Origin of the sequence: Variovorax sp. LjRoot130, from assembly GCF_964253755.1 — a bacterium.
Lineage (GTDB): Bacteria > Pseudomonadota > Gammaproteobacteria > Burkholderiales > Burkholderiaceae_C > Variovorax.
Window position 1 is genome coordinate 3,903,988 of sequence record NZ_CAXURM020000001.1, and the last position, 108,936, is coordinate 4,012,923.

113 protein-coding genes and 1 other RNA gene (2 of these 114 cut by a window edge) are annotated in these 108,936 nt (G+C 66.8%); 73 read left to right on the top strand and 41 right to left on the bottom strand.

Translation table 11 applies throughout. The annotated features are described in order from the left end of the window. Nucleotides 1-780 carry the 5' portion of an aromatic ring-hydroxylating dioxygenase subunit alpha gene (locus tag ACSQ86_RS19465; protein ID WP_436309461.1) on the bottom strand. It extends 336 nt beyond the left edge of the window, so only the first 780 of its 1,116 coding nucleotides appear in the window; its start codon is at nucleotides 778-780; its stop codon lies off the left edge, out of view. 147 nt (nucleotides 781-927) lie between these two features. Between ACSQ86_RS19465 and ACSQ86_RS19470 the strand changes: the two genes are divergently transcribed. The 3 genes from ACSQ86_RS19470 to ACSQ86_RS19480 are packed head-to-tail and all read left to right on the top strand — an operon-like array spanning nucleotide 928 to nucleotide 4,129. Continuing rightward, the gene (locus ACSQ86_RS19470) at nucleotides 928-2,049 is read left to right on the top strand and encodes a 5-methyltetrahydropteroyltriglutamate--homocysteine S-methyltransferase (RefSeq protein ID WP_436304714.1); all 1,122 of its coding nucleotides are present in this window, start codon (nucleotides 928-930) and stop codon (nucleotides 2,047-2,049) included. 38 nt (nucleotides 2,050-2,087) lie between these two features. Further along, the gene (locus ACSQ86_RS19475) at nucleotides 2,088-2,753 is read left to right on the top strand and encodes a glutathione S-transferase family protein (protein ID WP_093103229.1); all 666 of its coding nucleotides are present in this window, start codon (nucleotides 2,088-2,090) and stop codon (nucleotides 2,751-2,753) included. After that, nucleotides 2,750-4,129, top strand: a complete 1,380-nt coding sequence (locus ACSQ86_RS19480; RefSeq protein ID WP_436304715.1) for a phospholipase D-like domain-containing protein — start codon at nucleotides 2,750-2,752, stop codon at nucleotides 4,127-4,129. Before ACSQ86_RS19475 ends, ACSQ86_RS19480 begins: the two co-directional genes overlap by 4 nt. On the opposite strand, the gene ACSQ86_RS19485 is transcribed toward ACSQ86_RS19480, so the two are convergent. Further along, the gene (locus ACSQ86_RS19485) at nucleotides 4,126-5,196 is read right to left on the bottom strand and encodes an ROK family protein (protein ID WP_436304716.1); all 1,071 of its coding nucleotides are present in this window, start codon (nucleotides 5,194-5,196) and stop codon (nucleotides 4,126-4,128) included. The two genes, ACSQ86_RS19480 and ACSQ86_RS19485, sit on opposite strands and share 4 nt — an antisense overlap. An 18-nt stretch (nucleotides 5,197-5,214) precedes the next feature. After that, entirely contained in the window at nucleotides 5,215-6,003 is a 789-nt protein-coding gene (locus ACSQ86_RS19490) for an alpha/beta fold hydrolase (protein ID WP_436304717.1), read from the bottom strand. Between the two features lie 95 nt (nucleotides 6,004-6,098). Here ACSQ86_RS19490 and ACSQ86_RS19495 point away from each other — a divergent pair, with 95 nt between their 5' ends. Further along, nucleotides 6,099-7,637, top strand: a complete 1,539-nt coding sequence (locus ACSQ86_RS19495; RefSeq protein ID WP_093103224.1) for an ABC transporter permease/substrate-binding protein — start codon at nucleotides 6,099-6,101, stop codon at nucleotides 7,635-7,637. 83 nt (nucleotides 7,638-7,720) lie between these two features. Here ACSQ86_RS19495 and ACSQ86_RS19500 read toward each other — a convergent pair whose 3' ends face one another. The 4 genes from ACSQ86_RS19500 to ACSQ86_RS19515 form a co-directional block, all read right to left on the bottom strand. Then, nucleotides 7,721-9,157, bottom strand: coding sequence for an aldehyde dehydrogenase family protein (locus tag ACSQ86_RS19500; RefSeq protein ID WP_436304718.1), 1,437 nt, complete (start codon nucleotides 9,155-9,157; stop codon nucleotides 7,721-7,723). Nucleotides 9,158-9,263: 106 nt separating this feature from the next. Beyond that, complete coding sequence (kdgD, locus tag ACSQ86_RS19505; RefSeq protein WP_093103221.1) at nucleotides 9,264-10,175, bottom strand: 5-dehydro-4-deoxyglucarate dehydratase; 912 nt, start codon at nucleotides 10,173-10,175, stop codon at nucleotides 9,264-9,266. Nucleotides 10,176-10,302: 127 nt separating this feature from the next. After that, a complete protein-coding gene (locus tag ACSQ86_RS19510) occupies nucleotides 10,303-11,277 on the bottom strand; it encodes a Bug family tripartite tricarboxylate transporter substrate binding protein (RefSeq protein WP_093103220.1) in 975 nt (324 codons plus the stop codon). 129 nt (nucleotides 11,278-11,406) lie between these two features. After that, on the bottom strand, nucleotides 11,407-12,231 hold the full coding sequence (locus ACSQ86_RS19515) for a FadR/GntR family transcriptional regulator (RefSeq protein WP_436304719.1): 825 nt from the start codon (nucleotides 12,229-12,231) through the stop codon (nucleotides 11,407-11,409). Nucleotides 12,232-12,297: 66 nt separating this feature from the next. On the opposite strand from ACSQ86_RS19515, the gene ACSQ86_RS19520 reads away from it, so the two are divergent. The 15 genes from ACSQ86_RS19520 to dnaJ all read left to right on the top strand — a co-directional run bounded on the left by ACSQ86_RS19520 (nucleotide 12,298) and on the right by dnaJ (nucleotide 27,165). Continuing rightward, complete coding sequence (locus ACSQ86_RS19520) at nucleotides 12,298-13,125, top strand: NAD-dependent epimerase/dehydratase family protein (RefSeq protein WP_093103217.1); 828 nt, start codon at nucleotides 12,298-12,300, stop codon at nucleotides 13,123-13,125. Between the two features lie 5 nt (nucleotides 13,126-13,130). After that, a complete protein-coding gene (locus tag ACSQ86_RS19525; RefSeq protein WP_436304720.1) occupies nucleotides 13,131-14,021 on the top strand; it encodes an SMP-30/gluconolactonase/LRE family protein in 891 nt (296 codons plus the stop codon). Nucleotides 14,022-14,063: 42 nt separating this feature from the next. Next, nucleotides 14,064-15,032: a TRAP transporter substrate-binding protein gene (locus ACSQ86_RS19530; RefSeq protein ID WP_093103214.1), complete on the top strand. Its 969-nt coding sequence runs from the start codon at nucleotides 14,064-14,066 to the stop codon at nucleotides 15,030-15,032. Then, nucleotides 15,029-15,568: a TRAP transporter small permease gene (locus ACSQ86_RS19535; RefSeq protein ID WP_436304721.1), complete on the top strand. Its 540-nt coding sequence runs from the start codon at nucleotides 15,029-15,031 to the stop codon at nucleotides 15,566-15,568. The genes ACSQ86_RS19530 and ACSQ86_RS19535 overlap by 4 nt, the downstream gene beginning before the upstream one ends. Then, nucleotides 15,559-16,857: a TRAP transporter large permease gene (locus ACSQ86_RS19540; RefSeq protein WP_436291048.1), complete on the top strand. Its 1,299-nt coding sequence runs from the start codon at nucleotides 15,559-15,561 to the stop codon at nucleotides 16,855-16,857. Before ACSQ86_RS19535 ends, ACSQ86_RS19540 begins: the two co-directional genes overlap by 10 nt. Next, entirely contained in the window at nucleotides 16,854-18,428 is a 1,575-nt protein-coding gene (gene garD / locus ACSQ86_RS19545; RefSeq protein ID WP_093103211.1) for a galactarate dehydratase, read from the top strand. Before ACSQ86_RS19540 ends, garD begins: the two co-directional genes overlap by 4 nt. A 13-nt stretch (nucleotides 18,429-18,441) precedes the next feature. Next, complete coding sequence (locus ACSQ86_RS19550; protein ID WP_093103209.1) at nucleotides 18,442-19,206, top strand: SDR family NAD(P)-dependent oxidoreductase; 765 nt, start codon at nucleotides 18,442-18,444, stop codon at nucleotides 19,204-19,206. 28 nt (nucleotides 19,207-19,234) lie between these two features. After that, on the top strand, nucleotides 19,235-20,332 hold the full coding sequence (locus ACSQ86_RS19555; RefSeq protein ID WP_436304722.1) for a lactonase family protein: 1,098 nt from the start codon (nucleotides 19,235-19,237) through the stop codon (nucleotides 20,330-20,332). Nucleotides 20,333-20,377: 45 nt separating this feature from the next. Beyond that, complete coding sequence (locus tag ACSQ86_RS19560) at nucleotides 20,378-21,370, top strand: Bug family tripartite tricarboxylate transporter substrate binding protein (protein ID WP_436309462.1); 993 nt, start codon at nucleotides 20,378-20,380, stop codon at nucleotides 21,368-21,370. A 67-nt stretch (nucleotides 21,371-21,437) separates the two neighbouring features. After that, nucleotides 21,438-22,289, top strand: coding sequence for an archaetidylserine decarboxylase (asd, locus tag ACSQ86_RS19565; protein WP_436304724.1), 852 nt, complete (start codon nucleotides 21,438-21,440; stop codon nucleotides 22,287-22,289). Nucleotides 22,290-22,463: 174 nt separating this feature from the next. Continuing rightward, the gene (locus tag ACSQ86_RS19570; RefSeq protein ID WP_436304725.1) at nucleotides 22,464-22,820 is read left to right on the top strand and encodes a winged helix-turn-helix transcriptional regulator; all 357 of its coding nucleotides are present in this window, start codon (nucleotides 22,464-22,466) and stop codon (nucleotides 22,818-22,820) included. A 40-nt stretch (nucleotides 22,821-22,860) separates the two neighbouring features. After that, complete coding sequence (locus ACSQ86_RS19575) at nucleotides 22,861-23,211, top strand: FKBP-type peptidyl-prolyl cis-trans isomerase (protein ID WP_093103202.1); 351 nt, start codon at nucleotides 22,861-22,863, stop codon at nucleotides 23,209-23,211. A 130-nt stretch (nucleotides 23,212-23,341) separates the two neighbouring features. Next, the gene (grpE, locus tag ACSQ86_RS19580) at nucleotides 23,342-23,911 is read left to right on the top strand and encodes a nucleotide exchange factor GrpE (RefSeq protein ID WP_093103200.1); all 570 of its coding nucleotides are present in this window, start codon (nucleotides 23,342-23,344) and stop codon (nucleotides 23,909-23,911) included. Between the two features lie 104 nt (nucleotides 23,912-24,015). Beyond that, nucleotides 24,016-25,950 carry a molecular chaperone DnaK gene (dnaK, locus tag ACSQ86_RS19585; protein ID WP_093103199.1) on the top strand — a complete coding sequence of 645 codons (1,935 nt, stop codon included), beginning with the start codon at nucleotides 24,016-24,018 and terminating at the stop codon, nucleotides 25,948-25,950. Between the two features lie 81 nt (nucleotides 25,951-26,031). Next, nucleotides 26,032-27,165, top strand: coding sequence for a molecular chaperone DnaJ (gene dnaJ, locus ACSQ86_RS19590; RefSeq protein ID WP_093103197.1), 1,134 nt, complete (start codon nucleotides 26,032-26,034; stop codon nucleotides 27,163-27,165). Between the two features lie 10 nt (nucleotides 27,166-27,175). On the opposite strand, the gene ACSQ86_RS19595 is transcribed toward dnaJ, so the two are convergent. The 3 genes from ACSQ86_RS19595 to ACSQ86_RS19605 form a co-directional block, all read right to left on the bottom strand. After that, nucleotides 27,176-27,865 (bottom strand): molybdate ABC transporter substrate-binding protein, encoded by a 690-nt coding sequence (locus tag ACSQ86_RS19595; RefSeq protein WP_436309463.1) that lies wholly within the window; start codon nucleotides 27,863-27,865, stop codon nucleotides 27,176-27,178. Next, nucleotides 27,862-28,860 (bottom strand): tripartite tricarboxylate transporter substrate binding protein, encoded by a 999-nt coding sequence (locus ACSQ86_RS19600; RefSeq protein WP_436304727.1) that lies wholly within the window; start codon nucleotides 28,858-28,860, stop codon nucleotides 27,862-27,864. The genes ACSQ86_RS19595 and ACSQ86_RS19600 overlap by 4 nt, the downstream gene beginning before the upstream one ends. Before the next feature lie 108 nt (nucleotides 28,861-28,968). Next, complete coding sequence (locus tag ACSQ86_RS19605) at nucleotides 28,969-29,640, bottom strand: FadR/GntR family transcriptional regulator (RefSeq protein WP_436291042.1); 672 nt, start codon at nucleotides 29,638-29,640, stop codon at nucleotides 28,969-28,971. A gap of 121 nt (nucleotides 29,641-29,761) precedes the next feature. Between ACSQ86_RS19605 and ACSQ86_RS19610 the strand changes: the two genes are divergently transcribed. From ACSQ86_RS19610 to ACSQ86_RS19630, 5 genes are all read left to right on the top strand, one after another. Next, on the top strand, nucleotides 29,762-30,631 hold the full coding sequence (locus ACSQ86_RS19610) for a fumarylacetoacetate hydrolase family protein (RefSeq protein WP_093103192.1): 870 nt from the start codon (nucleotides 29,762-29,764) through the stop codon (nucleotides 30,629-30,631). 38 nt (nucleotides 30,632-30,669) lie between these two features. Then, a complete protein-coding gene (locus tag ACSQ86_RS19615; RefSeq protein ID WP_436296347.1) occupies nucleotides 30,670-31,656 on the top strand; it encodes a tripartite tricarboxylate transporter substrate binding protein in 987 nt (328 codons plus the stop codon). Between the two features lie 422 nt (nucleotides 31,657-32,078). Further along, on the top strand, nucleotides 32,079-34,001 hold the full coding sequence (locus ACSQ86_RS19620) for a PrkA family serine protein kinase (protein ID WP_093103189.1): 1,923 nt from the start codon (nucleotides 32,079-32,081) through the stop codon (nucleotides 33,999-34,001). Nucleotides 34,002-34,023: 22 nt separating this feature from the next. Then, nucleotides 34,024-35,316, top strand: coding sequence for a YeaH/YhbH family protein (locus ACSQ86_RS19625; RefSeq protein WP_093103188.1), 1,293 nt, complete (start codon nucleotides 34,024-34,026; stop codon nucleotides 35,314-35,316). Then, entirely contained in the window at nucleotides 35,313-36,830 is a 1,518-nt protein-coding gene (locus tag ACSQ86_RS19630) for a SpoVR family protein (protein ID WP_436291040.1), read from the top strand. The genes ACSQ86_RS19625 and ACSQ86_RS19630 overlap by 4 nt, the downstream gene beginning before the upstream one ends. Here ACSQ86_RS19630 and ACSQ86_RS19635 read toward each other — a convergent pair. Further along, entirely contained in the window at nucleotides 36,823-37,464 is a 642-nt protein-coding gene (locus ACSQ86_RS19635) for a DNA-3-methyladenine glycosylase I (RefSeq protein WP_436304728.1), read from the bottom strand. The two genes, ACSQ86_RS19630 and ACSQ86_RS19635, sit on opposite strands and share 8 nt — an antisense overlap. Before the next feature lie 6 nt (nucleotides 37,465-37,470). Continuing rightward, entirely contained in the window at nucleotides 37,471-37,926 is a 456-nt protein-coding gene (gene aroQ / locus ACSQ86_RS19640) for a type II 3-dehydroquinate dehydratase (protein ID WP_436291038.1), read from the bottom strand. Nucleotides 37,927-37,978: 52 nt separating this feature from the next. On the opposite strand from aroQ, the gene ACSQ86_RS19645 reads away from it, so the two are divergent. The 7 genes from ACSQ86_RS19645 to ACSQ86_RS19675 are packed head-to-tail and all read left to right on the top strand — an operon-like array spanning nucleotide 37,979 to nucleotide 43,685. Continuing rightward, nucleotides 37,979-38,953: an aldo/keto reductase gene (locus tag ACSQ86_RS19645; RefSeq protein ID WP_436309464.1), complete on the top strand. Its 975-nt coding sequence runs from the start codon at nucleotides 37,979-37,981 to the stop codon at nucleotides 38,951-38,953. 12 nt (nucleotides 38,954-38,965) lie between these two features. After that, a complete protein-coding gene (locus tag ACSQ86_RS19650) occupies nucleotides 38,966-39,802 on the top strand; it encodes an amidohydrolase family protein (protein WP_436310290.1) in 837 nt (278 codons plus the stop codon). Nucleotides 39,803-39,847: 45 nt separating this feature from the next. After that, on the top strand, nucleotides 39,848-40,957 hold the full coding sequence (locus ACSQ86_RS19655; protein WP_093103180.1) for an S-(hydroxymethyl)glutathione dehydrogenase/class III alcohol dehydrogenase: 1,110 nt from the start codon (nucleotides 39,848-39,850) through the stop codon (nucleotides 40,955-40,957). Further along, on the top strand, nucleotides 40,950-41,870 hold the full coding sequence (locus ACSQ86_RS19660; protein WP_436309465.1) for an alpha/beta fold hydrolase: 921 nt from the start codon (nucleotides 40,950-40,952) through the stop codon (nucleotides 41,868-41,870). The genes ACSQ86_RS19655 and ACSQ86_RS19660 overlap by 8 nt, the downstream gene beginning before the upstream one ends. Beyond that, nucleotides 41,867-42,730 carry an S-formylglutathione hydrolase gene (gene fghA / locus ACSQ86_RS19665; protein ID WP_436304730.1) on the top strand — a complete coding sequence of 288 codons (864 nt, stop codon included), beginning with the start codon at nucleotides 41,867-41,869 and terminating at the stop codon, nucleotides 42,728-42,730. Before ACSQ86_RS19660 ends, fghA begins: the two co-directional genes overlap by 4 nt. Further along, nucleotides 42,727-43,077 (top strand): TfoX/Sxy family protein, encoded by a 351-nt coding sequence (locus ACSQ86_RS19670; RefSeq protein WP_093103176.1) that lies wholly within the window; start codon nucleotides 42,727-42,729, stop codon nucleotides 43,075-43,077. Before fghA ends, ACSQ86_RS19670 begins: the two co-directional genes overlap by 4 nt. Further along, nucleotides 43,074-43,685, top strand: a complete 612-nt coding sequence (locus ACSQ86_RS19675) for a 3'-5' exonuclease (protein WP_436291032.1) — start codon at nucleotides 43,074-43,076, stop codon at nucleotides 43,683-43,685. The genes ACSQ86_RS19670 and ACSQ86_RS19675 overlap by 4 nt, the downstream gene beginning before the upstream one ends. Here ACSQ86_RS19675 and ACSQ86_RS19680 read toward each other — a convergent pair. From ACSQ86_RS19680 to ACSQ86_RS19690, 3 genes are all read right to left on the bottom strand, one after another. After that, entirely contained in the window at nucleotides 43,649-44,182 is a 534-nt protein-coding gene (locus ACSQ86_RS19680; protein WP_436304731.1) for a gluconokinase, read from the bottom strand. The genes ACSQ86_RS19675 and ACSQ86_RS19680 overlap by 37 nt on opposite strands. A 9-nt stretch (nucleotides 44,183-44,191) precedes the next feature. Further along, nucleotides 44,192-45,280, bottom strand: a complete 1,089-nt coding sequence (locus ACSQ86_RS19685; RefSeq protein WP_093103171.1) for a PA0069 family radical SAM protein — start codon at nucleotides 45,278-45,280, stop codon at nucleotides 44,192-44,194. Nucleotides 45,281-45,368: 88 nt separating this feature from the next. Further along, complete coding sequence (locus ACSQ86_RS19690; protein ID WP_436309466.1) at nucleotides 45,369-46,367, bottom strand: IS1595 family transposase; 999 nt, start codon at nucleotides 46,365-46,367, stop codon at nucleotides 45,369-45,371. Between the two features lie 144 nt (nucleotides 46,368-46,511). Here ACSQ86_RS19690 and ACSQ86_RS19695 point away from each other — a divergent pair, with 144 nt between their 5' ends. The 4 genes from ACSQ86_RS19695 to ACSQ86_RS19710 all read left to right on the top strand — a co-directional run bounded on the left by ACSQ86_RS19695 (nucleotide 46,512) and on the right by ACSQ86_RS19710 (nucleotide 50,047). After that, entirely contained in the window at nucleotides 46,512-47,090 is a 579-nt protein-coding gene (locus ACSQ86_RS19695; protein WP_436291030.1) for a GbsR/MarR family transcriptional regulator, read from the top strand. Between the two features lie 68 nt (nucleotides 47,091-47,158). Further along, nucleotides 47,159-48,070, top strand: a complete 912-nt coding sequence (locus tag ACSQ86_RS19700) for an NAD-dependent epimerase/dehydratase family protein (protein ID WP_436304733.1) — start codon at nucleotides 47,159-47,161, stop codon at nucleotides 48,068-48,070. A 22-nt stretch (nucleotides 48,071-48,092) separates the two neighbouring features. After that, nucleotides 48,093-49,031 (top strand): SAM-dependent methyltransferase, encoded by a 939-nt coding sequence (locus ACSQ86_RS19705; protein WP_436309467.1) that lies wholly within the window; start codon nucleotides 48,093-48,095, stop codon nucleotides 49,029-49,031. Further along, nucleotides 49,028-50,047, top strand: coding sequence for an SRPBCC domain-containing protein (locus tag ACSQ86_RS19710; protein ID WP_436309468.1), 1,020 nt, complete (start codon nucleotides 49,028-49,030; stop codon nucleotides 50,045-50,047). Before ACSQ86_RS19705 ends, ACSQ86_RS19710 begins: the two co-directional genes overlap by 4 nt. Before the next feature lie 6 nt (nucleotides 50,048-50,053). Here ACSQ86_RS19710 and ACSQ86_RS19715 read toward each other — a convergent pair whose 3' ends face one another. Further along, nucleotides 50,054-50,716 carry a glutathione S-transferase gene (locus ACSQ86_RS19715; protein WP_093103165.1) on the bottom strand — a complete coding sequence of 221 codons (663 nt, stop codon included), beginning with the start codon at nucleotides 50,714-50,716 and terminating at the stop codon, nucleotides 50,054-50,056. A gap of 122 nt (nucleotides 50,717-50,838) precedes the next feature. Between ACSQ86_RS19715 and ACSQ86_RS19720 the strand changes: the two genes are divergently transcribed. From ACSQ86_RS19720 to ACSQ86_RS19730, 3 genes are read left to right on the top strand one after another with little or no spacing between them, the layout of a single operon-like run. Next, nucleotides 50,839-52,056 (top strand): polyhydroxyalkanoate depolymerase, encoded by a 1,218-nt coding sequence (locus tag ACSQ86_RS19720; RefSeq protein WP_436309469.1) that lies wholly within the window; start codon nucleotides 50,839-50,841, stop codon nucleotides 52,054-52,056. 34 nt (nucleotides 52,057-52,090) lie between these two features. Further along, a complete protein-coding gene (locus ACSQ86_RS19725; RefSeq protein ID WP_436309470.1) occupies nucleotides 52,091-53,173 on the top strand; it encodes an adenosine deaminase family protein in 1,083 nt (360 codons plus the stop codon). A gap of 2 nt (nucleotides 53,174-53,175) precedes the next feature. Continuing rightward, the gene (locus ACSQ86_RS19730; RefSeq protein ID WP_436304738.1) at nucleotides 53,176-54,159 is read left to right on the top strand and encodes a Bug family tripartite tricarboxylate transporter substrate binding protein; all 984 of its coding nucleotides are present in this window, start codon (nucleotides 53,176-53,178) and stop codon (nucleotides 54,157-54,159) included. Nucleotides 54,160-54,163: 4 nt separating this feature from the next. Here the strand turns inward: ACSQ86_RS19730 and ACSQ86_RS19735 are convergent, their stop codons facing one another. Beyond that, nucleotides 54,164-54,613, bottom strand: a complete 450-nt coding sequence (locus tag ACSQ86_RS19735; protein ID WP_093103159.1) for a CBS domain-containing protein — start codon at nucleotides 54,611-54,613, stop codon at nucleotides 54,164-54,166. Nucleotides 54,614-54,751: 138 nt separating this feature from the next. On the opposite strand from ACSQ86_RS19735, the gene ACSQ86_RS19740 reads away from it, so the two are divergent. Then, nucleotides 54,752-56,062: an O-acetylhomoserine aminocarboxypropyltransferase gene (locus ACSQ86_RS19740; protein ID WP_093103158.1), complete on the top strand. Its 1,311-nt coding sequence runs from the start codon at nucleotides 54,752-54,754 to the stop codon at nucleotides 56,060-56,062. Continuing rightward, nucleotides 56,062-56,874, top strand: a complete 813-nt coding sequence (locus ACSQ86_RS19745) for an alpha/beta fold hydrolase (protein WP_436309471.1) — start codon at nucleotides 56,062-56,064, stop codon at nucleotides 56,872-56,874. The genes ACSQ86_RS19740 and ACSQ86_RS19745 overlap by 1 nt, the downstream gene beginning before the upstream one ends. Here the strand turns inward: ACSQ86_RS19745 and ACSQ86_RS19750 are convergent. Genes ACSQ86_RS19750 through ACSQ86_RS19760 form a run of 3 tightly spaced genes read right to left on the bottom strand, consistent with a single transcriptional unit; the run spans nucleotide 56,858 to nucleotide 59,163 of the window. Then, complete coding sequence (locus ACSQ86_RS19750) at nucleotides 56,858-57,520, bottom strand: NAD-dependent epimerase/dehydratase family protein (protein ID WP_436304740.1); 663 nt, start codon at nucleotides 57,518-57,520, stop codon at nucleotides 56,858-56,860. The genes ACSQ86_RS19745 and ACSQ86_RS19750 overlap by 17 nt on opposite strands. Before the next feature lie 4 nt (nucleotides 57,521-57,524). Beyond that, nucleotides 57,525-57,908 carry a thioredoxin family protein gene (locus tag ACSQ86_RS19755; RefSeq protein ID WP_436304741.1) on the bottom strand — a complete coding sequence of 128 codons (384 nt, stop codon included), beginning with the start codon at nucleotides 57,906-57,908 and terminating at the stop codon, nucleotides 57,525-57,527. 37 nt (nucleotides 57,909-57,945) lie between these two features. Continuing rightward, nucleotides 57,946-59,163 carry a YihY family inner membrane protein gene (locus tag ACSQ86_RS19760; protein ID WP_093103151.1) on the bottom strand — a complete coding sequence of 406 codons (1,218 nt, stop codon included), beginning with the start codon at nucleotides 59,161-59,163 and terminating at the stop codon, nucleotides 57,946-57,948. Between the two features lie 51 nt (nucleotides 59,164-59,214). Between ACSQ86_RS19760 and ACSQ86_RS19765 the strand changes: the two genes are divergently transcribed. From ACSQ86_RS19765 to ACSQ86_RS19790, 6 genes are read left to right on the top strand one after another with little or no spacing between them, the layout of a single operon-like run. After that, on the top strand, nucleotides 59,215-59,619 hold the full coding sequence (locus tag ACSQ86_RS19765) for a DUF2069 domain-containing protein (protein WP_436304742.1): 405 nt from the start codon (nucleotides 59,215-59,217) through the stop codon (nucleotides 59,617-59,619). Then, on the top strand, nucleotides 59,616-61,040 hold the full coding sequence (locus ACSQ86_RS19770; RefSeq protein WP_436309472.1) for an FAD-binding oxidoreductase: 1,425 nt from the start codon (nucleotides 59,616-59,618) through the stop codon (nucleotides 61,038-61,040). The genes ACSQ86_RS19765 and ACSQ86_RS19770 overlap by 4 nt, the downstream gene beginning before the upstream one ends. Nucleotides 61,041-61,068: 28 nt before the next feature. Then, a complete protein-coding gene (locus tag ACSQ86_RS19775; RefSeq protein ID WP_436304744.1) occupies nucleotides 61,069-61,356 on the top strand; it encodes a type II toxin-antitoxin system CcdA family antitoxin in 288 nt (95 codons plus the stop codon). A 1-nt stretch (nucleotide 61,357) separates the two neighbouring features. Next, the gene (locus ACSQ86_RS19780; protein ID WP_436304745.1) at nucleotides 61,358-61,672 is read left to right on the top strand and encodes a CcdB family protein; all 315 of its coding nucleotides are present in this window, start codon (nucleotides 61,358-61,360) and stop codon (nucleotides 61,670-61,672) included. Between the two features lies 1 nt (nucleotide 61,673). After that, on the top strand, nucleotides 61,674-62,504 hold the full coding sequence (locus ACSQ86_RS19785; protein ID WP_093103143.1) for a thymidylate synthase: 831 nt from the start codon (nucleotides 61,674-61,676) through the stop codon (nucleotides 62,502-62,504). Between the two features lie 3 nt (nucleotides 62,505-62,507). Next, nucleotides 62,508-63,002: a dihydrofolate reductase gene (locus tag ACSQ86_RS19790; RefSeq protein WP_093103141.1), complete on the top strand. Its 495-nt coding sequence runs from the start codon at nucleotides 62,508-62,510 to the stop codon at nucleotides 63,000-63,002. Between the two features lie 24 nt (nucleotides 63,003-63,026). Here the strand turns inward: ACSQ86_RS19790 and ACSQ86_RS19795 are convergent, their stop codons facing one another. The 4 genes from ACSQ86_RS19795 to ACSQ86_RS19810 are packed head-to-tail and all read right to left on the bottom strand — an operon-like array spanning nucleotide 63,027 to nucleotide 66,148. Further along, nucleotides 63,027-63,362 (bottom strand): non-heme iron oxygenase ferredoxin subunit, encoded by a 336-nt coding sequence (locus ACSQ86_RS19795; protein ID WP_436304746.1) that lies wholly within the window; start codon nucleotides 63,360-63,362, stop codon nucleotides 63,027-63,029. A 22-nt stretch (nucleotides 63,363-63,384) separates the two neighbouring features. Beyond that, on the bottom strand, nucleotides 63,385-63,858 hold the full coding sequence (locus ACSQ86_RS19800) for an aromatic-ring-hydroxylating dioxygenase subunit beta (protein ID WP_093103138.1): 474 nt from the start codon (nucleotides 63,856-63,858) through the stop codon (nucleotides 63,385-63,387). A gap of 2 nt (nucleotides 63,859-63,860) precedes the next feature. Beyond that, nucleotides 63,861-65,123 (bottom strand): aromatic ring-hydroxylating dioxygenase subunit alpha, encoded by a 1,263-nt coding sequence (locus ACSQ86_RS19805; protein ID WP_093103137.1) that lies wholly within the window; start codon nucleotides 65,121-65,123, stop codon nucleotides 63,861-63,863. A gap of 29 nt (nucleotides 65,124-65,152) precedes the next feature. Next, nucleotides 65,153-66,148 (bottom strand): 2Fe-2S iron-sulfur cluster-binding protein, encoded by a 996-nt coding sequence (locus ACSQ86_RS19810; RefSeq protein ID WP_093103280.1) that lies wholly within the window; start codon nucleotides 66,146-66,148, stop codon nucleotides 65,153-65,155. An 84-nt stretch (nucleotides 66,149-66,232) separates the two neighbouring features. On the opposite strand from ACSQ86_RS19810, the gene ACSQ86_RS19815 reads away from it, so the two are divergent. The 5 genes from ACSQ86_RS19815 (at nucleotide 66,233) to ACSQ86_RS19835 (ending at nucleotide 69,532) form a co-directional block, all read left to right on the top strand. Then, entirely contained in the window at nucleotides 66,233-67,141 is a 909-nt protein-coding gene (locus ACSQ86_RS19815; protein ID WP_436291019.1) for a LysR family transcriptional regulator, read from the top strand. Between the two features lie 136 nt (nucleotides 67,142-67,277). Further along, complete coding sequence (locus ACSQ86_RS19820; protein WP_436309473.1) at nucleotides 67,278-67,484, top strand: hypothetical protein; 207 nt, start codon at nucleotides 67,278-67,280, stop codon at nucleotides 67,482-67,484. Between the two features lie 194 nt (nucleotides 67,485-67,678). Further along, complete coding sequence (locus tag ACSQ86_RS19825; RefSeq protein WP_436291017.1) at nucleotides 67,679-68,113, top strand: hypothetical protein; 435 nt, start codon at nucleotides 67,679-67,681, stop codon at nucleotides 68,111-68,113. A gap of 130 nt (nucleotides 68,114-68,243) precedes the next feature. Then, on the top strand, nucleotides 68,244-69,023 hold the full coding sequence (gene xth, locus ACSQ86_RS19830) for an exodeoxyribonuclease III (RefSeq protein ID WP_436304750.1): 780 nt from the start codon (nucleotides 68,244-68,246) through the stop codon (nucleotides 69,021-69,023). After that, nucleotides 69,020-69,532, top strand: coding sequence for a hypothetical protein (locus ACSQ86_RS19835; protein ID WP_093103131.1), 513 nt, complete (start codon nucleotides 69,020-69,022; stop codon nucleotides 69,530-69,532). The genes xth and ACSQ86_RS19835 overlap by 4 nt, the downstream gene beginning before the upstream one ends. Before the next feature lie 16 nt (nucleotides 69,533-69,548). Here ACSQ86_RS19835 and ntrC read toward each other — a convergent pair whose 3' ends face one another. From ntrC to ompA, 16 genes are all read right to left on the bottom strand, one after another. Further along, nucleotides 69,549-71,093: a nitrogen regulation protein NR(I) gene (gene ntrC, locus ACSQ86_RS19840; protein WP_436304751.1), complete on the bottom strand. Its 1,545-nt coding sequence runs from the start codon at nucleotides 71,091-71,093 to the stop codon at nucleotides 69,549-69,551. Nucleotides 71,094-71,115: 22 nt separating this feature from the next. Beyond that, nucleotides 71,116-72,192 carry a nitrogen regulation protein NR(II) gene (glnL, locus tag ACSQ86_RS19845; protein ID WP_093103127.1) on the bottom strand — a complete coding sequence of 359 codons (1,077 nt, stop codon included), beginning with the start codon at nucleotides 72,190-72,192 and terminating at the stop codon, nucleotides 71,116-71,118. After that, on the bottom strand, nucleotides 72,192-72,695 hold the full coding sequence (locus tag ACSQ86_RS19850) for a hypothetical protein (RefSeq protein ID WP_093103126.1): 504 nt from the start codon (nucleotides 72,693-72,695) through the stop codon (nucleotides 72,192-72,194). Before ACSQ86_RS19850 ends, glnL begins: the two co-directional genes overlap by 1 nt. Before the next feature lie 131 nt (nucleotides 72,696-72,826). Next, complete coding sequence (glnA, locus tag ACSQ86_RS19855) at nucleotides 72,827-74,242, bottom strand: type I glutamate--ammonia ligase (RefSeq protein WP_093103124.1); 1,416 nt, start codon at nucleotides 74,240-74,242, stop codon at nucleotides 72,827-72,829. A 147-nt stretch (nucleotides 74,243-74,389) separates the two neighbouring features. Further along, nucleotides 74,390-75,205 carry a competence/damage-inducible protein A gene (locus ACSQ86_RS19860; RefSeq protein ID WP_436309474.1) on the bottom strand — a complete coding sequence of 272 codons (816 nt, stop codon included), beginning with the start codon at nucleotides 75,203-75,205 and terminating at the stop codon, nucleotides 74,390-74,392. Then, nucleotides 75,190-76,062 (bottom strand): EI24 domain-containing protein, encoded by an 873-nt coding sequence (locus ACSQ86_RS19865; protein WP_093103121.1) that lies wholly within the window; start codon nucleotides 76,060-76,062, stop codon nucleotides 75,190-75,192. Before ACSQ86_RS19865 ends, ACSQ86_RS19860 begins: the two co-directional genes overlap by 16 nt. 36 nt (nucleotides 76,063-76,098) lie before the next feature. Next, complete coding sequence (locus ACSQ86_RS19870; RefSeq protein ID WP_436304754.1) at nucleotides 76,099-77,070, bottom strand: sterol desaturase family protein; 972 nt, start codon at nucleotides 77,068-77,070, stop codon at nucleotides 76,099-76,101. Nucleotides 77,071-77,086: 16 nt separating this feature from the next. Continuing rightward, nucleotides 77,087-77,884 (bottom strand): polysaccharide deacetylase family protein, encoded by a 798-nt coding sequence (locus tag ACSQ86_RS19875; RefSeq protein WP_436304755.1) that lies wholly within the window; start codon nucleotides 77,882-77,884, stop codon nucleotides 77,087-77,089. Continuing rightward, nucleotides 77,871-78,857, bottom strand: coding sequence for a YncE family protein (locus ACSQ86_RS19880; RefSeq protein ID WP_436304756.1), 987 nt, complete (start codon nucleotides 78,855-78,857; stop codon nucleotides 77,871-77,873). The genes ACSQ86_RS19875 and ACSQ86_RS19880 overlap by 14 nt, the downstream gene beginning before the upstream one ends. Before the next feature lie 30 nt (nucleotides 78,858-78,887). Then, entirely contained in the window at nucleotides 78,888-79,646 is a 759-nt protein-coding gene (locus ACSQ86_RS19885; protein WP_093103277.1) for a pseudouridine synthase, read from the bottom strand. Then, nucleotides 79,646-81,382 (bottom strand): gamma-glutamyltransferase, encoded by a 1,737-nt coding sequence (ggt, locus tag ACSQ86_RS19890; protein ID WP_436309475.1) that lies wholly within the window; start codon nucleotides 81,380-81,382, stop codon nucleotides 79,646-79,648. The genes ACSQ86_RS19885 and ggt overlap by 1 nt, the downstream gene beginning before the upstream one ends. Nucleotides 81,383-81,407: 25 nt before the next feature. After that, on the bottom strand, nucleotides 81,408-83,000 hold the full coding sequence (locus ACSQ86_RS19895) for a class I SAM-dependent methyltransferase (protein WP_093103115.1): 1,593 nt from the start codon (nucleotides 82,998-83,000) through the stop codon (nucleotides 81,408-81,410). A 174-nt stretch (nucleotides 83,001-83,174) separates the two neighbouring features. Continuing rightward, nucleotides 83,175-83,562: a transfer-messenger RNA gene (gene ssrA / locus ACSQ86_RS19900) on the bottom strand. Between the two features lie 12 nt (nucleotides 83,563-83,574). Beyond that, nucleotides 83,575-84,243 carry an HAD family hydrolase gene (locus ACSQ86_RS19905; RefSeq protein WP_093103275.1) on the bottom strand — a complete coding sequence of 223 codons (669 nt, stop codon included), beginning with the start codon at nucleotides 84,241-84,243 and terminating at the stop codon, nucleotides 83,575-83,577. Next, the gene (gene ubiG / locus ACSQ86_RS19910) at nucleotides 84,243-84,965 is read right to left on the bottom strand and encodes a bifunctional 2-polyprenyl-6-hydroxyphenol methylase/3-demethylubiquinol 3-O-methyltransferase UbiG (RefSeq protein WP_436291013.1); all 723 of its coding nucleotides are present in this window, start codon (nucleotides 84,963-84,965) and stop codon (nucleotides 84,243-84,245) included. The genes ACSQ86_RS19905 and ubiG overlap by 1 nt, the downstream gene beginning before the upstream one ends. A gap of 114 nt (nucleotides 84,966-85,079) precedes the next feature. After that, a complete protein-coding gene (gene ompA, locus ACSQ86_RS19915; RefSeq protein WP_093103112.1) occupies nucleotides 85,080-85,736 on the bottom strand; it encodes an outer membrane protein OmpA in 657 nt (218 codons plus the stop codon). Nucleotides 85,737-85,959: 223 nt separating this feature from the next. On the opposite strand from ompA, the gene gyrA reads away from it, so the two are divergent. The 22 genes from gyrA (at nucleotide 85,960) to ACSQ86_RS20025 (ending at nucleotide 108,661) form a co-directional block, all read left to right on the top strand. Continuing rightward, entirely contained in the window at nucleotides 85,960-88,608 is a 2,649-nt protein-coding gene (gene gyrA, locus ACSQ86_RS19920) for a DNA gyrase subunit A (protein ID WP_436304759.1), read from the top strand. Next, nucleotides 88,605-89,186, top strand: a complete 582-nt coding sequence (locus tag ACSQ86_RS19925; RefSeq protein WP_436304760.1) for a DUF2059 domain-containing protein — start codon at nucleotides 88,605-88,607, stop codon at nucleotides 89,184-89,186. The genes gyrA and ACSQ86_RS19925 overlap by 4 nt, the downstream gene beginning before the upstream one ends. Beyond that, nucleotides 89,183-90,298: a 3-phosphoserine/phosphohydroxythreonine transaminase gene (gene serC, locus ACSQ86_RS19930; protein WP_436291011.1), complete on the top strand. Its 1,116-nt coding sequence runs from the start codon at nucleotides 89,183-89,185 to the stop codon at nucleotides 90,296-90,298. Before ACSQ86_RS19925 ends, serC begins: the two co-directional genes overlap by 4 nt. 19 nt (nucleotides 90,299-90,317) lie before the next feature. Continuing rightward, on the top strand, nucleotides 90,318-91,436 hold the full coding sequence (gene pheA, locus ACSQ86_RS19935; RefSeq protein ID WP_436304761.1) for a prephenate dehydratase: 1,119 nt from the start codon (nucleotides 90,318-90,320) through the stop codon (nucleotides 91,434-91,436). Nucleotides 91,437-91,444: 8 nt separating this feature from the next. Beyond that, on the top strand, nucleotides 91,445-92,323 hold the full coding sequence (locus ACSQ86_RS19940) for a prephenate dehydrogenase (protein WP_436304762.1): 879 nt from the start codon (nucleotides 91,445-91,447) through the stop codon (nucleotides 92,321-92,323). Nucleotides 92,324-92,325: 2 nt separating this feature from the next. After that, the gene (locus tag ACSQ86_RS19945; RefSeq protein ID WP_436309476.1) at nucleotides 92,326-94,323 is read left to right on the top strand and encodes a bifunctional 3-phosphoshikimate 1-carboxyvinyltransferase/cytidylate kinase; all 1,998 of its coding nucleotides are present in this window, start codon (nucleotides 92,326-92,328) and stop codon (nucleotides 94,321-94,323) included. A gap of 169 nt (nucleotides 94,324-94,492) precedes the next feature. Continuing rightward, nucleotides 94,493-96,178: a 30S ribosomal protein S1 gene (rpsA, locus tag ACSQ86_RS19950; RefSeq protein ID WP_436304764.1), complete on the top strand. Its 1,686-nt coding sequence runs from the start codon at nucleotides 94,493-94,495 to the stop codon at nucleotides 96,176-96,178. A gap of 48 nt (nucleotides 96,179-96,226) precedes the next feature. Further along, nucleotides 96,227-96,541 carry an integration host factor subunit beta gene (locus ACSQ86_RS19955; RefSeq protein ID WP_093103101.1) on the top strand — a complete coding sequence of 105 codons (315 nt, stop codon included), beginning with the start codon at nucleotides 96,227-96,229 and terminating at the stop codon, nucleotides 96,539-96,541. A 32-nt stretch (nucleotides 96,542-96,573) separates the two neighbouring features. Beyond that, nucleotides 96,574-96,885, top strand: a complete 312-nt coding sequence (locus ACSQ86_RS19960) for a LapA family protein (RefSeq protein WP_093103099.1) — start codon at nucleotides 96,574-96,576, stop codon at nucleotides 96,883-96,885. Next, a complete protein-coding gene (gene lapB / locus ACSQ86_RS19965; RefSeq protein WP_436304765.1) occupies nucleotides 96,875-98,059 on the top strand; it encodes a lipopolysaccharide assembly protein LapB in 1,185 nt (394 codons plus the stop codon). Before ACSQ86_RS19960 ends, lapB begins: the two co-directional genes overlap by 11 nt. A gap of 141 nt (nucleotides 98,060-98,200) precedes the next feature. Then, nucleotides 98,201-98,539, top strand: coding sequence for a ComEA family DNA-binding protein (locus ACSQ86_RS19970; RefSeq protein WP_436309477.1), 339 nt, complete (start codon nucleotides 98,201-98,203; stop codon nucleotides 98,537-98,539). A gap of 173 nt (nucleotides 98,540-98,712) precedes the next feature. Continuing rightward, complete coding sequence (locus ACSQ86_RS19975) at nucleotides 98,713-99,681, top strand: TRAP transporter substrate-binding protein (protein WP_093103096.1); 969 nt, start codon at nucleotides 98,713-98,715, stop codon at nucleotides 99,679-99,681. A gap of 3 nt (nucleotides 99,682-99,684) precedes the next feature. Further along, complete coding sequence (locus ACSQ86_RS19980) at nucleotides 99,685-100,218, top strand: TRAP transporter small permease (protein ID WP_093103095.1); 534 nt, start codon at nucleotides 99,685-99,687, stop codon at nucleotides 100,216-100,218. Then, nucleotides 100,219-101,532, top strand: a complete 1,314-nt coding sequence (locus ACSQ86_RS19985) for a TRAP transporter large permease (protein ID WP_093103093.1) — start codon at nucleotides 100,219-100,221, stop codon at nucleotides 101,530-101,532. A gap of 5 nt (nucleotides 101,533-101,537) precedes the next feature. After that, nucleotides 101,538-101,915 carry a fluoride efflux transporter CrcB gene (gene crcB / locus ACSQ86_RS19990; RefSeq protein WP_436291006.1) on the top strand — a complete coding sequence of 126 codons (378 nt, stop codon included), beginning with the start codon at nucleotides 101,538-101,540 and terminating at the stop codon, nucleotides 101,913-101,915. A 43-nt stretch (nucleotides 101,916-101,958) separates the two neighbouring features. Further along, nucleotides 101,959-104,898 (top strand): monovalent cation/H+ antiporter subunit A, encoded by a 2,940-nt coding sequence (locus ACSQ86_RS19995; protein WP_436309478.1) that lies wholly within the window; start codon nucleotides 101,959-101,961, stop codon nucleotides 104,896-104,898. Beyond that, nucleotides 104,898-105,251 (top strand): Na+/H+ antiporter subunit C, encoded by a 354-nt coding sequence (locus ACSQ86_RS20000; RefSeq protein ID WP_436304768.1) that lies wholly within the window; start codon nucleotides 104,898-104,900, stop codon nucleotides 105,249-105,251. Before ACSQ86_RS19995 ends, ACSQ86_RS20000 begins: the two co-directional genes overlap by 1 nt. Further along, nucleotides 105,248-106,954, top strand: a complete 1,707-nt coding sequence (locus tag ACSQ86_RS20005) for a monovalent cation/H+ antiporter subunit D (RefSeq protein WP_436304769.1) — start codon at nucleotides 105,248-105,250, stop codon at nucleotides 106,952-106,954. Before ACSQ86_RS20000 ends, ACSQ86_RS20005 begins: the two co-directional genes overlap by 4 nt. Further along, nucleotides 106,954-107,445 (top strand): Na+/H+ antiporter subunit E, encoded by a 492-nt coding sequence (locus ACSQ86_RS20010; RefSeq protein ID WP_436306326.1) that lies wholly within the window; start codon nucleotides 106,954-106,956, stop codon nucleotides 107,443-107,445. The genes ACSQ86_RS20005 and ACSQ86_RS20010 overlap by 1 nt, the downstream gene beginning before the upstream one ends. Beyond that, nucleotides 107,442-107,720, top strand: a complete 279-nt coding sequence (locus tag ACSQ86_RS20015; RefSeq protein ID WP_093103086.1) for a K+/H+ antiporter subunit F — start codon at nucleotides 107,442-107,444, stop codon at nucleotides 107,718-107,720. The genes ACSQ86_RS20010 and ACSQ86_RS20015 overlap by 4 nt, the downstream gene beginning before the upstream one ends. Next, on the top strand, nucleotides 107,717-108,064 hold the full coding sequence (gene mnhG / locus ACSQ86_RS20020; protein ID WP_436304770.1) for a monovalent cation/H(+) antiporter subunit G: 348 nt from the start codon (nucleotides 107,717-107,719) through the stop codon (nucleotides 108,062-108,064). The genes ACSQ86_RS20015 and mnhG overlap by 4 nt, the downstream gene beginning before the upstream one ends. 75 nt (nucleotides 108,065-108,139) lie before the next feature. Beyond that, nucleotides 108,140-108,661 carry a hypothetical protein gene (locus ACSQ86_RS20025; protein WP_093103083.1) on the top strand — a complete coding sequence of 174 codons (522 nt, stop codon included), beginning with the start codon at nucleotides 108,140-108,142 and terminating at the stop codon, nucleotides 108,659-108,661. On the opposite strand, the gene ACSQ86_RS20030 is transcribed toward ACSQ86_RS20025, so the two are convergent. After that, a protein-coding gene (locus tag ACSQ86_RS20030; RefSeq protein ID WP_436309479.1) for an alpha/beta fold hydrolase crosses the window boundary here: on the bottom strand, nucleotides 108,651-108,936 show its 3' end. It continues 539 nt past the right edge of the window; the window shows 286 of its 825 coding nt (coding positions 540-825); its start codon lies off the right edge, out of view — the gene reads right to left on this strand; it ends in the stop codon at nucleotides 108,651-108,653. The genes ACSQ86_RS20025 and ACSQ86_RS20030 overlap by 11 nt on opposite strands.

Below are 108,936 nucleotides of genomic sequence, written 5' to 3' on the forward strand. Positions count from 1 at the left end.
GCCCTGGCTGCGGTCGCCCGCCGCGCCGTCGCGCGGCACCGCGCCGCTGCCCGCCTCGGCCACGCCGACATCGATGTTGACGGTGCAGGGTCCCTCGAAGCGGATGATCTGCCAGCGGTCGACCTTGCCCTGGTAGCCGTGGGCATGCCGGATCTGCGCGGCCCAGAAGGGCGGCGCATCGATGTTCTCCATCCAGCGCGTGACGGTGGCCGAGCGGTCGCCGTGGGTCGCGACGAAGGGCGCCTCCGCCACCGCGCGGTTGCCGATCGAGGAGCCGTGCACGAAGGTCTCGTGCGTGAGGTCCATCAGGTTGTCGACCACCAGCCGGTAGTCGCAGGCCACGCGGATCATCTTGCCGTCGCCGGCCCAGGCCGGGTCGTCGTTCCAGTGCATGTCGGGCACCAGCGCCGGGTCGGCCTTGGCCGGATCGCCGGGCCAGACCCAGACGAAGCGGTGCTTCTCGACCGCCGGGTAGGCGCGCACGCAGGCCGACGGGTTCAGCGTCTCCTGGCTCGGCATGTGGGTGCAGCGACCCTGGCTGTTGTAGACCAGGCCGTGGTAGCCGCAGACCAGCTCGTCGCCATCGAGGCGGCCCATCGACAGCGGCATCAGCCGGTGCCAGCAGGCGTCTTCCAGCGCGGCGACCTGGCCGTCGGTGCGCCGATACAGCACCAGTTTCTGGTTGCAGACGGTGCGTGCCAGCAGCGCGTGCTTGAGCTCGACGTCGTAGGCGGCCGCGTACCAGGCGTTGAGTGGAAAAGGGCTTGAAGAGGTGCTCATGGGATACTCAATGTATACATTTGAACCGGTATTTCCAACACTTTTCGGCTAAAACGAGGGTAAATACCGACTCCACTGTATCCAACGCGGTCCATCGGCATGAGATTACGATCGACCGTACTTTTTCTGATTTCGACGGAGCACTCCATGTCCCAGCACGCCCGCCTGCCTGCCCGCTACGACCACGTCGGCAGCTTCCTGCGCCCCAAATACCTGCTCGAAGCCCGCGAGCAAAAAGCCAGGGGCGAGATCACGCCCGAACAGCTTCGCAGGGTCGAAGACAAGGCCATCACCGAGATCGTGAAGTTCCAGGAGGACATCGGCCTCAAGAGCATCACCGACGGCGAGTTCCGCCGCACCTACTTCCACATCGACTTCCTCGAGCAGCTCGGCGGCGTGAAGACCGACATCCCGGTCACCATCAAGAAGCCCGACGGCACCGAGGAGCTGGCACCGCCGGTGATGCGCGTCATCGACAAAGTGACGCATGCGAAGTGCATCCAGCTCGCGGACTTCGAGTACCTCAAGAGCCAGGTGTCGGCCGGCAACACGCCCAAGGTCACGATCCCCTCGCCCACCATGCTGCACTTCCGCGGCGGCCGCGCCGGCATCAGCAAGGTGGCCTACCCCGAACTCGACCCGGAGTTCTACGACGACGTGGCCAGGGCCTACGGCGACGAACTGCGCTCGCTGGCCGCGGCCGGGTGCACCTACGTGCAGATGGACGACACCAACCTCGCCTACCTGTGCGACGAGAAGATGCGCGAAGCCGCCCGCCAGCGCGGCGACGACCCCAACGAGCTGCCGCACCGCTACGCCGCCTTCATCAACAAGGTGGTGGCGCAGAAGCCCGAGGGCATGATCCTCGCGATGCACCTGTGCCGCGGCAACTTCAAGAGCACGCATGCGGCGGCCGGCAACTACGAGCCGGTGGCCGAGGCGCTGCTCAAGGAGATGGACCTCGACGCCTACTTCCTCGAGTACGACGACGCCCGCTCGGGCGACTTCCGGCCGCTGCGCTTCCTGCCCAAGGGCAAGACCGTGGTGCTGGGCCTGGTGACCACCAAGTTCGGCGAGATGGAAGACAAGGACGAGCTCAAGGCGCGCATCGAGGCAGCCGCCAAATACGTGCCGCTGGAGCAGCTCGCGCTCTCGCCGCAATGCGGATTCTCGAGCACGGTGCACGGCAACAACATCGCCGTCGAGGCGCAGCGCGCGAAGCTGCGGCTGGTCGTGGAAACCGCACAGGAGGTGTGGGGCTCCCTCTGAGGTGCACGCGAGGTGAAGTCGGGGCATGATCGCGCTCCATGAAGCTCTTCACCGGCCCCCTCAGCATGTTCGGCGCCAAGGCGCAGATCGCGGCGCTCGAAAAAGGCATCGCGATCGAAGCCGTGATGGTGCCCTTCGACCGCGACGACAACTACGAGCCCAGGCACCCCGAGGTGCTGCGCATCAACCCCAAGCGGCAGGTGCCGGTATTGATCGACGGCGAGGTCGAGATCTTCGACTCGACGCAGATCTTCGAGTACCTCGAAGACCGGGTGCCCGATCCGCCGCTGTGGCCGCGCGGCGTGGTCGAGCGGGCACGGGCGCGCCAGCTCGAGCACATGTCAGACGAGGTGTTCTTCCCGCACGTGATCAAGCTCATGGGCCTGCAGCACGACATGCAAAGCGAGGCCGCGGTGGCAGCCTGCGCCGCCTGCGCCCGTTTCTATGTGCAGATGGAACATCGGCTGGCGCACGGCGACCACCTCGCCGGCTCCTATTCGTTTGCCGACATCGCCTTCTACATGGCGCAGGTGTTCGCTGACCGCAAGGGCGCAGGCATGACCGGCGACACGCCACGCCTTCTGGTCTGGCGCGAACGCGTGGGTGCGCGGCCCGCGGTGCGCGAAGTGGTCGGCCCGATGATGAGGTTCCTGGCCTCGCAAGGACGCCCGGTGCCCCTGGCCCTCCAGTCGCACCTCGCGTGAACCGCATCGACGACCTGCTCGACTGGCTGCCCTCGCCGTCGCAGCATTTGCTGGTCGTCACCTTCGCGCTGCTCGTCTACGTGCTGACGACGCGCGCAAGGCGCGAGCAGCGCGCGCCCAGCACCGCCATTTCATGGGTGATGGGTCTCGTGCTGCTGCCCTACTTCATCCTGCCGATCTACCTGCTGTTCGGCCAGCGCAAGCTGCGGCCCGCGGGCTCGCCGCGGCCGCGGCGCTCGGTACCTGCCGGGCACTGGGCTGCCGACCTGGTCGAAAGCTTCGGCCTCGCGGCGCCCGGACCTTGCGCGGTGCGCTTCCATGCCGACGGCGGCGCCGCGCGCGATGCGCTGTGGGAAGTGATCGAGGGCGCGCGCACGCGCATCGACGTCTGCACCTTCATCATCGGCGACGACGCGCTCGGGCACGAGGCGATCAACCGGCTCTCGCGGCGCGCGCGCGAAGGCATCAAGGTGCGGGTGCTGCTCGACGGCTTCGGCGCCTTGTCGCTGCCGCGAAGCCACTTCGACACGCTGCGCGATGCCGGCGCCGAGGTGGCCGTGTTCCGCCCGATCTTCAGCCTGCGCCGCGCGGGTCCGCGCAACCTGCGCAACCACCGCAAGCTCACGATCGCCGACGACGGCTGGCTCTGGTCGGGCGGCCGCAACATGGCGGGCGAATACTTCCTCGGCAACCACGACTACCCGGTGGGCTGGCGCGACCTGTCCTTCGATTTGAAGGGCAGCGTGGCCACCGCGGCGGCGCGCCAGTTCGACCATGACTGGGCCTCGGTGCGCGGGCGCAAGCCGCGCGCCATCGCGGCCGCGGTGGCGCCGCCGGCTGGCGGCCTGGCGCAATTCCTGCCGAGCGGCCCCGACCAGACCGAAGACACGGCGCACGCGCTCCTGATCGACGCCTGCTTCCGCGCCGAGCACCGCGTGCTCGCGATCACGCCCTACTTCGTGCCCGGCGACGGCCTGCGCGATGCGCTGCGCCTGGCCGCGCGGCGCGGCGTGCAGGTCACGATCGCGATTCCCGCGCAGTCCAACCACCGGCTCGCCGATTTCGTGCGTGCCCGCGCCATGCGCGACCTGGCGCGCGCCGGCGTGATCTTCCGCATGCTGCCCTTCATGGCGCATGCCAAGGCGGTGGTGGTCGACGAAGAGCTCGCGCTGTGCGGCTCGATCAACCTCGACATGCGCAGCCTGCTCCTGAACCACGAGGCGGCGGTTGTGTTCTACGACCGCAACGAAATCGACTGGCTCGCGCAATGGATCGAGGCCATCGCCTCGGCCGGCGAGACCTACCGCGCGCGCCGTCCGGGCATCGTGCGCGACGTGGCCGAAGGACTGCTGCTGACCATCGCGTTCCAGCTCTAGGTCTTGTTGGTGTAGCTGGCGTTGCCAAGTCCGGTGCCGATGGTCAGCATCGCCCAGCGCTTCACGTCGCGCATGAAAGGCAATTCGCTCAGGCCCTGCACCACGGCATCGTTGTGCATCAGAACCAGGGCGGGCTCGCCGCCGATCGTCGGAATTTTTTTGCCCAGCTCGGTCGGCAGATGGAAGTGTTCGCTCTCCCAGTCGCCCGGCAGGTTCTGCGCGCCGCGCGCGATCGAGCCATCCTTGCGGATCAGGCCCGGGCAGCCGATGCCGATGAAGGGCGCCAGGCGGATGCCCTTCTTCGTGGCGTAGCGGATCTGATCGTGGAGCATGTCCACCAGGCGCTCGACCAGCACCTTGCGCGCCGGGGCGTCGTCCGCATGGCGCCACTTTTCGCGCCGCAGCACCTTCGCCTTCGACAGGTCCTTGGCGCGCTTGCGGCGCATCTTGACGATGCCGCAGCGCACGTTGGTGCCGCCGATGTCGATCGCGAGGATCGCGTCACGGCCTTTCAGCAGCGGCGGCGGTGCCAGGTGCAACCAGCCGAGCAATCCGCCGTCGTCGGTTTCGTGGCCGATGCGGCCCAATTGCACGTCGATGCCCATGCCCTGGAGGATGGCCGCCGCCTGCAGCACCGCGCGCTCGCCGACGTCGCTCTCCGGGAAGCCGCCGCCGATCACGATGCGCTCCACGCCCTGCCATGACGGCTGGCGCAGGAAGCGTTCGATGACCCAGGCCAGCTCCTCGGCGAATTCCTCGATGGCGCCATGAACCATGTCGGCGGCCTCGGAGGTCTGGCCGGCTTTGAGCGTGGCGTCCAGCGTGCTCTTGGGCAGGTCCTTCGAATGCTTGGCGCCCAACGGGTCCCTGCCCCTCTTCCGGCGGCGCCGTCGCCAGCGCTCCAGCAGTTCCCTGAACGCCGTCTGGCTGGCCTGGTCGCCGATGAAGCCGTCCTTGTCGCGCAACTGGAGGCTGTAGCCCTCGACCAGCACCGTAGGCAGTTCTCGCGCGCCATGGATCTCGGGTGGGGGAAGCGAAGCTTTTTTCTTTCTCTTGTGGGATGCCATTGCGTCTTTCACAAAAATTCAGTCGGCCGTGGTCTCGAGGATCAGGCGCGCGGTTTCCTCCGGCGCGTCCCAATGCGGAAAGTGGCCGCAGCGCTCGAACCAGTGCAGGCGCGCGTCGGGAAAAAGCCGCTGCGCCCGCGCGGCTTGCTGCGGAAAACAGACGCGGTCCATGCGGCCCCAGCCGATCACAAGCGGCTTGCGCATGCTGCCGATGGTCGCGCCTTGCGGCGGCGCACCGCGCACGAGATCGCGCAACACCAGGTTGAAGGACCGCGCAGCAGCACAGCTGCGCATTTCCTCGAGCACAAGCGACGGCGCCAGCATGGCCGACTGCGCCGAAAACTGCGTGAGAAGAAGCCTGCGCGACCATTCGTGCGCGGTGATCGTGGGCATCGCGAACTGCAGCGCACGCACCAGCCGCACCGAGAGCCAGATCGAAGCGTGGAAGACCTGGCGCTCCCAGCCCGCCCAGAATCCGCCGGGGTTGAGCGAGATGACGCAACCCAGCACACCGCCGCGGCGCGCCAGTTCGAGCACCAGGCGCGCGCCCATCGAACTGCCGACGGCGTCGGTGCCGATCAGGTCGTGCTCGCGCAGAAACTCCGTGATGGCATTGGCCAGGGTCTGCAAGGAGACTTCTCCTGCCAGCGGCGGGCTCTTGCCGAAACCGGGCAGGTCGATCGCGACCACCGCGCGCTTGGCAGCCAGCGGCTCCATGATGGTTTGCCACGAGCGCCAGCTGCTGCCAAGCCCATGAACGAGCAGCAGGGGCTTTCCTTGACCGCGTCGGACGTAATTGATCAGCACCGATTCAGCTTGCGTTCATCTGGTGCGGCGCAGCATCAGCCCCGCACACCAGCTGCTGTAGGAAACCGGCCTGTCACGCCGATACACTGCGCTCGATGCATCCCTCGCGCCGTGCGTGGCTGACCGCCTTGTCCTGCCTGGGCCTGCTGCTCTGCGCGGCCTCGTCCTCGCACGCGCAGGAGGGAAGCCTGCGCGTCGGCTCCAAGCGCTTCACCGAGTCGTACATCCTGGCGGAAGTGCTGGCGCAGACCGCATCGCCTCATACGGCGAGCCCGCCCGTGGTGCGGCAGGGCCTGGGCAACACGGCCATCGTCTACGAAGCCCTGCGCTCGGGCGGCATCGATCTCTACACCGAATACACCGGCACCATCGGTCTGGAGATCCTCAAGAACCCGCAGCCGATGACGCGCGAGGCCATGAACGCCGCGCTCGCGCCGCTCGGGCTCGGCGCCGCCATCCCGCTGGGCTTCAACGACGGCTATGCGCTCGCGATGCGCGCGGCCGATGCGGACCGGCTCGGCGTGCGCAGCCTGAGCGACCTGGCACGCCACCCTGAACTGCGGCTCGGGCTCTCGAACGAATTCATCGGCCGTGCCGATGGCTGGCAGGGCCTGGCCGCGCGCTACGGCTTCGGCCAGAAGCCGACCGGCCTGGACCACGGCCTGGCCTACGACGCGATCGCAGCCAAACAGATCGACGTGATCGACATCTACACCACCGACGCCAAGATCGACCACCTCGGCCTGCGCGTGCTGGAAGACGACCGCCGCTATTTCCCGCGCTACGACGCGGTGCTGCTGTATCGCCTGGACGTGCCCACGCGCTTTCCGCAGGCCTGGGCCGCGCTGCAGAAGCTCGAAGGCCGCATCGACGAGCGCGCGATGATCGCGATGAACGCGCGCGCCGAACTGCAGGGCGTGGCTTTCGACGTGATCGCGCGCGACTTCCTGGCGCAGGGCAAGCACAGCGGGCCGGCGGGCGCCGAGAGCGCCGCGCGGGGCTTTGCCGCCAAGCTCTTCGGCCCCGACCTCGGCCGGCTGGCACGGCAGCATCTGCTGCTGGTGGCGGTCTCGGTCGGGCTCGCGATCCTGATCGCGGTGCCCTTGGGCATCCTCGTGTTTCCGCACCTGCGCTTGCGCGCCGTGGTGCTCGGCCTCACGGGCTTGCTGCAGACCGTGCCATCGCTCGCGATGCTGGCGGTGCTGATCTCGCTGATCGGCGCGATCGGCACCCTGCCGGCGCTGATCGCGCTCACGCTTTATTCGCTGCTGCCGATCATGCGCAACACGGTGACCGGGCTGGCCGAGGTGCCTGTGGGCCTGCGACAGGCTGGCACGGCGCTCGGGATGACCGGCAGGCAGAGCCTGCGGCTGGTGCTGTTGCCACTGTCGCTGCCGACGCTCTTGGCCGGTGTACGGACGGCAACGACGATCGCGATCGGGACGGCGACCATCGCGGCCTTCATCGGAGCCGGAGGCTTTGGAGAACGCATCGTGACCGGCCTTGCGCTCAACGACCGCGAGTTGCTGGTTGCGGGCGCGGTGCCGGCGGCGGTGCTGGCGCTGTTGAGCGAGGGGGTGTTCGAGCTGATCGAATACTGGCTGCGAAGGGGGCAACGACGCGCTTCATCTTGAGGCCTGGAGCCGGGGCGAACTCCCGGCTCCGGCGCCTCTAACCCCAACCCTCTCCCGGAGGGAGAGGGAGCAAGACAAGACGCTCAAGCCAGCGTGTAGGCCGTCTTCACCACGGTAAAGAACTCCTGCGCATAGCGCCCCTGCTCCCGCGGCCCATAGCTCGACCCCTTGCGCCCGCCGAAGGGCACGTGATAGTCCACCCCCGCGGTCGGCAGGTTCACCATTACCATGCCCGCCTGGCTGTGGCGCTTGAAGTGCGTCGCGTACTTCAGGCTCGTGGTCGCGATGCCCGCCGACAGGCCGAACTCGGTGTCGTTGGCGGTGGCCAGCGCCTCCTCGTAGTTCTTCACCCGGATCACGCTCGCCACCGGCCCGAAGATCTCTTCCTTGTTGATGCGCATCGACGCCACCGATTCGCTGAAGAGCGCCGGCGACATGTAGTAGCCCTCGGTGTCCAGCTTCAGCCGCTCGCCGCCCGCGGCCAGCGTGGCGCCCTCGCCCTGGCCGATCTCGATGTAGTTCAGGTCCTGCTGCAGCTGGCTCTCGCTGGAGACCGGGCCGATATCGGTGCCCTGCGCCAGCGCGTCGCCGACCTTGATCTTCGCCATTCGCGCCTTCATCGCCTCGATGAACTTCGGATAGATGCCCTCGGTCACGATCAGCCGGCTGGACGCGGTGCAGCGCTGGCCGGTCGAATAGAAGGCACTCTGCACGCTGAGCTCGACGGCCTGATTGAGGTCGGCATCATCCAGCACCACCTGCGGGTTCTTGCCACCCATCTCGAGCTGCACCTTCTTGTGCTTCGTCGCGCACTGCACCGCGATGTTGCGGCCGACGCCCACCGAGCCGGTGAAGCTGATGGCATGGATGCCGGGATGGTCGACCAGGGCGTTGCCGATCACGCTGCCGCGGCCCATCACGAGGTTGAACACGCCGGGCGGAATGCCCGAGCGGCTGATGATCTCGGCCAGCGCCCAGGCGCAGCCCGGCACCAGGTCGGCGGGCTTGAGCACCACGCAATTGCCGAAAGCCAGCGCCGGCGCGATCTTCCAGGCAGGGATCGCAATCGGGAAGTTCCACGGCGTGATGAGGCCGACCACGCCCACGGGCTCGCGCGTGATCTCGACGCCGATGCCGGGGCGCACCGACGGAATGACTTCGCCCGAGAGGCGCAGGCATTCGCCGGCGAAGAACTTGAAGATGTGGCCGGCGCGCGTGGCTTCGCCGATGCCTTCGGGCTTGGTCTTGCCCTCCTCGCGCGCGAGCAGGGTGCCGAGTTCTTCCTTGCGCGCCAGGATCTCGTTGCCGATCTTGTCGAGCGCATCGCTGCGCGCCTGGATGCTGCCGGTGGACCAGGCCGGGAAGGCCGCGGTGGCTGCCGCGACGGCCGCATCCACCTGGGCGGCATCGCCCTGGGCATATTGCCCGAGCACGTCGCCCAGGTTGCTCGGATTGGTATTCGGGCTGTAGCTGGCGCCGGCGCGCCATTCGCCGTTGATCAGGTTGTCGAAGTTCTGCATGGCAGTTCCTTGGAGGTCGGTCGGGAAAAAAAATGAAGGGCCGCAAGAGCGGCCCCGCGCAGTGGGGAACTCTACGCTCCCTGCAACGAGCGCACTCGGAAACGGCCTATTGCGGGCCGAGCTTGTCGATCAGCGCCGCCAGCGCGTCGTACTCCTCGAGCTTGAGCTCGGTGAGCGGCGTGCGCACCGGGCCGGCGTCGTGTCCCACGATCCTGGCGCCGGCCTTCACGATGCTCACCGCGTAGCCGTGGCCCTTGTTGCGGATCTCCAGGTAGGGCATGAAGAACTCCTTGAGCAGGCGGTGCTGCGTGGCCATGTCGTCGTCGGCCACCGCCTTGTAGAAGTCCATCGCGGTCTTCGGGATGAAATTGAACACCGCCGAGGAATACACCGGTGTGCCCAGCGCCTTGTAGGCCGCCGCATAGACCTCGGCCGTCGGCAGGCCACCGAGGTAGGCGAAGCGGTCGCCCATGCGCAGGTGGATCGAGCTCATGAGCTCGATGTCGCCGATGCCGTCCTTGAAGCCCACGAGATTGGGGCAGCGCGCGGCCAGCTTCTCGAGCGTGGCCGGGTAGAGCTTGCTCTGGCCGCGGTTGTAGACGATGACGCCGAACTTCACGCTCTTGCACACGGCTTCCACGTGCGCGGCCAGCCCTTCCTGGCCGGCTTCGGTCAGGTAGTGCGGCAAGAGCAGGATGCCGTGGGCGCCGGCCTTCTCGGCCGCCTGCGCGCACTGGATCGCGAAGCGCGTGGGGCCGCCGGCGCCCGCGATGATCGGCACCTTGCCGCGGCAGGTGTCGACCGCGGTGCGGATGATCTGGGGATATTCGTCGGCGGTCAGCGAGAAGAACTCGCCGGTGCCGCCGGCCGCGAACAGCGCGCTCGCGCCGTAGGGCGCCAGCCATTCGAGGCGCTCGATGTAGCCCTTCTTGTGGAAGTTGCCTTCGGCGTCGAAGTCGGTCAACGGGAAGGACAGCAGGCCGGAGCCCATGATGGATTTGAGTTCTTGCGGATTCATGCGATTGAAGTGAAGAAAGAAAAAGATGAGTCCTCAGCTCCGTTCGCCCTGAGCTTGTCGAAGGGCCCCTCGTCCTTGCTCAGGACAGGCTTCGACAAGCTCAGCCCGAACGGCCGGGATAGTTGCTCTAGTCCAGCTTGATCTGGGCCGCATCGACGACCTTGGCCCAGCGCGCGCGTTCCTTGTTGAAGAACTGCTCCTGCTCGGTCGGCGCCATGGTCACAACCTCGGCACCCTGCCCGGCCAGGCGCGAGCGGATGTCGGGCGAACGGATGATCGACACCAGTTCCTTGTTGAGGCGCTGGATCACCGCCTCGGGCGTGCCGCGCGGCGCCAGCATGCCTTGCCAGGTACCGGAGTCGAAGCCGGGCACGCCCTGCTCGGCAATGGTCGGCACATCGCCGATCAGCGGCATGCGCGTGGACTTGGAGACGCCGAGGATCTTGAGCTTGCCGCTCTGCACATGCGGCAGCGTCGCGAGCATGCCGTTCATCAGCACCTGGGTCTGGCCGCCCACCGTGTCCTGGATGGCCTGCACGCCGCCCTTGTAGGGCACATACTGCCAGCGCGCGCCGCTGGCGCGTTCGAGCGCCACGCCGGCGAGGTGCGGCGCGCTGCCGGTGGCGGTGACGGCGAAGTTCAGGTCGGACTTCTTCGACAGCGCGACCAGTTCCTTGAGGTTGCTCACCGGCACCGACGGATGCACAACCAGCAGGTGCGGCGAATAGGCCAGCATGGTCACGCCGCGCAGGTCCTTCGACGGGTCGAACGGCAGCTTGGTGTAGACCGACGGGCTGATCGCGAGCGCGCCGACGTCGCACAAGAGCAGCGTGTAGCCGTCGGGCGACGCCTTGGACACCAGGTCGGCGCCGAGGTTGCCGTTGGCACCGGCGCGGTTCTCCACGATGACCGATTGCTTGAGCGCTTCCGACAGCGGCTGGCTGATCGAGCGCGCGATGATGTCGGACGACCCGCCGGGCGGATACGGCACCACGATGCGGATGGGTTTGGCGGGCCAGGCGTCGGCAGCCTGTGCGCCGCTTGCGGCCAGCAGCCCGGTGCCGAGTGCGCCGAGCACGAGATCGCGTCGATTCATGGTCATGTCTTGTGTCTCCTGAGGATGGGAATGGGCGACTGCCGCGCAGGCACGCACATGCATGCGGCTTCGGGCTTGGTCATCAGTCATCGTACAACTAGTTGGGCGCCCTGTCCAGTCCTGCGCGCCGGCCGCTCAGGCCGGCGGCGTGCTATCGGCCGGATTGCCAGGCGGCGCGGCTTCGGCAGCGGCGCTCTTGGCCGCTTCCTGCGCGATCCGCAGCCGCTCGCGGCTGTTGGTCAGGTGGATGCGCATGGCCGCGCGCGCCGACTCCGGGTCGCGCCGCGCGATGGCGGCGTAGATCTCTTCATGCTCGCGGTTCACGCGGCTCAGGTATTCGCCGCGCCGGTCGTGGTTGCGGATGGCGGTGATGCGCGTGCGTGGAATGATCGTGGTGCCCAGGTGGCTCATGATGTCCGCGAAGTACGGGTTGCCGGTGGCCTGCGCGATCTGCAGATGGAAACGGAAGTCGGGCGCCACCGTGTCCCCCGCCACCGCCACGTTGCGCTCGAAATCGTCGAGCGCCTCGCGCATCGCGGCCAGCTGCTCGTCGGTGCGGCGCGTCGCGGCCAGGCCGGCGGATTCGGTCTCCAGGCTGATGCGCAGCTCGAGCACCGCGAGCACGTCGACCGAGGTCGCGATGTCCGAGGCATCGAGCCGGAACATGCCCGCGGCCTTGGGCTGCAGCACGAAGGTGCCGATGCCGTGGTGCGTCTCCACCAGCCCGCCCGCCTGCAGCTTCGAGAGCGCCTCGCGCACCACCGTGCGGCTCACGCCGTAGGCCTGCATGATGGCCGACTCGGTCGGCAGTTTGTCGCCCGGCTTGAGCTGCTGGCTGCGGATCTTCTCACCCAGATCGTCGACCAGGCCATGGGCCAAACCGCGCCCGCGGCGGCGCGGGCTGCCGGTGAAGGTGGCGGCTTCGGCGCTAGCGATTGACCCCGTTGACAGGTTCGTCATGCGGTGATGATAATCGTCATCTCGTTGTACGACAACCGATAACTTACCAGCAGAGACAAACAAGAGATGAGCGAGATTTCCAAAGCCAATCCGCCCCGCGTGGCCCGGCTGCTTCTGACGGGCGCCGCCGGCGGCCTGGGCAAGGTGCTGCGCGAACGGCTGCGTCCTTATGCGGATGTGCTGCGCGTCTCCGACATCGCGGCGCTCGCGCCGGCCGAGGGCAAGCACGAGGAAGTCGTGCCCTGCGATCTGGCCGACAAGGCCGCGGTCGATGCGCTGATCGCCGGCTGCGACGCGATCGTGCACCTGGGCGGCGTCTCGGTCGAACGCCCTTTCGAGGAAATCCTCGAAGCCAACATCAAGGGCATCTTCCATCTCTATGAAGGCGCGCGCCGGCATGGCGTGAAGCGCGTGGTGTTCGCGAGTTCGAACCATGTGATCGGCTTCTACAAGCAGAGCGAAACGATCGACGCCCACGCCGCGCGCCGGCCCGACGGCTACTACGGCCTGTCCAAATCCTTCGGCGAAGACGTGGCGCAGTTCTACTTCGACCGTTGGGGCATCGAGACCGTGAGCATCCGCATCGGCTCCTCCTTCCCCGAGCCGGCCAACCGCCGCATGATGAGCACCTGGCTCAGCTACCGCGACCTGACGACGCTGGTCGAGAGGTCACTCTTCACGCCCTCCGTGGGCCATACCTTGGTCTACGGCGTGTCGGCCAACCGCGATGTCTGGTGGGACAACAGCGCGGCCGCGCACCTGGGCTTCCAGCCGCAGGACAGCTCGGAAGTCTTCCGCGCCAAGATCGAGGCGCAGCCGCCCGTGGCACCGACCGACCCGAACGCCATCTACCAGGGCGGCGCCTTTACCGCCCAGGGCCCCTTCGGCGATTGAAGGCCATGTCCAGCAAAGCCGAGCTCGTGGTCGATGCTCGCTGCGGCACGGGCGAGAGCCCTGTGTGGTCGGCGGCTGACGAAGCGCTCTATTGGGTCGACATCCCGGGTCGGGCGCTGCACCGCTGGTCGGCGGCCGGCCATGTGAAGTGGATCGGTGAGGAGATGCTGGCCTGCGTCGCGCCGCGCGCCGATGTGCCGGGCGCCTGGATCGCGGGCATGGAAAGCGGCCTGTTCTCGATTGCAGCGCAGGACGACGGCACGCTCGCCGCGACGCGGCTCGCCCAGGTGGAGCACGCCCTGCCCGGCATGCGCTTCAACGACGGCCGCTGCGACCGCCAGGGCCGCTTCTGGGCCGGCACCATGCTGATGGACATGGCAGCCGGCTCGCGCGTCGGGCACCTCTATCGCTATGACAAAGGCGCCGAAGCACCCACCGTGCAACTCGACGACCTGATCGTGCCCAACGGCCTGGCCTTCAGCCCCGACGGCCGCACGATGTACCTCTCCGATTCGCACCCGAGCGTGCAGACCATCTGGGCCTTCGACTACGACACGGCCAGCGGCACGCCCACGAACCGCCGCGTCTTCATCGATATGAAGCCGCTGCCCGGCCGGCCCGACGGCGCCGCGGTCGACGCCGACGGCTGCTACTGGATCTGCGGCAACGACGCCGGCCTGGTGCACCGCTTCACGCCCGCAGGCAGGCTCGACCGCTCGCTCGAAGTGCCGGTGAAGAAGCCCGCGATGTGCGCCTTCGGCGGCCCGAAGCTCGACACGCTGTTCGTGACCTCGATCCGCCCGGGCGGCGATCTCTCCGAGCAGCCGCTCGCCGGCGGCCTGTTCGCGCTGCGCCCCGGCACCCAAGGCATCGCGGAGCCCGCGTTCGGCACCTGACAACGTTCAATTTCCATAAACCACCACCAAAGAGGAAGACAAATGACATACACCCGCACCCTGATCGCCCTGGCGGCCGCCGCCTTGGGCGTGGCCGCGCACGCCGTCGAATTCCGTTCGGCCGATGTGCACAACAGCGACGACTACCCGACCGTGGCCGCGGTCAAGTACATGAGCGAGCTGCTCGACAAGCGCAGCAACGGCAAATACAAGATCAAGGTCTTCAACAAGGGCGCGCTGGGGACCGAAAAGGAAACCATCGACCAGGTGAAGATCGGCGCGCTGGAGATGACCCGCGTCAACATCAGCCCGCTGAACTCGCTGTGCGCCAAGACGCTGGTGCCGACAATGCCCTTCCTGTTCGACTCGATCGCCCACATGCGCAAGTCGCTCGACGGCCCGGCCGGCGAGGAGATCCTGAAGAGCTGCGAGCCCGAGGGCCTGGTCGGCCTGGCCTTCTACGACAGCGGCGCGCGCTCGATCTACGCCAAGAAGCCGGTGAAGTCGCTGGCCGACACCAAGGGCATGAAGATCCGCGTGCAGCAATCCGACCTGTGGGTGTCGCTGATCAACGCCATGGGCGCCAATGCCACGCCGGTGCCGATCGGCGAGGTCTACACCGGCCTCAAGACCGGGCTGATCGACGCCGCGGAGAACAACATCCCGTCCTATGACGGCTTCAAGCACTACGAGGCCGTCAAGTTCTATTCGCGCACCGAGCATTCGATGGCGCCCGAGATGCTGGTGATGTCCAAAGCCGTCTATGACAAGCTGCCCAAGGCCGAGCAGGACATGTTCCGCGCCGCGGCCAAGGAATCGGTCGCGTTCCAGCGCAAGAAGTGGGACGAGCAGGAGGCCAAGTCGCTCGAGGTGGTCACCAAGGGCGGCGCCACCATCGTGTCCGACGTCGACAAGGCCTCGTTCCGCGCCGCCATGGCACCGGTGTACGCCAAGTTCATCTCCACGCCGGACCTGCAGCGCCTGGTCAAGGCGATCCAGGACAACAAGTGATCGACGGGCCGGCCGAATCCGAAACCTCGCGCCCGCCCTCGCGCCATGCGTACTCGCGCGTGTGCGCGCTGCTGTCCAAGGCCAGCCTGATGCTGGCGGTGGTGCTGCTGATCGCCATCATCGTGTGCGTGCAGTACCAGGTGGTCGGGCGCTACCTCTTCAACGACACGCCGGTCTGGGCCGAGGGCCTCGCGCTGCAGCTGGTGCTGTACGTCACCGCGCTGGGCGTGGCGGTCGGCGTGCGCGATGCCGGCCACATCGGCCTGGATTCGCTGGTCGCCCTGTTGCCGGAGTCGCTGCGCCTCAAGATCGAGATCCTGATCCACGCGCTGGTGGCGCTGTTCGGCGCCATCATGGTTTCCAGCGGCTGGCTCTGGACCCGGCTCAAGTGGAGCGACATCAAGCCCATGCTGGGCATTCCGGTGGGCATGGACTACCTGGCGCTCGTGATCGCGGGCATGTTGATCGTTCTGTTTTCGGTTGAACACATCGTGGCACTGCTGCGTGACGAGGAAGTGGTGCCGGCGTGGAATTGATTGTTCTCTCTCTTAGTTTTCTCGCGCTGCTGGTCCTCGGCGTGCCGGTCGCGTTCTCGATCGGCCTCGCCTCGGTCGCCACCGTGCTCTACGCCGGTCTGCCGGTGGCGGTGGTGTTCCAGAAGATGGTCGGCGGGATGCAGATCTTCTCGTTCCTGGCCATCCCCTTCTTCGTGTTCGCCGGCGAGCTGATGCTCTACGGCGGCATCGCGCAACGCATCGTGCGCTTTGCCAACAGCCTGATCGGCCATGTGCGCGGCGGGCTCGGCATGAGCAACGTGATCGGCTGCACGCTGTTCGGCGGCGTGGCGGGCTCGCCGGTGGCCGACGTGTCGGCCATGGGCTCGGTGATGATCCCGCTGATGAAGCGCGAGGGCTACGACGCGGACTATGCGGTCAACGTCACCACGCACGCGGCGCTGGTCGGCGCGCTGATGCCGACCTCGCACAACCTCATCATCTTCACACTGGCCACCACCGGCATCGCCTCGGTCAGCGTGCTGAGCCTGATCCTGGCGGGGATGATTCCGGCGCTGATCCTGACGCTGTGCAATCTGGGGGCGGCGTATTACGTGGCGATCAAGCGCGGCTACCCGATCCGCGGCGCTTTCCCCGGCTGGGGCGAGGTGCTGGCGGCCTTCATCGGCGCGCTGCCCGGGCTGCTGATCGTCGCGATCATCCTCGTCGGCATCCTGTCGGGGGTGTTCACCGCCACCGAGTCGGCAGCCACCGCCGTGCTGTGGGCGCTGGGCGTCACGGTGCTGGTGTACCGGTCGCTCAGCTGGCAGGATTTTCTGAAGGCCTGCGCCAAGGCCTGCAAGACCACCGGCGTGGTGCTGCTGCTGATCGGCATCTCCTCGGCCTTCGGCTACTTCATGGCGCTGTACGAGGTGCCGCAGAAAACCGGCGAACTGATGACCTCGGTCTCGAGCAGCCCGTGGGTCATCTTCCTGATGATCAACGTGCTGCTGTTCGTGCTGGGCACCTTCCTCGACATGGCCGCCACGATCCTGATCTGCACGCCGATCTTCCTGCCGATCGCGATGCAGTTCGGCATGAGCCCGGTACAGTTCGGCATCGTCATGCTGATCAACTGCGCGCTCGGCCTGAACACGCCGCCGGTCGGCACCACGCAGTTCATCGGCTGCGCCATCGGGGGGGTGTCGGTCGGGCAGGTGATGCGATCGATCTGGCCCTTCTACGGGGCGCTGCTGGTGTGCCTGATGCTCGTGACCTACGTGCCGGCCTTCTCCCTGTGGCTGCCCGAGCTCTTCTCCGCACCCAAATGAGCGAACCCCTCTACATCACCATGCACGAGCGCGACAACGTCGCGATCGTGGCCAACGACGGCGGGCTGCCTGCCGGCACCGTGTTCCCCTCGGGCCTGGCGCTGGTCGAGAAGGTGCCGCAGGCGCACAAGGTGGCGCTGGTCGACATTCCCGAAGGCGGCGAGGTGCGGCGCTACGACGTCGTGATCGGCTATGCGCTGAAGCCCATCGCCGCCGGCAGCTGGGTGCACGAGCGGCTCTTGAAGATGCCCGCCGCACGGGAGCTCGAAGGCCTGCCGATCGCCACCGTCAAGCCGCCGCCGCAGGCGCCGCTCGAGGGCTACACCTTCGAGGGCTACCGCAATCCCGACGGCTCGGTCGGATCCCGAAACATCCTGGCCATCACCCAGACCGTGCAGTGCGTGGCCGGCGTGACCGAGTTCGCCGTGCAGCGCATCAAGGCCGAGCTGCTGCCGAAGTTTCCGAACGTCGACGACGTGGTGGCGCTGGAGCACGGCTATGGCTGCGGCGTTGCGATCGATGCGCCCGACGCGATCATTCCGATCCGCACGCTGCGCAACATCAGCCTCAACCCCAACTTCGGCGGCGAGGTGATGGTGGTGAGCCTGGGCTGCGAGAAGCTGCAGCCCGAGCGCCTGATGCCGCCCGGCACGATTCCCTTGATCGACGAACGCAACGTGGCCGACGTCGGCGCCAGCGCGGAGACCGGGCTGGACGTGGTGTGCCTGCAGGACGAGGCGCACATCGGCTTCATGTCGATGGTCGATTCGATCCTGCGCCAGGCCGAGGAGCATCTCGAGCGCCTCAACGCCCGCCGGCGCGAAACCGTGCCCGCCAGCGAGCTGGTGGTCGGCGTGCAGTGCGGCGGCAGCGATGCCTTCTCGGGCGTCACGGCCAACCCGGCGGTCGGCTTCTGCACCGACCTGCTGGTGCGCGCCGGCGCGACCGTGATGTTCTCGGAGGTGACCGAGGTGCGCGACGGCATCGACCAGCTCACCTCGCGCGCGACCACGCCCGAGGTGGCCGAGGCGATGATCCGCGAGATGGCCTGGTACGACGCCTACCTCGACAAGGGCCGCGTCGACCGCAGCGCCAACACCACGCCCGGCAACAAGAAGGGCGGGCTCTCCAACATCGTCGAGAAGGCGATGGGCTCGATCGTGAAGTCGGGCAGCTCGCCGATCTCGGGCGTCGTCGCGCCGGGCGAGAAGGCGCGGCAGAAGGGCCTGCTCTATGCCGCCACGCCGGCCAGCGACTTCATTTGCGGCACGCTGCAGCTCGCGGCCGGCATCAACCTGCACGTGTTCACCACCGGCCGCGGCACGCCCTACGGGCTGGCCGAGGTGCCGGTGATCAAGGTCGCCACGCGCAGCGATCTCGCGCGCCGCTGGCACGACCTGATGGACGTCAACGCCGGCCGCATCGCCGACGGCGAAGCCACGATCGAAGACGTGGGCTGGGAGCTGTTCCGGCTGATGCTCGACGTGGCAAGTGGCCGCAAGAAGACCTGGGCCGAGCACTGGAAGCTGCACAACGCGCTGGTGCTGTTCAACCCGGCGCCCGTCACCTGAAAAGGAGAATCGCATGGAAGATCTGAAAGGCAAGACCGCCCTCGTCACGGGCGCCAGCACCGGCATCGGTGCCGCCGTCGCACGGGCCTACGCGGCGCGCGGCATGCGCGTGGCCGTCCACTACAACCGCTCGGCCGGCCCCGCGAAGGAGGTGGTGGACGCGATCACCGCCGCCGGCGGCGAAGCCTTCGCGTTGCAGGGCGACGTGCGCGACACCGAAGCGATCCGGCGCGTGGTGCGCGAAACCGTCGCACGACTTGGCGGCATCGACGTCCTTGTCAACAACGCCGGCAGCCTGGTCAAGCGCGTGCCGATCGCCGACTTCGACGACGCGCTCTTCGACGAGGTGCTGCACATCAACGCGCGCTCGGTGCTCGCCTTCTGCCGCGAAGTGGTGCCGCTGATGCGCGCACAGGGCCGCGGCGGCAGCATCATCAATGTCTCGTCGGTCGCGGCGCGCCACGGCGGCGGGCCCGGCGCCTACCTGTATGCCGGCGCCAAGGGCTTCGTCAGCACGGCGACCCGCGGCCTGGCCAAGGAGCTTGCACTCGACCGCATCCGCGTCAACGCGGTGGCGCCGGGCGTGATCCAGACGCCCTTCCACGACCAGTTCTCGACGCCCCAGATGCTCGAGTCCTTCAAGGCCACGATCCCGATGGCCCGCATCGGCGAGCCCGACGACTGCGTGGGCGCCTTTCTCTACCTCGCCTCGGAGCAGCTTTCGAGCTACGTGACGGGCCAGATTCTCGAAGTCAACGGCGGCCAGTACATGCCTTGAACCGGCTGAACCCCTAAGGAAGAAAAACATGCATCCAGCCATCACTTCTCGCGCGCTGCGCCGCCTCGCGCTGCTGCTCGTGCCCGGACTCGCCGCGATCGGCGGCAACGTTTCGGCCGCCACCTGGGTCTACGTGTCCAATGCGGACAGCCAGGAGATCTCCGTGCTCGAGCTCGACCGCGGCCAGGGCACGCTGAAGCCTGTGGAGTCGGTGAACGTCGGCGGCATGGTGATGCCAATGGCCGTGAGCCCCGACAAGCGCTTCCTGTACGCCGCACTTCGCTCGCAGCCCTTTCGCGTCGCGAGTTTCGCGATCGATGGCACCAGCGGCAAGCTGAAGAAGCTGGGCGAGGCGCCGCTGGCCGACAGCATGGCCAACATCGACACCGACGCCACGGGGCGCTGGCTGTTCGCGGCTTCCTACCCAGGGCACAAGATCACGGTCAACAGCATCGACAAGGCGGGCAACGTCGGCCCGATCCAGCAGTTGCTTCCCACGACACCCAACGCACACGCGATTCACGCCGATGCCGGCAATCGCTTCGTGCTGGCGACCAGCCTGGGCGGCGACAACGTCTCGAGCTGGCGCTTCGACGCCCAGACCGGCGTCTTGTCGCCCAACGACCCGCCGCTGACGACCGGCGCGGCGAAGTCGGGACCGCGCCACTTCGTCTGGGACAAGGCGCAGCGCAACGTGTACCTGCTGAACGAGCTCGACGCCGGCCTGCATGTGTATGCCTGGGACGCCGCCCGCGGCACGCTGCAACTCCAGCAGAGCGCCACCGTGCTGCCCGCGGGCTTCACCGGCAAGCCCTGGGCCGCCGATCTTCATCTCACGCCCGACGGCCGCTATCTCTACGCATCGGAGCGCACGTCCAGCACGCTGTCGGGCTTCAAGGTCGACGCCTCGACCGGCCGGCTGCAAGCGCTGGGCCAGACACCGACCGAGAAGACGCCGCGCGGCTTCGCCATCGATCCGAGCAGCCGTTTCCTGATCGCCGTCGGCCAGGAGTCCCACAGCGCCTCGGTGCACCCGATCGACGCTGCGAGCGGTGCCCTCGGCACGCCCCAGCGACTGCCGCTGGGCAAGAACCCGAACTGGGTCGAGATCGTCGAGCTGCCGTGAGCTCGCGCTGAGTTTTTTGCACCTGAACGCCAAGGAGACACTGTCATGCAACGCCGCACCCTCATCCAGACCGCCATCGCCTCGCTCGCCGCGGGCCTGCCCGCCCTGCCCGCTTTCGCTCAAGGCCAATGGCCGAGCGGCAAGGCCATCACCTACCTCGTGCCCTTCCCGGCCGGCGGCACCACCGACGTGCTCGGCCGCCTGATCGGCCAGAAGCTCGGGCCCGTGCTGGGCACCAGCATCGTGATCGACAACAAGGGCGGTGCCGGCGGCAGCGTCGGTTCGGAGATCGCGTCGCGCGCCGCGCCCGACGGCTACACGATGCTGGGCGGCACCATCAGCTCGCACGCGATCAACGTGAGCCTCTACCCCAAGATCGGCTACGACCCGCAGAAGTCCTTTGCGCCGGTCACGCTGATCGGCACCAACCCGGTGGTGCTGGTGGTCAACCAGGCGAGCCCCTACAAGACGCTGAAGGATGTGCTGGAGGCCAGCAAGACCAAGTCGGGCGGGCTCTCGTCCGCTTCGGCCGGCACCGGCACCTCGCAGCATCTGACGCTGGAGCTGCTGTCGTACAAGTCGGGCGTCAAGTTCACGCACGTGCCCTACAAGGGCAGCGGCCCTGCGATCCAGGACGTGATCGGCGGCCAGGTCGACATGATGTTCGACACCACCGTGGTGGCCGGCCCGCACATCCAGAGCGGCAAGCTGCGCGCGATCGCGGTCAGCTCGGCCAAGCGGCTGGCCTCGATGCCGGACGTGCCGACGGTGGCGGAGTCGGGCCTGCCGGGCCTGAAGGACTTCGAGGTGCTGTCCTGGCAGGCCATCTTCGTGCCGGCCGGGACTCCGGCGCCGGTGGTCGATCGCCTGCACACCGAGATCCGCAAGATCCTCGCCCAGCCCGAGATGCAGGACAAGCTCAAGGGCTTCGGCATGGAACCGGCCGACATGACGACCGCGCAGATCGCCGCCTTCCAGAAGGCCGAGGTCGAAAAATGGGCGCAAGTGATCAAGGCGGCGGCGATCAAGGCGGAGTAGCCGCCGTCCCACTGGCGACAGGCGGGGCGCTCGATAGAATCGCCTTCCCCTTTTTGGAAGCGCCTTCTTGTCCGACCGCCTCTTCGCCCTGCCGCAGTACCTCTTTCCCAAACAGGCGCTGACTTCGTTTGCCGGCTGGGTCGCGGGCAAGGAGCGCGGTGCGGTCACGACCTGGATCATCCGCCGCTTCGTCGCCAAGTACGGCGTCGACATGGGCGAGGCGCTGGACAGCGACATCGCGAGCTACCCGAGCTTCAACGAGTTCTTCACCCGGGCCCTGAAGCCCGGCGCGCGCCCGATCGCGCAAGCCGACCTGGTGTCGCCGGTCGACGGCGCGATCAGCCAGTTCGGCCCCATCGAGGGCGACCAGATCTTCCAGGCCAAGGGCCACAGCTACACCATCACCGCGCTGGTCGGCGGCGATGCGGTGCTGGCGGCGCAGTTCGAGCACGGCAGTTTCGCCACGCTCTATCTGAGCCCGAAGGACTATCACCGCATCCACATGCCCTGCGACGGGCGCCTGCTGCGCATGGTCTATGTGCCGGGCGAGCTGTTCTCGGTCAACCCGGCCACGGCGCGCGGCGTGCCCGGCCTCTTCGCGCGCAACGAGCGCGTGGTGTGCGTCTTCGAGTCGGCGCGCGGCCCCTTCGTGCTGGTGCTGGTCGGCGCCACCATCGTCGGCAGCATGGCGACCGTGTGGCATGGCGTGGTCAACCCGCCGCGCGGCGGCGAGGTGCGCGAATGGGACTACGCCGACCGCCAGATCGTGCTCAAGAAGGGCGAAGAGATGGGCCGCTTCCTGCTCGGATCCACGGTCGTGATGCTGTTCCCGCCGCCGCCGCTCGTCTTCAACCCGGCATGGGCGCCGGCAGGCGCGATCCGGCTCGGCGAATTCATGGCCAACCATTCGACCTCCTGAAGGCGCTGCCGCTGCGACCCGCAGCCGGCTTCATTGCATAGCTATAAAACTTGTAGCAAGCTGCCTTCTGGGATATAGTCGCCGGCCCGATCCGAGTGGTCCAGCACCCAACATAAAAAACGCGCGGCGCCACAGCGCCGTGCAGCAGCCGCCGCCCCGAGGAGATGTTGTTCGATGAGTAGCAAGGAAAACGCGGCCGTCAACCAATTGCTTGCGCTGCTGGAAGCCCGCTATGCACTGCGCGTGCTCTGGGCACTGCGTGACGGCCATGCCCAGACCTTCCGCCTGCTGCAGGACAGCGTCGGCAACATCACGCCCAACACCCTCAACACCCGCATCAAGGAGCTGCGCGAAGCCGGCATCGTGAACCACGGCAGCGAGGGCTACAGCCTCACGTTGAGCGGGCAGGACTTGCTCAAGCGCCTGTCCGACCTCCAGGCCTTTGCCGTGAAGTGGCAGGTGAACCAGGTCAAGAAGGCGGCGCCTGCCGTGCCTGCACCCGCACTCGGGCCGAATCCGGCGCCTCGTTAAACTGCGGGCCTTTTTCCTTCATCCCCCAAAGGAGCATCTCATGCCCATCACTCCCTCCGGCCTGCAGTACGAAGACACCACCGTCGGCGACGGCGCCGAAGCCAAGGCCGGCCAGCACGTGCATGTGCACTACACCGGCTGGCTCTACAACGACGGCGTGCAGGGCGCCAAGTTCGATTCCAGCCGCGACCGCAACGACCCCTTCGCCTTCTCGCTGGGCGCCGGCCAGGTCATCAAGGGCTGGGACGAAGGCGTCGCCGGCATGAAGATCGGCGGCCAGCGCACCCTGATCATCCCGCCCGCCCTCGGCTACGGCGCACGCGGCGCCGGCGGCGTGATTCCCCCGAATGCAACCTTGAAGTTCGACGTCGAGCTGCTCGACGCCCACTGAACGGGCGGCACCGCCGCCCCGAGCGAAATGCGCCTGGATGGGCGCATTTTTTTGCCTTGAAAACCCCGCACCCAGCCCCATCTGGCCCGCTATTGTTTTGTTTTCCGGCGTGGACGCCGGCTTTTTGAGCATGTCAGACCCGCAAAACCCCCAATCGAATCCAGAGAACTTCCTGCAGGGCGAGCCCAGCCCCGAAGAGCTGGAAGCCGCGCAAGCCGCCAACGAGGCCGACGCGCTGGCAGCCGCCACGGCCGAGATCGCCGAGCTTCGGGCCAAGAACGCCGAACTGGCCGACCAGTACCTGCGCGCGCAGGCCGACGTGCAGAACGCGCGCCGCCGCGCCGACGAGGAGGTGAGCAAGGGCCGCAAGTTCGCCATCGAGTCCTTCGCCGAAAGCCTGCTGCCGGTGCTGGACAGCCTCGAAGCCGGCCTGAACCACAAGGACGCCACGCCCGAGCAGGTCCGCGAAGGCGCCGAAGCCACGCTGCGCCAGCTCAAGAGCGCGCTGGAACGCAACAAGGTGATCGAGATCGCGCCGGCCCAGGCCAGCAAGTTCGATCCGCACCAGCATCAGGCGATCTCGGTCGTGCCGGTCGAGGGGCAGGAGCCCAACACCATCGTGGGCGTTCTGCAGAAGGGCTACACCATCGCCGACCGCGTGCTGCGACCTGCGCTGGTGACCGTCAGCGCCCCTAACTGAATCACACGAAACCCACAGGAAATCCCCGCTCCGTCCCTTGAATCGAGCCGGGTTATCCACAAGTTCACAACAACATATTTTTCGCATTCAGGAGTAACAACATCATGGCCAAAATCATCGGCATCGACCTCGGCACCACCAACTCGTGCGTGTCGATCATGGAAGGCAACACGACCCGCGTGATCGAGAACTCGGAAGGCGCGCGCACCACGCCGTCGATCGTTGCGTACCAGGAAGACGGCGAAGTGCTGGTCGGCGCCTCGGCCAAGCGCCAGGCCGTCACCAACCCCAAGAACACGATCTACGCCGTCAAGCGCCTGATCGGCCGCAAGTTCGAGGAAAAGGAAGTGCAGAAGGACATCGACCTGATGCCCTACACGATCACCAAGGCCGACAACGGCGATGCCTGGGTCGAAGTGCGCGGCAAGAAGCTCGCTCCCCAGCAGATCAGCGCGGAAATCCTGCGCAAGATGAAGAAGACCGCCGAAGACTACCTCGGCGAGCCCGTCACCGAGGCCGTGATCACCGTCCCCGCCTACTTCAACGACAGCCAGCGCCAGGCCACCAAGGATGCCGGCCGCATCGCCGGGCTGGACGTGAAGCGCATCATCAACGAGCCGACCGCGGCGGCCCTCGCCTTCGGCCTCGACAAGCAGGACAAGGCCGACCGCAAGATCGCCGTGTACGACCTGGGCGGCGGCACCTTCGACATCTCGATCATCGAGATCGCCGATGTCGACGGCGAGAAGCAGTTCGAAGTGCTGTCGACCAACGGCGACACCTTCCTCGGCGGCGAGGACTTCGACCAGCGCGTGATCGACTACATCATCGGCGAGTTCAAGAAGGACCAGGGCGTCGACCTCAGCAAGGACGTGCTCGCGCTGCAGCGCCTGAAGGAAGCGGCCGAGAAGGCCAAGATCGAACTCTCGAACAGCGCGCAGACTGACATCAACCTGCCCTACATCACGGCCGATGCCTCGGGCCCGAAGCATCTGAACATCAAGCTCACGCGCGCCAAGTTCGAATCGCTGGTCGAAGAGCTGATCGAGCGCACCATCGCGCCCTGCCGCACCGCCATCAAGGATGCCGGCGTCAGCGTGAACGACATCAGCGACGTGATCCTGGTCGGCGGCATGACCCGCATGCCCAAGGTGCAGGAGAAGGTGAAGGAATTCTTCGGCAAGGAGCCGCGCAAGGACGTGAACCCCGACGAGGCCGTGGCCGTCGGCGCCGCGATCCAGGGCCAGGTGCTCTCGGGCGACCGCAAGGACGTGCTCTTGCTCGACGTGACCCCGCTGTCGCTCGGCATCGAGACCATGGGCGGCGTGATGACCAAGATGATCACGAAGAACACCACGATCCCGACCAAGTTCGCGCAGACCTTCTCGACCGCGGAAGACAACCAGCCGGCCGTGACGATCAAGGTGTTCCAGGGCGAACGCGAGATCGCCTCGGGCAACAAGCTGCTCGGCGAATTCAACCTCGAAGGCATTCCGCCGGCCGCGCGCGGCACGCCGCAGATCGAGGTGAGCTTCGACATCGATGCCAACGGCATCCTGCACGTCGGCGCCAAGGACAAGGGCACCGGCAAGGAAAACAAGATCACCATCAAGGCGAACTCGGGCCTCTCCGAGGACGAGATCCAGAAGATGGTGAAGGACGCCGAGCTCAACGCCGCCGAGGACAAGAAGAAGGTCGAGCTCGCCCAGGCCCGCAACCAGGGCGAAGCGATGGCGCACAGCGTGAAGAAGTCGCTCGGCGAACACGGCGCGAGCCTGGATGCCGGCGAGAAGGAAAAGATCGAGACCGCCATCAAGGAGTTGGAAGAAGTCCTGAAGGGCGACGACAAGGCAGCGATCGAGGAAAAGACCAACACGCTGATGACGGCCAGCCAGAAGCTCGGCGAGAAAATGTACGCCGACGCCCAGGCGGCCGCCGGGGCCGCGGGCGGCGCGGCGGGCGCTGGCCCGGAAGCTGCAAGCGCTCCAGCCGACGACAACGTGGTCGACGCCGAGGTCAAGGAAGTCAAGAAGGGTTGATTTTTCGACCCTGATGCAAGGCTGGATCTCCTGACAAGGCGGTCCGGCCTTTTTCCGTTTTCGCCCCCAAGCCCACCGACCATGGCCACCAAACGCGACTACTACGAAACCCTCGGCGTCCCGAAGAACGCCAGCGAGGAAGAAATCAAGAAGGCTTATCGCAAGCTCGCGATGAAGCACCATCCCGACCGCAACCATGGCGACACCGGCAAGGAAGCCGAGGCCAAGTTCAAGGAGGTCAAGGAAGCCTACGAGATGCTGTCGGACGCGCAGAAGCGCGCCGCCTACGACCAGTACGGCCATGCGGGCGTCGACCCCAACATGCGCGGCGGGCCGGGCGCGGAAGGCTTCGGCGGCTTCGCGGAAGCCTTCGGCGACATCTTCGGCGACGTGTTCGGCGGCCGCGGCGGCCGCCAGGGCGGGCGCCAGGTGTTCCGCGGCAGCGACCTGAGCTACGCGATGGAAGTCACGCTCGAGGAAGCGGCCGAAGGCAAGGAAGCGCAGATCCGCATCCCGAGCTGGGACGACTGCGGCACCTGCAAGGGCACGGGCGCCAAGCCCGGCACCAAGCCCATCACCTGCACCACCTGCCACGGCCAGGGCGCGGTGCAGATGCGCCAGGGTTTCTTCAGCGTGCAGCAGACCTGCCCGACCTGCCACGGCACCGGCAAGATCATTCCCGAGCCCTGCACCACCTGCCACGGCCAGGGAAAGATCAAGAACAACAAGACGCTCGAGGTCAAGATCCCGGCCGGCATCGACGACGGCATGCGCATCCGCAGCACCGGCAACGGCGAGCCCGGCACCAACGGCGGGCCGCCCGGCGACCTCTATATTGAGATCCGGCTCAAGAAGCACGAACTGTTCGAGCGCGACGGCGACGACCTGCACTGCGTCGTGCCGGTCAGCATCACCACCGCCGCGCTCGGCGGCGAGATCAACGTGCCCACGCTCAAGGGCGCGGCCGCCATCGACATCCCCGACGGCACGCAGAGCGGCAAGCAGTTCCGCCTGCGCGGCAAGGGTGTCAAGGGCGTGCGCTCCAGCTACCCGGGCGACCTCTACTGCCACATCCGCGTGGAGACGCCGGTCAAGCTCACCGAGCACCAGCGCAAGTTGCTGAAAGAACTCGACGAATCGCTCAAGAAGGGCGGCGACAAGCACAGCCCAACCGACAAGGGCTGGTTCGACAAGGCCAAGGAGTTCTTCAGCTGACGGCTCGAGCCTAAGGTTCGAAGCCGCCCTGCTCCCGCAGCGCGCGCGAGCGGGGCCCCGCGATCCATTCGATGAAGCGCCGGGCCGACTCGGGCTCAACGGCGTTGACGCTCGCCGCCGCGGTGTAGACGGTCGCGAGTTCGAAGGCTTCGGGCAAGGCGCCCACCAGCGCGATCCCGGGCGTGTAGTTGATCTCCGTGATCTGCGTGCAGCCGATGGCGCCCGGCTCCGGCGCCGCAGCCAGTGCGCGCATCGCCGTCGCGCCGTTCGGGAAGGTGCGAAGGCGCGGTGACACGATGTCCGCGATCCCCAGCCTGGCCAGCACCGAGGCGAAATGGATGCCCGCGGTCGAGCGCTCGGCGTCGGGGAAATAGATGGCGGTGGCCGCGAGCAGGCTGGCCTTCAGCGCCTCGGGCGTCGCGATGGCGGGCAGCGGCTCGCCGCTTCGCGCGGCGACGCCGGTGCGCACGCGCCCCAGCGCCGCTTCGCTGCCCGGCACCAGCCGGCCGTCGGCCTGCAGTGCCACGACCATCGACGCGGTGACGATCATCACGTCGCAGGGCTCGCCCGCCAGCAGCGCCTCCTTCATCGCACCGACGGCGCCGAAACGGCCTTCCACCTTTTCGCCCGTGGCCTCGAAAAACGCATCCTGCAAGGCCTTGACCAGGCCCTGCGCGGCGCCCGCGCAAAGAAGGTTCATTGGTCGGCCTTGGCGCCGGAGATCTTCACGATGTGGGCCCATTTCTCGATGTCTTCGTTCATGTAGCGGGTGAACTCCACCGGGTTCATGGCCATCGGCGTCGCACCCTGCGCCTTCCACGCGCGCACGACCTCGGGGTTGGACACGATCTTCACGACCTCGGCATTCAGCCGATCGACGACGGCTGCAGGCGTGCCCCGGGGTGCCATCAGGCCGAGCCAGATGGTCGCCTCGTACCGCGGAACGCCGGCCTCGGCGACGGTCGGTACTTCGGGCGTCACGGCGGAGCGCGTCAACCCCGTGGTGGCGATCGCCTTCACCTTGCCGGCGCGCGCATGCTCCACCATCGTCGGCACGGCGTCGAACATCATGTCGACCTGGCCGCCCAGCACATCGGTGCGCGCGCCGGCGCTACCGCGGTAGGGAATGTGCAGGATCGACACACCGGCCATCGCCTTGAAGAGTTCGCCGGCCATGTGATACGGCGTCCCGGGCCCCGACGACGCATAGGACAAGGCACCGGGCTTCGACTTCGCCAGCGCGATCAGCTGGGCCAGATCGTTCACCGGCAAGCCGCTGCGGGTGACGAGCACGAGGTCGGAATAGTTGAGCGCCGCAACCGGCAGGAAGTCGCGCATCAGCTGAAAGGGCTTGTTCGGGATCAGCGACTCGTTGACCGTGTGCGCGTTGGACATCAACAGCAGCGTGTAGCCGTCCGCCGGGCTCTTGGCCACGGCATCGGTGCCGATCACCGAGCCCGCACCGGGCCGGTTGTCCACCACGAAACCCTGGCCGAGCGCTTCCTGGAGCCGCGTGGCGATGAAGCGCGCGTAAACGTCGGCGGGCCCGCCGGCAGCGAAGGGAACGACGATGCGCACGGGGCGCGAGGGGTAATCCTGGGCCGCTGTCCACGGCGCGATCACGAGGAGCAGTGCCGCGGCGACGTACCTCCAGACCGTCTTCTTGAACAGCCAGCCTGCGGCAAGTCTTTTCACGGCCTTCTCCAAGGATTGGTAAGAATTGGTACCAAACAGTGCCAATTGAAAACCAGAATAGCGGCCGCCGGCGAGCGGGTCAATGCGAGGCCGGGTTTGTCCGGGCCCTCAGTACCCCAGCAGGTTGCGACGCACGTGCGTCAGGTGCTCCAGGCAGAGCTGCACGGCGCGCGCGCCGTCGCGGTCCTTGAGCGCGGCGACCAGCTCGCGATGCTCGCGCTGGTAGTCGAGCCGACGCTCCGGCGTCGCGCTGCGGCGCTTGAGCATCCCCCACTCGCTTTGCGCGCGCACCTCGTTCATGCGCTGGAACACGGCCGAGATGAAGGCGTTGTGGGCGGCGCCGGCGATGGCCTCGTGCAGCCTGCCGTCCCATAGCTCGAATTCCTCGAGGCTCGCGGCCGCCTCGCCCCTGTCGCAGCACTCTTCCATCCGGGCGAAATCGGCGGCCGTGGCATTGCCGACCACCATCGCGATGATCGCGGGCTCGAGCACCAGGCGCGCGCTCATCAGTTCGGCAGGACTGGTCGCGAGCGGCGACTCGCCATGGCTGAGCTCCGCGAGCGCCTGCGCAACCGCTTCGCTGACATAGGTCCCGCTGCCCACCGTCTGGGTGATCAAGCCCCGCCCCTTCAGGTCCGCCAGCACGCGGCGCACCGCCCCGCGGCTGAGCCCGAACTGCCCGCACAGTTCGCGCTCGGTCGGCAGGCGATGGCCGGCTCGCCAGGTGCGCGATTTCAGGTTTTCGAGAATGGCTTCCCGCAGGGTCAGGGCGCTGTACACGGTCGCGAAGCTGGGTGGATGAAATGGAGGAGTGCGCCGATCGTATCAACCGCGGCGCGCGCGACGCTATTGTGCACTTGGTACTCGATTGGTAGCATTTGGTCTCCATAAGGAGATCATTTTGCGCATTGCCACCTATCAATATCAAGGCCGGCGCCAGGTCGGCCTGGTCTCGGAAGACGGAGCGACTGTCAGTCCGCTCGAACTCAGCGACGCCCAAGTGCAACGCGGCGCACTGTCCCTGATCGAAGACCGAGCCTCCGGCGCGGCCTTGCCTCCTGCGGGTGCGCCGCTTGCCCTGAGCAAAGTAAGGCTCCAAGCCCCCCTGCCTCTGCCGCGCCGCAACATCTTCTGCGTGGGACGCAACTACCACGCGCACGCCCAGGAGCTGTCGGGCTCGGTCTTCAGGAACAACACGGCCAAAGCCGATGCCTGGCCGATCGTGTTCACCAAGGTGCCGGAATGCGTGATCGGGCCAGAGGACGAGGTCCGGCTGCCGGGCGAGTCGGTGTCGGCGCAGATCGATTACGAAGCCGAGCTGGCCGTGGTCATCGGCAAGGGCGGCCGCAACATCGCGCGCGACGAGGCGCTGTCGCACGTGTTCGGTTACACCATCGTCAACGATGTCACCGCGCGCGACGTGCAGATGCGCCACCAGCAATGGGACCTGGGCAAGTCTTTCGACACCTTCTGCCCCATGGGGCCCTGGATCGTGAGCGCCGACACGCTGGACGGCACGCGCACCCGCGTGCGCTGCTGGGTCAACGGCGAGCTCCGCCAGGATGCGCGGACCACCGACTTCATCTTCGACATTCCGTCGCTGATCGAGACTTGTTCGCGCGGCATCTCCCTGTATCCCGGCGACGTGATCGCCACCGGCACGCCGGCCGGCGTCGGCATGGGACTGTCGCCGCCGCAGTACCTGAAGGCAGGCGACACGGTACGCATCGAGATCGACGGGCTCGGCACGCTGGAAAACCGCTTCGCCTGAAAGCGGACGTACCCATTACAACAAATGGAGACAAGCTCATGCATGCATACCCACACGCGCTGCTGCGCGCCGCGTTCCTCGCGGCCGCCTGCTGCGCCACGGCCATGGCGGCGATCGCGCAGCCAGGCTGGCCCGACAAGCCGATCACGATGGTCGTGCCTTTTCCGCCGGGCGGCGTTGCGGACACGGTGGCACGGCCCGTGGCCGAGGCCTTGTCGCGCGAACTGAAACAATCCGTGATCGTCGAGAACAAGGCCGGCGCAGGCGGCGCGGTAGGGATCGGCTTCGCGGCCCGCGCACCAGCCGACGGCTACACCGTGCTGCTGAGCCTGTCCTCGATCTCCATCCTGCCGGAGGCCGACGCCATCCTCGAGCGCAAGCCTGCCTACCAGACGAGCCAGTTCAAGCCGATCGCGCGCTTCACCGCCGATCCGACGGTCCTGGTCGTGCGCGCGGACGCGCCGTGGAAGACGCTGGCGGAGTTCATCGCCGACGCGCGCGCCAAGCCCGGCGCTTACAACTACGGCAGCTCGGGCAACTACGGCACGATGCACGTGCCGATGGAGATGCTGAAGAATGCGGCCGGCTTCCGCATGACCCACATCCCCTACACCGGCGCGGGGCCCGCCGTGGTCGCGCTGCTCGCGGGGCAGGTCGATGCGGTCGCGAGCGGACCGTCGACCGTGGTCCAGCAGATCAAGGCCGGCAAGCTGCGCGCACTCGCGCACTGGGGCGAGCGCCCGTTGGCTGCGCTGCCCGAGATACCGAGCTTCGAGCAGTCGGGGTTCAGGGTGAAGTTCGCGCAGTGGTCGGGACTTTTCGTTCCCGCCGCCACGCCGGACGACATCGTGCGGCGGCTGCGCGCGGCCTCGGCCAAGGCCGCCGCGGACCCGGCGGTGGCGCAGGTCATCGAGAAGGCGGGCAGTCCCATCGCCTACCTCGACGCTCCGGAGTTCCAGTCGTACTGGAACGCCGATGCCGCCATGATGACCGAGGCCGTCCGGAAGATCGGCAAGGTCGAGTAGCGGCAGGCTGTTTTCCTCGCGGCCGTTCGAGCAACCGGCCTACTACTGATGCTTTCACGTCGCGCGTAGCCTATAACCAAGGGCGGGGCGTTGTATCCCGACTGCTGTTTCAAGGCATATGAAAAGAACCTGCGTGCACGATCGACGAAGAGCCTGCCCCGGGCCGACTTCGCGCGTCACACATTTTTCGGTCGATCTGACTAATGCTTCCGGTTTCTCGTTGGAACTTTTAAACAACGCGCCAATTCTTATTTGAAAAGCAATTTGCTGGACGCGCTCTTTGTTCTATGCTTTGACCAAGTTCCTGCTTGAGGAGTGAATCCGAAGCGTGCACACCATACCTGGCACCATTCCTGCGAACGATGCAACGTGTGCAGCACGGAAACTCCGGGCAGCGCCCCGCTGACTCGATGGAGGTGTCTATGGATGTCGTCAGTAACTTCGCCGCCCGCTACGAGCGGACCCGCGAAGAGGTCCTGTCCCTGCAGGAATATCTTGAGATCTGCAAGCGCGAGCCCGGGGCTTACGCGACGGCCGCCGAGCGCATGCTCCAGGCGATCGGGGAACCCGAGTTGGTCGACACGCGCAACGACCCGCGCCTGTCGCGCATCTTCGCCAACAAGGTCATCAAGATCTACCCTGCGTTCAGGGAGTTCTATGGCATGGAAGATGCAATCGAGCAGGTGGTCTCGTACTTCCGGCACGCCGCACAGGGCCTGGAAGAGAAGAAACAGATCCTCTACCTGCTCGGTCCCGTCGGCGGGGGCAAGAGCTCGATCGCGGAGCGCCTGAAGCAGCTGATGGAGCAGGTGCCCTTCTATTCGATCAAGGGATCGCCGGTCAACGAGTCGCCGCTCGGTCTCTTCGACGCCGCGGAAGACGGGGAGATCCTCGAGAAGGAATACGGCATCCCGCGCCGCTACCTGCAGCGCATCCTGTCGCCCTGGGCCGTGAAGCGGCTCGAGGAGTACGGCGGCGACATCCGGCAGTTCCAGATCGTCAAGCGCTATCCCTCGGTGCTGCGGCAGATCGCCGTGGCCAAGACCGAGCCGGGCGACGAGAACAACCAGGACATCTCCTCGCTGGTCGGCAAGATCGACATCCGCAAGCTCGAGACCTTCGCGCAGGACGACCCCGACGCCTACGCCTACTCCGGCGGCCTGTGCCTGGCCAACCAGGGCCTGCTGGAATTCGTCGAGATGTTCAAGGCGCCCATCAAGGTGCTGCATCCGCTCCTGACCGCCACGCAGGAAGGCAACTTCAAGGGCACCGAAGGCTTCGGCGCCATTCCCTTCGACGGCATCGTGCTGGCCCACAGCAACGAAAGCGAATGGAAGGCCTTCCGCAACAACAAGAACAACGAGGCTTTCCTCGACCGAATCTACATCGTCAAGGTGCCGTACTGCCTGCGCGTCTCCGAAGAGATCAAGATCTACGAGAAGCTGGTGCGCAACTCCTCGCTCTCGCTGGCGCCCTGCGCGCCCGGAACGATGCGCATGATGGCCCAGTTCTCGGTGCTGACGCGGCTCAAGGAGCCGGAGAACTCCAGCATCTTCAGCAAGATGCAGGTCTACGACGGCGACAACCTCAAGGACACCGATCCCAAGGCCAAGTCGATCCAGGAGTACCGCGACTACGCCGGCGTCGACGAGGGCATGAGCGGCGTATCGACCCGCTTCGCGTTCAAGATCATCTCCAAGGTCTTCAACTTCGACAGCAGCGAGGTTGCCGCCAATCCGGTGCACCTCATGTATGTGCTCGAACAGCAGATCGAGCGCGAGCAGTTCGCGCCCGAGACCGAGCAGAAGTACCTCTCCTACATCAAGGAGCTGATGGCGCCGCGCTATGCGGAGTTCATCGGCAAGGAGATCCAGACCGCCTACCTGGAAAGCTACTCCGAGTACGGCCAGAACATCTTCGATCGCTACGTGACCTACGCCGACTACTGGATCCAGGACCAGGAGTACCGCGACCAGGACACCGGCGAAGTCTTCGACCGCGGCTCGCTCAACGCCGAGCTCGAGAAGATCGAAAAGCCCGCGGGCATCAGCAATCCCAAGGACTTCCGCAACGAGATCGTCAACTTCGTGCTGCGCGCGCGCGCCGGCAACGCGGGCAAAAACCCGCTATGGACCAGCTACGAGAAGCTGCGCACGGTGATCGAGAAGAAGATGTTCTCCAACACCGAAGAGCTCCTGCCCGTCATCAGCTTCAATGCCAAGAGCAGTGCCGACGAGCTGAAGAAGCACGAGGATTTCGTCAACCGCATGGTGCAGAAGGGTTACACCGCCAAGCAGGTCCGCCTGTTGTGTGAGTGGTATCTGCGCGTTCGCAAGAGCTCATGATGAGCTGAAAGGAGTTCCTGCCGTGGCCATGCTGCAGCAGATCATCGACCGCCGTCTGTCGGGGAAGAACAAGTCCATCGGCAACCGCGAGCGTTTCCTGCGGCGTTATCGCGAGCAGATCGGCGAAGCCGTGCGGCGCGCCGTCAGCGGCCGCAGCATTCGCGATCTCGAGCAGGGCGAGGACATCACCTTGCCCAAGCGCGATGTCTCCGAGCCAGTGTTCGGCCATGGCCAGGGCGGCGACCGCGAGTACGTGCATCCCGGCAATCGCGAGTACGTCAAGGGCGACCGCATCGAGCGGCCGCAGCAGGGCGGCGGCGGCGCGGGCAGCGGCTCGCAGGCCGGCGATGGCGAAGGCGGCGAAGACGACTTCGTCTTCCGCCTCACCAAGGAAGAGTTCATGCGGGTCTTCTTCGAGGACCTCGCCCTGCCCCACCTGATCCGCACCCAGCTGGCCGAGGTGCCGGAATGGAAGACCCACCGCGCCGGCTTCACCAGCGACGGCATGCCCACCAACCTGCACGTCGTGCGCTCCATGCGCGGCGCGCTGGCGCGGCGCATCGCGCTCGGCGGCGCCCCGCGGCGCGAGATCCGCGAACTCGAGGCGCACCTGCTGCACCTCAAGCGCAGCCCGCGCGCGGCGGATGCGCTGGTGCAGCGCGAGATCCGCGAAACCGAAGCCCTGCTCGAGGAGCTTCGCGCCAAGGCCAAGCACGTGCCCTACCTGGACCCGATCGACCTGCGCTACCGCAACCGCGTCAGGGTGCCGGTGCCCTCGGCCAAGGCGGTGATGTTCTGCCTGATGGACGTGTCGGGCTCGATGGACGAAGCGCGCAAGGACATGTCGAAGCGCTTCTTCATGCTGCTGTACCTGTTCCTGACCCGGCACTACGAGAAGATCGAACTGGTGTTCATCCGCCACCACACCCAGGCCAGCGAGGTGAGCGAAGAGGAGTTCTTCCATGCCACCGAAACCGGCGGCACCGTGGTTTCCAGCGCGCTGACGCTGATGCACGAGATCGTCCGCGCGCGGTTCCCGAGCAACGAATGGAACATCTACGGCGCCCAGGCCAGCGACGGCGACAACTGGCACCAAGACAGCGGCCGCTGCCGCGAGCTGCTGACCGATCATCTGCTGCCGCTGGTGCGCTACTACGCCTACGTGCAGGTCGCCGACGCCGAGCAGAACATGTGGGAGGAATACAGCCAGCTGGTTGAAACCCACAAGAACTTCGCGATGCGCAAGGTGGCCGATGCGCAGGACATCTACCCGGTGTTCCGCGACCTGTTCAAGAAAGAGGGGGTGCCGGCGTGAACGCAAAGAAACGAGAGCCCCTGCCCAGCCCCTCGGACTGGACCTTCGAACTGATCGAGCGCTACCACGGCGAGATCGCCCGCGTGGCGCGCGGTTACAAGCTCGACACCTACGCCAACCAGCTCGAGATCATCACGGCCGAGCAGATGATGGACGCCTACGCCTCGGTGGGCATGCCGGTCATCTACCGCCACTGGTCCTACGGCAAGCAGTTCATCTCGACCGAAAAGAACTACCGTCGCGGCCACATGGGCCTGGCCTATGAAATCGTCATCAACTCCGACCCCTGCATCGCCTACCTGATGGAAGAGAACACCATGGCGATGCAGGCCCTGGTGATCGCCCATGCCGCCTACGGCCACAACAGCTTCTTCAAGGGCAACTACCTCTTCAAGATGTGGACGGACGCCTCGTCCATCATCGACTACCTGGTCTACGCCAGGAACTACATCAGCGAATGCGAGGAGCGCCATGGCGTGGCGGCTGTCGAAGACCTGCTCGACTCCTGCCACGCGCTGATGAACCATGGCGTGGACCGCTATCGCCGCCCGCAGAAACTGTCGCTGAACCAGGAACAGGTGCGCCGCGAGGAACGCGAGCACCATCTCCAGCAGCAGGTCAACGACCTCTGGCGCACCCTGCCCCGGAAAAGCGGGCGCAGCGCCGAGGACGAAGAGGCCGCCAAGCGCTTTCCGTCCGAGCCACAGGAGAACCTGCTCTATTTCATCGAGAAAAATGCACCATTGTTGGACCCCTGGCAACGCGAAGTGGTGCGTATCGTGCGCAAAATCGGGCAGTACTTCTATCCGCAGCGCCAGACGCAGGTCATGAACGAGGGCTGGGCCACCTTCTGGCACTACACCCTGCTCAATACGCTGTACGACGAAGGCCTTTTGGCCGACGGTTTCATGATGGAGTGGCTGCAGTCGCACACCAATGTGGTGTTTCAGCCGCCGGTCGGCCACCGCGCCTACAGCGGCATCAATCCCTATGCGCTGGGTTTTGCGATGTACACCGACTTGCGGCGCATTTGCGAAAACCCGACCGAGGAAGACAAGCGCTGGTTCCCCGACATGGCCGGCTCGCCGTGGCTGACATCGCTGGATTACGCCATGCGCAATTTCAAGGACGAGAGCTTCGTCGGCCAATTCCTTTCGCCCAAATTGATGCGCGACTTCCGCTTTTTCGCGATCCGCGACAAGGAGGGCGAGCCCGAGCTCGAGGTGTCGGCCATCCACGACGACAGCGGCTACCGCCAGCTGCGCGAATCGCTGTCGCGCCAGTACGACCTCAACCACCGCGAGCCCAACATCCAGGTCTGGAGCGTCAACCTGCGCGGCGACCGCGCGCTCACGCTGCGCCACACGCAGCACAACGACCGCCCGCTGCACGACGATGCGCAGGAGGTGCTCAAGCATGTCGCCCGCCTCTGGGGCTTCGACGTGCATCTCGAGAGCGTCGACAGCCAGGGCCGGGTGAACCACCGGAAAGTGGCCGGCCCGCAAGCTACCTAGGGCGCGGCATCCGAAGCTTCGCGCGCGCCGCCAGCGCCAGTTCGCGCGCGTGGCAATCCTCGACGTGGTCGTTGACCAGCCCCATGGCCTGCATGAAGGCGTAGACCGTCGTCGGGCCGACGAAGCTCCAGCCCCTCTTCTTCAGGTCCTTCGACATCGCCACCGATTCGGGCGACGTGCTCATGGCCTGCAAGGCTTTCTGCGTGATGCGGCGCGGCCGCGATGCCGGGTCGGGCTCGAAGCCCCATGCGTAGGCCGCCAGCGAACCGAATTCCTCGCGCAGCTCCAGCACGCGTTGCGCGTTGTTGATGGCCGACTCGATCTTGCCGCGGTGCCGCACAATGCCTGCATCGCCGAGCAGCCGTTCCACATCCTTGGGGCCGAAGCGCGCGACGCGCTCGGCATCGAACTCGGCGAAGCCGCGCCGGAAGGCTTCGCGCTTGTTGAGGATGGTGAGCCAGCTCAGCCCGGCCTGGAAACCCTCGAGGCACAGCTTCTCGAACAACCGCCGGTCGTCCGTGACCGGGAAGCCCCATTCCTTGTCGTGGTAGTGCTGGTAGGCCGGCGTGGATTCGCACCAGCGGCAGCGCAGCGTGCCGTCGGCGCCGGCGAAAAGCCCCGGAGACACTGGCATCGGCGACTACGCCGCTTCGCTCACGCGCACCAGCGCTTCGATCGCGAGCGGATAGCCCTTGACGCCGAAGCCGACGATGATGCCGCGCGCCGCCGGCGAGATGTAGGAATGGTGGCGAAATTCCTCGCGCGCATGCACGTTCGAGATGTGCAGCTCGACCAGCGGCACGCTCGCGCCCTTGATCGCATCGTGCAGCGCGATCGAGGTGTGGGTGTAGGCGCCGGGATTCATCACCACGCCGAACATGCGGCCGGCGGCAACCTCTCGGCCGGCCTCGTGGATCCAGTCGATCAGCTGGCCTTCGTGGTTCGATTGGCGGCACTCGATCTCGACGCCGAGCTTCGCGCCCGCCTCCTGGCACATGCGCTCGACGTCGGCCAGGGTTTCGTAGCCGTACTGCGCGGGCTCGCGCGTTCCGAGCAGGTTGAGATTGGGACCGTTGAGGACGAGGATCTTTTTCATGGCCCGTTTGTAGCAGGTGTTCGCCAGGGCAGCTACCGCCGAGAATGCAGGCGTGAACGACACCCTTTTCGAACGACTCGCCGGCCCGCTGCGCCTGGGTCTGGGCGGCGCGCCGCTGGGCAATCTCTTTGCGCCGCTCGACGACGAAAGCGCCGAGCGCACCATCGAGGAAGCCTGGCGACAGGGCCTGCGCTACTTCGACACCGCCCCGCTCTACGGCCACGGCCTCAGCGAACAGCGCCTGGGCCGCGTGCTCGGGAAGCAGCCGCGCGACAGCTTCGCACTGTCGACCAAGGTCGGCCGCCTGCTGCGTCCCGACCCGGCCGCGCCCGAGGAGCGCGACGGCTATGTGCAAGGCCTCCCGTTCGCGCCGCACTTCGACTACGGCTTCGACGGCGCGATGCGATCGATCGAAGAGAGCCTGGAGCGCCTGGGCCTGGCGCGCATCGACATCGCCTTCATCCACGACATCGACCGCCACACCCATGGCGAGCAGCAGCCCGAGCGCTTTCGCGAAGCGATGACAGGCGCCTACCGCGCGCTCGACCGCCTGCGCGCCGAAGGCGTGCTCGGCGCGATCGGCATCGGCGTCAACGAGTGGGAGGTGTGCCGCGATGCGATGGCCGCGGGCGACTTCGATTGCATGATGCTGGCCGGCCGCTACACCCTGCTCGATGCTTCGGCCGCGCGCGAATTGGTTCCGCTGTGCGTCGCGCGCAAGGTCCGCCTGATCCTGGCTGGTGTCTTCAACTCCGGCATCCTCGCGAGCGGCAGCACGTCCAATGCGCACTTCGACTACCGGCCTGCGCCACCCGCCGTGCGCGAGCACGTCGAGCGCCTCGCCGGCATCTGCGCAGGCTTCGGCGTTGCGCTGCCGGCCGCGGCGCTGCAGTTCGCGCTGGCCTGCCCTTGCGCGGCCGCCGTGGTGGTCGGTGCGCGCAGCCCCGCGGAGATCACGCAGAGCGTGGCGCACAGCCAGGTGCCCATTCCCGCGGCACTGTGGGACGCGCTGGCCAGGGAACACTGAGCCATGGCGGCGATCCGCATCGACGCCCACCAGCATTACTGGTCGCTCGCGCATCGTGACTACGGCTGGCTGCAGGACACGCCGGCGCTGCACGCGCTCTATCGCGACTTCTCGCCCGAAGACCTCGCACCGCTCCTGGACCGCGCGGGCATCGACGGCACGGTGCTGATCCAGGCCGCGCCGAGCGAGGCAGAAACTTGGCGGCTGCTGGCTCTGGCCGCACAACCCGCCAGCCGGGTGCGCGCGGTCGTCGGCTGGACCGATCTGGACGCGGCCGACGCGCCGCAGCGCATCCGCCGCCTCGCGCAGGAGCCGCTCTTCAAGGGATTGCGCCCCATGCTGCAGGACATCGCCGATCCGAACTGGATCCTCGGCGCGCAGTTGCAGCCTGCCATCGAGACCATGACCGAGCTGGATCTCAGCCTGGACTTCCTGATCAAGCCGCAGCAGCTCGACGCCGCACTGGCTTTCGCGCTGCAGCACCCGAATTTGCGCATGGTCATCGACCACGCCGCCAAGCCCGACATCGCTGGTGGAGCCTTCGCGCCCTGGGCCACGCAGATCGCGCGTTTCGGCAAGCAGACGCAGGCGTGCTGCAAGCTCTCGGGCCTCGCCACGGAGGCGGGGCCGGGCTGGGACGCAGACGCGTTGCGTCCCTATGTCGATCACCTGCTGGCCTGCTTCGGTCCCTCGCGCCTGATGTGGGGAAGCGACTGGCCCGTGCTCGAGCTGGCAGGCGACTACCTGCAATGGGAGGCCGTGTCCAGGGAATTGCTCAAAGCCCTCCCGCCATCCGAACAAGAGCAGGTATGGGGCACGAACGCGGCGGGCTTCTATGGCATAAAGTGACGCGCGGGGACCGTCCTCCGCGCCTCTCCACTTCCTGCTCTCCCCATGAAAACCAAAGCCGCCGTCGCCTGGAAATCCGCCGCTCCTCTGTCCATCGAAACCGTCGACCTCGAAGGTCCGAAGTTCGGCGAGGTGCTGGTCGAGATCAAGGCCACCGGCATCTGCCACACCGACTACTACACGCTCTCGGGCGCCGATCCCGAAGGCATCTTCCCGGCCATCCTCGGCCACGAAGGCGCGGGCATCGTGGTCGACGTCGGCCCCGGCGTCACGACGCTCAAGAAAGGCGATCACGTCATTCCGCTCTACACGCCCGAATGCCGCCAGTGCAAGTTCTGCCTCTCGCGCAAGACCAACCTGTGCCAGCTGATCCGCGGCACCCAGGGCAAGGGCCTGATGCCCGACGCCACCAGCCGCTTCAGCCTGGACGGCAAGCCCATCTTCCACTACATGGGCACCAGCACCTTCAGCAACTACACGGTCGCGCCCGAGATCTCGCTGGCCAAGATCCGTGAGGATGCGCCCTTCGACAAGGTCTGCTACATCGGCTGCGGCGTCACCACCGGCATCGGCGCCGTGATCTTCACCGCCAAGGTGGAAGCCGGCGCCAACGTGGTGGTGTTCGGCCTCGGCGGCATCGGGCTCAACGTGATCCAGGGCGCGAAGATGGTGGGCGCCGACAAGATCATCGGCGTCGACCTGAACCCTGCCCGCGAGGCGATGGCGCGCAAGTTCGGCATGACGCACTTCATCAACCCCAAGGACACCGAGAACGTGGTCGATGCTGTTCAGCAGCTCACCGACGGCGGCGCCGACTACAGCTTCGAGTGCATCGGCAACACGAAGGTGATGCGCCAGGCGCTCGAATGCACGCACAAGGGCTGGGGCCGCAGCATCATCATCGGCGTGGCCGAGGCCGGCGCCGAGATCAGCACGCGACCCTTCCAGCTGGTCACCGGCCGCAAGTGGGAAGGCTCGGCCTTCGGCGGCGCGCGCGGGCGCACCGACGTGCCGAAGATCGTCGACTGGTACATGGAGAACAAGATCAACATCGACGACCTGATCACCCACACCATGCCGCTGGAGGACATCAACAAGGGCTTCGACCTGATGAAGCGCGGCGAGTCGATCCGGGGCGTGGTGCTCTATGAATGAAAACGCTCTGGGCAGCCTGCGCCGCGTGCAGGCCGGCGTGCTCAAGGTCGCCTTCCACGAAAGCGGTCCGGCCGATGGCCCGCCGGTGCTGCTGCTGCACGGCTTTCCCTACGACGTGCAGTCCTACGTCGAGGTGGCGCCGCAGCTCGCGGCCGAGGGCTGCCGCGTCGTCGTGCCCTACCTGCGCGGCTTCGGCCCGACCCAGTTCGCCGACGCGGGCACGCCGCGATCGGGCGAGCAGGCCGCGATCGGCGCCGACGTGCGGGACCTGCTCGATGCGCTGGCCATCCCGCGCGCGGTGCTCGCGGGCTACGACTGGGGCGGAACCGCGGCCTGCGTGGCCGCGGCGCTGTGGCCCGAGCGCTGCACGGGCCTGATCTCGGTCAACAGCTACAAGATCCAGAACATCGCGGCGGCGCGGCAGCCCATCTCGCCGGAAAACGAGGCGCGGTACTGGTACCAGTATTACTTCCACGCCGAGCGCGGCCGCGCCGGCCTGGCGCAGAACCGGCGCGCGCTGTGCAAGCTGCTGTGGCGCATGTGGTCGCCGATCTGGCAGTTCGACGACGCGACCTACGAGCGCAGCGCGGCGGCCTTCGACAACCCCGATTTCGTCGACATCGTGATCCACTCCTACTGCCACCGCCATGGCCTGGCGGCCGGCGACCCGGCGTACGCGGCCCTGGAGGCCCGCCTCGCAGAGCAGCCGGACATCAGCGTGCCGAGCATCACCTTCGACGGCACCGACGACGGCGTGATGCCGGTCAGCGGCACGGCCGACCACGGCCACCATTTCATCGGCCGGCACGAGCACCGCGTCGTGCAGGGCGCCGGCCACAACCTGCCGCAGGAAAAACCGCAGGCCTTCGTCGATGCCGTGCGCGATCTCGTGCATGGCAACATCGGCCGATGACCGACAGCCTGAAGACCCTCTCCGAACACCGCTGCTTCGGCGGCATGCAAAGCTTTCACGAGCACGCCTCGCGCGAAATCGGGCTGCCGATGCGCTTCTCGGTGTTCCTGCCTCCGCAAGCGGAACAGGGCCCGGTGCCGGCCCTGATGTACCTCGCGGGCCTGACCTGCAACGAGGAGACCTTCATGGTCAAGGCCGGCGCGCAGCGCATGGCCGCCGAGCTGGGCCTGGCGTTGATCGCGCCCGACACCAGCCCGCGCGGCGCCGCCGTCGAGAGCCTGCCCGGCGCGAGTGCGAGCTGGGACTTCGGCATCGGCGCCGGCTTCTACCTCGACGCCACCGAGGCGCCATGGGCGCAGCACTGGCGCATGGAAAGCTACCTGGTCCATGAACTGCTGCCGCTGATCGCGCAAGCCCTGCCGATCGACGGGCAGCGCATCGGCCTCTTCGGCCACTCGATGGGCGGCCATGGCGCGTTCACCCTGGCGCTGCGGCATCCGGGTCGCTTCAAGTCGCTCTCGGCCCTTGCGCCGATCTGCGCGCCGACGCAGTGCCCGTGGGGCGAGAAGGCTTTCGGCGGCTACCTCGGCGCCGAGCGCAGCGCCTGGCTCGCCCACGATGCCTGCGCGCTGATGCAGTCGCAGACCGCACCGCCCTACCCGGCCGGCATCCTGGTCGACCAGGGCCTGGCCGACAAATTCCTGGCAGAACAGCTGCATCCGCACCTGTTCGAGGCCGCCTGTCGCGCAGCGGGCCAGCCGCTCCAACTGCGCCGACACGCCGGCTACGACCATGGCTACTACTTCATCCAGAGCTTCATGGCGGACCACCTGCGCCACCATGCCGGGGCATTGACTTGAGCGAGTTCGTCCGGAGTCTGCACGAGGTCTTCGAGCGCTTCGGCCGCATCGAAGCCAGGCGCATGTTCGGCGGCCACGGCATCTACCACGAGGGGCGCATGTTCGCGCTGGTGGCGCGCGACACGCTCTACCTCAAGGCCGACCCGCAAAGCGTCGCGCATTTCGACCGGCTGCGATTGCCGGCTTTCGAATACACGAGGAACGGGAAGACCATGCAGACGTCCTACCGGGAAGCGCCGGCCGAGGTGTTCGACGACCGCGACGAGGCCGCGCTGTGGGCCCGGCGCGCCTGGGAAGCCGCCTTGCGATCCGGCACCGCGCCAAAGAAACGATCGAAAGCACCATGACCGGAATGCCGCCCCCGCTGCCCGAACGCGAGCAGATCGCGCTGCTCGAAGTCTTCGAAGGCCTGGGCCTGCAGCAGATCCACGTGGTCGACACGACGCAAAAGGCCGAACAGGCCGTCGCGGCGCTGCGAGCCAGCGGCGTGGTCGGCTTCGATACCGAATCCAAGCCAACCTTCGCGAAGTTCGAGGTCTCGGGCGGCCCGCACGTGCTGCAGTTCGCGACGCGCGATGCGGCCTGGCTCTTCCAGCTGCACCGCAGCGAGTTCCACGAGGTCCTGGCCGGGCTGCTCGCCTCGACCGAACTGACCAAGGTCGGCTTCGGCCTCTCTTCCGACCTGAGCCTGATCCGGCAGCGCTTCGGCATCGAGCCGCAGGCCGTCTTCGATCTGGACACCGAGTTCCGCCGCCGCGGCTACCGAAAGTCGGTCGGCGTGAAGACGGCCGTGGCGCTGGTGTTCGACCGCCGCTTCGTGAAGTCGCGCAAGGCCACCACCTCGAACTGGGCCCACAAGCAGCTGACCGATGCGCAGCTGCGCTACGCGGCCAACGATGCCTACGCGGCGATCCGCGTTTACGAGGCGCTGGGGCTCACGCCGCCGGCGCGCTGATCCTGCTGCAGCCAGGCCCGGACCTGCTCCACGAGCCGGTCCAGCGGCGCCGACGCATCGACGGCCAGTACCCCCGGCTCCCCGACCGGCGATTCGAGGGTCGCGAACTGATTGGCGACCAGGCTGGCCGGGAACATGTGCTCCGCCGCGCGCGCCGCGACACGGCGTTCGGCCTCCTCGCGTGACAGATCCATGAACACGAAGCGCAGCCCCGGGGCCGCGGCGCGCAGCCGCTCGCGGTAGTCGCGCTTGAGCGCCGAGCAGGTCAGCACCGCACCCTGCCGGTGGCCGGCGAGTTCCCGACCCAGCGTGGCCAGCCAGCCGGTGCGGTCGGCATCGGCGAGCGCAATGCCGGCGCGCATCTTCTCGACATTGGCCGGCGGATGAAAGTCATCGCCCTCGATCAGCGGCAATGTGAACTCGGCGGCCAGCGCCGCACCCAGGCTCGACTTGCCGCAGCCCGAGACCCCCATGACAACGATCCAGAAACGATCCATGCATCGACTTTAGAACAGACTGCCCTGTCCCGCTTCGCCGGGCGGCCGAAACGCGCTGAGATCGAGCGCGATGCGCTCGCGGTTGAAGCCGATGCGCCGGGTCGCCTTCTCGAAGCGCTGGCGGATCAGGTCGGCCCACAGGCCGCTGCCCACCATGCGCGTGGCAAAGTCGGCGTCGTAATCCCTGCCGCCGCGCATCTCGTGGATGCGCGCCATGATGCGGCCCGCACGCTGCGGGTAGTGCAGCTCCAGCCACTGCTTGAACAGCGGCGCCACCTCCCAGGGCAGCCGGATCACCGTGTAGAAGGCGCTGCGCGCACCGGCCTCCCACGCGGCTTCGAGCACCTGCTCCATGTCCTCGGTGACGAAGGGAATCTGCGGTGCCACGCTCACACCCACCGGCACGCCGGCCTCGGCCAGCGTGCGCACGGTGCGCAGCCGCCGGTGCGGCGCCGCGGCGCGCGGCTCCAGCTTGCGCGCGAGTTCGCCGTCGAGCGAGGTGATGGTCACGTACACCGCCGCCAGATGCTCGGCCGCCATCGGCGCGATCAAGTCGAGGTCGCGCTCGACCGCGCTCGACTTGGTGACCAGCCCGAAGGGATGGCGCGTTTCCTTCAAGAGCTCGATCACCGAACGCGTGAGCCGCAGCTCGCGCTCGATCGGCTGGTAGCAATCGGTGGCGGTGCCGATCGCGATGTGGCTGGGCCGGTAGCTCTTGCGGCCGAGCTCGGCGCGCAGCACCTCGACGATGTTGCGCTTGGCGATCAGCTTGGTCTCGAAGTCCAGGCCAGGCGACAGGTTCAGGTAGCTGTGCGTGGGCCGTGCGAAGCAGTAGATGCAGCCGTGCTCGCAGCCGCGATACGGATTGATCGACCGATCGAAGTAGATGTCTGGCGAATCGTTCTCGCACAACACCGACTTCACGTCTTCGAAACGCACCTCTGTTTGAAGCGGCGGCAGCGGCTCGGCCGCGCCTTCTTCGAGCGTGCCCCAGCCGTCGTCGTAGGCATCGCGCACGTCGCGCTCGAAGCGGTGCGGCAGGCGGGTGGCCGCGCCTCGGCCCTTGAGGGCATGGACGGGAATGAAAACATCGGCCATGGTGAAATGCCTCTTGGAAACTGTATGAACATATGGGGTATCCATTTAGCTCCAGCGCCCAGAGATATATGGATGCCCATCCAGTAATCTACGCCACTTCCGCCGATTTGGGGATGCTGTCCACGACACCGCGATAGGTCAGTGGATCTGTGACGACGGCCTGCTCGAGCAGCCGGTAGAACAGCAGCCCTCGCGAGCGCGAGGCCCGGCGATTGAAGCGAAAGACGAATTCGTCGAGATAGGCGTCCAGGTGCGCCGGCTGCACGGCGCCCTGGTGCGTGCCCAGCACCCAGCGCTTGACCAGTGCGGCCACGCGGTGAACGCCGACCATGGAGACGTGCGCGGGAACGTCGGAGCCCAGATGGACAGTGCGCTGGTGCACATAGCCCAGATCCGCGAGATCGCGGTAGGCGGACGAGCCGTCGGTGCGCACCTGTGAGCCAGGCTCGATGTTGGCCAGCACGAAGGGGATGACCTGCTCGGTCGAGTCGTTCTGGATGCGCTCGAGCCGCAGCCGGCCGAAGCCCTTGGGCTCGTGCAGCTCCACGGCGATCACCACAAGTGTCTGGTGCGTCTGGCTTTTTCGACCCTTGCCTCGCCCGCGGGCGACAGGCTGCTCGCGATCGCTGAGGGCCAGATACGTCTCGTCGACCTCCACGATTCCGCTGAGCCGTTCGCGCTCGGGCCGCACCATCGCCCGGCGCAGGCGGTGCAGCATCGCCCAGGCCGTCTGGTAGCTGCCCAGGCCGAGCACGCGCTGCAGTCCGAGCGCGCTGACGCCATGCTTGTGGTTGGTGACGTACCAGGCGGCGGCCAGCCACACCCGCAGCGGCGTGCGGGTCTTCTCGAAGATGGTGCCCGCGGTCACCGTGCTCTGGGTCGAGCAGCTTCGGCACATCAGCCGTGCGCGGCTGGAGCGATAGGGCTCAGCGGCCACCCCGCAGCGCGGACACACGAAACCTTGCGGCCAGCGCAGCCGCTCCAGGTAGCCAAGACAGGCCTCTTCGGTGGCGAACCAGTCCAGGAACTGGTTCCAGTTGACCGGGTAGTCTTCTCCCGCCTTGGGGACTAATATATGGATGTCCATCCAGTAATCCTAGTCAAACTGGAGCTAAATGGATACCCACTATGAACATACAGTATTCCACCAATTGGCCAGCGCTGCATCAGACTTTCATTTCTTTATTGACAGAAATTTCGAAAACCATAAACTCGATTGCAAGGCCACACCATGCAACTGACCGAAATCCAACGCAAATTCGTGCTTCACTGGGGCGAGATGGGCTCCCTGTGGGGTGTCAATCGCACCGTGTCGCAGATCCACGCCCTGCTCTTCGCCCATGGCAAGCCGCTGCATGCCGAGGAGCTTTCCGAAACGCTCAACGTGGCCCGCTCCAACGTGAGCAACAGCTTGAAGGAACTGCAGGCCTGGAACCTGGTGCGCGTGACCCACGTACTGGGCGACCGTCGCGACTACTTCGAGACCAGCGTCGACGTGTGGGAGCTGTTCCGCACCGTGGTGCGCGAGCGCAAGGAGCGCGAGTTCGACCCCACCGTGCGGGTGCTGCGCGAGATCATCGCCAGCCCCGACTTCGGCAAGGAGCCGGCCGACGCGCAGGACCGCATCCGCTCCACCATGGAACTCATGGCCAAGCTGGGCACCTGGGCCGACGAGATGCTGCGGCTGTCGCCCGGCACCCTCGACAAGGTGCTGACGCTGGGCGCAAGCGTGCAGAAGTTCGTGCGCGGCGATGCGAACCGCGGCAAGGACGATCCTGACGCGCACCATGCCAGCCTGCCCATGCTCTGACATTTTTTTGCGTGTTTATTTCTGTTTTGACTGAAGCATCGAGAAGAACTCAGACCCGGAGTAGCGCCATGACCACTTCATCGAACATCCTCGTCTGCGGTGCCAACGGTTTCATCGGCAGCCGCATCGCCGCCGCGGTGCTGAAGGCGGGACACCAGGTGACCTGCGGCAGCGCAACGCGCCTGCGCACCGACCTGCCCCACCTGCCGATCGACTACTCGCGCGACACCGATGCCGCGACCTGGCTGCCGCGCCTGGCGGGCTTCGACACGGTGATCAACGCCGTCGGCGTGCTGCGCGACAGCGCGCGCCGGCCGATGCAGGCGGTGCACACCGACACGCCGGCCGCGCTCTTCCAAGCCTGCGCGCAGGCCGGCGTGCGCCGCATCGTCCAGATCTCGGCGCTGGGCATCGGCCGCAACGACAAGGACAACCCGACCCAGTACGCGCGCACCAAGCGCGCCGCCGAAGCTGTACTGCAAGCCCTGCCCGCCGGCGGCCCCTCGTGGATCGCGCTGCGGCCCTCGGTCGTGCTCGGCCAGGGCGGCGATGCGACCAAGCTGTTCCACACGCTGGCCGCACTGCCTGTGCTGGCGATGCCCGCCCCCGCGCTCGCTGCCAAGTTGCAGCCGGTCTATGTCGAGGATCTCGCACGTGCCGTGGCGGTGCTGGCCGACCCGGCCTCGCCCTCCCGCGGCGTGGTGGAGTTCGGCGGGGCACGCGCGATGACGCTGGCCGAGCTGATCGCCACCTTGCGCAGCGCGCGGCGCGGCGGTGCGCCGAAGCCGGCCCGCGTGCTGCGCCTGCCTGCATGGGTGGGCGTGCTGAGTTCGCGCGCCGGCGACTTCGTACCCGGCGTGCCGTGGTGCACCGACACCCGCGTGATGCTCGAGCTCGACAACGTCGCGAGCAATGCGCCGCTGCGCGGCTGGCTGGGCACCGAGCCGCGCGACCTGCGCGATTTCGCCGACACCTTGTGAATCAACTTCAGGAAAGCACTTCATGAGCGACACCCTCCCGCAACGCATCGCGCTGCCGGCACCTGCCGCGCCCTCGCATGCCCCCGTGACGCCGAGCGACACGCAGGACTACTTCACCGAGGTCGCCGATGACTACCGCGCGTGGAGCCCGGGCTACAACATGCATTTCGGCTTCTGGCGCGCAGGCCTGAATCCGTTGCGGCGCGAGAGCATGCTGGTCGAGATGAACCGTGCCGTGGGCCGCGCGCTGCAGCTCGACGCCGCACGGCCGGCCTGCGTGGTCGACCTCGGTTGCGGTGCCGGCGCCACCGCGCGCACGCTGGCCATGGAGCACCACAAGCTCTATGCGGTGACCGTGACCAACGTGGCGGTGCAGAATACGATCGCGGCCCGGCTCGATGCCGGCGCCGGCGTGGCCGACCGCGTAGCGCACGTCGAGGCCGACTACACCCGCACCGGGCTGCCCACCGCGCAGGCCGACGGCGCCTGGGCGGTCGAGAGCGCCTGCTATGCGAGCGGCGCCACCAAGGCCGACTTCGTCGCCGAAGCCGCGCGCCTGCTCAAGCCCGGCGCGCGGCTGGTGGTGATCGACGGTTTCCTGCTGCGCCGCCAGCCCGGCCGCATCGCCGGCTGGCTGCACCGGCTCTGGGCCGACAGCTGGGCCGTGCCCACGCTGGCCACGCGCGACGACTTCGCCGCAACGCTCCAGAGCCACGGCTTCGCGCAAGTCGAAGTGAAGTCGCTGCGCTGGCGCGTGGCACCGAGCGCGCTGCACATTCCTGTGCTCGCCACGCGCTTCACGCTGGCCGAGCTCTGGAAGGCGCGCGGCCGCCTCTCGCCCTGGCGCCGCAAGCACATCGTCGCCAGCTATTGCGCCCTCGCGCTGGGCCTGTTCTGGCGCGACTTCGACTACTGCATGGTGACCGCCGTGTGCGACGCGAGCGAGGCGGGCCGCGCATGAGCGAGGAGGCAGATCCGGCGCACCAGCGAAGCACTCGCCACGTCGCCGCACCGCCGGCGGTCGAGCTGCCCTTCCATTGGCTCCTGCCGCTGTTCGGGGGCGCGGCCGCGGCCCTGGTCATGCGCCTGGCCTTCAGCGGCTCGCCGGGCCAACGCTACTCGGCCATGCTCGGCAGCTTCATCTACCTGGCACCGGTGCTCTGCGGCGCGGTCACGGTTTATCTCGCCGAGCGCAGCCGCCGGCGCAGCTTCTGGTACTACCTCTGGGCGCCGTGGTGCGCCACGGCGCTGTTCGTGGGCGGCACGCTGATGATCTACATCGAGGGCCTGATCTGCGCCATCGTCATCGTGCCGCTGTTCGCGCTCATGGGCAGCCTGGGCGGCCTGATGATGGGCGTGGTCTGCCGCGTCACCGACTGGCCGCGGCCGACGCTCTACGGCATCGCGGCCTTGCCACTGCTGCTCGGCGCGATCGAGCCCTCGCTGCCCGATCCCCAGCAGCTCTCGAGCACCTCGCGCACGATCTTCATCGCAGCGCCGGCCGAGCGGGTCTGGCAATCGCTCAACGATGCGCGCGACATCCGGCCGGACGAAGTCGGCGATGCCTGGGCCTACCGGATCGGCGTGCCGATGCCCATGGAAGGACGAACCGAGGAAAGCCCCGAAGGCCGGGTACGCAAAGTGCGCTGGCAGAAGGATGTGCACTTCGACGAGCTCATCACCGAATGGGAACCGTCGCGGCGCGTGAAGTGGCGCTACCGCTTCGCGCCCGACTCCTTTCCCGCCGGCGCGCTCGACGACCACGTGGTGATCGGCGGCCACTATTTCGACCTGCGCGATTCGGCCTATACGCTCTCGCCGCGCGATGGCGGCACCGAGCTGCGCATCGACGTGTCCTGGCGCGTCAGCACGCGCTTCAACTGGTATGCGGACCGGGTCGCGCACTTCCTGCTGGGTGATTTCTCCGAGCACATCCTGCGCTTCTACAAGGCGCGCAGCGAAGCGCCTTCCGCGTGATCCTGCTCAGAACTCCGCGTCGAGCTCGTCGATCTCCTCGGGCTCCAGCTTGGCCGCCTCGATCCACTCCTGCATGGCCGGCAGTTCGACGATCCGCTTGCAGTAGGCGGCGCAGGCGCGGTCGAGCGCGACGTCGTAGGTCATGAAGCGGGTGACCACCGGTGCGTACATCGCGTCCGCCATGCTGGGCTCCTTGCCGAACAGGAAGGGGCCGTCGTAGGCCTTGAGGCACTCGCGCCAGATCAGGGCGATGCGATCGATGTCGGTCTGCGCGCGCGACCAGATCTTGAAGTTGGGAAACCTGGCCTTGATGTTCATCGGCAAGGCGCCGCGCATCGAGCCGAAGCCCGAATGCATCTCGCCGCAGATCGCGCGGCAGTGGGCGCGGGCCTTGATGTCGGCCGGCAGCAACCCGGCCTTGGGCTTGATCTCGTTCAGGTATTCGCCGATCGCGAGCGTGTCCCAGACCTTCACACTGCCGTGCTGCAGCGAGGGCACCAGCATCGAGGCCGACAGCAGCAGCATCTCGGCCTTCATGGCCGGGTCGTCGGGCGGGATCACCTTCTCGACGAAGTCCAGCCCCGCCAGCCGGCACATCAGCCAGCCGCGCAGCGCCCATGCGCCGTAGTTCTTGCTGCTGATCGTGAGAACGGGTTTGCTGCTCGCCATGGGGACGCTCCTCGGCTGCCGGGATAGGCCCTGCAGCGTGTGCAAGGCCTGTGCCAGAACAGTGCATGTCGCACCCACCCCGGCGCGCGCCTTGGCCCGCAAATTGCCTGCGAGAGGTATATATGTTGTACAGGGCCTACCAAACCAGCGCCGACCTGCTTTCGCCATCGCGGCTCGCGGCGCAGTACCTCGGCAGTTCCCTGTGGCAGCAGAATTCGCAGCGCAGCGCGGCGCGGCGCATCGCCGCCGCCATGGAGGTCTACTCGCGCATGCGGCTCACCCACACGCGGCCGGCCTATGGCATCCAGAGCGTGACGGTCGACGGCGAAGAAGTGGCCGTGCATGAAGAGGTTGCGCTGGTCGCGCCCTTCGGCACCTTGCTTCACTTCCGCAAGAACACCAGCGCAGTGCATCCGCCGGTGCTGCTGGCCGCACCACTTTCGGGCCATTTCGCGACCCTGCTGCGCGAAACCGTGCGCACCTTGCTGCGGGACCACGACGTCTATTTGACCGATTGGCACAACGCCCGCGACGTGCCGCTCTGGCATGGCGGCTTCGGCCTGGACGACTACACGCTGCAGCTCATCAAGTTTCTCGAGGCCGTCGGACCCGGCGTGCACATGGTTGCGGTCTGCCAGCCCTGCGTGGCGGCGCTGGCGGCCACCGCGCTGATGGCCGAGGACGACAACCCGTCCACGCCGCGCAGCCTCACCTTGATGGCCGGGCCGGTCGATTGCCGCATCAACCCGACGGCCGTCAACAAGCTTGCGAACGAGCGCCCGATCGGCTGGTTCGAACGCAACCTGATCAGCCGCGTGCCCTGGCCGCATGCAGGCATGATGCGGCGCGTCTACCCCGGCTTCCTGCAGCTCACCGCCTTCATGAGCATGAACCCGGAGCGCCACAAGCAGCAGTTCCAGAAGCTTTTCGAGTACCTGGTCGAAGGAGAAACCGAGAAGGCCGCCACCATCCGCGATTTCTACGACGAATACCTGGCGGTGAACGACCTGCCGGCCGAGTTCTACCTGGAGACGGTGGAGCGCGTGTTCCAGACCTACGACCTGCCGCGCGGCGCGCTCACCGTGGGCGAGCGCAAGGTCAACCCCGCTGCCATCCGCCGCACCGCACTGCTGACCGTCGAAGGCGAGCGCGACGACATCTGCGCAGCCGGCCAGACGGTGGCAGCGCAAGACCTCTGCACCGGCGTGCGCCCCTACCTCAAGACCCACCACCTGCAGGCGGGCGTGGGGCACTACGGCGTCTTCAGCGGCAGCAAGTGGAATGCGCAGATCTATCCGCGGGTGCGCGAGGCGATCCACACGGCTGCCGAGGTGCACTGACTCCACTGGCTGGTGCTGGTCTAGACTGGCCCGGATGACGCCCGCGCCCGCCTCCCCGCTCGATGCCTTCCTGCATGCGATCCCGAAGCTCGAGCTGCATTGCCACCTGTTCGGCACAGTGCGGCACGACAGCTTCGCGGCGCTCAATCGCCGCGCCGGGCGGCCGCTGGCCGATGAAGAGATCGAAGGCTTCTACACGCGCGGCGAGAAGCCGGTCGGCGTGCTTCGCGTGCTGCGCGCGCTCGATGCGCGGCTGGTGCGCGTGCCCGACGACCTGCACCGGCTCACCTTCGAATACCTCGAGGACGCGGCGGCCCACAACGTGCGCTACGCCGAGTTCTTCTGGAACCCGACCGGCACGGTGCGCGACTCCGGCATCGCCTACCGCAGCGCGCAAGAGGCCATCGTGCGCGCCATCCATGACGCAAAAGACGAGTTCGGCATCACCGGCCGGCTGATCGCGGCCATCGACCGCGAGGCCAGCCCCGAGGCTGCTGTCGAGATGGTCGGCTGGGTCACGGCCAACCTCTGCGAGGAGGTGATCGGTATCGGCATCGACTACCGCGAGGTCGACCGGCCACCCGAACTCTTTCAGCAGGCCTACCGCGACGCGCGGCGCGCCGGCCTCAAGACGACCGCGCACGCGGGCGAGTTCGGCATGCCGTGGACCAACGTGCGCACCGCGCTCGACGTGTTGCAGGTCGACCGCATCGACCACGGCTACACGGTGGTCGACCAGCCCGAGTTCGCACGCGAGTGCGCCGAGCGCGGCGTGCTCTTCACCGTGGTGCCGACCAACTCCTACTACCTGCGCACGCTGCCGCCCGAGCGCTGGGCGCTGGACCATCCGATCCGCCGCATGCCCGGCCTGGGCCTGCGCATCCATCCCAACACCGACGACCCCACGCTGCACAAGGTCACGCCCACGCAAGCCTGGGCAATGATGGTGCGCGACTTCGGCTTCGGCCTCGACGATCTGCGCGGCTTCATGCACAACGGGCTCGACGGCGCGTGGATCGACGACACGACGCGCCGCGAATGGCGCGTGCAATGGAGCGCCGAATTCGATGCGCTGCGCGCACAGCTGCCGCAAGACCAGATCACTTCCGAAGACTGACCATGCCTAGACCCAAGCCCCTGCTCCTCGCCTCGATGCTCCTGGCCGCGCTGCCCGGCGCGGCATTCGCCCAAGCGCCCGCATGGCCCGCCGCCAAGCCGATCACGCTGATCGTTCCCTACTCTGCCGGCGGCAGCGTGGACTTCAATGCGCGCCTGGTCGCCACCAAGCTAGGCGAACGGCTCAAGCAGTCGGTCGTGATCGAGAACGTAACCGGCGCCGGCGGCGCCATCGGCGTGGCCAAGGCCGCCAACGCGGCGCCCGACGGCTACACGCTGGTGGCGGGGCCGGACAGCGCGATCGCGATCGGCAAGCTCATCAACCCCGCCGCCTTCAAGTTCGACCCGCTGAAGGACCTGGCGCCGGTCGGCATGCTCAACACCGCGCCGATGGTGCTGGTCGCGCGGCCGGGCCTGCCGGCGCAGAGCTACGCCGACTTCGTCAAGCTCGCCAAGGCCGCGCCGGGCAAGTACAACTACGCGACCTCGGGCGTAGGCACGGTGCTGCAGCTCGCAATGGAGCTGCTCAAGGAAAGAAGCGGCATCTACGTGACCCATGTGCCCTATCGCGGCGGCGCGCAGATCGCCACCGACGTGATCGGCAACCAGATCGACCTGGCCATGCTGGTCAGCACCAGCGCGATCCCGCATGTGAACGGCGGCCGCCTGAAGGCGCTGGGCGTGACCGGCAACAAGCGTCTCGACGCGCTGCCCAACGTGCCGGCCTTCGACGAGATGCCGGGCCTCAAGGGCTATTCAATGCTGAGCTGGACCGGCATCTTCGCGCCGGCCAACACGCCGCCGGCGATCGTCACCCGCCTCAACCAAGAGCTCAATGCGGTGTTGAAGGACCCCGAGGTGCGCACCAAGCTGACGGAGCAAGGCGCGCTACCGGGCAGCGGTTCGGCTGAAGAACTCGGCAAGTTCGTACACGCCGAGTACGCGCGCAATCAAAAGATCGTGCAGGCGGCGAACATCAAGGAGTGAGGGTCTACGAGGACTCGTCTTCCGCCGGCCAGTCGCGGATGTAGGCTTTGAGCATCTTGTTCTCGAAGTTCTGGCTGTCGACCACGGCCTTGGCGACGTCGTAGAAGCTGATCACGCCCATCAGCATGCGCTTGTCCATCACCGGCATATAGCGCGCATGGCGCTCGAGCATGATGCGGCGGATTTCGTCGAGGTCGGTTTCGGCCGTGCAGGTGACGGGATGGTCGTCCATCGCCTTGCGCACCAGCGTGCCGCCGACCTGGCCGCCGTTGCCGACGATGGCGACGATGACTTCGCGGAAGGTGAGCATGCCCACCAGGTCGCCATGCTCCATGACCACCAGCGAGCCGATGTCCTTGTCGGCCATGGTGTTGACCGCATCGGACAGGGGTTCGTCGGGCGTGACGGTGTAGAGCGTGTTGCCCTTCACGCGCAGGATGTCGCTGACTTTCATCGTGGTGCTCCTCACTTGCTCGGCGGCGTGCCGATTTGAATATAGCCCACAATGGCCGCCCGTCCACAGGCCCATGTCGGCGTCGCAGGCATTGCGCGCGCCACGGGGCATTGCAGAAACGACCATCGAAAGGCTCCCATGCCCGGCTATTCCGACCCCGGCTTCGATACGCTGGCACTGCACGCCGGCGCCGCACCCGACCCCGCCACCGGCGCACGCGCGGTGCCGATCCACCTCACCACCTCCTTCGTCTTCGAGTCGAGCGACCATGCGGCCGCGCTCTTCAACCTCGAACGCGCGGGCCATGTCTACTCGCGCATCAGCAACCCGACCAACGCGGTGCTCGAACAGCGCGTGGCCGCGCTCGAAGGCGGCATCGGTGCGATCGCGACCGCCAGCGGCCAGGCCGCGCTGCACCTCTCGATCGCGACGCTGATGGGCGCAGGCTCGCACATCGTGGCGAGCACCGCGCTCTACGGCGGCTCGCAAAACCTTTTGCACTACACGCTGCGGCGCTTCGGCATCCAGACCACCTTCGTGAAGCCGGGCGACCTCGACGGCTGGCGCGCCGCGATCCGGCCGGAGACCAAGCTGCTGTTCGGCGAGACCGTGGGCAACCCGGGCCTCGACGTGCTCGACATCCCGGCGGTGAGCGAGATCGCGCACGCGGCCGGCGTGCCGCTGCTGGTCGATTCCACGCTGACCTCGCCCTACCTGATCAAGCCCTTCGACTGGGGCGCCGACCTGATCTACCACTCGGCCACCAAGTTCCTCTCGGGCCACGGCACCGTGATCGGCGGCGTGGTGGTCGACGGCGGCAGTTTCGACTGGGAACGCTCGGGCAAGTTCGCCGAGCTGACGCAGGCCTACGACGGCTTCCACAACATGGTCTTCAGCGAGGAAAGCACGGTCGGCGCCTTCCTCTTGCGCGCGCGGCGCGAGGGGCTGCGCGACTTCGGCGCCTCGATGAGCCCGCACACGGCCTGGCTGATCCTGCAGGGCATCGAGACCCTGCCGCTGCGCATGGAACGCCACATCGACAACACGCAGAAGGTCGTCGAGTTCCTGGCGGCGCATCCCTTCGTGGCGCACGTGGGGCATCCGCTGCTCGAAACGCATCCGAGCCATGCGCTGGCGGCCAAGCTGCTGCGCCACGGCGCCAAGGGCGCCGGCGCGGTCTTCAGCTTCGACCTCAAGGGCAACCGCGAGCAGGGCAAGAAGTTCATCGAGGCGCTGAAGCTCTTCAGCCATCTCGCGAACGTGGGCGACTGCCGCAGCCTGGTGATCCATCCGGCGAGTACCACGCATTTCCGCATGACCGACGAGGCGCTGGCCGGCGCAGGCATTTCGCAGGGCACGATCCGTCTGTCGATCGGGCTCGAGGACCCGGCCGACCTGATCGACGATCTCAAGCGTGCCTTGAAGGCCGCAGAAAAGGCGGGTGCCTGATGGAGCTCACGGTCAACGGTTATCGCAGCTACTGCTACACCGGCGGCAAGACTTTCGATGCCGCGAAGCCCAGCGTGGTGTTCATCCATGGCGTGCTCAACGACCACAGCGTGTGGATCCTGCAAAGCCGCTGGTTCGCCAACCACGGCTGGAACGTGCTGGCGATCGACTTGCCCGGGCATTGCAGGAGCGAGGGCCCGCCGCCCGCGAGCGTCGAGGAGGCGGCGCAATTCGTCGTCGCGCTGCTCGATGCGGCCGGCATCGGCAAGGCAGCTCTGGTCGGCCACAGCTTCGGTTCGCTGATCGCGCTCGAAGCGGCTGCGCGCGCGCCGGAGCGGGTCACGCACCTGGCGCTGGTCGGCACGGCCTACCCGATGACCGTCTCACCCGCGCTGCTCGACGGTGCACTGAACGATCCGCAGCGCGCGATCGACATGGTCAACACCTTCTCGCATTCGCTGCTGGCGCCGCCACCGTCCTCGCTGGGCCCGGGCACCTGGCTCTACGGCGGTTCGCGCGCGCTGATGCGGCGGGTGCTGGCCAGCAACCGCGACGCCAACGTGTTCCACATCGGCTTCAAGGCCTGCAACGATTATGCGAACGGCGAAGCGGCGATCGCGGCCGTGCAGTGCCCGATCCTGTTCCTGCTCGGCGACGCGGACCAGATGACGCCGGCGCGCGCGACCCGTGCGCTGAGCGCGAAAGCGCCCCGGGCCCAGGTGCTCACCGTCAGGGCCGGCCACCAGCTGATGTCGGAAGCGCCGGACGAGGTGCTGTTCGCGCTGCGGGACTTTCTCAGCGCAGCGCGTTGATGTCCGCGGTTTCGACCAGCGGCGTGGGCGCGCCGCGCCGGGCGACGACCAGCATCGCGCGGCCCACCTGTTCGCTGGTGGTCACGTGGCGCGGCGCCAGACGCTTGATCAGGCCGAAGATCGGGCTGGCCAGCACGTAGATCCAGCGGTAGAGCGCCACCTTGGAACGCACGCCGTGCAAGGGCTGGATGAAGCCGGGGCGGAACATGTAGGCGGCCTTGAAAGGCAGGCGCATCAGTGCGTTCTCGGTCGCGCCCTTGACGCGCGCCCACATGCTGGAGCCGCGCTCGCTGCTGTCGGTGCCGGCGCCGGACACATAGACGAAGGTCATCTGCGGATTGAGCCGCACCAGCACCTTGGCGGCGGCCAGCGTGAGCTCGTAGGTGACGTGCCGATAGGCCTCTTCGCTCATGCCCGCCGACGAGACGCCGAGGCAGAAGAAACAGGCATCGAAGCCCGTGAGCTGTTCCCGGACGGCGCTCAAGTCGAAGAGGTCCGCCACGATCAGTTCGCGCAGCTTCGGATGGGTCTGCCCGGTCGTGCTGCGCCCGACGCTCAGCACCCGCGACACGCCGGCGTCGAGCAGGCATTCGCGCAACACGCCCTGGCCCACCATGCCGGTCGCGCCGAAGAGCAGGACGTTCATGGCGCTAGCCGACGCAGAAGGTATCGGGCTCGCGCGCCAGTGCGCGGAGCAGGGTTGAAACCTCGGCGGCCGACGCGTGCCCCGGCTGCAACGCGCCGAGCATGCGCGCCAGCGTTTCGGCATGCGGCAGCAGCGGGCCGAGGAAGCGGGTGCCAGACTCGCCCGCCACCAGGATGGTCGGGAAGGTCTCGACGTCGAAGTCGTCGGCCAGGTCGGCGTGGTCTTCGATGTCGACCCAGGCAAAGCGGAACTGCGGATGCGCGCGCGCCACCTGCTCGAACAGCGGCCGGTACTCGCGGCAGGCGCCGCACCATTCGGCGCACAGGCAGACCACCCACAGGGCATCGTCGGCCAGGGCCAGCCTCGCGGGAACTGTGGAATCGTTCAAGGTCGAATGAATGAGGGTGGAACGGAAAGCGATGCCATTATCGATACGGAAGCACATCCTGCAGCAGCAACGTCCGCAAGGGACCTTTCTGCCACAGGTTATCGAGGGCCGGCGCCTGCGGCATCAGCAATTCCTTGAGCAAGGGTTCGAGCCGCGTGCTGCGGGGGTCGGCCAGCAGCACGTAGCGCGGATCCTCGTTGGCCGGCTCCTCGGCCAGCGGACCGATCCAGTCGAGCGCAACCAGCGTTTCCAGCACCGGCGCGAGCTGCAGGGCGTCGACCTTCATGCGCGCCACCAGCTCGGCCGCGCCCAACCCCTTGGCCGGCGACGTCTGCGCGCGCGCCAGCTGCTGCAGCGTTTCCACCGCAAGCTGGAGCGGCCAGCCGGCCGTGCCGCCGCGTCGCGCGACGCCGGTCAGCAGGCTGGGCAAGTAGGCCGCGATCACCGCGCCCAGCAGCACGATGACCCAGGCCACATAGATCCAAACCAGCAGGATCGGCACGGTGGCGAAGGCGCCGTAGAGCACCGAGTAGGTCGGCACCAGGCTCAGGTAGTAGCCCAGGACGCGCTTGGCGATCTCGATCGCGGCAGCCACGAAGATGCCGCCGGCCCAGGCGTGCACCCATTTCACGTGGGTGTTGGGCACGTAGTGGTAGAGCGAGGCCATGCCGCCCGCGAGCAGCACGAATTCGAAGGTGTCGAACACCAGCTTGAGCATGCCGCGGCCCACCACATCGCGCGAGACCGAGAAGACATAGGCCGTGGTGCTCAGGCTCAGGGCCAGCACCAGCGGCCCGAGCGTGATCGCGGCCCAGTAGATCAGCACCCGCTGCGCGAAGGGCCGAGGCGTGCGCACGCGCCAGATGTTGTTGAGCGTCTTGTCCATCGTCAGGATCAGCGCGATGGCGGTCACCAGCAGCAGCACCAGGCCGGCGACGCCGAGGCCGCTGGCCTTGCTCGCGAACTGGTTGAGGTAGCCCAGCACCTGGCGTGCGATGTTGTCCGGGATCAGGCTCTCGATCAGCCAGCGCTGCACTCTGCCCTGCATGGCCGAGAACATCGGGAACACCGTGAACAGCGCCAGCGCGACGGTGAAGAAAGGCACCATCGCGATGGTGGTGGTGAAGGTCAGGCTGCTGGCCGTGAGGCCCAGCCGGTCCTCGCGAAAACGTTCGCCCAGCACCGCGGCGGTATTGCCCCAGGGAAAGTGCGAAAGATCCCTCCAGAGTTGCCGGCGATTCATGGCCGGTATCATGCCATCGGGTCCTCTGCCGCTCCGGCGCCGCCCGATCGATCTCCCCTTGCCGTGACCGCTCCCAACGCCTCCCCTCCTTCCGTTTCCGCCACGCGCTGGCTCGCCGTCGGCAGCCTGGTCGGCCTGATCGTGCTCGGCCTGGCCTGGGAAATGTGGCTGGCGCCGCTTCGCCCGGGCGGCTCCTGGCTGGCGCTCAAGGTGTTGCCGCTCGTGGTGCCGCTCGCGGGCCTGCTCAAGAACCGGATGTACACCTACCGCTGGGTCAGCCTCATGGTCTGGCTCTATTTCACCGAAGGCGTGGTGCGCGCCTGGAGCGACGCCGACGGCACGAGCCAGTTCCTTGCGCTGATCGAGGTGGCGCTGTGCCTGGCGCTCTTCGCCGCCTGCGCCTGGCATGTTCGTCTTCGCCTGCGCCACGCGGCGCGGGCCCGCAATCTGGAAGGAGCCGCGCCATGAGCGCATCGTTGATCGACAAGCTGCGCACCATCGTCGGTGCCGCCCATGTGCTGACCGAGGGCGACCTCAGCGCCTACGAGCAGGACTGGCGCAAGCGCTCGCGCGGCAAGTCTTTGGCCGTGGTGCGGCCAGCCAGCACGCAGCAGGTGGCCGAGGTGGTCAAGGCCTGCGCGGCCGCCGGCACGACGATCGTGCCGCAGGGCGGCAACACCGGGCTTGCGGTCGGCTCGATCCCGGACGAGAGCGGCACCCAGGTGCTGTTGAGCCTGCAGCGCATGAACGCGATCCGCGGCATCGACGCCGCCAACCTCACGATGACGGTGGATGCCGGCTGCGTGCTGCAGACCCTGCAGGAAGCCGCCGAAAGGGCCGGCTTCCTGTTCCCGCTGAGCCTGGCGGCCGAAGGCAGCTGCACCATCGGCGGCAACCTGGCGACCAATGCGGGTGGCACGCAGGTGCTGCGCTACGGCAATGCGCGCGAGCTGTGCCTGGGGCTCGAGGTCGTCACGCCGCAGGGCGGCATCTGGGAAGGCACCAGCGGCCTGCGCAAGGACAACACCGGCTACGACCTGCGCGACCTGATGATCGGCAGCGAAGGCACGCTGGGCATCATCACCGCCGCCACCCTGAAGCTCTACCCGCTGCCGGCCGCGCGGCTCACCGCCTGGGCGGCCGTGCCTTCACTCGAACATGCGGTGACGCTGCTCGGCCTGGCGCACAAACGCCTGGGCCCGGGGCTCACGGGCTTCGAGGTCATGGGCAAGTTCGCGCTGAGCCTGGTCGACAAGCACATGCCGCAGCTGCGCGTGCCCTTCATCGACGATGCGGCGACGCCCTACTGCGTGCTGCTCGAGAACTCCGACAACGAATCCGAAGACCATGCCCGTGGCCGCTTCGAGGCGCTGCTCGAAACCGCCTTCGAGGCCGGCTGCGTCAGCGACGCGGTGGTGGCCGAGAACCTCACGCAGGCACACCAGCTCTGGCACATCCGCGAAAGCATTCCGCTGGCGCAAGCCGAGGAAGGGCTCAACATCAAGCACGACATCTCGATTCCGGTGTCGCGCATCCCGGCCTTCGTGGCCGAGACCGACGCGCTGCTGGAACGCGAGGTACCGGGCGTACGGCTGGTGAACTTCGGCCACCTCGGCGACGGCAACCTGCACTACAACGTGCAGGCGCCGGCCGGCGGCGACAACGGCACCTTCCTGCGCGAGCACGAAGAGCGCATCAACACGCTGGTCTACGACGCGGTCGAGAAGTTCGACGGCTCCTTCTCGGCCGAGCACGGCGTCGGCTCGCTCAAGGTCGACAAGCTCGAAAAGCACAAGTCGCCGGTGGCGCTCGAGATGATGCGCGCCATCAAGCGCGGGCTGGACCCGCAGAACATCCTGAATCCGGGTCGGGTGATTCGCGCAGAGTAAGCGTGCGCGTAAAATATGCGCATACTCCATGAGCAAGGAAAACCCCATGCTTCGCTTCGACAACGCGCCCAAGAAAGCCACCAACCTGTCGCTCAATAGCAAGGTTCTCGAGATGGCGCGCGAGTTGGGTATGAACGTCTCGCAGACGGTGGACGGTTTGCTTGCCGAAGAAGTCAAACGCCGCTATTGGGAAAAGTGGGCTGCGGAGAACAAGGAAGCCATGGAGGCCTACAACGCGCGGATTGCGAAGGAGGGTCTGCCATTGGCCAAGTACCGCAGTTTTGCACGCAGCCTCGGCGATGGCAAAAAAGGCTGAGATGGCTCGCTTCGACGTCTACGCCAATCCCGATCCCGCAGACCGCACGACAATTCCATTCATGCTCGACGTTCAGAACGGCTTTCTGGATGTCCTCGAAACACGCGTGGTGGTGCCTCTCTATATACGCGGCAGGTTCACCGCCCGCGTCCGGAACCTGAATCCGGAGCTCGAGGTGGCGGGCAAGGCGGTGATCATGGACACGGCTTCGATCGGCGCCGTGCCGATCAGCGATCTGCGCCGCCCCGTCGCCAACCTCGCCGATAGACAACTCGAAATCCAAGACGCCCTGGATACCCTGTTTGCAGGCTACTGACATGACCACCCGCCCCATCCGCTCCCAATACGAAGACTTCATGCGCCACGTCGACATGACCGGCGTGCACAAGAGCGACCGCACGGGCACCGGCACCAAGAGCGTGTTCGGCCACCAGATGCGCTTCGACCTGAACGAAGGCTTTCCGCTGGTCACCACGAAGAAGGTGCATCTCAAGTCCATCATCCAGGAGCTGCTGTGGTTCCTGACCGGCTCCAGCAACAACAACTGGCTGAAGGAGCGCGGCGTCACCATCTGGGACGAATGGGCGCGCGAGGACGGCGACCTGGGCCCGGTCTACGGCGTTCAGTGGCGCAGCTGGCCGACCCCGGACGGCGGCCACATCGACCAGATCCAGCAGGTGATCGACACGCTCAAGACCAACCCGGATTCGCGCCGCATCATCGTGAGCGCATGGAACGTGGCCGAGCTCTCGAAGATGGCGCTGATGCCCTGCCATGCCTTCTTCCAGTTCTATGTGGCTCCTTCGACAGGCTCAGGACGGGGCCGCCTGTCGTGCCAGCTCTATCAGCGCAGCGCCGACATCTTTCTCGGCGTGCCCTTCAACATCGCGAGCTACGCGCTGCTCACGCACATGATCGCGCAGCAATGCGATCTGGACGTGGGCGATTTCGTCTGGACCGGCGGCGACTGCCACATCTACAGCAACCATGCCGAGCAGGTGGCGCTGCAGCTGAGCCGCACGCCCTACCCCTACCCGACGCTGGTCATCAAGCGCAAGCCGGCCTCGATCTTCGACTACGAATACGAGGACTTCGAGGTCGTCGACTATCAGCATCACCCGGCCATCAAGGCGCCCGTGGCCGTCTGAACCATGACGCGCATCAACCTGATCCTCGCACGCGCCGCCAACGGCGTGATCGGCCGCGACGGCGTGATGCCCTGGCATCTGCCCGAGGACATGGCGCACTTCAAGCAACAGACCGCCGGCGCGCCGGTGATCATGGGCCGCAAGACCTGGGACTCGCTGCCGCCGCGCTTCCGCCCGCTGCCGGGCCGCCGCAACATCGTGATCACGCGCCAGGCGGATTGGCAGAGCGACGGCGCAGAGCGTGCCGGCAGCCTGCGCGAGGCCTTGATCCGCTGCGAAGACGAGCAGTTGCCCGAGGTCTGGGTGATCGGCGGCGCACAGATCTATGCCGAGGCCGAGCCGCTGGCGCAGCGCGCCCTCGTGACCGAGATCGGGCGCGACTACGAAGGCGACGCCTGGGCGCCGCGTTTCGACGTGTCCTGGCGCGAGACCGCACGCGAGTCGCACATCGCGGCCAACGGCCTGCCCTACGCCTTCGTCACGCTCGAACGGCCCTGAAGGCCGGCAACCGCTCTCCGCACATCACGGCGCCCATTCGATCTCGGCGAGCGCGACGTACACGCGCCCGGCCTCGATCTTCACCGGATAGCTGCGCAGGTCCTCGGTGAGCGGCGCGCACATCGCCTTGCCGGTGCGCACGTCGAATTTGCCCTGGTGCAAGGGGCACTCAATCTCGTGGCCTTCGAGAAAGCCGTCGCACAGGCGGGCCTGGCCGTGCGTGCAGGTGTTGCTCGTCGCGAAGACCTCGCCGTCCACGCTGTAGAGCGCGAGGTCGCGGCCCTCGACCTCGATGCCCAACACGTCGTCGGCCGGCAGTTCGTCGACGGCGGCGGCGTCGATCCAGGAAGTAGTGCTCATGTTCATCCTCGTGGGCCTCGTCTCAGATCGGATAGATGATGGAGTTCGGGATCATTTCGCTGTCGTAGACGACGAGGCGTGAAGCGAACTTCAGGCCTTCGGGCCGCCGCACGACCGTGTCGATGTAGCGGCCCACGTTGAAGACGGTGGAGAGTTCGCTGAGCTTGGTGCGGAACACGGCGTAGTTGGCTTCGCTGCGGATCGTGCCGTCCTCGTCGACGCCATGCACCAGCGGCAGGCCTACTACATGGCGCTGGTAGTAGGGGTCGTGAAACAGCGTCTCGCGAATGCCGTAGACGCGGTCTTCCAGCATACCTTTGCTCTCGAAGGACAAGGTGGCGAGCGGCAGGCCGCGCTCGTGGTTCTCGCGCGGCTGCAGGCGGTAGCTGCACTCGTCGATGAAGAAGGCGGGCCACAAATCCCAGTTGCCCGAGTCAACGGCACGTGCGTAGTCGGCGTAGAGTTGGCTCAGCTCGAAGTAGTCATGCGGCGCCATGGTCATGCCTCCATCACCTTGCGCCAGTACTTGTACATGCCGCGAATCAACGTCTCGGTCACCATGTGATCGGTGTCTTCCACCTCGCGCCCGCCGAGCTCGGCCAGCGTGCGGTGATAAGGCTTCTGCTCGAAGCCCTGCTGCGAGAACTCGATGACCTCGCCGTCGTCGGCCGAGACAAAACCGGCCGGCCCGAACAGGTTGGCCTGGCGCAGGCGCCGCTGCTGCATCTCCTCGCTGTCGTCCTCGAAGCCGAAGTGCGTCCAGACGAAATCGAAGGCATCGTGGCCCACCGGCTGGATGTGGCGCGTCGACACGCTGTTCACTTGCTGCTGCAAGATCACGCTCGGGAACAGCGTGGTCATCACCGCGGTCGGGCCGCCCCACCAGGGCTCGGGCACGATGTCGAGGAAGCGCGGGTCCTTGAGTTGCATGCTCTCCTTGAAGCTGGACACCTGCGTGACCTGCGCGGCCTTGCCCGCGCTGCCGCGCGTCGAGATCATCGCGGCGTGACGGCCGTGCGCATCCATCTTGAGTTCGGACTTGTTGTCCGCGCGCCAGAGGCCGAAGGTGACGAACCAGGTGTGCAGCAAGCCCGGGTGGTACGGGTCCTTGATGTTCTCCTGCATCAGCTTCCAGTTGCCCGGAATGCGCTGGCGGTTGTAGCCGAGGATCTTGAGCTTGCGGCCGTCGAACAGGCGGTCGAAGTAATGCAGGATGGCCGGCCCCATGAAGTCTTCCAGCGACTCCACTTCGTGGTCGAAGGAGGCGAACACCACGCCGCCGCGCGTGGCCACCTTGAGCTTGTTGAGGCTGTTCTCTTCAGGCTTGAAGTCGGCCGGCATGCCGCCGTTGACCTTGCCGTCCTGCTTGACGCCGCGCCGGAAGGGCACGCCCTGCAGGTCGCCCTTGAGTGTGTAGTTCCACTGGTGGTAGGGGCAGACGAATTCCTTGCGATTGCCCTGCCGCTCGCGGCAGAAGCGCATGCCGCGATGGGCGCAGACGTTCTCCACCACGTTGATGCCGCCTTCGGCATCGCGCACCATGATCACCGAGCGCTCGCCGATCGCGGTGCGCTTGAAGTCGCCGGCGTTGGGGATCTCGGCTTCCAGGCCGACGTAGCACCAGTGCTTGTTGTAGAAAAAGCGCTCCAGCTCCTTCTTGTGCTGGTCCTCGCCGATGTAGGCCATGAAGGGAATGCGGCTGGTCTTCTCCGACTCCCAGTGGATCTTCTCGGGGAATACGATGGATTGGGGGGTGGTCATGGGAGTCTCCTTTTCTCGCTTTCTCTGTCTCAGGTGCCCTGCATGTAGAAGGCATCGGCATGGATCTTCTCTGCGGCCAGGCCGCGGTCCTTGAGCAGCAGCGTGACCGCCTCCACCATCGGGGGCGAGCCGCAGAGGTAGGCGCGCCAGCCCTCGAAGCCGCCGGGCCAGTCGGACCGGATGGCGTCGGTGATCAGCCCCTGGCGCGAGCCCGGGCGCATCGCGCCCGACACGCCGACCACGTGCACCTTGAGTCCCGCATGCAGCGCCTGGAGCTCGCGCAATTCTTCGAGGCCGTAGACGTCGGCGTCCGATCGCACGCCGAAATAGAGGTGGATCGGGTTGGGCATGCCGGCCTCGATGGCGCCGCGCACGATGGCGAGCACGGGCGCCAGCCCCGTGCCGCCGGCCGCGCACAGGATCGGGCCGGTGTGCCGCGTGCGAAGGTAGGCGGCGCCCATCGGGCCGCTGACACGGACCGCGTCGCCGGGCTTCAGTTGCTCGAACACATAGTCGGTCACGCGGCCGCCGGGCACGCGCCGCACGTGGAACTCCAGCTCCGCGTCGCCGCTGAGCCGGGCCATCGAATAAGGCCGCACATGCTCGGGCGCGAACTGCAGCTGGGCGTACTGGCCCGGCGAGAACGACAAGGGCTTGGCCGGCTTCAGGCGCAGCCGGCGGATGTCGTGCGTGAGCGTCTCGATCTCCGCAATAGTGGCCTTGACGATGCGCGCCGGGTGCACGACCACTTCGTCAGGCTCGGGAATCTCGATGGTGCAGTTCTCGGTCAGTGTGCTCTGGCAGGCCAGCACATGGCTTTCGCGCAGGCCCTCGGGCCGCATCGCGTCCTGCCCCTGCCCTGCGTCCAGCACCCGCCCTTCGACCACCTTGCAGCGGCAGGTGCCGCAGCGCCCGGCCATGCAACTGTAGGAGACCGGCACCTGGTGCTCGCGCAGCACCTCCAACAGGTTCGCGCCCGGGCGGACCTCGATGGTGCGTGCGAAGGGGCGGATATGCAGTTCCATGGCGCCGATCATCGGCATCCTTCTCACATTGGCCAATAGAATCTCGTGAATTCATCGAATCACCGTTGTGAATAAAGGTGCGGCATGGAGCTTCGGGACATCGACCTCAACCTGCTGCTGGTCTTCGACCGGATGCTGGCCGAGAAGCGCGTCTCGGCCGTGGCGGAATCGCTCGGCCTCTCGCAGCCTGCCATCAGCAATGCGCTGGCGCGTCTGCGCCGGGCTTTCGGCGACGAGCTGTTCCTGCGCACCGCGCGCGGCATGGAACCCACGCCCTTCGCGCTGCAGCTCGCGGAGCCCGTGGCCTACGCGATGGGCACGCTGCACGGCGCGCTCAATCAACAGACCGTCTTCGATCCGGCCACCAGCACGCGCAGCTTCACGCTCGCGATGACGGACATCGGCGAGATCTATTTCGCGCCGGTGCTCATGGAGGTGCTGTCGCGCGCTGCGCCGGGCGTGACCATCAGCACCGTGCGCAACACCGCCGTCAACCTGCGCGATGCCATGGAGGCCGGTCAGGTGGACATCGCGATCGGCCTCTTGCCGCAGTTGAAGGCCAGCATCTTCCAGCGCCGGCTGTTCAAGCAGCGCTACGTGTGCCTCTTCAGCGCCACGCATGCGCTCGCGACCAAGCCGAAGCTGACGCTGAAGGATTTCTGCGCCGCCGAGCACCTGCTGGTCAAGGCCGCGGGCACCGGCCACGGCCAGGTCGACGAGCTGATGGCCGCGCAGGGCGTCGCGCGGCGCATCCGGCTCACGGTGCCGCATTTCGTGGCCATCGGCCACATCCTGCGCTCCACGCCGATGATCGCCACCGTGCCCGAGCGCCTGGCGCAAAGCATCGCCGAGCCCTTCGGGCTGGTCTGGCGCACGCACCCGGTGGCGCTGCCGCAGATCGCGATCAACGCGTTCTGGCATGCGCGCTTCCACCGCGATCCGGGCAACCAGTGGCTGCGGGGTGTGTTATTCGACCGCTTTGCCGACACCTGATCCTGCACGGAGCCGAAACTTCACGCCACACGGCGCGGTGACACAAACCCCGGCGGCCGGATGAAGTTCCGATCGGGACCCAGCCCGTTCGCAACGCCGAGTCGCGTGGCTGATCGTCGGCGGCAACGACGGGGCGGTGATCGATTTGAATCGGCAAGCGCTCGCGTTGCTGCACAGCCAGAAGCGGCTTGCGATCGTGCCTGGCGCGACCCACCTGTTCGAAGAGCCGACGCGCTCGGCGCTGTTTCCGCGCTGGCGCGCGATTGGTTCCTCAGCCATCTCAACCGTCCGCTCTAGGAAAGTACGACATGAGCAAGTCCCCGAGACACCGGAAATGGCCTGAGCACCGAATCGAGCAACGTCGTCAAGGTCGATGAAGAAAAGTCTCGCGTCGGCATGTACCTACGATCGCTCCACGGAGCGTCCTACCTTTGCGGGACCCGTCGATTTCTACATTGCTGTTGACGCCGGACCTCATGCAGGCACGCCGCAGCATCAGCCCTCTGCACCCTGTCTGGATAGCGACGAGGAGACACCATGAAAAAGCTTCTGTCGATGTTCACCATTGCATCGTTGTGCCTGTTTGCCGTCCAGGCCAGCGCACAGCTGACTCCCTCGCCACCGGGGAAGATCGATCCGGTCGACGCCGAATACAAGGCCGCCCGCGACAAGATCGCAGCCGACTACAAGGCTGCCAAGGCGCTGTGCGACGCCATGAAGGACAACGCCAAGGACGTCTGCATCGCGGAAGCCAAGGGCAAGGAAAAGGTCGCCAAGGCCGAGTTCGACCAGCAGCGCAAGCCCAGCGACGGCAATGCGCGCAAGGTGGCCGAGGCCAAGGTGGAGGCCACCTACAGCGTCGCCAAGGAGAAATGCGATGACCAGAAGGGCGATGCCAAGACTGCGTGCGTGAAGCAGGCCCAGTCGGAACAGGCGAAGGGCAAGGCCGACATCAAGGCCATGAAGAAATGAGCGGCAGGCACCTTGGTCTGATTGGCGGTCGGCGCAGATGCGATCTTTGACAAGTCCAACGAACTAGAAGCGCGCACCAGCGCTGTCGCGGGCATGGGCGATCCCTAACTCAGGTACCCTTGCGCAATTTATGAAAATTGCCACCTGGAACGTCAATTCCCTCACAGCTCGCCTGCAGCACGTGCTCGACTGGCTGATCGCCAACCCGGTCGACGTGCTGTGCCTGCAGGAACTGAAGATGAGCGACGACAAGTTCCCGCTCGAAGTGCTGCAGTCGGCCGGCTATCACGCGGCGGTGTTCGGCCAGAAAACCTACAACGGCGTCGCGATCCTGAGCCTCGCTCCGGTGCGCGATATCGCGAAGAACATCGGTGGCTTTGCCGACGATCATTCGCGCGTGATCAGTGCCACCATCGACACGCCGGCCGGCGAGCTGCGCGTCGTCAACGGCTACTTCGTCAACGGCCAGGCGCCGGGCACCGAGAAGTTCGCCTACAAGATGAGCTGGCTGCGCGCCATGCGCGAGTGGCTGCGCGAGGAGCTCGCGGCGCATCCGAGGCTGGTGCTGCTCGGCGACTTCAACATCGCGCCGGAGGACCGCGACAGCTTCGACCCCGTCGGGCTGGCCGAGACCATTCATCACACGACCGAGGAGCGCGACCATTTCAAGGCTCTGCTGGGGCTCGGCCTCGCCGACAGCTTCCGCCTCTTCGAGCAGCCCGAGAAGAGCTACTCGTGGTGGGACTACCGCATGCTGGGCTACCAGAAAAACCGGGGGCTGCGCATCGATCACATCCTGGTGAGCGAGCCGCTGGTGCCGCATGCAAAGGGCTGCACGATCGACCGCGTGCCGCGCAAGTGGGACAAGCCCAGCGACCACGCACCTGTAACCCTGGAGCTCAACGCATGAAACGGATCCTCCACCTCGCCCTGCTCGCGGCCGTGCTCGGCCTTTCCGCCTGCTCGGCGCTGAAGCCGAGCGCCACCGACGAAGTGCCCTCCCCCGGCGCCAAAGCCCCCGCGGAACAACCCTCGCAGCCATCGGAAAAGGTGCCGACCGCGCGGCTCATCACCGTGCAGACGCCGGCCGTGCGCGCCTACCGCAAGATCGGCGCCCGGCACATCTACAACAAGTACCCCCAGCGCATCTACAAGGGGAAGATTCCGCCGCTGGTGTATGCGGTGGTGGTGACCGAAACCGAAGTCGACAGCAGCGGGCGCGTCACGGGCGTGCACTTCAGCCGCACCCCGAGCCATGCGCCGGAGGTGAGCGGAAAGATCGCAGAGCTGATCCGCGAGGCCTCGCCCCTGCCGGCCCCAGGCAAGCTGGGTGCGCACACCTACGTCGACACCTGGCTCTGGGACAGGAGCGGCCAGTTCCAGCTCGATACGCTGACCCTCGGGCAGCGCAGCCGCTGAGCGCCGGCGCCACTCGCTATTCCAGGCCGAGCTCCTGGATCTTGCGCGTGATCGTGTTGCGGCCGATGCCGAGCTTCTGCGCGGCCTCGATGCGGCGGCCGCGCGTGTTGGCCAGCGCCGTGAGGATCAGGCGCGACTCGAAACGGCGCGACAGCACGTCCCAGACGTCGTTGCGCCCGGCCGCCAGCAGGCTCTGGGCCTCCTGTTCGAGCCCGGCCTCCCACGAGCCCGAACCGACCGGCGCAGCGCCGGCAGCGGGCGCGGATGGCGTCGGGGAAGCCGAGGCCAAGACCGCGGCAGCAGACGTGGAAGGCGCCGCAACGGGTTCGCGTTCAGCTGTGGCGGCAGCGGCAGCGGCGGAGGCACCGGGCGCTGCAACGGCAGCAGCAGCACCGGCCATCACCTCGGGCGGCAGGTCCTTGGCTTCGATCAGCTGTGCCGGCGCCATCACCGTCAGCCAGTGGCAAATGTTCTCCAGCTGCCGCACGTTGCCGGGAAAAGAGAAGGTCGCGAGCTGCGCGAGCGCCGCATCGGAGATGCGCTTGGGCTCGACGCCGAGCTGCTTGGCGCTCTGCTGCAGGAAGTGCCGCGTGAGCGCGGGGATGTCTTCGCCGCGCTCGCGCAGGGCCGGCAGCCGCAGCCGGATGACGTTGAGTCGGTGGAACAGGTCTTCGCGAAAGCCGCCGATCTTGACGCGCTGTTCCAGGTCCTGGTGGGTGGCCGCGATCACGCGCACGTTGGCCTTGACCGAGTTGTGGCCGCCGACGCGGTAGAAATGGCCGTCGCTCAGCACGCGCAGAAGGCGCGTCTGCAGGTCGAAGGGCATGTCGCCGATCTCGTCGAGGAACAGGGTGCCGCCTTCGGCCTGTTCGAAGCGTCCGCGGCGCATGGTCTGCGCACCGGTGAAGGCGCCGCGCTCGTGGCCGAAGAGCTCGCTTTCGAGGAGGTCTTTCGGAATGGCGGCGGTGTTGATCGCCACGAAGGGGCCGCTGGCGCGCGGCGAATGCTTGTGCAGCGCGCGCGCCACCAGCTCCTTGCCGGAACCGGATTCGCCGGTGATCAGCACCGTCACGTTGCTTTGCGACAGGCGCCCGATCGCGCGGAACACGTCCTGCATCGCCGGCGCCTGGCCCAGCATCTCGGGCGCAGCGGCCATCCGTTCCTCGGACACTTCCTCGCGCTGGCTTTCGTCGACCGCGCGGCGGATCAGTTCCACCGCGCGCGGCAGGTCGAAGGGCTTCGGCAGGTATTCGAAGGCGCCGCCCTGGAAGGCCGAGACGGCGCTGTCGAGGTCGGAGAAGGCGGTCATGATGATGACCGGCAGGCCGGGATGCTTGGCCTTGATCTTGTCGAGCAGGTCGAGGCCGGAGCCGCCCGGCATGCGGATGTCGCTCACCAGGACCTGCGGGCCCTGCATCTCGTCGTCGGCCGCGGCTTCGAGCGCGGCCAGCACCTCGCGCGTATTGGTGAAGCTGCGGGTCGGCAGGTCTTCGCGCAACAGCGCCTTTTCCAGCACGAAGCGGATCGATTGGTCGTCATCCACTATCCAAATCGGCTTCATGCAGTTCCTTGTTCCCTGTTAGCTAAGGCAGCGGTATCAATATCTTGAAATCGGTCCGGCCCGGGACACTGTCGCACTCGATCACGCCGTGGTGCTGTTGCACGAAAGTTTGTGCCAGCGTCAATCCAAGGCCTGTTCCGCCTTCCCTGCCCGACACCAGCGGGTAGAAGATGCGGTCCTTGATCGCGTCCGGCACACCCGGTCCATTGTCGATGACATGCAATTCCAGTGCCAGTCGATACCACTGCTTGTTGAATATCACCTGACGTGCAATGCGGGTCTTGAAGGTGATGCACGCGTCGCCGGCTGCACGCCGCTCGGCCAATGCCTGCGCCGCGTTGTGGACGATGTTGAGCGTGGCCTGGATGAGCTGCTCGCGATCGCCGCGAAACTCGGGAATCGAGACGTCGAAGTCGCGCTCGATGTGCAGGTCGCGCGGGAACTCCGCAAGGATCACCGAGCGCACGCGCTCGCAGACCTCGTGGATGTTGACGTCGCCCACCACGTGCGGGCGGCGGTGCGGCGCGAGCAGGCGATCGACCAGCGTCTGCAGGCGGTCGGCCTCGTGGATGATGACCTGGGTGTATTCGATGAGGTCGCGCGACTCGACTTCCATCTGCAGCAGCTGCGCCGCGCCGCGAATGCCGCCCAGCGGGTTCTTGATCTCGTGCGCGAGATTGCGGATCAGCTCCTTGTTGGCCTGCGCCTGGTCGAGCAGCCGCTCTTCGCGGTCTTGCCGGACCTGCTGCTCGAGCGGCGACATTTCGATGATCAGTTCGCCCGCGCGGTCGCCCTGCGCGAGCGTGACCTGCACCGGCATCAGCTCGTGGTTGACGCGGCGCAGGAAGGCCTCGTAGCGCAGCGTGGCGAAGTCGTTGCTGCGCGCGCCGTCGATCGCCGTGCGCAGCACCTGCGGCTCATGGAAGCAGGCGCCGAACTGCGAGCCTTCGAGCGTGCGGCGCGAGGTGCCCAGCGCGTCTTCGAGGCCGGCATTGGCGAACAGCACCGCGCCGTCGGTGCGCACCACCGCGATCAGCGTGGAAAGAAGGTCGAAGGCCTGAAAACGCTTGGCGGCAGCGGCGGATTTGCCAAAGGCCATCAACGATTGGCCGGCAGGCGGCCGATTTCGCGGCGGATGCCCGCGATGTCGCTTTCGTTGCGCGCGATCTCGGCCTTCATCTCGGCCACGCGGTCGAGGTACTTCTGATAGTTGCGCGCTTCGCTGCCCTGCTTCTCGGGTTCGCCGTTGTTGTAGTCCTTGAGCAGTTGGGCCTGGCGCTCTTCGGCTTTCTTGAGCTCGGACTCGAGCACCGAGCGGGCTTCGCCGTCGCGTGCGCGCTGGTCGGCGCCGTCGACGCGCGGGCTGCCGGCCGGCGCACGCGCGGCGGTGCTGCCTGCCGCAGCCGCCGCGATCGGGCGGGTGCCCTGGACCACGGTGACGTTGCCGCCCTCCATCACCTTGCAGCCGCGCTGCTGGGCGAGGGTCGCGTTGTTGGTGTATTCGTTGCCGCAGCGCCAGACGCGCTCCTGCTGGGCCTGGGCCTGGAGGTGCACGCCGGCCGCCGCCAAGGCGGCCAGGAGGAAAACGGAAGAAGTCTTCATGGTCGTGAATGTAGTGCGCAGCAAACCGGCATTTTCCTGCAATTCGGGAGTTCGGCCGCGCAAGCTTGCCCCAAAAGGAAAAGGGACGGCCCAAGGCCGTCCCTTTTTAACGCCAAAGCCGAAAAGCTGGCTTACAGGGAGTAGTACATGTCGAATTCGACCGGGTGCGTCGCCATGCGGAAACGCGTGACTTCCTGCATCTTGAGGTCGATGTAGGCGTCGATGTAGGCATCGGTGAACACGCCGCCCTTGGTCAGGAAGGCACGGTCCTTGTCGAGGTAGTCGAGCGCCTGGTCGAGGCTGTGGCACACGGTCGGGATCAGCGCGTCTTCTTCCGGCGGCAGGTGGTAGAGGTCCTTGCTGGCGGCTTCGCCCGGATGGATCTTGTTCTCCACGCCGTCCAGGCCGGCCATCAGCATCGCGGCGAAACCGAGGTACGGGTTCATCATCGGATCGGGGAAGCGCGCTTCGACGCGGCGGCCCTTCGGGTTGGCCACGAAGGGGATGCGGATCGAGGCCGAGCGGTTCTTGGCCGAGTAGGCCAGCTTCACCGGCGCTTCGAATCCGGGGACCAGGCGCTTGTAGCTGTTGGTGCCCGGGTTGGTGATGGCGTTCAACGCACGGGCGTGCTTGATGATGCCGCCGATGTAGTGCAGCGCGAAGTCGCTCAGGCCGGCGTAGCCGTCGCCGGCAAACAGGTTCTTGCCGTCCTTCCAGACCGACTGGTGGACGTGCATGCCCGAGCCGTTGTCGCCGACGATCGGCTTGGGCATGAAGGTCGCGGTCTTGCCGTAGGCGTGGGCCACGTTGTGGATCACGTACTTCTGCAGCTGGACCCAGTCGGCGCGCTGGATCAGCGTGCTGAACTTGGTGCCGAGTTCCATCTGGCCGGCGTTCGCCACTTCATGGTGATGCACTTCGACCGGGATGCCCAGCGACTCGAGCACCAGGCACATCTCGGAGCGCATGTCCTGGAAGCTGTCGACCGGGGGAACCGGGAAGTAGCCGCCCTTGACCGCCGGACGGTGGCCGGTGTTGCCGTGCTCGAATTCCTTGGCGCTGTTCCAGGAAGCCTCTTCGGATTCGATCTTGACGAAGCAACCCGACATGTCGTTCTGCCAGCGCACGCCGTCGAACACGAAGAATTCCGGCTCCGGTCCGAAGTACGCCGTGTCGCCCAGGCCCGAGGCCTTCATGTAGGCCTCGGCACGCTTGGCGAGCGAACGCGGATCGCGCTCGTAGGGCTTGCCGTCGGTCGGGTCGACCACGTCGCAGGTCAAAAGCAGCGTCGTTTCTTCGAAGAAGGGATCGATATTGGCCGTGTTCGGGTCGGGCATGAGCAGCATGTCCGAAGCCTCGATGCCCTTCCACCCGGCAATCGACGAGCCGTCGAAGGCATGGCCGTCGGTGAATTTGCCCTCGTCGAATGCGGACACGGGCACGGTCACGTGCTGCTCTTTGCCGCGGGTATCGGTGAAGCGGAAGTCGACGAACTTGACCTCGTTTTCCTTGACGAGTTTGAGTACATCGGCGACGGTCTTTGCCATCAGGTTCTCCTGGTTTGGATGGTTGGTTGGAATTGCGGGACTGGGAATGCAGTTTTTGTGCCCATTGTCACTGCCGAAGAGGGGTACCCGGCACTGCGCCGAAACCCCAAAAGCAGGCAAGTTGTAACCAAACTGGTGCAATCAAGATTAACGCACCAATTCGGTTCCAAGACGCGCGCCAAAGGCGTGCAGGCCCTCGAGCAGCTGTACGTAGGCGGCATCGATGCGCTCGGCATCCCCCTTGACGCCGAGCTCGATGTGGCGGCCGTGCTCGGCATGGTCCACGCTCGGCAGGCTGAAGACCTTGATGCCGGGATGCGCGAGTTCGACGGCTTCCATCAGCGGCGTGAGCGCGGCCTCCATGGCGCCGTAGACGATGACCGATTTCTCCATCGCCCGACCGTGCGCGAACAGGTGCGCATAGCGCTCGTCGAGCACCGATTCGATCATCGGCCAGGCCATGACCGGGAAGCCCGGCACGAAGTGCACGTCGCCGACGCTGAAGCCCGGAATCTTGTTGTAGGGGTTGCGGATGATGTTGGCGCCGAGCGGGAACACGCCCATGTTGAGCCGGTGCACGTTGTCCGGACGGTCGGGCTCGTAGACCGTGCCCTGCTCGCGCGCGGTGTCCTGCATGCGTTCGCGGATCAGCACCTCGGCTTCCGGATGCAGCCCCAGCGGCACGCCCAGCGCCGCGGCCGCGCACTGGCGTGTGTGATCGTCGGGCGTAGCGCCGATGCCGCCGGTGGAGAACACGACGTCGCCCGAGGCGAAGGCGCGCGCGAGCGCTTCCGTGATGCGCACCGGCACGTCGCCGACGTACTCGGCCCAGGCCAGCTGCAGGCCGCGCGCGGCGAGCAGCTCGATGACCTTGGGCATGTGCTTGTCGACACGCTTGCCCGACAGGATTTCGTCGCCGACGACGAGAAGGCCGAACGAACGTGTGCTCATGGTGCGCCCCATTGGGTGGCGGCCGCATGGACATCTGCCATCTCGGCCGCGGAAGGTGAAACGGCCGCCGCCGCGCGCTGCGCCCGCAGCTGGGCCAGGGCATCCAGGCAGTAGTGCGCGAACCAGAGCGCGGAGAAGGCGAACACCAGCGTGTAGATCCAGATCGCGAGCGGCACCAGCACGAAGAAAGCCGCAGCGAACAGCAGCCCCGACGCCCAGACGATGCTCGGGGCGGCGCCCAGGTAGCCGCACAGCACGCCGACGCCGAGCAGCGGCAGCCGATGGGCGCGCAGCAAGGCCTCGCGCTCCTCCGGGCTCGCATGCTCGGCCAGGGCGTCGAAGCTCATCACGCGGTAGGTCAGCCAGCCCCAAATCAGCGGCGGCAGGATCAGCACCAGCGGCGGAATGAGCCATAGCGGCATCGAGACGACGAGCGCGAGCAGCGCCAGCACGGTGAGGCCCAGCGAGCGGACGACGCTGCCGAAGAAGGAGGCGCCCCTCTTCTGCTCCAGCGACGGGAAACGGCGGTCGGCCACCAGCCGCGTGAGTGGCGGCGCCATGAACCCGGCCACGATCAGGAGCGACACCACAACGATCAGCGGCGTGGCCGCGATCACCACCACCATCGGCGCCAGCACGGCCGTGACGTCACCGGAGAACAGGCGTCCGATCCAGCCCCAGAAGCTGGACAGAAGCGGCCAGGCGTCGAGCGCCTCGCGCGTCCATGCCACGGTCGCGTCCCAGTAGAAATAGCCGAACAGCGCCGCCAGCAGCACCATGAGTCCGAGCGGCAGCAGCGAGAGCACGATCACCCGCGGGTGCATGCAATAGGCCACGGAACGCCAGAAGGAGTCGAGAAGAAGACGCATCGGCGCCGAGGATAACCCTGTCGCGTGGAATCGAGATCAGCCGCGGTCGACAAGACGCCTGAGCCCCAGCCACTGCTGCGCCCAGAAACCGCGCCCGTAGTCGCGTACGCGGCCCCCGGCGTCGGGCTCGACCTGGTCGCGGATGCCGGTCGGGTCGTAGCGCTCCTCGAAATTGACGGTGCGAAACAGCATGTCCCACCACGGCAGCAGCACGCCGAAGTTGTGGCCGCCGAGCGTACGAGGCCCCTGCGACTCGTGCCCGATCCCGATGCTGTGGTGCACGCGGTGGAAGCGCGGGCTGATCCAGAGCCGTTCGCCGATCGCGCCGAAGCCGAGCCGCAGATTGGCATGCTGCAGGCTCTCGCTGAGCTGGGTGAAGGCCACGATCGCGATGAACTGCCCCGGCGCCACGCCGATCAGCTGGGCGACGACGACGATGATCGTGTCGTGGATCACGTCGTCGAGCAGGTGGTTGCGGTTGTCGCTCCACATCGTCATCTGGCGCTGCGAATGGTGCAGCGAATGCAGCGCCCACCACCACTGGAAGCCGTGCTGGCCGCGATGGATGAAGTACTCGACCAGGTCGAGCACCACCAGGTAGATCGCAAACGCGACCCAGGGAATGTCGGTCACGCCGGGCCAGAGCTGGTCGAGGTGGAAGGAGCCCCAGCCGGCCGCGCGCACGGTGCCGAGGATCTCGTCGAACAGCGGGTCCAGCGCGAAAAACATGGCCAGCCGGAACAGCCCCAGCCGGTGGATCAGCGTGTAGAGGATGTCGGTGCGGATGGCGGGCCGATCGAGCACCGGCTCCGCCGGCCGCCAGCGCTGCAGCGGACCGAACACGGCCACCAGCACCCCTATCTGGATCAGGCCGACCAGCAGCCATCCGGTGGCGTCGAAGGCGTCCTCGACCCAGCCGCCGAGGCCGATGGCGTAGACCAGCGGCTGCACGGCCGCCTCGAAAAGCCATTGCTGCAGGTTGGAGAAGGGGTCGGTCAGCCAGTCCATCGGAACACCGCGCGATTCAGGGATGAGACGCGATCCATTCACGATACGCGGGATGCTGGCGCAGCGTCTCGAAGCAGAAGCCCTTGGCCTTGAGGCCGACGATCAAGGGCTCCAGCACGGCCGGCGCCCACGGGTCCTTGCGCGACCAGATGCCCAGGTGCGCAATCAGGATGTCGCCGGGCTGGATGTGATCGAGGGCCTGTTGCAGCAGCTTCTCGTTGCTGAACTTCTCGCTCGGCAGCTCGTCGCCCAGCAAGCCGGCCGGCGCCCAGCCCACGTGCGCATAGCCGCAGGCCTTGGCGGCCGCCAGCAGCCTGGGCGAAGTCTTGCCCCCCGGCGCGCGAAACAGCGGCAGCGGCTTCTTGCCCGTGACGTACTGCAGGCGCTCGGAAGCCTTGGTGATATTGGCGCAGTACTGTTCCGCGTCCCAGGTGAACTGCCGGCCGGCAAAGGCGCCGGCCGAGGGTGCGATGCGGAAGCGCGGCGCGAGTCCCTTCACGTCGCCGCGCCAGTAGGCATGGTCGTAGGTGTGGGACGCGAACTCGTGGCCTTCGGCCGCCCTCGCCTTCCACCACGGCGCCCACTGGTTGTCGAGGCTGTCGCCGCCGCTCAGCGTGCGCTCGGCCGCGCCGAAGAAGGTGACACGCACCTCCTGGCGCTTGAGCACCTCGGCCACCAGCGGCGCCACGCCCATGTGGCCGGTGTCGAAGCTCAGGTAGACCGGCTTGGCGCAGCTGGCCTGTGCGACGGCGCTGATTGGCGCCGCACCCGCAGCGAGCAAGAGCAGCGCGAGCGCGTATCTAGCGTTTTGCATGATCGAGGGTCCAGACGCCGTGGGGCGAGCGGCCGACTGGCACCTGCCGCACCACCTTGTGGGCAGCCAGATCGACCACGCTGAGCTTCCTGGCCCAGCGCGAGGTCACGTAGAGCGTCTTGCCGTCGGCCGAGACGTCCATGCAGTCGGGTCCGCCGCCCACCGGGTAGGTGTCGCTGACCTGCAGCGTCTGCAGGTCGATGCGGCTGATGGTGTTGGCCACGCGGTTGCTGACGAAGACGCTGCGGCCGTCGCCGGCCGAGCGGAAGGCGTGGGCGCCCTTGCCGGTGGGAATCTTGCCGACCAGCTTCGGCTCCCGGCCGGCCACGTCGAAGACCTGCACGCCGTCGCTGCCCGTGAGGCCGACCAGCAGCGTCTTGCCGTCGTGGATGCCGAAGATGTCGGCCGGCATCGGGCCGGTAGGCGTGCGCCAGCGGATGGTCTGCGTGGCGAGATCGACCGCGACCAGTTCGTCGCTGTCCTGCATCGTGACGTAGGCCGTGGTGCTCTTGCCGTCGATCCAGATGTGGCTCGGCGTCTTGCCCGAGGGGATGCGCTTGACCAGCTTGGGCTCCTTGCCGTCCCAGCGGTAGACGTCGATGTGGTTGAGCCGGTTGCCGGCGGTGACGAACCACTTCATGTCGGGCGAGAAGCGCAGGTGATAAGGGTCGATGATGCCGTAGACCACGCGCTGAACCTCGGCCGTGCGCGGGTTCAGGAAGGTGAGCGAGTCGCCGGCCGAATTGGCGACGATCAGCGAGTTCTCGTCGGGCGACAGGTAGAGATGGTGCGGCTCCTTGCCGGTCGGGATGCGCAGCTTCTCGGTCCAGCTGACCGGATCGACCACGCTCACCGTGGCATCGAGCGAATTGAGCACGAAGACCGGCGGTGGTTCGGCAGCAAGCGACGGCAGCGCCGCACAGGCAAACAAAAAGGCCGCGAGGCGGCCTATCGGGGGGAAAGAGAAGCGCAAGGGGGAAGTTCCAGAAGCAGGCTTGCGATTTTAACGATCGACCCTGTTCGCTGGCTGACTTGGGCGCGCCGTTCGCAAGGCCTCGACCTGCGCCGACTCCAGCCAGCGCCACTGGCCCGGCGCCAGGTCTTCAGGCAGCGCGAGCGGTCCGATGCGCGAGCGGTGCAGGGTCTCGACCCGGTTGCCCACGGCGGCCAGCATGCGCTTGACCTGGTGGTACTTGCCTTCGGTCAGCGTGAGTCGGAGCTGCAGCGGCCCGACCGGCTCGCAGGCCGCCGCGCGCACCGGCTTCGGATCGTCGTCGAGCACCACGCCGGCGAGCAGCCGGGCCACCTGCGTGTCGTCGATCGCATGCTTGGTGCCGACCTCATAGACCTTCGGCACATGATGCTTGGGCGAGCCCATGCGGTGGATGAACTGGCCGTCGTCGGTCAGGAGCAGCAAGCCGGTGGTGTCCTGGTCTAGCCGGCCGATGGCCTGCACGCCCTGCACTGCGCCTTTGTTGGGACGCAGGCGCAGCGGCGACGGCAGCAGCGTGTAGATGCTGGGATAGGTCGACGGCTTCTGCGAGCACTCGGTACCGGCCGGCTTGTGCAGCATCAGGTAGGCCTTCTCGTGATATGCCCACTCGGTGCCCTGCACAGTGAGGAGCAGGCCCTCCGCCTCGAATTCCGTCGCCGGATCTGCGACGACGGTGCCCGCCACCCTTACCAGCCCTTGCTGGACCAGCCCGGCGCAGACGCGCCGGGTGCCGAAGCCCTGGGTATAAAGAATCTCGTCGATCCGCATCAATACCCGAGGGCCAGGCCGGTGTTGCGCCGCGGATCGTTGGCGCCGTAGAAGCGGTTCTTGCCGACCGGCTTGCCGCCCAGCGCAGGCGCACCGATGGTGATTGCCGCCACGTGATTGGCCGGCTGCGGCACTCCGAGGTTGTGGCCCATGTCGGTCAGGATCTTGCGCGTGTCGGGGCTGAGCGCGAAGGTCTCGACGTTGGTCACGTCGGGCAGCCATTGCTGGTGGAAGCGCGGCGCGTCGACGGCCTCCTGCACGTTCATTTCGTAGTCGACGACGTTGAGGATCGTGTGGAGCACCGCGGTGATGATGCGGCTGCCGCCCGGCGTTCCGACGATGAAGACCGGCTTGCCGTCCTTGGTCAGGATGGTAGGACTCATCGAGCTGAGCGGACGCTTGCCCGGGGCGATGGCGTTGGTTTCGCCCTGCACAAGACCGTAGAGGTTGGGCACGCCAATCTTCACGGTGAAGTCGTCCATCTCGTCGTTGAGCAACACGCCGGTGCCGGCGGCCGTGACCTTGGCGCCGAACCAGTCGTTGAGCGTGTAGGTCACCGAGACCGCATTGCCCCACTGGTCGATGATCGAATAGTGAGTGGTGTTGCTGCCTTCATGGGGTGCGACGCCGGGCTTGATGTCCTTCGAGACGCCGGCTTTCTTCGGGTCGATCACGGCACGGATCTTTTCGGCATAGCCCTTGTCGAGCAGCCGGTCGAGCGGGTTCTTCACGAAGTCGGGGTCGCCGAGGTAGCTGTTGCGGTCGACATAGGCATGGCGCATGGCCTCGATCTGGTAGTGCACGGCCTGCGCCGAGCGGAAGCCGAGGTCCTTGAGCGGATAGCCCTCGAGGATGTTCAGCATCTCGCAGATCACCACCCCACCCGAGCTCGGTGGCGGCGCCGAGACCACGTGATAGCCGCGGTAGTCGCATTCGACCGGCGCCAGTTCGCGGGTCGTGTACTGGTTCAGGTCGGCCTGCGTGATGATGCCCTTGCCGGCCTGGCTGGAGGCCACGAGCGCGGCGCCTACGGGGCCCTTGTAGAAGCCGTCGACGCCGTTGCGGCTGATGGCCTTGAGCGTTTTCGCGAGGTCTTTCTGCACCAGCTTCTGGCCGACCGCGAAAGGCTCGCCCTTGTTCAGGAAGATCGCGCCGGAGGCCGGATCTTTCTTGAAGTCGGCGGTCGCGGTGGCGAGCAAGTCGATGTCGCCCTGCTCCAGCACGAAGCCACGCTCGGCCAGCGCGATCGAAGGCGCGATCAGCGCATCGCGCTTCATGGTGCCGTACTTCTCGCGCGCCAGCTCGAGGCCGGAGACGGTGCCGGGCACGCCGACGGCGAGGTGGCCGTTCGTGCTCAGGCCCTTGACGACGTTGCCATCCTTGTCGAGGTACATGTTGGCAGTGGCGGCCAGCGGCGCCTTCTCGCGGAAGTCGAGGAAGGACTTGCGGCCGTCGGCCAGTTGCACCGTCATGAAACCACCGCCGCCCAGGTTCCCGGCCGCCGGGTAGACCACCGCCAGCGCATAGCCGACCGCCACCGCGGAATCGATCGCATTGCCGCCGCGCTTGAGCACGTCGACGCCGATCTTGGTCGCCAGATGCTGGGCGCTCACGACCATGCCGTTCTCGGCCGCCACGGGCGCCTGCGAGGCCGCGTGAAGCTGTGCCGCGCCTGCCAGCGCGAGCGCCGCCGCGACGGCGCCTCGCAAGGCCGAAGTCCACTGAAGTTGTTTCACGGTTTTATCTCCTTTGAAGAATGGATCAGCCCGCAAGCAGCCCCTTGCGGCGCAAGTCCCGAAGGGCAAGCGCTACCTGTTGCTGCGTGAACTCGCGCAGCGCACCTGCTTCGGTGAGCGGCTTTTCGTCCTTGATGAAGCGCAGGCGCTCAGCGCGGGCTTCAACCGCCAGGTGCAATGCCAGGGACTCGTGCGAATGCTCGCCGTCGAGCAGCGGCAGCAGGCAGCGCTCGAGCAAAGAAAGGCCCACCGGCTCATGCCACAGGTTGCAGGCAATGGCCGAGGGTCCGGCATTCAGCGCGAGACCGGGAGTCCTGCGCACCGCGGCCAGCGCACGCGGGAACTCCGACACTTGCGCGCCCGCCTGCGGCGCGGCGCGCCGGATGCGGACGGCGCCGAGGATCAGCAGCTCTTCGAGCATCGCCATGACGAGCGGCTCGACCGCGGCGCGCGGTTCGCCGGTCCGCGCCGAGACCTCGGCAATCAGCGCGTCGGCCGAGGCGGTGGCCGGGTAGCGCTCGTCGAGCACCTGCGCCACCGCTTTTTGAAGCGGCAGCCGCAGCGTGATCTTGAGGTTGCGCATCGCATTGCAGGGCTGCTCCTGCGCATCGAGCGTCAGCACGCCACCGCCTTCGGCTGCGAACACGCCGGCGAATTCGAGCGCGCGGATGCGCTCCGGGACAAGGCGATAGCGGATCTCGGCGGCACGTTCCTGCTTCACGAGCAGCGTCTGACGGAAGGTGCGGTTGACCAGGAAGTCCAGGTACTGCTCCATCATGATCTGGCTGCCTCCGCATTCGCGCAGCAAGGGATCGCGCACTTTTTCGCCGTAGTTCTGGACGAACATGGTCGACGGCTCGGCGTCCGCCAGGTAGCTGAGCCCGTGCGTGCTCGCACGCGCGGCGAACTCCTTGAAGTAGCAGGGCGAGTTGCAGGGCTCGAGGAACTCGTGCAGCAGGTAGGAGCTGTTCGCGGCACGCACGATCGGCATGGTCTCTTCGAGCGTCTTCTTGAGCACGCTGTCCGGCCGCGCCGACTGTTCGAGAAACTCGAGCATGCCGCGCGCGTAGGAGAGTTTCTCGTCCGGCTCGTCGCGCGGGGCGCCGCGCAGGATCATGGCGTCGCGCACGATCTCGCGCGCCTTCCAGCCCGGGTACACGTTGTAGCTCACGTAGGCCACGCCGTTGGGTGCGAGGTTCTCTGAGCACACGCGCAGGATCGCGTCCTGCACCGGCGCCGGCACCCAGCTGTAGACGCCGTGGCAGATGATGTAGTCGAACTGACCGAAGGAGGCGTCGATGCTGGCGATGTCGAGAGCGCGCAGTTCGACGTTCTTCAGGCCCGAGTGCTCGATGGCTGCCGCGCCCTGCCGGATCTGCACCGGCGAAAGGTCCACGCCGAGCGCTCTCGCCTCCGGGTGGCGTGCCGCGAAAGGGATCAGGTTGCCGCCGGCCGCGCTGCCGAGTTCGAGCACGCGTGCCTGCGCCGGCGCAGGCGCCTCCAGCCCGAACAGGAAGGCCAGCGCCTCCAGGTGCTCCACCGCAGACTGAGGAAACGGATGCGAGTCGTACGGCACGGTGTCGTAGTAACTCGTGAGCGCGGTCGTCATTGAATCCATGGGTGTCCTCTGGGCGAGCGACGCCGACTATAGCTCGCGCGCGGAGCAGCGCGGACCTCGTGAGCCCGAAGAATCCAATGGACCTTGACTGATGCGCGAAGCCGGAGCCGGCATGCGCCGAAGCGGTGTCTTGCGGCCGCATGGGCCGCTCGAGGTGTCACTCGCTGGATGTATTGGTGGAGCTGGGGGGATTTGAACCCCCGTCCGCAAGCCTTCGTCGCGCAGATCTACATGTTTAGCGATCTGATTTAGGTCTCGCCACCGGTGTCGCGCAGTCGCACGCTACACCGGCCGCCAGCACCCTATGTTCTCGCTCCGACCCAAGGTACCCGGATCGGAGCCAGCCAATGTAGATTATCTTTGCAGCCGGGAGGCGTCAGATTGCTCTAGCGCCCCCTTGCCCAGCCCATCGGCCTGCTGTTGCAAAGCTCACCGGCAATTAAGCGGCGAGTGCGAAACGTTCGTCGTTTGCAGTTAGTTTGTTTGAATCTGTTTTACGAGCGCATTCAGCTCGACATGCCCCGCTGCGATTCCGAACCCACGTCGAAACCAGTGCAGCCCCAAGCGCTGCATTCTAGGCCGGTTTGAGTAGTTGCAAGAGCTCCATGGGCGATGCGATGGCGGCATCGGCCTGCCACAGCGTCACATCCGCCTCCGCGCCCATGTAGCCGTAGGCGGCGGCCACCGTTCCCATACCCGCGGCCCGGCCGGCCATGATGTCCCGGTGGTCGTCGCCCACATAGATGCAACGAGCGGGCGGCACCCCCAGTTGTCGCGCCGCCTCGAACAAAGGTTCGGGATGCGGCTTGGCATATGGCGTCGTGTCGCCGCTGACGATCGCGCGCGCCGTGCCGAACAGCGGTATCGCGCGTGTCAGCGGGCCAGTGAAGCGCACCGACTTGTTGGTCACCACGCCCCACTGCAGCCCGCGCGCGCAAAGCGCTTCGATCAGTTCGGCCACGCCTTCGAAGACCTGCGTGTTGCGCAGCATTCGATTCTCGTAGTTGACGAAGAACTCCTCGCGCAGCGGCGCGAACTCCGGCGCATCGGGTGTGATGCCGAAAGCCACGCCCAGCATCCCGCGCGCGCCGGCGCCGGCCATGGGGCGATAGCGCTCCAGGGGCAGCGAGGCCAGGCCCCGATCCGTTCGCATCTGGTCGGCCGCGGCGCCCAGGTCCGGAGCGCTGTCGATCAGCGTGCCGTCCAGATCGAACAGGACGGCCTGTGTCGCATCGGCCGCCATCATGGCTGGGGCGCCGATGGTTTGCGGGTTGCAAACATGTAGTTGACGCTGGTGTCGTCGCTGAGCCAGTAGCGCCGCGTCACCGGGTTGTGCTGCAGGCCGCGCGTATGGCGCAAATCGAGGTTTGCAGCGCGGCAATGCGCAGCCAGCTCGCTCGGCCGGATCAGCTTCTGGTACTCGTGCGTGCCCCGGGGCAGCATGCCCAGCACGTACTCGGCGCCGACGATCGCGAACAGGAAGGACTTCAGGTTCCGATGAATGGTCGAGAAGAACACCCAGCCGCCGGGCTTGACAAGCTGCGCACAGGCCTTCACGACGGAGGCCGGCTGAGGCACGTGCTCGAGCATTTCCATGCAGGTCACGACGTCGAAGCTCTCAGGCTGTTCGGCGGCCAGCGCTTCGACACTGATTTCGCGGTACTTCACGCCACGCGTCGCTGCCTCGAGCGCATGCAGTTGGGCGACCTTGAGAGCCTTGTCGGCCAGATCGATGCCCAGGACGTCGGCGCCTCGCCGCGCCATGGCGTCGGCCAGAATCCCGCCGCCGCAGCCCACATCGAGCACCCTGCATCCTGCAATCGGTGCAATGCTTTCGATCCACTCCAGGCGCAGCGGATTAATTTCGTGCAGCGGTCGGAATTCGCTTTCCAGATCCCACCAGCGGTGAGCGAGTTCGGAAAATTTGGCAAGTTCTGCCGGATCGGCATTCACGGTATCGGTCATATGCAGATTATGAAACGACGCGAATTGCTGGGAATCCCGCAACGCGAAATCGCAATGCGATCGCCCATAAAAAAACCCCGCCGAGGCGGGGTTCTTTTTGAAGATTCTTGCGAATCAACGGTTGGCGCGGGTACCGACCACTTCGATTTCCACGCGGCGGTTCTTGGCGCGACCTTCCTTGGTCTTGTTGTCGGCGACGGGTTGCTTCTCGCCCTTGCCTTCGGTGTAAACGCGGTTGCGTTCGATGCCCTTCGAGACCAGGTAGGCCTTGACGGCTTCAGCGCGGCGAACCGACAGGCGCTGGTTGTAGGCATCGGTGCCGATCGAGTCGGTGTGGCCGACGGCGATGATCACTTCGAGGTTCACGTCACGGATCTTCGAGACCAGGTCGTCCAGCTTGGCGCGGCCTTCAGGCTTGAGGACCGACTTGTCGAAATCGAAGAACGCGTCGGCAGCGAAGGTGACCTTCGAAGCGGCGACAGCCGGAGCTGCAGGTGGGACAGGTGCCGGAGCAGCCGGGGCCACAGCGGCGGGAGGTGCAGCGGGAACGAGCGCACCGTCGCAACCAGCGGCAGCCGTGGCGGGCGTCCAGTTGGCATCGCGCCAGCACAGTTCATTGGTGCCGTTTTTCCAGACCAGTTCGCTGGTGCCGTTTTGCCAGTTGTCGATCACGGGGCCACCGTTCGCGGCGGTAACGCGGGTCTGCGCGCCGGCGGCAGTGGCGAGCGCAGCGACTGCAAACATCATCGCCACTTTATTCAGTTTCTTCATGGTTCTCCTCTTGGGGAAAAAGCCGCAGCCGCGCTGCGAATCAAGGACGCTTTAAGTGACCACCACCCAAAACGTTGAGGCGATTGTGCCATAGGGTCTTTGGCAAACCGCCCGCGAGGCGCCCCTGAAACGTAGGACGGAGGCGGAATACCGGCCTTGTGTTGCGGCGGTGCGACACCCTCCGCGGCGTAAAATTCGGCCCCTTGCCGTCAGCCTGCTGCCCATGACCTCGTTCGCCAAAGAAACTCTACCCATCAGCCTCGAAGAGGAAATGCGCCGCAGCTATCTCGATTACGCGATGAGCGTGATCGTGGGGCGTGCGCTCCCCGATGCGAGGGACGGCCTCAAGCCGGTGCACCGGCGCGTGCTGTATGCGATGCACGAGCTCAACAATGACTGGAACCGGGCGTACAAGAAGTCGGCCCGTATCGTCGGCGATGTGATCGGTAAGTACCACCCGCACGGCGACCAGTCGGTCTATGACACCATCGTGCGGCTGGCGCAGGACTTTTCCATGCGCCACATGCTGGTCGATGGCCAGGGCAATTTCGGATCGGTCGATGGTGACAACGCGGCCGCGATGCGCTACACGGAAATTCGGCTCGCGAAGATTGCGCATGAAATGCTGGCCGATATTGACAAGGAAACCGTCGATTTCGGTCCGAATTACGACGGCAGCGAGAAAGAACCGCTGGTATTGCCGAGCAAGCTGCCCAATTTGCTGGTCAATGGCTCGGGCGGCATTGCGGTCGGCATGGCGACCAACATCCCGCCGCACAACCTGAACGAAGTCGTCGACGGCTGCCTGCACCTGCTGCGCCACCCGGACGCCAACATCGACGACCTGATGGAGATCATTCCGGCGCCCGACTTTCCGACGGCCGGGATCATCTATGGCATCAACGGCATCAAGGACGGCTATCGCACCGGCCGCGGCAAGGTGGTGATGCGGGCGAAGTGCCACTTCGAGGACATCGACCGCGGCCAACGGCAGGCGATCATCGTCGACGAGCTGCCCTATCAGGTCAACAAGAAGACGCTGCAGGAGCGCATGGCCGAGCTGGTGCACGAGAAGAAGATCGAAGGCATCAGCCACATCCAGGATGAGTCCGACAAGTCGGGCATGCGGCTGGTGATCGAGCTCAAGCGCGGCGAAGTGCCCGAAGTGGTGCTCAACAACCTCTACAAGCAGACCCAACTGCAGGACACCTTCGGCATCAACATGGTGGCGCTGGTGGACGGCCAGCCGAAGCTGTGCAACCTCAAAGACCTGATCCAGGTCTTCCTGCAGCACCGCCGCGAAGTCGTGACGCGCCGCACGGTGTTCACACTGCGCAAGGCGCGCGAACGCGGCCACGTGCTCGAGGGCCTGGCGGTCGCGCTCGCCAACATCGACGAATTCATCGCCATCATTCGCAACGCGCCGACGCCGCCGGTGGCCAAGGCCGAGCTGATGAACCGCCGCTGGGACAGCAAGCTGGTGCGCGAGATGCTCACCCGCACGCGGGCCGACGGCGGCGTCATCAACGCCGACGACTACCGCCCCGACGGACTCGAGATCGAATACGGCATGAGCGCCGACGGGCTCTACAAGCTGTCGGACACGCAGGCCCAGGAAATCCTGCAGATGCGCCTGCAGCGCCTGACCGGCCTGGAGCAGGACAAGATCGTGGCCGAGTACAAGGAAGTCATGGCGGAGATCGACGATCTGCTGGACATCCTGGCCAAGCCCGAGCGCGTCTCGGTGATCATCGGCGACGAGCTCACGACGATCAAACAGGAGTTCGGTCAGACCAAGCTCGGCGTGCGCCGCAGCCAGGTCGAGCACAGCGCCTTCGATCTTTCGACGGAAGACCTGATCACGCCCACCGACATGGTCGTGACCCTCTCGCACAGCGGCTACATCAAGAGCCAGCCGCTGGGCGAATACCGGGCCCAGAAACGCGGCGGGCGCGGCAAGCAAGCCACGGCGACCAAGGAAGACGACTGGATCGACCAGCTCTTCATCGCCAACACGCACGACTACATCCTGTGCTTCTCCAACCGCGGCCGGCTGTACTGGCTCAAGGTGTGGGAGGTGCCCGCCGGATCGCGCGGCTCGCGCGGACGCCCGATCGTCAACATGTTCCCGCTGCAGGAAGGCGAGAAGATCAACGTCGTGCTGCCCCTGACCGGCGAGAAGCGCACCTTCCCGGCCAATCAATACGTGTTCATGGCGACCTCGATGGGCACGGTCAAGAAGACTGCGCTCGACGAATTCAGCAACCCGCGCAAGGCCGGCATCATCGCAGTGGATCTCGACCCGGGCGACTACCTGATCGGCGCCGCGCTGACCGACGGCGCGCACGACGTGATGCTGTTTTCCGACGGCGGCAAGGCCGTGCGTTTCGACGAGAACGATGTGCGTCCGATGGGCCGCAACGCACGCGGCGTGCGCGGCATGACGCTCGAGGACGGCCAGGGCGTGATCGCCATGCTGGTCGCGGAGGACGAGGAGCAGAGCGTCCTGACCGCGACGGAAAATGGTTACGGAAAACGCACAAGCATTACCGAGTACACGCGTCATGGCCGGGGAACCAAGGGCATGATCGCGATTCAGCAAAGTGAGCGCAACGGCAAGGTCGTGGCCGCGACTCTCGTGCATGCCGACGACGAGATCATGCTCATCACCGACAAGGGCGTGCTCGTACGCACCCGTGTCTCCGAAATCCGCGAACTCGGACGCGCGACGCAAGGCGTCACGCTGATCGGGCTCGACGAAGGCGCCAAGCTCAGCGGGCTGCAGCGCATCGTCGAGAACGACGCGAACGTGGAGAACGAGCCCGACGCCGACGACACTTCCTCATCATCTTCAACGGAGAACCCTCAGTGAAAAAACTCAAACTCGCGCTCTTGACGGTCGCGCTCGCCGGCAGCTCGATGGCCATGGCACAGGACAAGGCGGCGATGGTCAAGCAATTCATCGATCTGCAGCGCCCCGGCATCGAAGCGCTGGCGCGCGGCCTGGTCGAGCAGTCCAGCGCCCCCATCGCTCAAGCGGGTTCGCAGTATCTGCAGACGCAGGTGCCGGCCGACAAGCGCGAAGCCGCCGCAAAGGCCGCCGACGCCGAGCTCAAGAAGTACTTCGACGAGGCTTACCCCATCGTGCGCGACAAGGCGGTGGCGCTCGCGCCGGACGCCCTGGGCCCGATCCTGCGCGACAACTTCAGCGACGAAGAACTGCGCCAGCTGCTGGCCTGGATCAGCTCGCCCTTGAGCAAGAAGTACCAGGAACTCAATCCGAAGATGCAGACCGCACTCACGGAAAAGCTCGTGGCCGAGACCCGCACGAGTATCGAACCGAAGATGCGCACGCTCGACACCAACGTTGCCAAGGCATTGGGCGCCCCGACCGGCAACGGCGCGGCAGCACCGGCCAAGCCGGCGCCCAAGGCGCCCGCCAAGAAGTGACGCAGGGTCCGCGCCCGTACAACTTCTCCGCCGGTCCGGCCGCGATGCCGGAGGCAGTGCTGCAACGCGCCGCCTCCGACATGCTGGACTGGCAAGGCAGCGGCATGAGCGTGATGGAGATGAGCCATCGCGGCAAGGAGTTCGGCGCGATCTGCTCGCAGGCCGAGGCCGACATCCGGACGCTGCTCGCGGTACCTGCGCACTTCCACATCCTTTTCATGCAGGGCGGCGGCCTCGGCGAGAACGCGATCGTGCCGATGAACCTGTCGCGCGGCGCCGGCGCCGACTTCGTGATCACCGGCAGCTGGAGCGCCAAATCGCAGAAGGAAGCGCAGCGCTACTGCAAGGCGAACGTCGCCGCGTCCAATGCCGACAGCCAGCACACGCGGCTGCCCGACCCCGCGAGCTGGCAGCTCGCGCGCGACGCGTCGTACGTGCACATCTGTTCCAACGAGACGATCCACGGCATCGAATTCCAGGAGTTGCCCGATCTCGCCGCACTGGGCAGCGACGCCCCGCTCGTCATCGATTTCTCTTCCCATGTCGCGTCGCGGCCGGTCGACTGGCGCCGCGTGGGCCTCGCCTTCGGCGGCGCGCAGAAGAACCTCGGCCCGGCCGGCCTCACGATCGTGATCGTGCGCGACGACCTGCTGGGACGCGCGCTCGACATCTGCCCCACGGCCTTCAACTACAAGACGGTGGCAGAGAACAAGTCGATGTACAACACGCCGCCGACCTGGGGCATCTACGTCGCCGGCCTGACCTTCCAATGGCTGCTGCAGCAGACGGAGGGCGAGCTTCGCGGCGTCGAGGCGATGGAGCAGCGCAACATCGCGAAGGCGCAGCTTCTCTACGGCTTCATCGACGCTTCCAGCTTCTACGAGAACAAGGTCGCCGCCAACTGCCGCTCGCGCATGAATGTGCCCTTCTTCCTCAAGGACGAAAGCCGCAACGAGGCCTTCCTCGCCGGCGCGCGCGAAGCGGGTCTGCTGCAGCTGAAGGGGCACAAGTCGGTCGGCGGCATGCGGGCCAGTATTTACAACGCGATGCCGCTGGCCGGCGTGCAGGCACTCGTGAGCTACATGCGAGAATTCGAGCGGTCGCATGCCTAGATGCATGCGAGCCTGACCGATGACCGCACCCACCCCACAGCCTCCTGCCTCCGACAATTCCGCCAGCCTCGCCGATCTGCGCGTGCAGATCGATTCGCTCGACCAGCAACTGCTCGACCTGCTGAACCGCCGCGCGCACGTCGCCGAGCTGGTCGGCGAGGTCAAGAAGCGCGAGGGCACGCCCTACTTCCGGCCCGATCGCGTGGCGCAGGTGATCGAGAAGATGCAGCAGAGCAACGGCGGGCCGCTCAAGGCGCTGCACGTGGCGGCCATCTGGCGCGAGATCATGTCGGCCTGTCTGGCCCTCGAATCGCCGCAGCGCGTCGCCGTGCTCGGCCCCGAAGGCACCTTCTGCGAACAGGCCGCGATCGAATACTTCGGCGGCGCCGCCGACCTGATCTATTGCGCATCCTTCGACGAGGTCTTCCACGCCACGGCCGCCGGCAGCGCGCAGTACGGCGTGGTCGGCGTCGAGAACTCCACCGAAGGCGTGGTCACGCGCTCGCTCGACCTGTTCCTGCACTCGCCCACCCACGTGGTCGGCGAGGTCAGCCTGTTGGTGCGCCATCACCTGCTGCGCACGCGCAACGAGCTCGAAGGCATCGAAGCGGTGCTGGCGCATCCGCAGGCGCTCGCGCAGTGCCAGACCTGGCTCTCCAAGCATCTGCCCAACGCCGAGCGGCGCGCCGTTTCCAGCAACGCCGAGGGTGCGCGGCTCGCGGCCGGCAATCCGGCCTGGGCCGGCCTCGCGAGCGAACGGGCCGCTACCCGCTTCGGGCTGCACATCGTTGCCCACGCGATCCAGGACGACTCGTACAACCGCACGCGCTTCGCCGTCATCTGCCTGCCCCAGACCCTGGCCATGCCGCCGGCCTCGGGCAAGGACTGCACCAGCCTGGTGGTTTCCGTGCCCAACCGGCCCGGCGCAGTGCACGACCTGCTGGTGCCGCTCAAGACCAACAACGTCTCGATGACGCGCTTCGAGTCGCGGCCGGCGCGCACCGGCCAGTGGGAGTACTACTTCTACATCGACCTCGACGGCCATCCGTTACAGCCCAATGTCGCCGCCGCCCTCGCCGAACTGCGCAAGCTTTGCGCGTTCTACAAAGTCATCGGCGCCTACCCCGTCACCGCTTGAGGCCGCCCATGTTTGAACAGCTCGGCTTGATCGGCTGCGGCCTGATGGGCGGCTCCTTCGCGCTGGCGCTCAAGCGCGCGCGGCTGGTCAAGCGCGTGGTCGGCTACAGCAAGTCGCCATCGACCACGGAACGTGCGCGCCAGCTGGGCGTGATCGACGTGGCCGCGCCGTCCGCCCTGCTCGCGGTGTCGGGTGCCGACCTGGTGCTGATTGCCGTTCCGGTGGGCGCTTCGGAAGCCACCTTCAAGGCGATCCGCCACGGCATCACCGACCAGATGCTGGTGATGGACGTGGGCTCGACCAAGGGCGACGTGATCGAGGCCGCGCGGCGCGGCCTGCAGGACCAGCTCGGCGCCTTCGTCCCCGCGCACCCGATCGCCGGCAAGGAGCTCTCCGGCGTCGAGCATGCCGATGCCGGCCTGTATGCCGGGCGCCAGGTCGTACTCACGCCGATCAAGGCCACGCGGCGCTCCAACGTGCAGCGCGCGACGCAGGTCTGGACGGGGGTGGGCGCCAAGGTCGTGACGATGACGGCCGAAGCGCACGACAGCGCCTTCGCGGCCGTCAGCCACCTGCCGCACCTGCTCGCGTTCGCATTCGTCAAAGCCATCACCGCCCAGCCCGACGGCCATCGCTTTCTGGAGCTGGCGGGTCCCGGTTTTCGCGACTTCACGCGCATCGCGGCCGGCGATCCGGCCATGTGGCGCGACGTCCTGCTGGCCAATCGCGATCAGGTATTGCAGCATTCGCTGGCCTTTCGCGCGGCACTGTCGCAGTTCGAGGCCTTGATGAACGCGGGCGATGCGCAGGGCCTGGAAGACGCGATCGCGGCAGCCAGCCGCGTTCGCAGCAAATGGCATCCGGGCGCGGCCGCTTCGCCCGACTGACCATGTTCGAAACACCTTTCCTCGACATCCCGCCGCTCGTCGCCGCCGGCGGTACCGTCAGGCTTCCCGGCTCCAAGAGCATCTCCAACCGCGTGCTGCTGCTGGCGGCGCTCGCCGACGGCACGACCACGGTGCACGACCTGCTGGATTCGGACGACACCCGCGTGATGCTCGATGCGTTGGCCGCGCTCGGCTGCCGCATCGAGCGAACCGGCAATGCGCTGCGCATCGACGGCCTCGACGGCAAGCCGCAGACGCCGGGCGCTTCGCTGTTCCTCGGCAACGCCGGTACCGCGATGCGTCCGCTGACCGCAGCCCTCGCCCTGCTCGGCGGCGATTTCGAACTGCGCGGCGTGCCGCGCATGCACGAGCGGCCGATCGGCGATCTGGTCGACGCGCTGGTCCAGCTCGGCTGCCGCATCGACTACACCGGCAACCCCGGCTATCCCCCGCTGCACATTCATCCGGTGGCCCTCGATGCTCTGCAGCTCGAAACGCCGATCCGCGTGCGCGGCGACGTCTCCAGCCAGTTCCTCACCGCGCTGCTGCTCGCCTTGCCGCTGGCCGCAGCGCAGCGCGACATCGTGATCGAGGTGATCGGCGAGCTGATTTCCAAACCTTACATCGAGATCACGCTCAACCTGCTGGCGCGCTTCGGCATCGAGGTCCGGCGCGACGGCTGGCAGCGCTTCACGATTCCCGCGGGCAGCCGCTACCGTTCACCCGGCGACATCCACGTCGAGGCCGATGCGTCCTCGGCCAGCTATTTCATCGCGCTCGGTGCGATCGCGAGCGGCGCGGGCATCCGCATCGAAGGCGTCGGCGCCGGCTCGATCCAGGGCGACATCCGCTTCGTCGAAGCCGCCCGTCAGATGGGCGCGCGCGTCGACAGCGGCCCCAACTGGCTCGAAGTCTCGCGTGGCGCCTGGCCGCTCAAAGCCATCGACATCGACGCCAACCATATTCCCGACGCGGCGATGACGCTCGCGGTGATGGCGCTCTATGCCGACGGCCCCTGCCTGCTCCGCAACATTGCGAGCTGGCGCGTCAAGGAAACCGACCGCATCGACGCCATGGCCAACGAGCTGCGCAAGCTGGGCGCCACGGTCGAGGACGGCCCCGACTTCATCCGCGTGCACCCGCTGGCCGCGGCCGGCTGGCGCGCGGCCAGCATCCGTACCTACGACGACCACCGCGTGGCGATGTGCTTCTCGCTCGCGGCCTTCAATCCGGCCCGCGTACCGCTGCGCATCCTCGAGCCGCAGTGCGTCGCCAAGACCTTCCCCGACTATTTCGAGACCCTGTTCTCGGTGGCCGAGGCCGTCGAAGTGCCGGTGATCTGCGTCGACGGCCCCACCGCCTCCGGCAAGGGAACGCTGGCCCTCGAGCTGGCGCACCGGCTCGGCTATCACTACCTGGATTCGGGTTCGCTCTACCGCGTGACCGGTCTCGCGATGCGCCGCGCGGGGCTCAGCGCAGATGCCGCGCATGAGGCACAGATTGCCACGCTCGCCCGCACCCTGCCCCTTCGCTTCAGCGAAGGCAAGATCGTGCTGGCCGGCGAAGACGTGAGCGATGCCATCCGCACCGAGGCCGCCGGCATGGACGCCTCCCGCGTGTCGGCGCTGCCGGCCGTGCGCGATGCGCTGATGACGCTGCAAAAGAGCTTCCGGCGCCTGCCCGGCCTGGTGGCCGACGGCCGCGACATGGGCACCGTCGTTTTCCCCGACGCCCCGCTCAAGGTCTACCTGACCGCGAACGCCGCCCAGCGCGCCGACCGGCGTCATAAGCAGTTGATTTCAAAGGGTATTTCGACTACAATCGACGGTCTTCGCGCCGACCTGGAAGCGCGTGACCTTCGGGATTCGTCCCGCAGCGTCGCGCCGCTGAAGCCGGCGCCTGATGCCCGCCTCCTGGACAACTCCCTTCTTTCGATCGAGCAATCGGTCGACCGGGTGCTGGACTGGTGGCAGGAAGTACAGCCTTTCAAGTCTTCTTGAAAAGGCGTTTCGGTCCAGCAGGTCCCCGCCGCGCGACAGCGCACCGGCCTGCTGGTTGTTCAACCTCAACCGGGCCCCAAGCCCAACAACCGCCGTCTCCAGATCCGACGCAGTCGCCCGCGATATTGCATTTGCGACTGCAAACCCTGCGTGACGGAAGGAAAACTCAATGTCTGAATCTTTTGCCGACCTGTTCGAAGAATCCCTGAAGCGTTCCGAAATGCGCACCGGCGAGGTCATCACCGCCGAAGTCGTGCGTGTCGAACACAACCACGTCGTGGTCAACGCAGGCCTCAAGTCCGAAGCCTACGTGCCGATCGAGGAGTTCAAGAACGACAAGGGCGAACTCGAAGTCCAGGCCGGCGATTTCGTTTCCGTTGCCATCGGCAGCGTTGAAAACGGCTACGGCGACACCATCCTCTCGCGCGACACCGCCAAGCGTCTGGCTTCGTGGCTCGCTCTCGAGAAGGCACTCGAATCCGGCGATTTCGTCACCGGCACCACCAGCGGCAAGGTCAAGGGCGGTCTCACCGTCCTGGTCAACGGCATCCGCGCGTTCCTGCCGGGCTCGCTGATCGATACGCGTCCGATCAAGGACCTGACCCCCTACGAGAACAAGACCCTCGAATTCAAGGTCATCAAGCTCGACCGCAAGCGCAACAACGTGGTGCTCTCGCGCCGCGCCGTGGTCGAAGCCAGCATGGGCGAAGAGCGCGCCAAGCTGATGGAAACGCTGAAGGAAGGCGCAGTCGTGCGCGGCGTCGTCAAGAACATCACCGAATACGGTGCGTTCGTCGACCTCGGCGGCATCGACGGTCTGCTGCACATCACCGACATGGCATGGCGCCGCGTTCGCCACCCGAGCGAAGTGGTGCAGGCCGGCCAGGAAATCACCGCCAAGATCCTCAAGTTCGACACCGAGAAGAACCGCGTCTCGCTGGGCCTCAAGCAGATGGGCGACGACCCGTGGATGGGCGTCTCGCGCCGCTACCCGCAAGGCACGCGCCTGTTCGGCAAGGTCACCAACATCGCCGACTACGGCGCCTTCGTCGAGCTCGAGCCCGGCATCGAAGGCCTGGTGCACGTCTCCGAAATGGACTGGACCAACAAGAACATCGCCCCGAACAAGATCGTCTCGCTGGGCGACGAAGTCGAAGTCATGGTCCTCGAGATCGACGAAGACAAGCGCCGCATCAGCCTGGGCATGAAGCAGTGCAAGGCCAACCCGTGGCAGGAATTCGCGCAGAACACCAAGCGCGGCGACCGCGTCAAGGGCCCGATCAAGTCGATCACCGACTTCGGCGTGTTCGTCGGCCTGGCTGCCGGCATCGACGGCCTGGTGCACCTGTCCGACCTCTCGTGGAACGAGCCCGGCGAAACCGCCGTGCGCAACTACAAGAAGGGCCAGGAAGTCGAAGCGATCGTGCTGGCCGTGGACGTCGACCGCGAGCGCATCAGCCTCGGCATCAAGCAGCTCGACAGCGACCCGTTCACCACCTTCACCACGGTGAACGACAAGGGCCAGATCGTGACCGGCAAGGTCAAGACCGTGGACGCCCGCGGCGCCGAGATCGACCTCGGTGAGGACATCATCGGCTATCTGCGCGCCAGCGAAATCTCCCGCGACCGCGTGGAAGATGCACGCAACGTGCTCAAGGAAGGCGACGAAGTCACGGCCGTGGTGGTCAACGTGGATCGCAAGACCCGCAACATCCAGCTGTCGATCAAGCAGAAGGACATGGTCGACGAGCAAGGCGCGATGGCCAGCCTGAGCCAGCAGTCGGCACGCGAGAACGCGGGCACGACCAGCCTGGGTGCTCTGCTGCGCGCCAAGCTCGACAACAACGACAAGTAAACAGAGGAAAACACGGTGAGCGTTGCTCACCGTGTCCTTCTGTGGTTTATGACTCGTTCTGACCTTGTCGAAGAATTGGCGGCGCGCTTCGCTCAACTGACGCACCGCGACGCCGAATACGCCGTCAAGACCATTCTTGATGCGATGAGCGACGCGCTGGTGCGCGGGCACCGCATCGAGATCCGCGGCTTCGGCAGCTTCACGGTGAACCGGCGTCCGCCGCGCATCGGCCGCAATCCGCGGTCGGGCGAGAGCGTGCAGATTCCCGAAAAGCGGGTGCCGCACTTCAAGCCGGGCAAGGCGCTGCGCGAGGCGGTCGACGCCCGCACGGCCGAACTCGACGCGCAGAAACGCGAAGCCTGAAGCATAGAATTCCCCCGCCAACGGGGACGCGCATGAAATACCTCCTGTGGCTGCTCAAGGCAGCCATTTTTTTTACCCTCTTCGCCTTCGCGCTGAACAACCAGCACGACGCCACCGTCTACTTCTTCTTCGGCACCCACTGGCGCGCCCCGCTCGTGCTGGTGGTGCTTGCGGCCTTTGCCGGCGGACTCGTGGTCGGCGCGCTCGGCATGCTGCCGGGCTGGTGGAAGCACCGCAGCGCCGCGGCGCAGCTGCCCGCGGCGCCGGTCTCGCCCGTCACGGCAGCCCCTGCCCCGGCGGCCGCCGCCACCGACCTTCCCGCCGTACGCCAACATGGACTTTGATTTCAGCTGGCTGCTGCTCGGCCTGCCCCTCGCCTTCGTCCTCGGCTGGCTGGCCTCGCGTTTCGATCTCAGGCAGTTGCGCATCGAGAACCGGCAGGCGCCCAAGGCCTACTTTCGCGGCCTCAACTTCCTGCTCAACGAGCAGCAGGACCAGGCCATCGATGCCTTCATCGAAGCCGTTCAGAACGACCCCGACACCCAGGAACTGCACTTCGCGCTGGGCAACCTGTTTCGCCGCCGCGGCGAATACCAGCGTGCTGTGCGCGTGCACGAGCACCTGCTGGGCCGCGGCGACCTGAGCCGCGCCGACCGCGATCGCGCGCAGCATGCGCTGGCGCAGGACTTCCTGCGCGCCGGCCTGCTCGACCGCGCCGAAGCCGCGCTGCAGAAGCTCGAAGGCACGCGCTACGAGAACGAGGCCCGGCTCGCCCTGCTCGCCATCTACGAACGCTCGCGCGAATGGGCGCAAGCCGCCGCAGTGGCGCAGAAGCTCGACGAGACCGAGCAGGCCAGCTACGGCGTGCGCCGGGCCCATCACCTCTGCGAGCAGTCCGCCGAGCAGGCGGCGGCCGGCGACCTGAACGCCGCAGCGCAGTTGCTGGAGCAGGCGGTCGCGCTGGCGCCGCAGGCGCCGCGGCCGGCCATCGACACGGCCACGCTGCAACTGCGCAACGGCGACTCCGCCAAGGCCTTCGAAACGCTCGCCGCCCTCAGCGAGAACGCGCCGCTGGCGCTGCCTCTTTACGCGGCGATGCTGCAGCAGGCCTCGGTCGCTTCGCAGCGCGCGGGCGAGGCGCTGATCCTGCTCCAGCGCCGCTATGCAGAATCGCCCTCGATCGACGTGCTCGAGGCAATCATGGCCTTGGGCGGCGCGCCGGTGCTGCCGGAGGACACCACGTCCAGCGCGCCAGCGGCGCCGGAACCGCGCGACGGCTACATCGCGCACCTGGCCCACCAGCCCTCCCTCGTGGCGGCGTCCCGCTGGCTGTCGAGCGAGCACTTCACGCACGAGCAGTTCCATCCGCAGGTGCAACGCGCGCTCGACCAGGCCACGCGGCCGCTGCTGCGCTACCGCTGCGCAGCCTGCGGCTTCGAAGCCCATCAGCATTTCTGGCACTGCCCCGGCTGCCAGGCCTGGGACAGCTACCCGCCCCGGCGCGTCGAAGAGCTCTGATCAATTCTGACTTCGTCGCAGAGGCGTCAACCGCAGCTCAGAACCTGCCGTTGAAACCCGCGCCGTGCGCATGCCGCGTGCGGCGGGATGCCCCGGCATCCCTTTCACAACAATGTCAGGGAATCTCAAGATGCTGAAGTAATGTTGGCCATCATGGCCATGCTCGTTGCGACCGCCTCCTGGGCAGCAGTCGATGTCAACAAGGCGACGGACGCAGAGCTCGATGCGCTCAGGGGCGTGGGCCCCGCGCTCTCCAAGCGCATCATCGAAGCACGCAAGCAAGGCGCGTTCAAGGACTGGCCGGACCTCATGAGCCGGGTCAAGGGCGTGAAGGAGAAGGCGGCCGCCACGCTGTCTGCCGAAGGGCTGACCGTCAATGGCCAGAGCTTCGCGGGCGCCGCGGCACCTGCGGCCAAGGTCGCGAAGTCCGAGCCCCCCAAGGCCGACGGCGCCTCCAAGAAGGCCGACGCCAAGCCCTGAACCATCTCCGCCGCGGTTCGCCGCGCTGATCCAAAGCCGCCTACGGGCGGCTTTTTCATTCGCGCCGAGGCGTCGGCCATGCGCCTACGGCAGGGGAAAGCCCCACGCGATGGCCCGATATTTGCACGTATGCTCCCCGTCGCCTTTTTACTTTCGTACGTTCTGGAGAGCCCATGAATCACAAGTTCGGCATTGCCCTCGCTGGCCTGACCCTCGGCGCAGCAGCGTTGGCGCAAACCAAGTGGGACCTGCCCACCGCCTACCCGGCCACCAACTACCACACCGAGAACATCACGCAGTTCGCGAAGGACGTCGACGCCGCCACCGGCGGCAAGCTCAAGATCACCGTGCATGCGAACGCATCGCTGTTCAAGGCGCCCGAAATCAAGCGCGCCGTGCAAAGCGGCCAGGCCCAGGCCGGCGAGATCCTGCTGGCCAATTTCGCCAACGAGAACCCGATCTACGCGCTCGACGGCGTGCCCTTCCTTGCGACCACCTATCCCGAAGCGAAGAAACTCTACGAGGCTTCCAAGCCCGCCATGGAGAAGCTGCTGGCCGCACAGGGCATCAAGGTGCTGTTCATGGTGCCATGGGCACCTCAGGGCATCTACGTGAAGAAGGAAATCGGCTCCGTCGCCGACCTGCGCGGCATCAAGTGGCGCGCCTACAGCCCCGCCACGGCCAAGATCGCCGAACTGATCGGCGCGCAGCCGGTGCAGATCCAGCAGGCTGAGCTGAGCGCGGCGATGGCCACGGGCGTGATCGAAAGCTACATGAGTTCCGGCTCGACCGGCTACGACACCAAGACCTACGAGCACATCAAGAACTTCTACGACACGCAGGCCTGGATCCCGAAGAACGCGATCCTGGTCAATGCCAAGGCCTTCGACGCGCTCGACCCCGCCACCAAGGCCGCAGTGACCAAGGTCGCGGCCGACGCCGAGGCACGCGGCTGGAAGGTCGCCCAGGAAAAGAACGACGAATACAAGCGCCTGCTGGCCGAGCGCGGCATGAAGATCCACAAGCCTTCGCCCAAGCTCGATGCCGACATGCGCCAGGTCGGCGGCATCATGCAGGCCGACTGGCTCAAGGCCACCGGCGCCGATGGCCAAGCGATCGTCGACGCCTACAAGAAGAAATAAGACATGCGCCGATTCCTCGATCGTCTGTACGGCGGCGCAGGTGCGCTCGGCGCGTTCTGCGTGTTCCTGATCTTCGTGCTGATGGTCGTGGCCGGCGTCGGCCGCCAGATGAACTGGCATGTGAGCGGGCTCAACGATGCGGTGTCCTGGCTCTGCGCCGCGGCCTCCTTCTTCGCGATGGCCCATGCCTTCCGCCACGGCGACTTCGTGCGCGTGACGCTGCTGCTCGATGCCGTGCCGCTCAAGATGCGGCGCGTGCTCGACGTCACGTGTTTGCTGATCGCCGCGGTCTCGGTGGCCTACCTCACCTACTGGGCCACCAGCTTCACCTGGGAGAGCTACGAATTCGCCGAGATGGCGACCGGCCTCCTGGTCATCCCGATCTGGATTCCGCAATCGACCTTCGTGATCGGCTGCTGGCTGCTGCTCGTCGCGATGATCGACGAACTGGTCGGCGTGGTGCGCGGCGAGAAGCCGAGCTACCAGCGCGCAGTCGAAGAACGGCACGCGGCCGGCGACTTCTCCTCGGATATCTAGATGCTCGATACCCTCCTCATGGGCGCGCTGCTGCTCGCCATCATGCTGCTGCTCCTGGCCGGCGGCGTCTGGATCGCGATGACGCTGGCCATCGTCGGCTGGGTCGGCCAGGCCTTCTTCACCAACACGCTGCCCGGCAAGAACCTGTTCTCGGCCTTCTGGGAAAGCAATGCCAGCTGGGAGCTCGCGGCGCTGCCGCTCTTCATCTGGATGGGCGAGATCCTGTTTCGCACCAAGCTCAGCGAAGAGATGTTCGAAGGCCTGCGCCCCTGGCTCAACCGCGTGCCGGGCCGCTTGATGCACACCACCATCCTCGGCTGCGGCGTGTTCGGCTCGGTCTCGGGTTCGTCGGCCGCGACCTGCGCGACCATCGCCAAGGTCGCGCTGCCCGAACTCAAGCGCCGCGGCTACAACGAGAAGCTGGCCATCGGCTCGCTCGCGACCGCCGGCACGCTCGGCATCCTGATCCCGCCCTCGATCACCATGGTGGTCTATGCGGTGGCGGCCGACGCCTCGATCATCCGCATCTTCCTGGCCGGCTTCCTGCCGGGCTTCCTGTTGATGCTGCTGTTCTCGGGCTACATCGGCTGGTGGAGCCTGCGCAACCCCGACAAGGTGCCGCCGGCCGATCCGCCGACCGGCTTCAGGGAAAAGATCCGCCTCTCGGGCAACCTGATTCCCTGCGGATTGCTGATCGTCTTCATCGTATGGGTGCTGGTCGCGGGCTGGGCCACGGCCACCGAGTGCGCGGCCTTCGGCGTGCTGGGTTCGCTGGCCATCGCGGCGTGGGGCAAGAGCCTTACCTGGCAGAACTTCAAGGACGGGATCATGGGCGCCACGCGCACCAGCTGCATGATCATGTTCATCCTGGCCGGCGCCGCCTTCCTCACCAAGACCATGGCCTTCACCGGCATCCCGATGCAGCTGGCCGAGTGGGTGGACGGCATGCACCTCTCGCCCTATGCGTTGATCGGCGCGCTGGTGGTGGTGTACCTGGTGCTTGGCACCGCGCTCGACGGCATCAGCATGATCGTGCTCACGGCCGCCGTGGTGCTGCCCATGGTGCAGAAGGCCGGCTTCGACCTCGTCTGGTTCGGCATCTTCGTGGTGCTCTTGGTCGAGATCGCGGAGGTCACGCCGCCGGTGGGCTTCAACCTGTTCGTGCTGCAGAACATGACCGGCAAGGACAGCAACGTGATCGCCAAGGCCGCGATCCCCTTCTTCTTCTGCCTGGTGCTGTGCATCGCGCTGATCACGCTGTTCCCGGGCATCGTGACCGTGTTGCCCAACGCGGTGATGGGCGTCGAGAAGTAGGCGCCGTGCTGCCGGTGTTCGCGATCTGCGTCGGCGCCTCGCTGGGCGCACTGGCACGCTGGGGGCTGGGGCTCTGGCTCAGCACCCCCGGCGCGTCGATTCCCTACGGCACGCTTGCCTCCAACCTCATCGGCGGCTATCTGGTCGGCGTTGCGGTCGCCATGTTCCAGGCCATACCGCAACTCGACCCGGTCTGGCGCCTGCTGCTGATCACCGGCTTTCTCGGCGGGCTCACCACCTTCTCCAGCTTCTCCGCCGAGGTGATCGCGATGCTGATGCAGGACCGGCTCGCGCTGGCCTTCGGCACGGCGGCGCTGCATGTCTGCGGCTCGCTGGTCCTCACCTGGATGGGCATTCGCACGGTGCAGCAGTTCGCCGGCTGATTCGAGGGCTTTCTCCGAGGGGCGCTCGATAGAATCGATCGCGATGCCCCTTGTCCTCCTCGTCGCACTGCCCTTTGTTGCCAGCGTGCTCGCGGCCTTGCTGCCGTCGGATGCACGCAACCGGGAGTCGACGCTGGCGGGCCTGGTCGCGCTGGGTTGCGCGGTGCAGGCTGCATGGCTCTTCCCGCAACTCGCCGACGGCAATGTGATCCGCGAGGAGATCGCGTGGCTGCCCGCGCTCGGCCTCAACCTCGTGTTCCGCATGGACGGCTTCGCCTGGCTGTTCTGCATGCTGGTGCTCGGCATCGGCACGCTGGTCGTGCTCTACGCGCGGTACTACATGTCGCCTTCGGACCCGGTGCCGCGCTTCTTCGCCTTCTTCCTCGCCTTCATGGGCGCGATGGTCGGCGTGGTGCTTTCGGGCAACCTGATCCAGATGGTGCTGTTCTGGGAGCTCACCAGCCTGTTCTCCTTCCTGCTCATCGGCTACTGGCACCACCGGCGCGACGCGCGGCGCGGCGCGCGCATGGCGCTCACGGTCACGGGCGCGGGCGGCCTGTGCCTGCTCGCGGGCGTGCTGGTGCTGGGCCGCATCGTCGGCAGCTACGAACTCGACGTGGTGCTGGCCTCGGGCGAGGAGATTCGTGCGCACCGGCTCTATCCGCTGGTGCTGGTGCTGGTGCTGCTCGGCGCCTTCACCAAGAGCGCGCAATTCCCTTTCCACTTCTGGCTGCCGCGCGCGATGGCGGCGCCCACGCCCGTTTCCGCCTACCTGCACTCGGCCACCATGGTGAAGCTGGGCGTGTTCCTGATGGCGCGGCTGTGGCCGGTGCTCTCCGGCACCGAGGCCTGGTTCTGGCTCGTGAGCGGTGCGGGCGCCGCCACGCTGCTCTTGGGTGGCTATGTCGCGATGTTCCAGCGCGACCTCAAGGCGCTGCTCGCTTACTCGACCATCTCGCACCTCGGGCTCATCACGCTGCTGCTCGGGCTCAACAGCCCGCTGGCCGCCGTCGCGGCCGTGTTCCACGTCATGAACCACGCGACCTTCAAGGCCTCGCTCTTCATGGCGGCCGGCATCATCGACCACGAGAGCGGCACGCGCGACATCCGCAAGCTGAGCGGCCTGCTCCGGCTGATGCCCATCACCGGCACGCTGGCGATCATCGCCAGCGCCTCGATGGCCGGCGTGCCGCTGCTCAACGGCTTCCTCTCCAAGGAGATGTTCTTCGCCGAGACCGTGTTCATCCAGGCCACCCCCTGGGTCAACTTGAGCCTGCCGGTCATCGCGACGCTGGCTGGCGTGTTCAGCGTGGCCTATTCGGCGCGCTTCGTGTTCGACGTGTTCTTCGGCCCGTCCCCCGGCCCCGACGTGCCGAAGCAGCCGCACGAACCGCCGCACTGGATGCGCGTGCCGGTCGAACTGCTGGTGCTGACCTGCCTCGTGGTCGGCGTGGCGCCGGCCTGGTCGGTGGGCGCCTTCCTCGCCGCGGCAGCGACGCCGGTGGTCGGCGGCGTGCTGCCCGAATACAGCCTGGCCGTGTGGCACGGCTTCAACACGCCGCTCCTGATGAGCTTCGTCGCGCTCGCGGGCGGCACGGGACTCTACATGCTGCAGCGGCGCGGACGCGCCCGCGGCGATCTCGAGTACACGCCGCTGCTGCATCGCTTCGACGGCCAGCGCATGTTCGAGAACCTGCTCGCGCGCCTCAGCGAAGCCGGCCGGCGCAGCCGGCGCCTCTTCGGCACGCGGCGGCTGCAAATGCAGTTGCTGCTGCTGGTCGTCGTCGCCCTCGCCGGCGCGGCGGCCTCGCTGTGGCTCACGCCTGCCGAGCGCGGAACGCGCGAACTGCTGCCCTTCTCGACCATGTTCGCGATGACCTGGGTCATCGGCGGCATCTGCGCGCTGGCCGCCGCCTGGCAGGCCAAGTTCCACCGGCTGGCCTCGCTGATGCTGGCCTCGGGCGCGGGCCTGGTGTGCTGCACCACCTACATCTGGTTCTCGGCGCCCGACCTCGCGCTCACGCAGCTGGTGGTGGAGACCGTGACCGTGGTGCTGATCCTGTTGGGCCTGCGCTGGCTGCCGATGCGCACCGCCAAGCCGCAGCCCGCACTGGTGCGAATCCGGCTCTGGGGGCGGCGCGGGCGCGACTTGACTATTGCGGCACTGTCCGGATGCGGCATGGCCGCGCTGGCCTGGACCGTGATGACGCGCCCCTTCCCCCAAAGCATTTCGCCCTTCTTCCTCGAGCGCGCCCTGCCTGAGGGCGGCGGCACCAACGTGGTCAACGTGATGCTGGTTGACTTCCGCGGCTTCGACACCTTCGGCGAGATCGCAGTGCTCGGCATCGTCGCCCTCGCCGTCTATGCACTGCTGCGCCGCTTCCGGCCGGCGCCCGAGTCCATGGCCCTGCCCGCGCAGCAGCGCGCGCAGACCGACGACGGCAGCAGCGACCTGCTGAACCCGCGCCGTGCCCAGGACACCGCCGTCGGCTACCTCATGGTGCCGGCCGTGCTCGTGCGCTTCCTGCTGCCGCTCTCGGTGCTGGTGTCGATCTACTTCTTCATGCGCGGTCACAACCAGCCGGGTGGCGGCTTCGTCGCCGGGCTGGTGATGTCGGTGGCGCTGGTGCTGCAGTTCATCGTCTCCGGCGCCGAGTGGGTGGAAGAACACCTGCGCATCTACCCGCGGCGCTGGATCGCGATCGGCCTGCTGCTCGCGTTGGCCACCGGCTCGGGCGCGGTGCTGTTCGGCTATCCCTTCCTCACCACGCACACCGCGCACCTGCACCTGCCGGTGCTCGGCGAGGTGCACGTGCCGAGCGCATTGTTCTTCGACATCGGCGTGTTCGCGCTGGTGCTGGGCGCGACCATGCTGATCCTCACCGCGCTGGCCCATCAGTCCATCCGCAGTCACCGCTGGGCTGACGAACAAGCCGAGAAAGAAGCCGAGCGCGCCGCGGCCGATGCGAAAGGCGCCGCCTGATGGAGGCCGTGCTCGCCATCGCCATCGGTGTACTCGCCGGCTCCGGCGTCTACTTGCTGCTGCGCCCGCGCACCTTCCAGGTGATCATGGGCCTCACGCTGATCTCCTATGCGGTGAACCTGTTCATCTTCAGCATGGGCCGCGTCAAGATCGATAGCGAACCGGTGCTGATCCCGGGCTTCGCCGCCACGCTGGCCAACACCGCCGATCCGATGCCGCAGGCGCTGGTGCTCACCGCGATCGTGATCGGCTTCGCGATGACCGCGCTGTTCCTGGTCGTGCTGCTGGCCTCGCGCGGGCTCAGCGGCACCGACCACGTGGACGGCGAAGAGCGCAAGGAGCCGCAGGAATGACAGGCCTCTTCCGCTTCCTCGACCACCTGCTCGAGCTCGGCATGCCGCATCTCGTGGCGGTGCCGATCCTGCTGCCCCTGTTCACGGCCGCGCTGATGCTGCTCCTGGGCGAACAGCGCCGGCGCACCAAGTCTTTCCTGAGCGTGGTCTCCGGCCTGGTCGGCCTCCTGGCCGCGCTGGCCTTGCTTCGCTGGGTCAACGCCGCCGACACCGGCAGCGGCGCAGGCTCGATCGGCGTCTACCTGCCGGGCAACTGGCGTGCACCCTTCGGCATCGTGCTGGTGGCCGATCGGCTCTCGACGATGATGGTGGCGCTCACCGGCGTCGTCGCCTTCGCCGCCTCGATCTACTCGACCTCGCGCTGGGACCGGGCCGGCGTGCACTTCCATCCGTTGCTGCAGCTGCAGCTCATGGGACTCAACGGTGCTTTCCTGACCGGCGACCTGTTCAACCTCTTCGTCTTCTTCGAAGTGATGCTCGCCGCCTCCTACGGTTTGCTGCTGCACGGCTCCGGCCGGCTGCGCGTGCAGGCCGGCCTGCACTACGTGGCCATCAACCTCGCGGCCTCGTCGCTGTTCCTCGTGGGCGCAGCGCTGCTCTACGGCGTGACCGGCACCCTCAACATGGCCGACCTCGGCATGCGCATTGCGCAGCTCGCGCCGGCCGATCGCGGCCTGGTGCATGCGGCCGCGGCCATCCTCGCGACCGCCTTCTTCGCCAAGGCCGGGGCCTGGCCGCTCAACTTCTGGCTGGTGCCGGCGTACAGCGCCGCCGTGTCGCCGGTCGGCGCGGTGTTCGCGCTCCTCACCAAGCTCGGCGTCTACACGGTGCTTCGGCTCTGGACCGTGCTGTTCGCGCCCGACACCGGTGCTTCGGCGCAGTTCGGGCAGGCCGTGCTGGTCGCGACCGGGCTGGCCACGCTGTTCGTCGGTGCACTCGGCATTGTCGGCACCCAGCGGCTGTCCAACCTTGCCGGCTTCAGCGTGCTGATCTCCGCCGGCACGCTGCTGGCCGCCATCGGACTCGGGCAGCCGGCGGTGTGGGCGGGTGCGCTCTACTACCTGCTGACGTCCACGCTGGCGGCCAGCGCCTTCTTTCTCCTGATCGACATGATCGAGCGCTGGCGCAATGCAGGCATGAGCGTCGCGCCGCACGAGGCGGCCGGCGATGCACCCTTTCTCTCGGAAGACTTGAGTCGCCTGGACGACGTGAATCTCGACGACGATGCGCAAGCGCTTTACGGCCGCGCCATCCCGGCCGGCATCGCCTTCCTCGGCCTCGGCTTCGTCGGCTGCACGCTGCTGCTGGCAGGACTGCCGCCGCTGTCGGGTTTCGTCGGCAAGTTCGCGATGCTCTCGGGCCTGCTCGGCGCGGAACAAGGCATCACGCCGGCGGGCTGGGCCTTCATCGCGCTCTTGATCGTCTCGGGTTTTCTTTCGCTGATCGCCCTGAGCCGCACCGGCATCCGCCACTTCTGGACCCAGCCGCACGCCACCCTGCCTTCGCTGCCTGCGGTCGAAGTGCTGCCGGTGGCGGCGCTGCTGGCGGCCTGCCTCGCGCTGACGCTCGCGGCCGAGCCGGTGATGCGGCACGCCGCCGCCACGGCCGAAGGCCTGCGTTCGCCCGCCGCCTACCGCGAGGCCGTGCTCGGCGCGCGGCAGCTCCCGGGCCCCACCACGCAAGCAGGAGGCAGCGCACGATGATCAAACGCTGGCTTCCCTCGCCGCCGCTGTCGCTGGCACTCTTCGTCGTGTGGCTGCTGCTGAACCAGTCGCTCGATGCAGCGACGCTGCTGCTGGCGGCCATCCTCGCGATCGCGGTCCCGATCCTGACCCAGAGCCTCAGGCCCGCCACGGTGCGCATGCGCCGTCCGGGGCTGGCGCTGCGGCTCGCCGGCGTCGTCGCGCTGGACCTCGTCCATTCGGCCCTGACCGTGGCCCGGCTGCTGCTCACGCGGCGCGGCAGCGGCATGTCGCCACGCTTCGTGCGCGTGCCGCTCCAACTGCGCGATCCCAATGCGCTGGCGGTGCTGGCGATGATCCTGTGCCTCACGCCGGGCACGGCCTGGGGCGAGATCTCGCTCGACCGCTCCACGCTGCTGATCCACGCGTTTGACGTCGAGGACGAAGCAGCCTTCGTCGCCACGATCAAGGCGCGCTACGAGCGCCCGCTGATGGAGATCTTCGAATCATGACCCCCGTGCTCTTCTGGGCCCTCAAGCTGGCGCTGCTGCTGCTTGCGGTGGCCATGCTGTGCGCACTGGCGCGCCTGCTCGTCGGCCCCACCGCGCAAGACCGCGTGATGGCGCTCGACTGCCTCTACATCAACGGCATGCTGATGATGCTGGTGCTCGGCATCGTCTATGCGAGCAATGTCTACTTCGAGGCGGCGATGCTGATCGCGCTGTTCGGCTTCGTCGGCTCGACCGCGCTCGCGAAGTTCCTGCTGCGCGGCGAGGTGATCGAATGAGCGACTTCATCGTGGGCCCGCTGCCGCTTTGGGCCGAGATCCTGGCCGCGGTATTCACCGTGCTGGGCGCCGCCTTTGCCGCTATCGGCTCCTTCGGGCTGGTGCGGCTGCCAACCTTCTTTCACCGCATCCATGCGCCCACGCTCGGTGCGACGCTCGGCGTGTGGAGCATCACGCTGGCCACCATCATTTACTTCTCCGTGCAGGGCGCAAACCTGTTCCTGCACGCGGTGCTGATCGCGCTCTTCGTCGCCCTCACGGCGCCGGTCACGACCATCTTCCTGATGCGCGCCGCGCTGTTCCGCGAGCGCCAGAAGGGCGGCGACATTCCGCCGCCCACCTAGCGCCATTCCATCAAGGGGCTGGGCTTCGGACGGCTTAATCGCTACGCTCGCGGGACTCAATCCCAGGAGCGCGCCATGTTCTACGGCCTCACGCCGCTCGGTGTCGTGCACACCGCCATCAGCCTCCTCGCGGTCGCCGCGGGCATCGTGGCCTTCTTCCGCTACAAACAAATCACCCTGGCGACCCGCGCGGGGCAGGTCTACCTGTGGACCACCGTCCTGACCTGCCTGACCGGCTTCGGCATCTTCCAGCACGGCGGCTTCGGCAAGCCGCATGTGCTGGGCATCGCCACGCTCGTGGTGCTGGGCATTGCGGTACTGGCCGGCCGCTCGCGTGCCTTCGGCAAGGCGTCGGCCTATGTGGAAGTGGTGAGCTATTCGCTCACCTTCTTCTTCCACATGATTCCCGGCGTGACCGAGACCTTCACGCGCGTGCCACTGGGATCTCCGGTGTTCGCCAACGCCGACGATCCCGGCCTGCAGAAGGTCATCGGCCCGATCTTCATCCTGTTCCTGATCGGCGCCTTCCTGCAGGTGCGCCGCCTGCGTGCCGCGAACCGACTGGCGGTCGCAGCTACCGGAGAGCTCAGCCCTTGATGAAAGCCAGCAGGTCGGCGTTGAACTGCTCGGCGTGCGTGCTGGCCAGGCCGTGCGAAAGGCCCGGGTAGATCTTCAGCGTCGAGCCCTTGACCAGCTTGGACGACAGCATGGCCGAGGCGCCGATCGGCACGATCTGGTCGTCGTCGCCATGCGCGATCAGGGTCGGCACGTCGATCTTCTTGAGGTCTTCGGTGAAGTCGGTTTCCGAGAACTGCTTGATGCAATCCAGCAGGCCCTTGTGCCCGCCCATCATGCCCTGCAGCCAGAACGAA

What these genes read in the sequence shown, in the direction of transcription:
- ACSQ86_RS19470 (WP_436304714.1), top strand. Translation starts at nt 928, where the DNA reads ATGTCCCAGCACGCCCGCCTGCCTGCCCGCTACGACCACGTCGGCAGC.
- ACSQ86_RS19475 (WP_093103229.1), top strand. Translation starts at nt 2,088, where the DNA reads ATGAAGCTCTTCACCGGCCCCCTCAGCATGTTCGGCGCCAAGGCGCAG.
- ACSQ86_RS19485 (WP_436304716.1), bottom strand. Translation starts at nt 5,196, where the DNA reads ATGGCATCCCACAAGAGAAAGAAAAAAGCTTCGCTTCCCCCACCCGAG.
- ACSQ86_RS19495 (WP_093103224.1), top strand. Translation starts at nt 6,099, where the DNA reads ATGCATCCCTCGCGCCGTGCGTGGCTGACCGCCTTGTCCTGCCTGGGC.
- ACSQ86_RS19500 (WP_436304718.1), bottom strand. Translation starts at nt 9,157, where the DNA reads ATGCAGAACTTCGACAACCTGATCAACGGCGAATGGCGCGCCGGCGCC.
- kdgD (WP_093103221.1), bottom strand. Translation starts at nt 10,175, where the DNA reads ATGAATCCGCAAGAACTCAAATCCATCATGGGCTCCGGCCTGCTGTCC.
- ACSQ86_RS19510 (WP_093103220.1), bottom strand. Translation starts at nt 11,277, where the DNA reads ATGACCATGAATCGACGCGATCTCGTGCTCGGCGCACTCGGCACCGGG.
- ACSQ86_RS19515 (WP_436304719.1), bottom strand. Translation starts at nt 12,231, where the DNA reads ATGACGAACCTGTCAACGGGGTCAATCGCTAGCGCCGAAGCCGCCACC.
- ACSQ86_RS19520 (WP_093103217.1), top strand. Translation starts at nt 12,298, where the DNA reads ATGAGCGAGATTTCCAAAGCCAATCCGCCCCGCGTGGCCCGGCTGCTT.
- ACSQ86_RS19525 (WP_436304720.1), top strand. Translation starts at nt 13,131, where the DNA reads ATGTCCAGCAAAGCCGAGCTCGTGGTCGATGCTCGCTGCGGCACGGGC.
- ACSQ86_RS19530 (WP_093103214.1), top strand. Translation starts at nt 14,064, where the DNA reads ATGACATACACCCGCACCCTGATCGCCCTGGCGGCCGCCGCCTTGGGC.
- garD (WP_093103211.1), top strand. Translation starts at nt 16,854, where the DNA reads ATGAGCGAACCCCTCTACATCACCATGCACGAGCGCGACAACGTCGCG.
- ACSQ86_RS19550 (WP_093103209.1), top strand. Translation starts at nt 18,442, where the DNA reads ATGGAAGATCTGAAAGGCAAGACCGCCCTCGTCACGGGCGCCAGCACC.
- ACSQ86_RS19555 (WP_436304722.1), top strand. Translation starts at nt 19,235, where the DNA reads ATGCATCCAGCCATCACTTCTCGCGCGCTGCGCCGCCTCGCGCTGCTG.
- ACSQ86_RS19560 (WP_436309462.1), top strand. Translation starts at nt 20,378, where the DNA reads ATGCAACGCCGCACCCTCATCCAGACCGCCATCGCCTCGCTCGCCGCG.
- ACSQ86_RS19570 (WP_436304725.1), top strand. Translation starts at nt 22,464, where the DNA reads ATGAGTAGCAAGGAAAACGCGGCCGTCAACCAATTGCTTGCGCTGCTG.
- ACSQ86_RS19575 (WP_093103202.1), top strand. Translation starts at nt 22,861, where the DNA reads ATGCCCATCACTCCCTCCGGCCTGCAGTACGAAGACACCACCGTCGGC.
- grpE (WP_093103200.1), top strand. Translation starts at nt 23,342, where the DNA reads ATGTCAGACCCGCAAAACCCCCAATCGAATCCAGAGAACTTCCTGCAG.
- dnaK (WP_093103199.1), top strand. Translation starts at nt 24,016, where the DNA reads ATGGCCAAAATCATCGGCATCGACCTCGGCACCACCAACTCGTGCGTG.
- dnaJ (WP_093103197.1), top strand. Translation starts at nt 26,032, where the DNA reads ATGGCCACCAAACGCGACTACTACGAAACCCTCGGCGTCCCGAAGAAC.
- ACSQ86_RS19595 (WP_436309463.1), bottom strand. Translation starts at nt 27,865, where the DNA reads ATGAACCTTCTTTGCGCGGGCGCCGCGCAGGGCCTGGTCAAGGCCTTG.
- ACSQ86_RS19615 (WP_436296347.1), top strand. Translation starts at nt 30,670, where the DNA reads ATGCATGCATACCCACACGCGCTGCTGCGCGCCGCGTTCCTCGCGGCC.
- ACSQ86_RS19620 (WP_093103189.1), top strand. Translation starts at nt 32,079, where the DNA reads ATGGATGTCGTCAGTAACTTCGCCGCCCGCTACGAGCGGACCCGCGAA.
- ACSQ86_RS19635 (WP_436304728.1), bottom strand. Translation starts at nt 37,464, where the DNA reads ATGCCAGTGTCTCCGGGGCTTTTCGCCGGCGCCGACGGCACGCTGCGC.
- aroQ (WP_436291038.1), bottom strand. Translation starts at nt 37,926, where the DNA reads ATGAAAAAGATCCTCGTCCTCAACGGTCCCAATCTCAACCTGCTCGGA.
- ACSQ86_RS19655 (WP_093103180.1), top strand. Translation starts at nt 39,848, where the DNA reads ATGAAAACCAAAGCCGCCGTCGCCTGGAAATCCGCCGCTCCTCTGTCC.
- ACSQ86_RS19660 (WP_436309465.1), top strand. Translation starts at nt 40,950, where the DNA reads ATGAATGAAAACGCTCTGGGCAGCCTGCGCCGCGTGCAGGCCGGCGTG.
- fghA (WP_436304730.1), top strand. Translation starts at nt 41,867, where the DNA reads ATGACCGACAGCCTGAAGACCCTCTCCGAACACCGCTGCTTCGGCGGC.
- ACSQ86_RS19675 (WP_436291032.1), top strand. Translation starts at nt 43,074, where the DNA reads ATGACCGGAATGCCGCCCCCGCTGCCCGAACGCGAGCAGATCGCGCTG.
- ACSQ86_RS19680 (WP_436304731.1), bottom strand. Translation starts at nt 44,182, where the DNA reads ATGGATCGTTTCTGGATCGTTGTCATGGGGGTCTCGGGCTGCGGCAAG.
- ACSQ86_RS19685 (WP_093103171.1), bottom strand. Translation starts at nt 45,280, where the DNA reads ATGGCCGATGTTTTCATTCCCGTCCATGCCCTCAAGGGCCGAGGCGCG.
- ACSQ86_RS19690 (WP_436309466.1), bottom strand. Translation starts at nt 46,367, where the DNA reads ATGGACATCCATATATTAGTCCCCAAGGCGGGAGAAGACTACCCGGTC.
- ACSQ86_RS19695 (WP_436291030.1), top strand. Translation starts at nt 46,512, where the DNA reads ATGCAACTGACCGAAATCCAACGCAAATTCGTGCTTCACTGGGGCGAG.
- ACSQ86_RS19700 (WP_436304733.1), top strand. Translation starts at nt 47,159, where the DNA reads ATGACCACTTCATCGAACATCCTCGTCTGCGGTGCCAACGGTTTCATC.
- ACSQ86_RS19705 (WP_436309467.1), top strand. Translation starts at nt 48,093, where the DNA reads ATGAGCGACACCCTCCCGCAACGCATCGCGCTGCCGGCACCTGCCGCG.
- ACSQ86_RS19710 (WP_436309468.1), top strand. Translation starts at nt 49,028, where the DNA reads ATGAGCGAGGAGGCAGATCCGGCGCACCAGCGAAGCACTCGCCACGTC.
- ACSQ86_RS19715 (WP_093103165.1), bottom strand. Translation starts at nt 50,716, where the DNA reads ATGGCGAGCAGCAAACCCGTTCTCACGATCAGCAGCAAGAACTACGGC.
- ACSQ86_RS19720 (WP_436309469.1), top strand. Translation starts at nt 50,839, where the DNA reads ATGTTGTACAGGGCCTACCAAACCAGCGCCGACCTGCTTTCGCCATCG.
- ACSQ86_RS19725 (WP_436309470.1), top strand. Translation starts at nt 52,091, where the DNA reads ATGACGCCCGCGCCCGCCTCCCCGCTCGATGCCTTCCTGCATGCGATC.
- ACSQ86_RS19730 (WP_436304738.1), top strand. Translation starts at nt 53,176, where the DNA reads ATGCCTAGACCCAAGCCCCTGCTCCTCGCCTCGATGCTCCTGGCCGCG.
- ACSQ86_RS19735 (WP_093103159.1), bottom strand. Translation starts at nt 54,613, where the DNA reads ATGAAAGTCAGCGACATCCTGCGCGTGAAGGGCAACACGCTCTACACC.
- ACSQ86_RS19740 (WP_093103158.1), top strand. Translation starts at nt 54,752, where the DNA reads ATGCCCGGCTATTCCGACCCCGGCTTCGATACGCTGGCACTGCACGCC.
- ACSQ86_RS19745 (WP_436309471.1), top strand. Translation starts at nt 56,062, where the DNA reads ATGGAGCTCACGGTCAACGGTTATCGCAGCTACTGCTACACCGGCGGC.
- ACSQ86_RS19750 (WP_436304740.1), bottom strand. Translation starts at nt 57,520, where the DNA reads ATGAACGTCCTGCTCTTCGGCGCGACCGGCATGGTGGGCCAGGGCGTG.
- ACSQ86_RS19760 (WP_093103151.1), bottom strand. Translation starts at nt 59,163, where the DNA reads ATGATACCGGCCATGAATCGCCGGCAACTCTGGAGGGATCTTTCGCAC.
- ACSQ86_RS19770 (WP_436309472.1), top strand. Translation starts at nt 59,616, where the DNA reads ATGAGCGCATCGTTGATCGACAAGCTGCGCACCATCGTCGGTGCCGCC.
- ACSQ86_RS19775 (WP_436304744.1), top strand. Translation starts at nt 61,069, where the DNA reads ATGAGCAAGGAAAACCCCATGCTTCGCTTCGACAACGCGCCCAAGAAA.
- ACSQ86_RS19780 (WP_436304745.1), top strand. Translation starts at nt 61,358, where the DNA reads ATGGCTCGCTTCGACGTCTACGCCAATCCCGATCCCGCAGACCGCACG.
- ACSQ86_RS19785 (WP_093103143.1), top strand. Translation starts at nt 61,674, where the DNA reads ATGACCACCCGCCCCATCCGCTCCCAATACGAAGACTTCATGCGCCAC.
- ACSQ86_RS19790 (WP_093103141.1), top strand. Translation starts at nt 62,508, where the DNA reads ATGACGCGCATCAACCTGATCCTCGCACGCGCCGCCAACGGCGTGATC.
- ACSQ86_RS19795 (WP_436304746.1), bottom strand. Translation starts at nt 63,362, where the DNA reads ATGAGCACTACTTCCTGGATCGACGCCGCCGCCGTCGACGAACTGCCG.
- ACSQ86_RS19800 (WP_093103138.1), bottom strand. Translation starts at nt 63,858, where the DNA reads ATGGCGCCGCATGACTACTTCGAGCTGAGCCAACTCTACGCCGACTAC.
- ACSQ86_RS19805 (WP_093103137.1), bottom strand. Translation starts at nt 65,123, where the DNA reads ATGACCACCCCCCAATCCATCGTATTCCCCGAGAAGATCCACTGGGAG.
- ACSQ86_RS19810 (WP_093103280.1), bottom strand. Translation starts at nt 66,148, where the DNA reads ATGGAACTGCATATCCGCCCCTTCGCACGCACCATCGAGGTCCGCCCG.
- ACSQ86_RS19815 (WP_436291019.1), top strand. Translation starts at nt 66,233, where the DNA reads ATGGAGCTTCGGGACATCGACCTCAACCTGCTGCTGGTCTTCGACCGG.
- ACSQ86_RS19825 (WP_436291017.1), top strand. Translation starts at nt 67,679, where the DNA reads ATGAAAAAGCTTCTGTCGATGTTCACCATTGCATCGTTGTGCCTGTTT.
- xth (WP_436304750.1), top strand. Translation starts at nt 68,244, where the DNA reads ATGAAAATTGCCACCTGGAACGTCAATTCCCTCACAGCTCGCCTGCAG.
- ACSQ86_RS19835 (WP_093103131.1), top strand. Translation starts at nt 69,020, where the DNA reads ATGAAACGGATCCTCCACCTCGCCCTGCTCGCGGCCGTGCTCGGCCTT.
- ntrC (WP_436304751.1), bottom strand. Translation starts at nt 71,093, where the DNA reads ATGAAGCCGATTTGGATAGTGGATGACGACCAATCGATCCGCTTCGTG.
- glnL (WP_093103127.1), bottom strand. Translation starts at nt 72,192, where the DNA reads ATGGCCTTTGGCAAATCCGCCGCTGCCGCCAAGCGTTTTCAGGCCTTC.
- ACSQ86_RS19850 (WP_093103126.1), bottom strand. Translation starts at nt 72,695, where the DNA reads ATGAAGACTTCTTCCGTTTTCCTCCTGGCCGCCTTGGCGGCGGCCGGC.
- glnA (WP_093103124.1), bottom strand. Translation starts at nt 74,242, where the DNA reads ATGGCAAAGACCGTCGCCGATGTACTCAAACTCGTCAAGGAAAACGAG.
- ACSQ86_RS19860 (WP_436309474.1), bottom strand. Translation starts at nt 75,205, where the DNA reads ATGGGGCGCACCATGAGCACACGTTCGTTCGGCCTTCTCGTCGTCGGC.
- ACSQ86_RS19865 (WP_093103121.1), bottom strand. Translation starts at nt 76,062, where the DNA reads ATGCGTCTTCTTCTCGACTCCTTCTGGCGTTCCGTGGCCTATTGCATG.
- ACSQ86_RS19870 (WP_436304754.1), bottom strand. Translation starts at nt 77,070, where the DNA reads ATGGACTGGCTGACCGACCCCTTCTCCAACCTGCAGCAATGGCTTTTC.
- ACSQ86_RS19875 (WP_436304755.1), bottom strand. Translation starts at nt 77,884, where the DNA reads ATGCAAAACGCTAGATACGCGCTCGCGCTGCTCTTGCTCGCTGCGGGT.
- ACSQ86_RS19885 (WP_093103277.1), bottom strand. Translation starts at nt 79,646, where the DNA reads ATGCGGATCGACGAGATTCTTTATACCCAGGGCTTCGGCACCCGGCGC.
- ACSQ86_RS19895 (WP_093103115.1), bottom strand. Translation starts at nt 83,000, where the DNA reads ATGGATTCAATGACGACCGCGCTCACGAGTTACTACGACACCGTGCCG.
- ACSQ86_RS19905 (WP_093103275.1), bottom strand. Translation starts at nt 84,243, where the DNA reads ATGGCGGCCGATGCGACACAGGCCGTCCTGTTCGATCTGGACGGCACG.
- ubiG (WP_436291013.1), bottom strand. Translation starts at nt 84,965, where the DNA reads ATGACCGATACCGTGAATGCCGATCCGGCAGAACTTGCCAAATTTTCC.
- ompA (WP_093103112.1), bottom strand. Translation starts at nt 85,736, where the DNA reads ATGAAGAAACTGAATAAAGTGGCGATGATGTTTGCAGTCGCTGCGCTC.
- gyrA (WP_436304759.1), top strand. Translation starts at nt 85,960, where the DNA reads ATGACCTCGTTCGCCAAAGAAACTCTACCCATCAGCCTCGAAGAGGAA.
- pheA (WP_436304761.1), top strand. Translation starts at nt 90,318, where the DNA reads ATGACCGCACCCACCCCACAGCCTCCTGCCTCCGACAATTCCGCCAGC.
- ACSQ86_RS19940 (WP_436304762.1), top strand. Translation starts at nt 91,445, where the DNA reads ATGTTTGAACAGCTCGGCTTGATCGGCTGCGGCCTGATGGGCGGCTCC.
- ACSQ86_RS19945 (WP_436309476.1), top strand. Translation starts at nt 92,326, where the DNA reads ATGTTCGAAACACCTTTCCTCGACATCCCGCCGCTCGTCGCCGCCGGC.
- rpsA (WP_436304764.1), top strand. Translation starts at nt 94,493, where the DNA reads ATGTCTGAATCTTTTGCCGACCTGTTCGAAGAATCCCTGAAGCGTTCC.
- ACSQ86_RS19955 (WP_093103101.1), top strand. Translation starts at nt 96,227, where the DNA reads ATGACTCGTTCTGACCTTGTCGAAGAATTGGCGGCGCGCTTCGCTCAA.
- ACSQ86_RS19960 (WP_093103099.1), top strand. Translation starts at nt 96,574, where the DNA reads ATGAAATACCTCCTGTGGCTGCTCAAGGCAGCCATTTTTTTTACCCTC.
- lapB (WP_436304765.1), top strand. Translation starts at nt 96,875, where the DNA reads ATGGACTTTGATTTCAGCTGGCTGCTGCTCGGCCTGCCCCTCGCCTTC.
- ACSQ86_RS19970 (WP_436309477.1), top strand. Translation starts at nt 98,201, where the DNA reads ATGTTGGCCATCATGGCCATGCTCGTTGCGACCGCCTCCTGGGCAGCA.
- ACSQ86_RS19975 (WP_093103096.1), top strand. Translation starts at nt 98,713, where the DNA reads ATGAATCACAAGTTCGGCATTGCCCTCGCTGGCCTGACCCTCGGCGCA.
- ACSQ86_RS19980 (WP_093103095.1), top strand. Translation starts at nt 99,685, where the DNA reads ATGCGCCGATTCCTCGATCGTCTGTACGGCGGCGCAGGTGCGCTCGGC.
- ACSQ86_RS19985 (WP_093103093.1), top strand. Translation starts at nt 100,219, where the DNA reads ATGCTCGATACCCTCCTCATGGGCGCGCTGCTGCTCGCCATCATGCTG.
- ACSQ86_RS19995 (WP_436309478.1), top strand. Translation starts at nt 101,959, where the DNA reads ATGCCCCTTGTCCTCCTCGTCGCACTGCCCTTTGTTGCCAGCGTGCTC.
- ACSQ86_RS20000 (WP_436304768.1), top strand. Translation starts at nt 104,898, where the DNA reads ATGGAGGCCGTGCTCGCCATCGCCATCGGTGTACTCGCCGGCTCCGGC.
- ACSQ86_RS20005 (WP_436304769.1), top strand. Translation starts at nt 105,248, where the DNA reads ATGACAGGCCTCTTCCGCTTCCTCGACCACCTGCTCGAGCTCGGCATG.
- ACSQ86_RS20015 (WP_093103086.1), top strand. Translation starts at nt 107,442, where the DNA reads ATGACCCCCGTGCTCTTCTGGGCCCTCAAGCTGGCGCTGCTGCTGCTT.
- mnhG (WP_436304770.1), top strand. Translation starts at nt 107,717, where the DNA reads ATGAGCGACTTCATCGTGGGCCCGCTGCCGCTTTGGGCCGAGATCCTG.
- ACSQ86_RS20025 (WP_093103083.1), top strand. Translation starts at nt 108,140, where the DNA reads ATGTTCTACGGCCTCACGCCGCTCGGTGTCGTGCACACCGCCATCAGC.